Below are 114,192 nucleotides of genomic sequence, written 5' to 3' on the forward strand. Positions count from 1 at the left end.
CTGCCGCGGCGCCGGCGCGACGCCAGCGGCATCAACGAACTCTATCCACCCGGGCCCGGGCAGCGGGCCGCAGAAGGGACCTGATGAACAGCCCCCAGGCCAATATGACCGACCGGATCGGTCTCCTGGTCAAAGTGCTCAGAGCCGATGTACCGGATTGTCTCGCGGCGGGCGCCATCGATATGTCGACGGGCATGCTGCTGGCGGTCCAGACCGTCGACAACCACCCGGCCGAGGTCTTGGACCTGCTCGCGGCGGCGACGCTGGAACTGTTCCAAGGCCGCAATGTCGTGATGATCGAGGACATCTGGAAGGAACGGCGCGGCGTGCAGAGCGACCAGCACTACTTCCAGGAGGTCCTGGTGAACAGCGAGAACCTGGCCCACCTGTTCATCCGCACGCCGCACCGCGACGACATCGTGGTGGTCGTGGTGTGCCGCAAGTCGGTGAACGTGGGCATGCTGTTCGCCCAGGCCAGACGGATAGTCCGGGAGGCGGGCCGGCTGTGAGACGGGGCGCGCGGTGACGGGGATCGACGAATACCTAGATCGCATCATGTGCATTCCGGGGGCGCGCAGCGTGACCCTGGTGGACGGTGCGAGCGGGCTGGCGATCGCGGCGGCGGGCAGCCACGAACTGGTCGACGAGCACGAAGGCGCCGCCGTCGTCACCGATGTGGTCCGCGGGGTGCTGGGCTGCCCCGCGCTGGCTTCGACCGACGGCGGCGGCGATATCCACGAGATCATCGTGTGCGGAACCGGGGGATTCCATTTGCTCAATCTGGTGAACGGCGACTTCGACGGCCGGCTGTTCGTGCATGTGCTCTTCAAAGACACCGGCAATCTGGCGATCGCCCGCTTCCGACTACGGACAATTCTGAGCGAGTTGGCCGGAGACGGTCATGGGAATTGAGCTCGCGGCCGAACTGCAACGCGCCGAGGACGAACGGCGCACCGGGGTGCTGTGCGTCGGCGACGGCACCTTCCATCTCACCGAGGGCGCGGTCACCTGCGTCGACTGTCAACGGACACCCGGTCTCGACCGGCTCGTCATCGCCGCGGGCGTCGCCACCGCCGAGACCTGGCGCGACGCCATCCAGGACGACCCCGATCGCATCCTGGGCGCCCCCCGGCTGGAAACCATTGCGCTGCTTGCGGTTTTCGACGCCGCCTTCTTCCTGCTCGCCTCGCCGGGGGTGCCGCAATTCCAGCCCGCGCCGCCGCACTGGCTGGCGCCGGTCTGCCGGATACCGCCGCACACGCTGGTGAACGAGTGCGCGCGACGCAGCCACGCGGAGTCCGGACCGTGGCCCGCCGAACTGGTCGATCGGGCGCCCGTGGTGCCGGTCCGGCGGGTTCGGCACCATCGCGTGGTACTCACCGGCAGCCAGGCCGAGGTACTGGCCACCGCCGACGCGCGGCGCAGTGTCACGGGGATCGCCGACGATCTCGGCCGGACCAGTTACGGCTGCCTGGTCGCGGTGCGCGAACTGACCACCGCGGGGCTGATCGAGCGGCCGAATCTCGAAGTGCTCGAAGGGAAACCGACCCGCGGTGTGCGCCCGCCCATCGAGCCCGCAGCCGAACTCGTCGTCAGCCCGCCCGCGCGCACGCGCCAGCTGACGTTGCCGCAACGCCGGCCCCACCGGGAAATGATCCCGGAACCTCCCGACCGCTGGGATGCGGCCGATCGTGACCTGCTGACCCGGCTGCGCACCGCCCTGGAGGAGCTGGATTGAAAGTGCGAAAAACATTGATCGGCCAGTTCGTAGAAAGGTTGAGCAAGGTGGCGATAGCCGAACCCGAGCCGAACCCGGAGGTGCTCGCGGAGCTGAAAGGGCTGCGCGAGCGCATGCCCCAGCTCACCGGCACCCTGGTCGCCTCGAACGACGGGCTCCTGGTGGCCCACGATCTTCCCCCGGAGATCGAACCCAATGGTGTTGCGGCACTGGCTGCTTCGCAGCTCGGTGTGTCACACCGCCTGGTCGCCACCGCACACGGTGGCGGCTTCCACGAGGTCGTGGTGAACGGCACCGACGGCTACGTCGTGATCTACGCGGCGGGCTGGACCTCGCTGACCGTCCTGGCCGAACCGGCCGTGAATGTCGGTCGCCTGCACCTGGAATCGCGTCCGGTGGCCCGGGCTATCGCCGGCCATCTGACCCCGGCCGAGGGCAAACCTTGACCGGCCCAACCGAACAACCCCCGAACGAAAGGAACGACATGAGCAATATGGATATCGCGTTGAAGGACATGATGGGGATCGACGGCGCGGTCGGCGCCGCCATCGTCGACTACGGCAGCGGCATGGCACTCGGCATGCTCGGCAGTTCGAAGAACCTGGATCTGCAGACCGCCGCCGCGGGCAACACCGAGGTGGTGCGCGCCAAACTGCGCACCATCGACCAGCTGGGCCTGAAGGAGGACATCGAGGACATCCTCATCACCCTGACCGGCCAGTACCACGTCATCCGGCCGATGACCGGCCGAAAATCCAAAGGACTGTTCCTCTATCTCGCCCTGGATCGCAATCGCGGCAACCTGGCGCTGGCCCGGCATCGCCTCAAGGGCATCGAGGAGGACCTGGAAGTGTGACGGCTCGCCCCTCGAACCGATTGCGGCCGAAGCGTTTCCAGCGCTCCGGCCGCACGGTGGGTCAGGCGCCGAGGGCGGCCAGGATGCCCGGGCGGGACTTCGAGAGCTCCAGCTCCCAGTACTTCCAGGTGTGCGTACCGGCGGGCGGGAAGCTGTAGGTGGCGGGGATCTTCAGCTGATTGAGCCGGTATTCGAAGGCCCGGGTGTTCATCAGGGTGACGGCTTCGATGCCCATGCCGACGCCGGTGTCGAAGACCTGGCTGACATTCGACGGCCGGTTGAACTCGCCGGGCAGCGCGCTGCCGGCGGAGATGTACATCGGCAGGCCCTTGAGCTGCGGTGCGAAAACGAACGGGTCCATACGCAGCCACTGCGGGCTCCACGGCGGCGCCATCGCGTCGATGTTGTAAGCGCCCCAGCGCAATACGGCCACGCGGATGGCTTCGCGCATGCCGGGCGCGGAGATGTTCAAAGCGCCCGAATACGACGCGGCGTACTTGAACTGGTCGCGGTGGTAGGCGGCGAGTTGCAGGGCGGCGCTGCCGCTCATCGACAGTCCGGCGACCGCGTTGTTGGTCTTCGAAACACCGTATCCGGCAAGGAAATCGGGCAGTTCCCTGCTCAGGAACGTCTCCCACTTGTAGGTCAGCTTCTGGCCGTTGGTGTTACTGGGCGAGATCCAATCCTGGTACCAGCTCGACAGCCCGCCGACCGGCATCACCAGCGTGACATCGTCCTCGGCGAACTGCTGCAACGCGTTCGTCTCGAAGGTCCAGGCGTTCTTGTCGTCGCGCGCGGCCATCCCGTCGAGCAGATACAGCGCCGCCCCGCCTCCGTGCTTGGCCCACTGCACCTGCACCTTGATCGGGCCCATGCTGGACGGGACCAGCAATTCCTCGAAACCCCCGGCCGGCGCGGCCTGCGCGAACACCGGGACCAGCCCGCCACTCGCGATCGGCAATGCCAGCGCGGCCAGCAATCGCCGCCACCGATATTTCCTGGGTCCAGACATAACGAAACGCATGACGCGTCCCCTCCTACTCCCGCACCGCCACCGAGACGATCACCCCGGTGGCACCGGACCCCAACTTCCGGTACATGGCAGCACTACAACGATTCGATTACAGCTCTGCTGCTTGCTGCAGCGTAGGCGACGCCCGAATCCTTAGCAATCTCAAGCGGATTCGCGCGGACTATCCGCGTTTGCGCAGGGTGAGCTGGCGGGGCTCCGGGTAGCTGAAGGGCTTGAAGAGGTGTTTGAGGGCGCCGTTTTCGAAGGGGGTGGGCTGGTCGAGGACGGCGTAGCGGAATTCTTGGTCGTGGAAGAGGGAGTCGGTCAGATCCTCGAAGTTGTAGTCGAATTCGGAGCGGGGCAGGTCGTTGATGGAGGGTGAGGTGAAGGCTTCGAAGCCGGCGCGTTCCTCCTCGACCTGCTCGGCCGCGCGTTCGACCATGATCCAGAGGGCGATCTCCTCGCCCATACAGCGCGGTTCGGGCCAGGCGCCGGAGTCGAAGCATTCCAGCAGGTGCTCGAAGCAGGTGACGAACTGCTTCAGGAACGGGACCTTCTGGCGTTGCAGGGCCGTCGGGAGCTCGTGCCGGAAGACCTCGGCGTCGCCCGCGATCAGGGCGTTGAGTTCCTCGACGTAGATTTCCCCGTGATACCGCAGGGCTTCGGCGGTGCGCGGGGTGATGATGTGCTCGTCCGCGTCGTCGTCGGCGCCGCCCGGTGCGAGCGGGAAGCGCATGACACCGCAGATGGCGGGGCGGGACACGGCGTCGAGATAGTCGGTGTTCGGCGCCTCGGCGGCGACCTCGGCTTCGATCTTGCGGGCGATCCGCTCGACCTGCGCGCGCACCGGGCGGGGCGCGGCCTCGAGGGCTTCGGTCACGAACTCCGGTGCCAGGTCGGCGCCGGCGAGCAGCTCGTTGAGGGCGTCGGCGAGGCGGACGGCGGAGGCGCGGTCGTCGAAGGTGGCGACGGCTTTCAGTTCGTCCCAGCCCTGATCCTGGTAGATCGCGAAGACGCGATGCATGGAGGGCGTCGACTGCGGCAGGAACAGCTTGTACGGCAGGTTGGTACTCATAACACGCGGGTCATTCTGTGTGGCTCGATCTTTGGGCCCTGACCCTACGGGTTCGCGGCCGGATCCGGGGAGCTAGGCGTCCACCGATTCGGCGTGCAGGTCCGCGAGCTCGCGCCGGACGGCCGCGGGCAACCGCCGCGCAACGGGTCCGCCGCCGAGCACGCCGACCGTCAACCGGCCGCCGAAGGTGTAGACGAGGAAGGTGACGGCGGCCGAGGCGCCGGTGGACGGTCTGGGATGGGCCGAGAGGTAGACGATTTCGTAGTCGGTGAGGGTGAGCTCCGGCGGGGTGCGGAAGGCCGGGACGCGGCCGGTGTTGGTGACGGCGACGTGACCGGCCAGGGAGTGGATTCGGCCGGGGCCGTAGAAGTCCGGGAAGTGCAGGACCGACTGCTGGACGATGCCCTCGGACAGATCGTGGTGCAGCCGGGACGAAATCTGGTGCGCGAGTGCGGAGCTGCCGTCGGCGAGGTCGACCTGGGCGGTGAACGAGGCGAGCCCGGCCATATTGCTGCCCGCCGCACGCGCTACCGGCGGATCGAATCGGGTGCGCAGATCAACGGGGTACAGGCAGCCCACCGAAGCGTGTGCGCCGGAGCCGGTTTCGGCGACATAGGCGCGCAGCAGCGCGGCGGTGACGAGGCCGTTGACGGTCAGACCCGGCCGGTGCCCGAGCTCGACGATGCGCGCGGTCGCGGTGGCGTCGAGCACCGCGCGCAGCGGGCGCGCGAGTGCGGGCGGGGCGGGGGTCGCCGGATCGGCGGGCACGACGCGCGCTTCCGGCGGCAGCGGGCGGGTGACGTCCTCGAACCCGGAGACCGCGCTTCTGACGATCCCCTGTTCCGCGGCGTATTCCTCCAAAGATCTCGGAATGGCCTGCGGAACAACGGATTCAGGCGCAACCCGATCGGTGTAGAACTCCCACAGCCGGATCAGCAGCTGCACGCAGTGCCCGGCATCGGCCACGCTGTGATGAGCGAACAGGGTGACCCGGGCCGACTCGGGCCCGGTCACCACATCCAGATAGGCCAGCTGCACACCGGGGTCGACCACCTGGACCGGCAACCCCACCTGATCGACGGCACCCGCCCGCACCCACGCCCCAGTCGTCACGGGGCCGGAGCGGAGCAGATACCCCACGCCGTCGGCGTCCTCCTCGATCCGGCAGGTCAGCACCGGGTAGGCGCGTTGCAGGGCCAGAAAGGCGGTACTCAGGGTGGCGATGTCGAGGGCGCCCACGACCAGAACCGAGCGCCCGGTGTAGGTCCCATGCCGGACGAACCGCTGTTCCGATGGTGCCAGCACCCGCACCACTTCACCCTCATCGCGCCACACAACGCACAGCGTGCGGCACCGCCGCCGCCAACGCAATCGGGGCCGTGCGAGAGACTTCTCCCATGAGTCTTGCAGCACACCTGGAGCAGCTCGGCCGCCCGCTGGTCGAGGAACAACTCACACACCCCACCGTGGTCGGCATCGCGAAGGGCGACCTGGACGAACCGGTGTTCCGCTCCTGGCTCGAGCAGGATTACCTGTTCCTGCTCGACTACGTCCGCGTCTTCTCCCGCCTGGCCTGGCAGGCGCCCGCCGCGCACCTGGGCGACCTGGTCGACCTCGCGCACGCCACGTTCCACGAGGAGCTCTCGCTGCACCGCGGCCTGGCCGGCGAGTTCGGCGCGGACCTGGACGGCGCGGTCAAGGGCGTACCGTGCGTGGGCTACACCGAGTTCCTGCTGAACTCGGCCGCGAGCTACGCCGACGGCCTGGCCGCCCTCTACCCCTGCATGTGGGGTTACTCGACGCTCGGCACGATCCTGGCCGAGAACCCGCCCGCCGAACCGCGCTACCGCCGCTGGATCGATACCTACGCCGACCCCGGCTTCGCCGCTCTCACCGCCCGCTGCGCGCAGATGATCGACGAGGCGGGCGGGGACCGCGCGCGGGCCGAGGAACTGTTCCTCGAGGGCATGCGTCACGAGATCGCGTTCTGGGACGTGCCGCTCGGCCGTGGTGAAGTGTTGCGCTAGCGGACATTTCGAACCGGTCAGTCCCCCTTTGCAGTTTCATTTCGATGTGCCGATGAGTTCTCCACGGCGGTCCCGTCTACCTACATGGGTCGATGTCACCGAAATCCGAGGAGAGATCATGAATCGTCCGGCCGAGGCAGCGCACGACGAGTGGCTTACGGCGCGCAAGCAACTGCTGACCGAAGAGAAAGAACTGACCCGCCGGCTCGACGAGCTCGCGGAGAAACGCCGCGCGCTGCCGATGGTGGCGGTGCGCAAGGACTACGAATTCGACGGTCCCACCGGCAGGATCACGCTGGCCGAGCTGTTCGACGGCCGCCGCCAGCTGATCGTCTATCACATGATGTGGCGCTGGGATCTGGACGCGGGCTGCCCGAGCTGCGCGGTATTCCTCGACAACGTCGGGCATCTCGCGCACCTGCACGCCCAGCAGACCTCCTTCGTGGCGATCTCGCGCGGGCCGTGGGACCACCTGAGCAAGTACCGGGAGCGCATGGGGTGGACCTTCCCCATGTACTCCTCCTACGGCAGCGACTTCAACTACGACTTCCACGTCACCCAGGACGAATTCATCGCGCCGGTCAGCTACAACTTCCAGACCAAACAGGAACTGGAGGCCAGTGGCCAGACCTATTTCACCGACGGGGAACAGCCGGGCACCAGCGTGTTCTGGCGCGACGACGACAACGCGGTCTTCCACACCTACTCGTCCTACGCCCGCGGCGGCGACATCCTGATCAACACCCACAACTACCTCGACCTCACCCCACTCGGCCGGCAGCGGCACATCGGCGAAGCCATCCACCACGACAGCTACGGGGCCGCCGCGCAAAGCCATTGCCACTGAGCCGAATCCGGGCAGGTACTGGCCCGTGCCCGCGCGCGGACCTAAGCTGGCGGACGTGGGTAGGGAAGAGTTGCGCGCCTCCGATACGGACCGCCAGCAGATCGCGGATCAGCTCCGTCGCGCCATGGACAACGGCCGGTTGTCGCTGCACGAATACGATGACCGGCTGCAGCAGACCTATGCCGCCAAGACCTACGGCGAGCTGGCACCCATCGTGTCCGACCTGCCCGCGGAACGGGCCAAGGGCAAGCAGCCGGACGCGCCGCCGCGGATACCGCAGTGGGTGGTCATCATGTGGATCCCGTGGGCCGCGGTGAACCTGCTGATGGTGCTGATCTGGGCGGCCACCGGCATGGACTACTTCTGGCCGTTCTGGGTCGCGGTGCCGTGGGGCATCGCGCTGCTGATCCCCACCGGGATCGGCATTCTCACCGGGACGCCACCCAAACAACACCGATGAACACGAAACGCCCCACGGCCGTGGGGCGTTTCGTTTCGGTCGGTTACGCGCCGATCAGGCGCTGGGCGAGGTAGCCCTCGACCTGGTCCAGCGCGATCCGCTCCTGCTGCATGGAATCCCGCTCGCGGATGGTGACGGCCTGATCATCGAGGGTGTCGAAGTCGACCGTGATGCAGAACGGGGTGCCGATCTCGTCCTGGCGACGGTAGCGGCGGCCGATCGCGCCGGCGTCATCGAACTCCACGTTCCAGTGCTTACGCAGCTGCGCGGCCAGGTCTTTCGCCTTCGGCGTCAGATCCGCGTTGCGCGAGAGCGGCAGCACCGCGGCCTTGACCGGCGCCAGGCGGCGGTCCAGGCGCAGGCTGATCCGCTCCTCCATGCCGCCCTTGGCGTTCGGCGCCTGGTCGACGGTGTAGGCGTCGACCAGGAAGGCCATCAGCGAACGGGTCAGGCCGGCCGCCGGTTCGATGACATACGGGATGTACTTCTCACCGGTGTTGGCGTCGGAGTAGCTCAGGTCGGTGCCCGAGTGCTCGGAGTGCGTGCGCAGGTCGTAGTCGGTGCGGTTGGCGATGCCTTCCAGCTCGCCCCACTCGCTGCCCTGGAAGCGGAAGCGGTACTCGATGTCGGTAGTGCCGGCCGAGTAGTGCGACAGCTTTTCCTTCGGGTGCTCGTAGAGACGCAGGTTCTCCGGATCGACGCCGAGGTCGGTGTACCAGGCCAGGCGGGTGTCGATCCAGTACTTGTGCCACTCCGCGTCCTCGCCCGGCTTGACGAAGAACTCCATCTCCATCTGCTCGAACTCGCGGGTCCGGAAGATGAAGTTGCCGGGGGTGATCTCGTTGCGGAAGCTCTTGCCGATCTGGGCGATGCCGAACGGCGGCTTCTTACGCGCGGTCTCCTTGACGTTCTTGAAGTTCACGAAGATGCCCTGCGCGGTTTCCGGGCGCAGGTAGTGCAGGCCCTCTTCGTCGTCGACCGGGCCCAGGAAGGTCTTGAGCAGGCCGGAGAAGTTGCGCGGCTCGGTCCAGGAGCCGGGCTGGCCGGTCTCCGGGTCCTTGATGTCGGCCAGGCCGTTGGCCGGCGGGTGGCCGTGCTTCTCCTCGTAGGCCTCGAGCAGGTGGTCGGCGCGGTAGCGCTTGTGCGTGTGCAGCGACTCGACCAGCGGATCGGAGAAGGTGGCGACGTGGCCGGAGGCCTCCCAGACCTGGCGCGGCAGAATCACCGACGAGTCGAGGCCCACGACATCCTCGCGGCTGGTGACCATGGTGCGCCACCACTGCCGCTTGATGTTCTCCTTGAGCTCGACACCGAGCGGACCGTAGTCCCATGCCGACTTGGTGCCTCCGTAGATCTCACCGCACGGGTACACCAGACCCCGGCGCTTGGCGAGGTTGGCAACGGTGTCCACCTTCGACTTGGGTGCCACGCGAGAATTCTCCATCCACTGCGAGTTCGGATTCTGCCCCCATCCGGGGACGTCAAGTGTCTCCAGACTATCGGCACCCGCCAACCGGTTTTGCACCGCACAGCGGTGTGGCGTGCAGCGGGCGGATCCGGTCCACGGGCGTAACGATTCCGTCCGGTTCGTGTAAATAGGCCTGGACGTCATCGGGGGCTCCGGATGACGAGTTGTGGAGCGCGTGGGGAGGTCATCGCGGCCCGGCTGAATCAGCAGACGCTGGACCACGCGGATACCGAGCCGATGCTGGCGCTGCTCGCTCCCGAGAGCAGACAGCAGTTGCGGGGGCGGGACACCGATCCCTGGTACCTCTCGACGAGGATCACCCCCGGCTTCCGGCTGCTGCCGGTGCCACCGCGCGTCACCGGGTCGATGGCGGCGGCGGTCGACGAACGCGGCCGGCTGACGGTCCGCACCAACTACCTCATCGCCTATCCCTTCAACCCGGATCTGATCACGCAGGTCGGCGAGCCGCTGGACGCGATCGTGCTCGGGCGGGCCCGAATCGAATACACGATGATCGATGACCGGCGCTACACCGCCGCGGCGCAGGGCATGTGGCTGGGCCGGAGCGATGGCTACCTCTACTCGGTCGCCTGCGACTGGAGCGCGAAGGGCTACCTCGCGCCGGCCTACGCGAACAAGAACGCCACCAAGCCGGGCGGGCCGAGCAGGCAGGAAATCTTCGACCCGAACGCGCCGCTCCCCGAGGACGCCACCTGCCTCTAGGCGTGTCGCATTTGACATGCGCACCTTTGCATATGCAAACTGGGAATGCTTTCCATTAAGGAGAAGAGCCCATGGCCGCAGAGACCGCCACTCACTCGCACAACCCGTATCGGTCCCCCGGGCCCGCGGCGGTGCCGTCGCGGACCGTCCTGGAGGACGCGGGCGAGCTGCTGCGCGCGCTGGCCGCGCCGGTACGGATCGCCATCGTGTTGCAGCTGCGCGAGTCACCGCGCTGTGTGCACGAGCTGGTCGACGCGCTGGGCGTGACCCAGCCGCTGGTCAGCCAGCATCTGCGCATCCTGAAGTCGGCCGGTGTCGTGCACGGGGAGCGCTCCGGGCGCGAGGTGCTCTACGAACTGGTCGACGATCACCTCGCGCATATCGTGGTCGACGCCGTCGCGCACGCCGAGGAAGGGTGAGCCGTGCCTGACAAGATCGAGACCGCGAAGCCGCACGACGTGCCGAAGTCGGTCGGTATCCGCAGCACCCGGCAGCGCAGCGCGATCGCCGCGCTGCTGGAGGACATCGAGGAGTTCCGCTCCGCGCAGGAATTGCACGACGAGCTGCGCAAGCGCGGCGAGGGCATCGGCCTGACCACCGTCTATCGCACGTTGCAGTCACTGGCCGACGCCGGCCTGGTGGACGTGCTGCGCACCGACTCCGGTGAATCGGTCTACCGCCAGTGCTCCACCGGCCATCACCACCATCTGGTCTGCCGGCACTGCGGGCACACCGTCGAGGTGGAGGGCCCGACCGTGGAGGCCTGGGCCGACGCGATCGCGGGCGATCACGGCTTCACCGAGGTCAGCCACACCATGGAGATCTTCGGCACCTGCCGCGCCTGCGCCGAATCCGCGCGCGCCGCACGCTGATTCCGGCCTGGGCCCGCCGGCGGCAGAGCACCCCGGTCCACCGGCCGCCGAGACCTTCCGGCTCCGCGTCCGTCCGCTCCCCCACTCCGGTCGATCGACCCCGCGGCCATCCTGGGCAGCGGGCCCGCGCGCCGATGGTGTCCGGGCATCGGGTGTCGGCTCGGCGTGCGAGGATGACCGCGTGCGTTTGTACCGGGATGAGGCGGTGGTGGTCCGCCAGCACAAGCTGGGCGAGGCCGACCGGATCGTCACCCTGCTGACCCGTCAGCACGGGCTGGTGCGGGCGGTGGCCAAGGGTGTGCGGCGCACCAAGTCCCGGTTCGGCGCCCGGCTGGAGCCCTTCGCCTACGTCGATGTGCAGTTGCATCCGGGGCGCACCCTGGACGTCGTCACCCAGGTGCACACCATGGAGGCGTTCGCCTCCGACATCGTCGACGACTACGGCCGCTACACCACCGCGTGCGCCGTGCTGGAAACCGCCGAGCGCCTGGCCGGTGAGGAACGCGCGCCCGCCCCGCGGCTGCACGCGCTGACCGCGGCCGCGTTGCGCGCCATCGCCGCCAAGCAGCGGCCACACGAATTGATCCTCGACGCATACCTGTTGCGCGCCATGGGTTTCGCCGGCTGGGCGCCCGCCCTCGACGAGTGCGCCAAGTGCGCCACCCCCGGCCCGCACCGCGCCTTCCACGTCGGCGCCGGTGGCGCGGTGTGCGTGCACTGCCGCCCGCCGGGCTCGGCCACCCCGCAGCAGGGGGTGCTCGACATGCTGGTCGCGCTGCTCGAGGGCAAGTGGGCGGATGTGGAGACCGTGCCGGAGGGCGTGCGCCGCCAGGCCAGCGGGCTCGTCGCCGCGCATCTGCAATGGCACCTCGAACGCCAGCTGCGCACCCTGCCGCTGGTCGAACGCTCCACCTTCTCGGCCTGAGCGCGGTATCGGCACCGGACCCGCGCAACCTCCCCACGAGCATCAGGCAGGATGGACGCCGTGATCCTCCGCCGTGACTCCGCTACGACCATCGCGCACGCGAACGGTGCGCGCACCGTCCGTCCGCCGTCGCCGCACCCGTCCGGTGCGACGCCGCCGGAAATTCCCGCGGAGCTGGTGCCCAACCATGTCGCGCTGGTGATGGACGGCAACGGCCGCTGGGCGCAGGAGCGCGGGCTGCCCCGCACCGCCGGCCACGAGCGCGGCGAAGCGGTCCTGATGGACACCGTCGAAGGCTGCATCGAGATCGGCGTGAAGTGGCTCTCGGCGTACGCGTTCTCCACCGAGAACTGGCGGCGCAGTCCCGACGAGGTGCGCTTCCTGATGGGCTTCAACCGGGATGTGATCCGCCGCCGGCGCGACGAGATGCACGAAATGGGTGTCCGGGTGCGCTGGGCCGGGCGGCGGCCGCGGCTGTGGCGCAGCGTGATCAAGGAACTCGAGGTCGCCCAGGAGCTGACCAAGGACAACACCGTGATGACGCTGACGATGTGCGTCAACTACGGCGGCCGCGCCGAGATCGCCGACGCGGCAAGGGAAATCGCGCGCCGGGTGGCGGCGGGCGAGCTCGATCCGGAGAAGGTCACCGAGGCGACCGTCGCCCGCTATCTGGACGAACCGGAGATGCCCGACGTGGACCTGTTCCTGCGCCCGTCCGGTGAGTTCCGTAGCTCCAACTTCCTGCTCTGGCAGTCCGCGTACGCGGAGTTCGTCTACCAGTCCACGCTGTTTCCCGATTTCGACCGGCGCAACCTGTGGGACGCGTGCCTCGAGTACGCTAAGCGCGACCGGCGCTTCGGCGGCACCAAGTGAACGGCGGCACCCCCATGGACGCACCCGCGACCTCCGAAGAGGAACTCCAGGCCCGGGCCGGGGCCTGCCTGTCGCTCTACGACGTGGACGTGCGGGTCGACCCCGAGGGTTCGCTCGGATTCGAATACGAGGGCGCGCTGTGCTCGCTGCGCGCGGTCAGCCTGGCGCCCGGTCTGGATGTGCTCACCCTGACCTGCGTGCTGGCCTGGGATCGCCCGTTGAAGCCGGCGCTGCACAAGCGCGTCGCCGAGCGCAACAGCGCCTTGCAGTTCGGGTCGATCACCTTGATCAGCCACGAGAAGCTGGCCGATGTGATGCTGCGTTACACCTTCCCCGCCGCCGGTCTCGAGGATCAGGCGCTGGCCACCATGCTGCTGCTGGTGCTCTCCGGCGCCGGCCGCGCCCGCCAGGGGTTGCTGCTCCCCTGAGTTACCGCTCGCCGTAGGGCAACAGCGTGCGCACACCCGCGACGAAGGTCTCGGGTGAGACGTCGCCGACGAGCAGGTGCTGCAGGATGAATCCGGGCAGGAAGCCGATGATGGCCGCGGCGACCGCGTGGGTGTCGGCATCCGCCGGCAACCAGCCCGCCGCCACCATGCGCTCGGCGTACTCGTGCCAGCAGCCGCGCATGCCACGCAGCGCCTCCTTCACGTACTGCGCCGCGTCCTCGTCGACCAGCGCCAAGGCCCAGGCCTGGGGTGCCAGCCGGACCATGCCCTCCGGCCCGCTGTTGGCGACCACGTGGTCGGCCACGATGCGGATCAGTTCGGCCGGGGTGGGCAGCGGATCGACGCGGATCTGCTCGGTCATCAGGGCCCGCAGCGGGACCGTCGTCTGGGTCGCCAGCGCCGCGATGATGTCGTTCTTGGACTTGAAGTAGCGGTAGACCGCGCCCGCGGAGAGCCCGGATTCGGCGAAGACGTCCTGCATCGAGGTCTCGTGGAAGCCCTTGCGCGCAAAACAGGTGCGGGCCGCGCTCAGGATCTGCTGACGGCGGCGTTCCAGGTGTTCCTCGCTGACTCGGGGCATGCCCACAAAGTAAAACGAATATTCGTTCTTGACAAGGTGGACGACCCGGGTGACGATAGGCCCATCGAAAGAGAACGACCATTCGATTTACGGGAGCACCCCATGAACACCTTGCAGCGGGCCTTGGCCCTCGGCTTCGGCGCTGCGCTCATCCAAGCCCTGATGTTGATCGCATTCGCTTGGCCCGCAGCCAATACCGCGCCCCGCGACCTGCCGCTCGCGGTGACCGGCCCGCAGGCCGCGCTGGTCGCCGAGAAGCTGAATCAGGTCAGCCCGGGCGGTTTCGAGATCACCAGCCCCGCCGACGAGGCCGCCGCCCGCCAGGCCATCGCCGACCGTGAGGTCTACGGCGCGATCGTCACCGGCGGCGGCGCGCCGCGCGTGCTGGTCGCCTCGGGCGCGAGCCCCATTGTGGCCCAGCAGCTCTCGGCGATGGCGCAGCAGTTGTCCGGCGTGCCGGCCGCCGCGGTGGAGGACGTGGTCGCCGCCGACCCCGACGATCCGCGCGGCGGTGCGTTCGGCGCCATGGTGCTGCCCCTGGTGATGTCCGGCATCGCCGGCGGCGTGCTGCTCAGCCTGCTGGTCCCGACCGTGCCCGGGCGGTTGATCGGCCTGGTCACCTTCGGCGTCGTCGGCGGCCTGCTCAGCATGGCGATCATCCAGGGCTGGATGTCGATCGTCCCCGGCCCGTACCTGGCGCTGGCCGCGGTGGCCGGCCTGGTCTCGTTCGCGGTCTCGGGCACCGTCGTCGGCCTGGCCACGGCGGTCGGCCAAGCCGGTATCGGCATCGGCGCCCTCACCATGCTGCTGATCGGCAACCCGTTCTCCGCCGCCACCTCCGCCCCGGAGATGCTCCCCCAGCCTTGGGGCGCCATCGGCCAGCTGCTCCCGCCCGGCGCCGCCGCCTCCCTGCTCCGCTCGGTCGCCTTCTTCGACGGCGCGGGCGCCGTCAAACCCCTTGTGGTCCTGCTGGTCTGGGCCGCCCTCGCCGTGGCCCTGCTGGGCATCGGCTTCGTGAAGTCCCGCGGCGCGACTCCCGCGCCGGCCACCGCTCCGGAGTCGGAGCCGGTTCCCGCCTGATCCGTTCAGCACGAAGGGCCACCATCACCTCGATGGTGGCCCTTCGCCGTTCCGGGATAGTCAGGCGGCCCGGGTGGGTGTCGGCTGGTAGACGCGGGCGGCGAGGGGCTGGAGCACCATGAGCCGAGTCAGCTGGTTGCGCAACCAGATTCGGGTGCCGGTGGCGGGAACCAGCATGGCGCTGCTGGCGCGGACGGAACGCTGGCGCTTGGCGACGGTGGGGCGCAGGGCGGACTCGTAGCGGTCGAAGGCGGCGACGTGATCGCCGTGGGCGGTGGACAATTCGGCGGCCAGGCGGTGGGCGCCCTCCAGCGCCAGGGATGCCCCGGCACCGGAAAGCAGTGTGGCGCAGTAGCCCGCGTCGCCGACGAGGGTGACGCGACCGCGCGACCAGTGCGGGATCCGGATCTGGCTGACCGAGTCGAAGTAGAAATCCGGACTGACGGTGGCCTGGGCGAGCAGTTGCGGAAGCTGCCAGGCGCCGGTGTCGAAGTGGCTGCGCAGCACGGCTTTCTGCGCCTCCTGATCGCGATGATCGATATCCAGGAGGCGGGGTTCGCGGAACATGAAGAAGCCGGTGGCGATGTCGTGGGCGGCCGAGCGGTAGACGCCCGCGACGTGACCCGGGCTGTTGTGCAGGACCACCGCGCCGGGGGTGCCCAGGTCGAGGTCGACCTGGCCGGTGGCGAAGTACAGGCCCAGGTGGTGCAGGGCCGCGGCCTCCGGGGCGATCGCGAGTTCGCGGACCCGGGAATGCAATCCGTCCGCGCCGACCACCAGATCGAACTCCGCCTCCCGGCCGCTCTCGAAGGTCACCTCGACCGCGCCGGGCCGCTGCGTCAGCGTGCGGATGGCATCGCCGAAGACATAGTCGGCCCGATCGGCGGTGGCCTCGTGCAGTACCTCGGCGAGATCTCCACGCATGATCTCGATGTCGTCGCCCTCGTTGAACGTGCTCGTCGGCATGCCCGCGGCGCGGCGGCCGTCGGCGCCGACGAAGGTGAGGTCGCGAATGTCGGTGGCGCGCTCGCGCAGCCGGGGCAGCAGCCCCATCAGCTCGGCGATGCGCAGGGATTCGCCGCGGATGTCGACGCCGTTGCCGCCCGGACGCGGGCGGGGTGCGCGCTCGACCACCGTCGGCCGGAAGCCGGACTGCGCGAGCCAGTAGGCGAGGGCGGGACCGGCGATGCTCGCGCCGGAAATGAGGATGCGGGGATTGTTCGGCACGGGTGAACTCCTAGTTCGACTGACCGTTGGTCAGTCACCAAGGTAGAGCCCTGACCATCGGTCAGTCAACCGTTAGACTCCGAGAGGTGAGCGACGAGACGAACACGAGCACCAAGGAACGCATCCTGACGGTGGCCCTGGAACTGTTCGCCGCGCACGGCTATCACCGCACCTCGGTGCGCGCGATCGCCGAGCAACTGGGCATCACCAAGGCCGGCGTGCTCTACCACTACCCCGCCAAGTACGACATCCTCGCGGGCCTGGCCGAGCCGCTGCTCGCGGCGATGGAGCAGACCGTGGCCGCCGCCGCGGATCCGGATCCGTGCGAGTCCCGCCGCCGCGTCGTCGAGGGCCTGCTCGACCTGTTCCTGACCCACCGCTACCTGCTCCGCCTGAACTCCAACGATCTCGCATTGAGCGCGCCCGGAACGATTTTCGACCGTTTCCGCGACACCATGATGCGCGCCAACCAGCTGGTCGCGGGCCCGGATCCGACGCTGTCCGACCGGGTCCGCGCGGCACAGGCGATCGCGGGGCTCAGCGATCCGGTCGTCCTGTACGCCGACGAACCCGCCGCGGAGCTGCGCGCCGAGGTCTTGGCGGGAATTCGCCTGCTCTACGCCGACGCGCCCGCGCCCGCCCCGGCCGATCGGCGCGGCCGTCCGGCGGCCATGACACCCGATCTCATCGCGACCGCCCGGCGCTGGAGCGAGCAGGAACAGCGCAGCGTCCCCGATATCGCCCGCGCGCTCGGCGTCTCCCGCGCCACGGTCTATCGCTATCTCAAATAGCGTCTCATTTTTGAGACTAATTATGAGACGAGCAGCCCGCCGATGAGCAGCATCAGCGACTGCTGCGCCGCCGCGCGGGCGGCGTCCTTGTCGTCCGCGTGCGCCACGAGATGGCCCGCCTCGGTGATCGCGGCCAGCAGCAGGTGCGCCACGGTGGTGAGCGGAATGTCGGCGACCAGCCCCGCCGCCCGGGCCGCTTCGAGCTGGCGGATCATCATCCCGAGGCCGTGCCGGACCTCGAGTTCCCGCCAGGCCTGCCAGCCGAGCACGGCGGGCGCGTCGTAGAGCGCGATGCGAATCATCTCCGGGCGCTGGCAGATCTCCAGGAAGGTACTCAGACCCACCGCCAGTCCGGCGAGCAGGTCGTCGGTGCCGGAGGCGGCGATGGCGTGCTCGATCTCGGCCATGTTGTCCACTTCGAGCTGTTCCAGGACGGCGACGAACAGCCCGCGCTTGTCGCCGTAGTGGTGATGCAACGCGCCCCGGGTGACCCCGGCCGCGGCGACGAGCTGCTCGGCCGAGGTCGCCGTGAAGCCGCGCTCGGCGAACAGGCCGCGGCCTGCCTGCTCGAGCGCGGCTCGGGTGGCACGGGAACGATCCTCCTGGCTACGGCGCGGCATGCAGCCGAGTGAACTCCAGGATCCGCTGCGTGAGCAACTCGGGTTGGTCTTCGGGGATGAAGGTGTAGGAATCGTCGATGTAGGTCAGCGTGGCGTTGGGCAGTTCATCGCGCAGCCGTTCGGCGTGCGCGCGCGGGAAGACCTTGTCCTCGCGCGCCCAGGCCAGCAACACCGGCTGGCGCACCTCGGGGAAGTGCGTCGCGGCTTCGAGCGTGTAGCGGGAATGGATCGCTTTCAGGAAGCGCCGCAGGTCTTTCCGGATCGCACCGGAGGCACGGCCGGGCCGCAGGTAGGAGTCCACGATCTCGGGCGGCACGGGCCGCTTGGCCAGCCAGCCGAAGCCCAGCGGCGACCGCAGCACCGCCTTGACCCGGGTCAGCTCCAGTAGCGGGCGCATCGAACCGGGGACGCGAGCGAGCAGCGACATCGCGTTGAACGGCGCCGGCAGGAAGTTGTCGTAGCAGTCGCAGGAGGTGAGGACGACGCGGCCGACACGTTCCGGGCGGCGGGTCAGCAGGATCTGGGTGAGCGCGCCGCCGGTGTCGTTGGCGACCAGGGTGACATCGGTCAGGTCGAGTTGTTCCAGGAAGGACCCGATGAGATCGGCGAGCGCGGTCGGCGACAGATCCAGGCCGGGCACCGGAATCGAGTGCGCGCCCAGCGGCCAGTCCGGGGTCAGGCAGCGGTACCCCGCTGCCGCGACGCCCGGCACCACCTTGCGCCACAGGTCGGCGTTGACCAGCGCGCCGTGCACGAAGACGACCGTGGGCCCCGCCCCGGTCTCGTGGTATCGAATCCGCCCGCCCGGCAGCGCTACTTCCGTGGCCGGACCGAGTTCCGCACTGATTCCCATGGTCGTTCCCCTCTTCCGAATCCCTGTGATGGATAGGCGATTCTAAACATACATACCGTATGTATGTCTACAACGAACCGGCGCAAAATCCTGGACGAGCGGACGTGGACGGTTGACCAGATAGCGGGTTACCGTTCAGTATCATCGGGACAGAAGAGAGGGAGCTCACATGACAGCGCCGAGCCGCCGCCGACTATCGGTGGTCCCCGACCGAGCCCCCGAGCCCGCCGATCTCGGGCTGGCCGAGACCGCGGCCGTCCTGGCCCACGGCGCGCTGAGCTCCACCGATGCGGTCACCGCGGCGCTGGATCGGATCGACGCGGCCCAGCCCGGGCTCAACGCCTTCCGCGTCGTGCGCCGTGCGCGCGCGCTCGCCGAGGCGGCCGCGGCCGACCAGCGGCTCGCCGCCGGCGAACGACTACCGCTGCTCGGCGTCCCGATCGCGGTCAAGGACGACACCGACATCGCCGGTGAGCCGACCGCCTTCGGTTGCGGCGGCGACTTCGAACCGAAGATCGAGGACGGCGAGGCGGTGCGCCGGCTGCGCGCGGCGGGCGCGGTGATCGTCGGCAAGACCAACACCTGCGAACTCGGCCAGCTCCCGTTCACCAGCGGCGCCGCCTTCGGGCACACCCGCAACCCCTGGGCTTCCGAGTACACGCCCGGCGGCTCCTCGGGTGGTTCGGCGGCGGCCGTCGCGGCCGGATTGATCCCCGCCGCACTGGGTTCCGACGGCGCGGGCTCGGTCCGGATTCCGGCCGCCTGGACCAACCTGGTCGGCATCAAACCGCAGCGCGGCCGCATCTCCACCTGGCCCGAAGCCGAGGCCTTCATGGGCCTGACGGTGAACGGCCCGCTCGCGCGCACCGTCGCCGACGCCGCGCTCCTGCTGGACGCGGCCGCCGGCCCGCACCCCGGTGACCGCCACACCCCCGAACCGATCAGCGCCACCGACGCGGTCGGCCGCGACCCGGGCCGCCTGCGCATCGCGCTGTCGCTGAGCATCCCCTTCACCGCCACCAAGACGGTGCTGGACCCGGAGGTCGAGGCCGCCACCCGGCGGCTGGCCGCCACGCTGCGCAAGCTCGGCCACTCGGTCACCCTGGCGAATCTGCACTACGGACTGCTGATCGGCGCGTCCTTCCTGCCGCGCTCGATGAGCGGCATCCGCGCGCGGTTCCACCAGATGCCCGGCGCCGCGGTCGATCCGCGCACCCGCACCAACGTGCTGCTCGGCCGCCTGCTCAACGGCCCCGCCCTGTTCGCCGCGCGGCAGGCGGAACCACTGCTGCACAAGCGAATCGGCGGCTTCTTCGACGACTACGACCTGGTGCTCTCCCCCACCACCGCGACGCCGCCGCCGCGCGCGGAGGACATCGACGGCATCGGCTTCAACGCCACCAACAACCTGATCACCGCGGCCTGTCCCTACACCTGGCCGTGGAACGTCCTGGGCTGGCCGAGCGTGAATGTCCCGGCCGGGTTCACCGACGCCGGCCTGCCGGTCGGCGCCCAGCTGATGGGCACCGCGAACACCGAGCAGCTGCTGATCTCGGTGGCGGCACAGCTGGAATCGGAACTGCACTGGGAACGCCACCGCCCCGCACCCTGGTGGTGACGGCTCACCGCGCGGGCGGCGTCCAGCTCTCCAGGGCGCTGCGGGTACCGCGCGGGCAGCCGTCCGGCCCGCGGCCCGGCTCCTGCGGGTACATCAGCAGGCACTGCTGCGGCTGACCGATCTTGCGTACCCCGGTCGCCACCAGGATGCCGATGGTGGAACCGTCGGCGACCCGGCTGGTGGCGAACTGCATCGTGCCGGTCACACCCCGGTAGTCGGCGCCGCGCAATTGCAGCGCGATGGCGGCGCGATTGAGGCCGTCGCTGGAGCGTTCCGGGCGGGAACGGTTGGTCCGGACCGCCTGCAGGATCACCCCCGCGACGTCGTAGGCCAGGCCGGTGCGGTCGCCCGGCCAAGCCGGTTGGTAGGACGCGAGATCGGGATAGCCGGCGAGATCGGTGATGAGCCTGGCCAATTCGCCGCACAGCTCCTGGAAGTCCAGGCTGCCCGGTTCCTCGCCGTTCACCCCGGTGCCGCGCACACAGTCCGCGCCGCCGAGGATGACGGGCACGCCCTTGGCGACATAGCGCACGGTCAGGCTGGCGGGCAACGGCGCCATCGCCTTCGGATCGGCGATCAAGCGGGTCACGGTGTCGGCGCCGAGAATGGCGGGCGCTTCGGTGCAGCCCTCGGTGACGGCCCGGCCGAAGGTGGCGAAATCGTCGTTGCGCCCGGCGAAGAACAGCAGCGTCCCCGGATCGAAACCCGTTGTCGCACAGGGGGCCGGGAAGCTGTATAGCTCGCTCTGCACCGCCCAGCTGCGGCTGTCCCGCGGCACCCCGCGCCGGTCCAGCTCCGCGTTCAGATCGTCGACGAGCGTGGTGACGTAGACGTCCTCGGTACCCTTCGGGTGGTAGATCACCACCCGGTTGTACCGGCGCTGACCGGCTTTCGGCGTGCCGTCCGGATAGCGGGAGCCCTCCACGTAGTCCGCGACCAGCCGGGCCTGGACGCGGTTGCTCGGCACCGCCTGGAAGTACATCGGCGAGTTGGCCTCCAGCCCGTCGGCGGACAGCGTGGTCGCCACCACCGGCACCCCGAGCTCACCGAGTTTGCCTATGGCCCTTGCGGTTTCGGCGGTGCTGCGATCCATCCCGACGACACCGAGCACGCTCGGATCCGCGCGCACCAGATCGGCCAGCAGGTGGTCGACCACCCACGCGGCGTGCCGCATCTCCGAGCCGCCGTTGGCGATGATGATGCGCAGCAACGGTTCCGACTCGTCGGGGGCGAGCACGGCGCGGCGCTGCCGCACCGCCAGACCCGCCAGCTCCTGCATCTGCGCGTGCGGGTAGCGCATATTGCTGTCGGCGTAGCTGATGCCCGCGAAGTAGACGAGCGAGACCAGCGGCCGGCGCGGATTGCCGCGCCGGATCTCGGCGGCGATCTCGTTCTGCCGGAACACTTCGTGCTGCATCGCCGAGAGTTCCTTGTCGTCGGCGAACAGCTGCCGGTCGTTGTCGCTGTAGCCGACGCAGTCGCCGTCGCGTTCGGCCACGGCGATGCCCGAGGTCCACGGCCAGTGCGCGCACGGCGCGCCGCGCAGCGCAGGCACGTACACCAGCGTGGCCGCGACCAGCAGCAGCACCGGAAGCAGCACGCAACCGGCGACGAACCATTTGCGAGCCGCCAGCGGCGGGGCGGGCGGCACGGCCAGGTGTGTGCGGTGCGGATCGCCGATCCGGCCCGCCACCGGATCGGGGAGCTCTAGTGGCAGGAACCAGGCGTCGGCCGAGCGGTTGGTCCGGTTGTTGTCGATGCCGCGCACCCAGCGCCGCAGCGGATCGGCGTCCGCACCGGGCACCGATCGGTCATCGAGGCTTTCCAGATCCTCGCCCCGGCGCAGGCCGCCGATGGCAGCCAGCGGGTAGACCGGCTGCGCGGGCGTCAGCGCGCGCGGGTCGTAGTCGAGGACCGCGACCACCACCAGCGGATCGAAGACGCCGGTCTCGTTGCGAATATCGTTGATCCGGCGCAGCAGGTCGGCGCCTTTTCCGGTGCCGCCGACGGTGTCGATCAGCGCGACCGGGTAGGCCGTGCGCCGCCAGCTGGACGGGCGCCAGATCCGGGTGGTGTACGCGTCGCGCAGGTCCTCCAGGAACGCGTGGATCAGCAGCTTGGCGACCTGCTCGGCGTTCTCGTCGTCGCGCAGCGGCACGGTCAGCCGGGTCGCGAAACCCAGGAAGCTGTTCGACAATTCGGGCGCCATGTAGCGCTGGTGCATGAACCAGCGCGTCTCCTTCGACAGGCCCGGGACCCGCCCGCTGATCCACATCCACAGCCGCAGGATCGGCCACAGCGCCAGCACGCCGAAGACCAGCCGGGTGATCCAATCGCCGCCCTCGGAGCTACCAGAATCGAAATCCCGCGAGCCCAGGCGCAGCAGCCGCGGCAGCCGGGCCCGCAGCTCGACCGCGGCCTGGGTCTCCTCGGTGCCGATGCGCTGGCGGGTCAGCCAGTCGGCGGTGCGATAGCGCGGGAACGCGATCGGCCCCATCGCGGTGTCGTCCCGGGAGAAGCTCTCCACCAGCCGTTGCAGGATCGGCAGGCAGTGCTCGGCCACCTCCGGCCCGGTCGCACCCGGCTGCCCGGTGATCGTCTCCGGCGGCCGGGGCACGATGGCGTCGTCGCCGAGCCGGTGCAATTCGGCCCGGGCGCGCGGCACCGCCCGGCGGCCGCCCGACTCACCGAACCACTGGTGCAGCTCCTTCATCAGGTCACTGGTCGCGGCCGGGCCGACCAGGCAGATCAGTGGGCGGGGCAAGCGCCGCCGGCCCCGCAGCATGGTCGCCAGCACCCGGGGCTGCTCGGCGGGAACATAGAGCGTCCGCAGCAGTTGCTGCAGCATGCCGATATCGTCCGAACCCGACACTGTGGTCTCCTCCCCCGCACAGAGTGTCGCTAACCTCTTACGGTACAAGAACATTCGAGGCACGACCGGGTGCTCAGCCCAGAGCGCACAACGTCCGCCGGGCACTCGAACGGAAGCGTTCGAGTGCCCGGCGGACGGATGCGACGCGGCTAGAAGCCGAGTTTGCGCAGTTGCTTCGGGTCGCGCTGCCAGTCCTTGGCGACCTTCACGTGCAGGTGCAGATAGATGCGGCTGCCGAAGATGCTCTCGATCTGCTTGCGGGCGTTGGTGCCGACCTCCTTGAGGCGGGCGCCGCCCTTGCCGATCACGATCGCCTTCTGGCTGGGGCGTTCGACATAGAGGTTGGCGTGCACGTCGAGCAGTTCCTTGACCGGCTTGTCGCGGTCCTGCTCGTCGTCCTCGCGCTCGCGCGGCAGGATCTCCTCGATGACCACGGCCAGCGAGTGCGGGAGCTCGTCGCGCACACCCTCGAGTGCGGCCTCGCGGATGAGCTCGGCCATCAGGGTTTCCTCCGGCTCGTCGGTGAGCTCACCGTCGGGATAGAAGGCCGGGCCCTCGGGCATCTTCGAGGCGATGACCTCGGCCAGCACGTCGACCTGCTCGCCCCGCACCGCCGACACCGGCACCACGTCCGAGTCCGGGCCGAGCAGCTTCGAGACCGCGAGCAGCTGACCGGCGACCTCGTCGCGGGACACCTTGTCGATCTTGGTGACCACGCCGAGCAGTGCCGTCTTCGGCGCCATCTGGCGGATCTGCTCGACGATCCAGCGGTCGCCGGGGCCGATCTTCTCGTCCGCCGGGATGCACAGGGCGATCACGTCGACCTCGGAATAGGTATCGCGCACCAGGTCGTTGAGGCGCTGGCCGAGCAGCGTGCGCGGGCGATGCAGACCGGGGGTGTCGACCAGGATGAGCTGAAAGTTCGCCCGATGCACGATGCCACGGATGGTGTGGCGGGTGGTCTGCGGGCGCGAGGAGGTGATCGCGATCTTGGCGCCCACCATGGCGTTGGTCAGCGTCGACTTGCCGGTGTTCGGCCGGCCCACGAAACAGACGAAGCCGGACCGGAATCCGGCGTAGTCCCCCGGGGCGTCAGCCATGGGACACCTCGGCGCCGTCATCGACGACCTCGAAGACCGCACCGGACTTGTCGGTGAACACGATGCGCGCCGCGGGCGAGACCTCACGCACCGCGGCCACGCCGCTGTCGGAGAGCCGGCCACCGACGACCACCGCGGCCTCGAAACCCTCGGCGCCGCTGGAGACCGCGGCCGCGACGGCGGCCTGCAAAGCGGTCAGCCGCAGCGCCTGCAACCCGACCTCACCGGCGGCATAGGTGCGGCCGTCGGCGTCGCGCACCGCGGCTCCGCTCGCGCCGCCGGTGCGCGCGAGCGCACCACGAGCCAGGACCACCAGTTTGGTGTCCTCGTCGTCCAATTCAGTCATCGGTGTCTCCATCCTCGTCGTGTTGCGGCGCCTCACCGTTCGGCTCCTCGCCCGTGGATTTCTCCGGCGCGGGGCGCACCTCGACCGTGTGCACCCGCATCCGTCCTCGCCCGTCCGCGTGGCCCTCGCCGCGCAGCACCAGACCGTGCACCTCGACCTGGGAACCCGGCAGCGGTACCCGGCCCAGCGCGTGCGCGAGCAGGCCACCGACCGTATCGACGTCCTCCTCCTCGATCTCCAGCCCGAACAGCTCGGCCAGGTCGTCCACCGCGAGGCGGGACGAGACGCGAAAACGGCCGTCCCCCAGATCTTCTATCGGCGGCGTCTCGTCGGTGTCGTATTCGTCGGCGATTTCCCCGACGATTTCCTCGAGCACGTCCTCGATGGTCACCAGCCCGGCGATACCGCCGTACTCGTCGACCAGCAGCGCCATATGGTTTCTGCGGCGCTGCATTTCGTCGAGCAGGTCGTCGAGCGGCTTGGAGTCGGGCATGAACACCGCCGGGCGCATCACCTCGCCGACCCGTACCTGTCGGCTCCGATCCGCGTAGGGCACAAGGTCTTTGAGGTAGACCACGCCCTGGATGTCATCGACGTTCTCGCCGACCACCGGGATGCGGGAGTGCCCGCTGCGCACCGCCAGCGACATCGCCTGGGCGGCGGTCTTGTCCTGCTCGATCCAGACCATCTCGGTGCGCGGCACCATCACCTCGCGCGCGGAGGTATCGCCCAGCTCGAACACCGACTGGATCATGCGGCGCTCGTCGTCGGCGACAACGCCACGCTCGCTGGCCATTTCGACCACCTCGCGCAACTCGATCTCCGAGGCGAAGGGACCGTTGCGGAAGCCCTTACCGGGGGTGAGCCCGTTGCCGATGAGAATCAGCAACCGGCTGACCGGGCCGAGGATCATGCCGATGAACTGCAACGGCAGCGCCGCGGCCAGGGCCAGCGTGTAGGCGTGCTGTCGGCCCAGGGTGCGCGGGCCGACACCGATCACGACGTAGTCCACCAGCACCATCACCGTGGCGGTGATCAGCAGCGCCCAGCCCTGGCCCATCAGGCCGATCAGCGCCGAGGCGAGCAGTACGGTGGCGCCGATCTCGCACAGGATGCGCAGCAACACCATGAGATTCACGTACCGCGCCCGGTCGTCGACGATGCGGCGCAACCGCACGGCGCCGGCCCGGTCGGCCCGCACCATATCGTCGAGGCGAGCCGGGGAGATCGTGTTCAGCGCGGCGTCGACACCGGCGAACAGCCCGCCCAGCGGGACGAGCAGCACCGCTGAGATGATCAGCGTCAGTGCGCTCACGGAGCGCCTAGATCGTCACTCGGGGCGGTGAATCCGGCCTTGCCGAGCAACTGGGCGTCCCGCTCGGCGAGTTCGGCCCGGACCTGCGCCTCGCGCAGGCTCTCGTACCACTCCTCGAGCAGCCGCGCCTGCAGCGCGAACATTTCCTTCTCTTCCTCGGGTTCGGCGTGGTCGTACCCGAGCAGATGCAGCACGCCGTGCGTGGTCAGCAGCGCCAGCTCGTGATCGAGGGAATGGCCCGCCGTGCGCGCCTGGGTCGCCGCGAACTCCGGGCACAGCACGATGTCGCCCAGCATCGACGGCCCCGGCTCCGGGCTGTCCGGCCGGCCGCCGGGCTCCAGCTCGTCCATCGGGAACGACATCACATCGGTCGGCCCCGGCAGGTCCATCCACCGCATGTGCAGATCCGCCATGGTGTCGAGATCGACCAGCACCATCGACAGCTCTGCCGCGGGATGCACATCCATCCGGCCGATCACAAACCGCGCGACACTGACCAGCTCTTCTTCGGGAACGTCGACACCCGACTCGTTGGCGATCTCAATGCTCACCTGAACAGGGTATTCGCTCCCACTATGACCGCCGCCCCCGGCTCGCTGCAGCGAGCCGGGGTGGAACTCAGCGCCGGTCGCCGCGACCGGCGGCGCGGCGCTGGGCCCGGTTGCCCGGGTAGTGCTCGCCGATGGCCGGGCGGGTCTCGGATTCGTGCCGGTCGTAGGCATCGACGATGTCGGAGACCAGGCGGTGGCGGACCACATCGCTCGAGGTGAGCTGCGCGAAGGCGATGTCCTCGATGTCGGTCAGGATCTCGCTGGCGGCCCGCAGGCCGGAGCGCGCGCCGCCGGGGAGATCGACCTGGCTGATATCGCCGGTGACCACCATGCGCGAGCCGAACCCGAGGCGGGTCAGGAACATCTTCATCTGCTCGGCCGTGGTGTTCTGGGCCTCGTCGAGAATGATGAAGGCGTCGTTGAGACTGCGCCCGCGCATGTAGGCCAGCGGCGCGACCTCGATGACCCCGGCCGCCATCAGCTTCGGAATGGCTTCCGGATCCATCATGTCGTGCAGCGCGTCGTAGAGCGGACGCAGGTACGGATCGATCTTCTCGTTGAGCGTGCCGGGCAGGAAGCCCAGCCGCTCGCCGGCCTCCACCGCGGGGCGGGTGAGGATGATCCGGGTGACCTGCTTGGTCTGCAGCGCCTGCACGGCCTTGGCCATCGCCAGGTAGGTCTTACCGGTACCGGCGGGGCCGATGCCGAAGACGATGGTGTTGGCGTCGATCATGTCGACGTAGCGCTTCTGATTCAGGGTCTTGGGCCGGATGGTCTTGCCGCGCCGGGACAGGATGTCCAGGCTGAGCACCTCGGCCGGGGAATCGGACGAGCCCTCGGTCAGCATGGAGACCGTGTGGCGCACCGCTTCCGGTGTCACCACGCGGTTGCGCCCGGTGAGCGCGATCAACTGCTCGATGACGCGCTCGGCCAGGGCGACATCGGCCGCCTTGCCGGTGAGCGTCATCGAGTTGCCGCGGACATGGATGTCGGCCTCGAGCAAACGCTCGAGTTCACGCAAATTCTGGTCGGCGGAACCAAGGAATGGGAACACGGATTCCGGCGCGAGCTCGATGCTGGACCGCACGGTACGAGCGGCGGGGCTCGAACCGTTGTCTTCGGCACCGATACCTGCGGTGGGGTTCGTTGGATCGCCGATCTCGCCTGGTGTTCGCAAAAGTCGCTACAGCCTGCTTTCCGGTCTCGACAGCTGTTTCGTGTGTGCAAATTCTAACGCGGACCACCGACACGTCCCAGTGAATAAACCGCAACCTGCCCGCAGTATTCCCCGCCCCTCGCGCCGCCAACCCTCGGCGCGAATCACGGAACGGCGGCGATCCCCGGCCGCTGTGCCGAATCGCCCGGGACGCAGTAGGGTCTAGGCGCATCAGTTCGATTCTCGGGGGTTCCATTGCTTATCTGGGGTTGGTCGCGCAAAATCCACCAGCTCGCCATGCTCACGCTGGTCTGCGCCAATTGCCACAATCCGTCCGCGCACGCGCTGCGCAAGGCGGTCACCATGTTCACGCTGTTCTTCATCCCGATCATTCCGCTCAAGACCAGGCATTTTCTGGAGTGCACGTTCTGCGGTGCGGCCTACGAGGTGCCCAAGGACAACGTCCACGCCCTGATCGCCCAGGCCTACGGCGCGGACCAGCGGCCCGGTCAGCCGGCCCAGCAGCACGAACGGCACTGAGTGCCGGGGGTTCGCTACCGCGAATTTCTGTGAGAACTACCAACGCGGGGTGAGCGCGCCCAGAGCGCCGAGGGCGACAGCCGCGGCGGTCGAGGTGCGCAGCACCGTGGGGCCGAGCAGCACTGCCTGCGCGCCCGCGCCGGCCAGCGCCTCGAGCTCCGAATCATCCAGGCCCCCTTCGGGTCCGACGATGAGGACAACCTCGGGCGCGCCGTCGAAGGGCAGCTCGGTGAACCGGGCCGCGCCGGATTCGTGCAACGCCGCGACCACCGCGCCGCCGGCCTTCGCCGTGCGGACCAGCTCCACCAGGTCCCGGGTGCGGTGCAGGTCGGCGACCTCGGGAATGTAGGGACGACGCGACTGCCGCGCCGCCGAACGCGCCGCGGTCCGCCACTTGTCGACGGCCTTGGCCGCCTTGCCTTCCCACTTGCTCACGCAGCGCACCGCCTGCCACGGCACGATGCGGTCGGCGCCCGCCTCGGTCATCAACTCGACCGCCAGCTCGGATCGATCCGACTTCGGCAGCGCCTGTACCACGGTCACCCGCGGTGTGGCCGGCTCGGCCACCCGCCGGTTCAGCACCTTCAGATCCAGCCGGTCCTTCTGCGCCGCAACCACTTCCGAATCGGCGAGCTGACCGCGCCCGTCGGACAGGGTGATCGGCTCGCCGGCCCGGATCCGGCGCACGGTCGCGGCGTGGCGGCCCTCCGGGCCGTCGAGCACCGCGATCGCACCCGGTTCCGGGATGTCGTCGAGATAGAAGACGGTGGCGGCCAAGGCCTCAGCGCCCGCTGAACGACGCGCGCAGCCGGGCGAACAGGCCGCTGTTGTGCTCGGACTGCGCCGACATCACCTCGGCGCGATCCCGCTCGCGCAGGCCCTTGTACTTGCGCAGCAGGTCGGTCTGCTTGGTGTCGAGCTTGGTCGGCACCACGATGTCCAGGTGCGCCAGCAGTTCGCCGCGGGTGCCCGAGCGCAGGCGCGGCATGCCGTGGCCGCGCAGCACCGAGACCTCGCCCGGCTGGGTGCCGGCCGGGATGGTCAGCTCGACCGGGCCGTCCAGGATGGTGTCGATGACGACGGTGGTGCCCAGCGCCGCGTCGACCATCGGCACCCGGACGGTGCAGTGCAGGTCGTCGCCGTCGCGGACGAACACGTCGTGCGGCTGCTCGACGACCTCGACGTAGAGGTCACCCGCGTGGCCGCCGCCGGGGCCGACCTCGCCCTGCGCGGCCAGCCGCACCCGCATGCCGCTGGCGACACCGGCGGGGATCGGCGCGGCGATCTCGCGCCGCGCGCGCACCCGGCCGTCGCCGCCACACTTGTGGCACGGATCGGGAATGGTCTCGCCCGCGCCGCGGCAGGTGGGGCAGGGGCGCGAAGTGAGCACCTGGCCCAGGAACGACCGCTGCACCGACTGGACTTCGCCCGCGCCGCCACAGGTTTCGCAGCGCACCGGCTTGGAGTTGCCGTTGGTGCCCGAGCCCGTGCAGCTGTCACACAGGATCGCGGTGTCGACGGTCAGGTGCTTGGTCACGCCGACGGCGCACTCGGCCAGGCTGAGCCTGGTCCGGATCAGCGAATCGGCGCCCGGCTGCACGCGCCCGCGCGCCTTGCGCTGCCCGCCGGAAGCGTTCATGCCGCCGAAGAAGGCCTCGAAGACATCGCCGAGCCCGCCGAAACCGGCGCCCGCGAAGCCGCCGCCACCACCGCCGGATTCCAGCGGATCCCCGCCCAGGTCGACCAGGCGGCGCTTCTCCGGGTCCGACAGCACCTCGTAGGCGGCCGACACCTCTTTGAACTTGGCCTGCGCCGCTTCGTCGGGGTTGACGTCGGGATGCAGTTCACGCGCCAGCTTGCGATAGGCGCGCTTGATTTCCTGGTCGGTCGCGTTCTTCGCGACGCCGAGCAGTCCGTAGTAATCCCGTGCCACTTGAGTCTCTAGTCCTTGGGTTGCTCTCCACAGTCCGGCCGATCAGCCGGATGCGTGGCTCATCCTGTGTCTGTGTGCTCCCACCGAACGCCGATGCCACCGGACATCAGTCGGATGCACTCAACTTTATCCGGCCGCGGGTTCGCGCAGCGCTTACCGAGGCTACCAGCGGCCGATAGCGCGCTATCGGTCAGCGCTCGGCCAGGACCTCGCCGATATAGCGGGCCACCGCCGAGACCGAGGCGATGGTGCCGGGGTAGTCCATCCGGGTCGGCCCGAGCACGCCCATGCCGCCCAGGATCGCGCCCGAGGTGCCGTACGCGGTGGACACCACCGAGGTGGTACGCATCTGCTCGACCTGGGTTTCCTCGCCGATCCGCACGGTCACGGTGCCGGGTTGCTGGGTCGCGGCCAGCAGCTTCAGGACCACCACCTGCTCCTCCAGCGCCTCCAGCACCTGCCGCAGCGAACCGGGCAGGCCGAAGTCGGCGGCATTGCGGGTGAGGTTGGCGGTGCCGCCCAGGACCAGCCGCTCCTCCGGATGCTCGACCAGGGTCTCCACCAGCACGGTCGACACCCGGATCAGCACGTCGCGCAGCTTGCGCGGGGCCGTCTCGGGCAGTTCGGCGACGGCCGCCGAGGCCATCGCCAGGCGCTTGCCGTCCATCGCGTTGCCGAGCAGGCCGCGCAGGGCGGCCAGATCGTCGTCGTCGACGAGCGCGCCGAGTTCGACCAGACGCTGATCGACGCGGCCGGTGTCGGTGATCACCACCAGCAGCAGGCGGGCCGGATTGAGCGCGACGACCTCGATGTGGCGGACCGTCGAGGCGGACACCGTCGGATACTGCACGACGGCGACCTGCCTGGTCAGCTGGGCCAGCAGCCGCACACCGCGGCGCAGCACGTCATCGAGATCGACGCCGGATTCGAGGAATTCCATGATGGCCCGGCGCTCGGCGCTGGAGAGCGGCTTGACCTCGGAGATGCGGTCGACGAACTGGCGATAGCCCTTGTCGGTCGGGATCCGCCCGGAGCTGGTGTGCGGCTGGGTGATGTACCCCTCCGCCTCCAGCACCGCCATGTCGTTGCGCACGGTCGCACTGGAGACACCCAGATTGTGCCGTTCCACCAGGGTTTTCGACCCGATGGGCTCCTTCGTCGAGACATAGTCCGCGACGATGGCCCGCAGGACTTCGAAGCGCCTGTCCTCAGTGCTCGACATCGCCCCACCTCCTCGCTGGTCTTGTCATCGCAGGCCGGCGTGGTGATCGCGATCGACCCAACTCGTGCGCCGCCGCGCGGACCCGACGGCTCATTGTCCAGTCTAATGACACGTGTGCCGCCCCAGAATGGGCGGCACACGGGTACTTCCAGCGATTACCGGCGCGGGCGCGGGTTCAGCTGGGCTCGAGGCTCCGGGCGTGCTTGCCCGCGAGGGCGTCCAGGCCGAGCATCGCCAGCAAGGACTGGCAGTCGTCGGCGTTCTGGGAGTGACTGGCTACGGTGCGCGCGGCGATGGCGCTCTGCCGGGCGGTTTCGGCCTTCTCGGCGGCCCGCGCTTCGGCGAATTCGTTCTGCTCGTGGACCAGCGTGATGTGTCGTGCCTGGGGCATTGGACTCCTTGGGGTTAACTGTTGACCCTACGCGTTACCCGGCAGCGGCGAAAGTACAACCGGGGCCTATCAGGCAAGACCACGCAAACATGGGCACGAACACGTTGTGAGAACGCACAGCGGGCCGGTCCAAGATCCACATCCGAACCTCGGACCGCACTGAGCAATTCGCGGGCAGCGGGGGTCAGGTCAGCAGATCGCGGACCACGCCGTCGGCGAGCAGGCGGCCGCGGTCGGTGAGGATCAGACGCTCGCCGCGCAGTTCGGCCAGGCCGTCGGCGCGGGCGCGGTCGGCCGCCGCGAGCCCGGCCGGATCCAGGTCCGCTAGCGGCAGGCCGGTGCGCAGGCGCACGGTGAGCATGACGCGTTCGGTGTGCCGTTCCGCGGCCGAGAGCGCCTCCCAGCCCGCCGCGGGCAGACCGCCGCGGGCGACCCGCTCGGCGTAGCGGGCGGGGTGCTTGACGTTCCACCAGCGCACGCCGCCGACATGGCTGTGCGCGCCGGGACCGGCGCCGAGCCAGTCGCCGCCGTCCCAGTAGCCGAGGTTGTGGTGGCAGCGGGCGGCGTCGTTCGCGGCCCAGTTCGACACCTCGTACCAGGTCAGACCGGCGGCGGCCAGGCGCGAGTCGATGCGCTCGTAGCGGGCGGCGAGGACGTCGTCGTCGGGCGCGGGCAGCTCGCCGCGGCGGACCTTGCGGGCCAGCGCGGTGCCGTCCTCCACGATCAGCGAGTACGCCGAGACGTGGTCGACGCCCGCTTCGAGGACGGCGTCCAGACTCGCGTCGAGATCGGCGTCGCGTTCACCCGGGGTGCCGTAGATGAGGTCCAGGTTGACGTGCTCGAATCCGGCCGCGCGCGCCTCCTTGGCGGCCGCGACCGCGCGACCCGGGGTATGCGTCCGGTCCAGCACCTCGAGCACGTGCTGCGCGGCGGACTGCATGCCCAGCGAGAGGCGGGTGTAGCCGCCCGCGAGCAGCCGCTCGAAGAACTCGGGCGAGGTCGATTCCGGGTTCGACTCGGTGGTGATCTCCGCGCCGGCGGCGAGGGTGAACTCCGCGCGCACCGCGTCCAGAACCTCCGCCAGCCCGTCGCCGCCGAGCAGCGAGGGCGTGCCGCCGCCGACGAAAATCGTTGCCACCTCGGGGGTTTCGGTGGGCAGCGCGCCGAAGGCCGCGGCCGCCGTCGCCAGCTCCCCGCGCAGCGCCGCCAGCCAGGACTGGGGCGAGGCCGAAGTGCCGAGTTCACCGGCGGTATAGGTGTTGAAGTCGCAGTATCCGCAGCGGGTGGCGCAGAACGGCACGTGGATATAGATGCCGAACGGGCCGCCCCCGAAGTCGTGCAGCACGGGGGCGGTCGCTTCGGTTCCCGTGGGGGCGGAAGTGCTCACCACACCAGTGTGACCGCCACCGGCCCCGGCGCCCGCACCCACCTGGGTGTTCCAGTTCACGTCCGGCGGATCACGCCGTGGCGATCGGAGTGTTCCGGTTCGGCGGCCGTATGACGACTGTCACATCCACCCCCGCGCGGCCTGGGGATTTCCCGCGATTTCGGGGGAAATACGGAGCTCTGGTCGGAACGCCCCTTTTGACGTGGCACAATAGGCTCCATGCGCAATTTTGGAGTACGACTCGTGGCCCGGCGCCACGTCGACTTCAAGCGTGTCTGCAGCGCCTGTTGTCTGCCCGATTCTCTCCGGTAGTACGGCGGCGCGCGTTCCCGGGTCATCCCCCGGCTCTTCGAAATTCGCATCGATCCGCTGACACCGCGGGCGCGAGATCAGCCCCTCGCACCCTTCAGCCGATGTATCCCCACCCCAGCAGGAGTGACCCCAATGACGTCGACCACCGACGCCGGTCCGAGCGATCAGCCCAAGCCCGCGCGGCGCGAGCGCACCGGTAAGCCGGTCCGCCGCAAGTCCGAAGGCCAGTGGGCGCTCGGCTACCGCGAGCCGCTGAACCCCAACGAGCAGTCCAAGAAGGACGACAACCCGCTCAACGTGCGCGCGCGCATCGAGAACATCTACTCGAAGCAGGGTTTCGAATCCATCGACAAGGCCGATCTGCGGGGCCGCATGCGCTGGTGGGGTCTCTACACCCAGCGCGAGCAGGGATACGACGGCACCTTCACCGGCGACGAGAACATCGACATTCTCGAGGCCCCCTACTTCATGATGCGGGTGCGCTGCGACGCCGGCGCCCTGAGCGTGCGCCAGCTGCGCACCCTCGGTGAACTCTCCACCGAGTTCGGCCGCGACACCGCGGACCTGTCCGACCGCGAGAACGTCCAGTACCACTGGATCGAGATCGAGAACGTGCCGGAGATCTGGCGGCGGCTCGAAGAGGTCGGCCTGCAGACCACCGAGGCGTGCGGCGACTGCCCGCGCGTGGTGCTCGGTTCGCCGCTGGCCGGTGAGTCCTTCGACGAGGTGCTCGACCCGACGCCCGCGATCGACGAGATCGTCAAGCGCTACATCGGTGACAAGCGCTACTCGAACCTGCCGCGCAAGTTCAAGACCGCCATCTCCGGTCAGCAGGACGTGGTGCACGAGATCAACGACATCGCCTTCGTCGGCGTCGAGCATCCCGAGCACGGCCCCGGCCTGGACGTCTGGGTCGGTGGCGGGCTGTCCACCAACCCGATGCTGGCCCAGCGCCTGGGCGCGTGGGTGCCGCTGGACGAGGTGCCCGATGTGTGGGAGGCCGTTGTCTCCCTCTACCGCGACTACGGCTACCGGCGGCTGCGCACCAAGGCCCGGATCAAGTTCCTGGTCAAGGACTGGGGCATCGAGAAGTTCCGCGAGGTGCTCGAGACCGAGTACCTGAAGCGCAAGCTGATCGACGGCCCGGCGCCGGAGAAGCCCGCACGGCCCATCGACCACATCGGCGTGCAGAAGCTGCGCAACGGGCTGAACGCGGTCGGCTTCTCCCCCATCGCCGGTCGCGTCTCGGGCACCATCCTGCAGCAGGTGGCCGACGCGGTGGAGCGCATCGGCTCCGATCGGATCCGGTTCACGCCGTACCAGAAGCTGATCGTGCTCGATGTCGCCGACGACAAGGTCGAGCAGCTCATCGACGAACTGCGCCCGCTGGGCCTGCACGGCCGTCCGTCGCACTGGCGGCGGAACCTGCTGGCCTGCAGTGGTATCGAGTTCTGCAAGCTGTCGTTCGTGGAGACGCGCAAGCGCTCGCAGGTGCTGGCGCCCGAGCTCGACCAGCGCCTGGCCGACATCAACGCCGACCTGGATGTGCCGATCACGGTCAACATCAACGGCTGCCCGAACTCCTGCGGCCGGTCCCAGATCGCCGACATCGGTTTCAAGGGCCAGCTGGTCGACGACGGCGACGGGAATCAGGTGGAGGGCTTCCAGGTTCACCTCGGTGGCAGCCTCGGTCTCGACAGCGCCTTCGGCCGCAAACTGCGCCAGCACAAGGTGACCAGCGAGGAGCTCGGTGACTACATCGAGCGGGTGGTGCGCAACTTCCTCAAGCACCGCGAAGACGGGGAACGGTTCGCGCAGTGGGCCGTTCGCGCCGACGAGGCCGAACTTCGGTGATCCGGTCGACGGGAGATCAACTATGACAACGAAACTCGCGGGAAAGCTGTCCGAGGACGAGCTCCGCTCGCTCGCCGAACAAGGTGCGGCCGAGCTCGGTCCCGACGCTTCGGCGGTCGAGCTGCTCGAGTGGACCGACAAGACCTTCGGCTCCGGCTACATTGTCGCCTCGAACATGCAGGACGGCGCACTGGTACACCTGGCCGCCGAGGTGCGCTCCGGTGTGGACGTGCTGTTCCTGGACACCGGCTACCACTTCGCCGAGACCATCGGCACCCGGGACGCGGTGGAAGCCGTGTACGGGGTGAACGTGGTCAACGCGCGCCCGGAAAGCAGTGTCGCCGAACAGGATCAACTGCTGGGCAAGGACCTGTTCGCCCGCGATCCCGGTGAGTGCTGCCGGCTGCGCAAGGTGGTGCCGCTGACCAAGTCGCTCAGTGGCTACAACGCCTGGGTCACCGGCATCCGCCGGGTGGAGGCCCCCACCCGGGCCAACGCGCCGCTGATCTCCTTCGACGAAGCTTTCGGCCTGGTGAAGATCAACCCGATCGCACCGTGGTCCGACGACGAGATGCAGGACTACATCGACACCCACGGCATTCTCGTCAATCCCCTGGTGGAAGAGGGATATCCGTCCATCGGCTGCGCTCCGTGCACACGGAAGCCGGAGCCGGGATCCGATCCGCGAAGCGGCCGCTGGGCCGGCCTCGCCAAGACCGAATGCGGGTTGCATCAGTCATGACCGAAACCATCAGTGATCGAGCCCTGGGCATCAGCGAATTCGACACGCTCGCCGCGCTGGAGTCCGAGTCCATCCACATCTTCCGCGAGGTGGCGGGGGAATTCGAGCGGCCGGTGATCCTGTTCTCCGGCGGCAAGGACTCCACGGTGCTGCTGCACCTGGCGCTCAAGGCCTTCTGGCCCGCGCCGCTGCCGTTCGCGCTGCTGCACGTGGACACCGGGCACAACCTGCCCGAGGTGCTGGAGTTCCGCGACAAGATCGTCGAGAAGTACGGCCTGCGCCTGCATGTCGCCAAGGTCGAGGACTACCTCGCCGACGGCCGGCTGACCGAGCGCGCCGACGGCATCCGCAACCCGCTGCAGACCGTCCCGCTGCTGGACGGCATCGCCGAGCACCGCTTCGACGCGGTCTTCGGCGGCGGCCGCCGCGACGAGGAGCGTTCGCGCGCCAAGGAGCGGATCTTCTCGCTGCGCAACGCGTTCGGCCAGTGGGATCCCAAGCGGCAGCGCCCGGAGCTGTGGAACCTCTACAACGGCAAGCACGCGCCCGGTGAGCACGTGCGGGTGTTCCCGCTGTCGAATTGGACCGAGCTCGATATCTGGCGCTACATCGCCCGCGAGGACATCGACCTGGCCAGCATCTACTACGCGCACCAGCGCCCGGTCTACCAGCGCGACGGCATGTGGATGACGCCCGGCGTCTGGGGCGGCCCCGCCGAAGGCGAAGAGCTGCAGACCCTTTCGGTGCGCTACCGCACCGTCGGCGACGGATCCTCCACCGGCGCCATCCTTTCCGACGCCACCGACAACGAAGCGATCCTCGCCGAAGTCGCGGCGTCCCGCCTGACCGAACGCGGCGCGACCCGAGGTGACGATCGGGTGTCCGAGGCCGCCATGGAAGACCGTAAGAGAGAGGGCTACTTCTGATGGCCGACCTATTGAGACTGGCCACCGCCGGTTCTGTCGACGATGGCAAGTCCACGCTGGTCGGCCGTTTGCTCTACGACACGAAATCGGTGCTGGCCGATCAGATCGACGCGGTCACCCGCGCCTCGGTCGACAAAGGCCTTGCCACACCGGATCTCTCGTTGCTCGTCGACGGCCTGCGCGCGGAGCGGGAGCAGGGCATCACCATCGATGTCGCCTACCGCTACTTCGCCACCCCGCAGCGGTCCTTCGTGCTCGCCGATACACCGGGGCACGTGCAGTACACCCGCAACACCGTCTCCGGCGCGTCCACCGCGCAGCTGGTGATCCTGCTCACCGACGCGCGCAAGGGCGTGATCGAGCAGACCCGCCGCCATGCCGCGGTGCTGGCGCTGCTGGGCGTGCCGAAGCTGGTGCTCGCGGTCAACAAGATCGACCTGGTCGACGACCCGGCGACCGTGTTCGCCGAGATCTCCGCCGAGTTCAACACGCTCACCAAGACACTGGGCTGGGCGCCGGAGGACGTGCTCGAGATCCCGGTGTCCGCGCTGCACGGCGACAACATCGCCTCCCGCTCGGACAACACCCCGTACTACACCGGGCCGTCGCTGATCGAGCACCTGGAATCGGTGCCGGTCGACGCCGACAACACGTCGCTCGGCCTGCGTTTCCCGGTGCAGTACGTGATCCGCCCGCGCACCGCCGAGTACCCGGACTACCGCGGGTACGCCGGTCAGATCGCGGCCGGCTCGGTGTCGCCCGGCGACGAGATCGTGGTGCTGCCCAGCGGGATTCGCACCACTGTCGAGCGCATCGACACCCCCGACGGTGAGCTGGCGGTCGCGCAGACCGGGCGCAGCGTCACGCTGATCCTGGCCGACGAGGTCGACATCTCGCGCGGCGACATCATCGCCTCGGTCGCCGACGCGCCGGAGCCGATCGACAGCTTCGACGCCACCGTCTGCTGGCTGGGCGACAAGCCGCTGCGCGCCGGCGCCCGGCTGCTGCTCAAGCACGGCACCCGCACCACCCAGGCCATCGTCGGCGCGCTCGTGGAGCGTTTCGACGAGCAGAACCTGGCCGCGGTGCCGAGCCCGGACGCCTTGGAGCTCAACGACATCGGGCGCATCTCGGTGCGCGTCGCCGAGCCGATCGCGGCCGACGACTACCGCGCCAACCGGCACACCGGCAGCTTCCTGCTCATCGATCCCGCCGGCGGGAACACCCTGGCCGCCGGTCTCGTCGGTGACGTGCTGACCGCCGTCGAAGTCGGCGCGCCCGCCTGATGTTCGGCACCCCGCCCGCGCTGATCGCGGTTGCCCACGGCAGCCGCGATCCGCGGTCGGCCGCCACCATGGCGGCGGTGGTCGCCGAGATCGCCGCCGTCCGGCCCGATCTCGACGTCCGGCTGGCTTTCCTCGATCTCAGCGCACCCTCGGTGGAGCAGGTGGTGGATGCCGTTGCGGCGCAGGGGCATACCCACGCGGTGGTCGCACCGTTGCTACTGGGCAGCGCCTTTCACGCCCGGGTCGACCTACCCGGCTTGCTCGACGCGGCACGGGCTCGCCATCCGCAGTTGCGGCTCACCCAGGCCGACGTTCTCGGCCCGGATGCCCGACTGATCGGCGCACTCCGCGATCGCGTCTCGGAAGTACTGCGGCCCAACCCGTCCCGGCGACTCGGTGTCGCCGTGGCCGCCGTCGGTTCGTCCTCGGCCGCCGCCAACGCTCGCACCGCCGAGGTGGCCCGGCGGCTCGCCCTGCGCACCGGCTGGCACACCGAGATCTGCTTCGCCACCACCGAACCCACCGTGACCGCGGCGCTTTCCCGCCTGCGCGCCCGCGGCGCCGACGAACTCCTCGTCGCGCCGTGGTTCCTGGCCCCCGGCCTGCTCACCGACCGCCTGATCACCGCCGCCCCGGACCTGCCGCACGCCACCGTGATCGGTGCGCACCACGCGCTCGCCGCCATCGTCTGGGACCGCTACGACACCGCCCGCAACACGGTCCTGGCCCTCTCAGCCTGACGTACGCAACATCCGGCCGCATGGTCGGATGTCCAGCCCAATTCGCGCAGGGCAATTATGATGTAATCATGAGTAAGACGCGCCAGATCTCGGTAACCTTGCCCGAGGACCTGATCGACAGGATCAAGGGCGCAGTGGAACGCGGCGAGGCCCGCTCGGTATCGGCCTATATCGCGTCTCGCTTGGAACCGGGGGTGATCATGGAGCAACTCTTTGCCGAATGGGATGCCGATCGCGGCGAGCCCAGCGCGGAGGATCGAGCATGGGCGGAGCGCGAGCTCGATCGCGTGTTCGGCCCGGAGGTAAAGAACACCGGAGCGGCATGAACCGAACCCTGGTGTTCGATACCGGGGCCTTGATCGCGGTCGAACGCCGATCGGCCCGCCTGCAGAGTCTGATCCAACGGGCCCGCCTGCAACAGACTTCGTTCCTCGTCCCTACCGCCGTCGTGGCACAGGTCGTCCGAGCCGGCGGTCGGCAGGCGAATCTCCGACGATTCCTGACCGATCCCGCGATCCGGTTCGCCGAGCTCGACTACCCGACCGCACTGCAGGTGGGCGCCCTCCTCGGCGAAAGCGGAACATCCGATGTAGTGGATGCCGCGGTCGTTATCTGCGCGAGAACGGTGGGCGGCGCTCCCGTCGTCACCTCCGATCCAGACGACATCACCAAGCTCGACCCCACCCTGCCGCTGCTTACCCTGTGACGGCGGCGGTCCGCCCCGGCACCTGAGGTTTCAGGCCGACAGTAGGCGGTCCGCGATGCGGCGGGCCATAGCGATCTTGGCGTCTTCGCCGAGTTGGCGGGCGGTGTTGGCGGCGGTGATGACCGCGTCGAGTTCGAAGGCGAGGAGTTCGGGGTCGGCGGTGGGGAGGGCACCGTCCTGCTGGGCCTTGCCGATCTCCTGGGCCAGGAAGGTGAGCCAGGCGTCGTGGTCGGCGGCGAGGGCGTCGCGGACGGGGCCGGGCTTGCTGTCGAATTCGGTGAGGGCGGCGGTGCGGAAGCAGCCGCCCGGGAACGCCGGCTCGGTGACGTGCACGAACCAGCGGTCGACCAGCCCGCGGACCCGGGGCAGGCCACGCGGCTCCGCCAGGCTCGGAGTGATGATCTGGGCGATGAACACCTCGCGGCCCGCCTTCACGGCCGCCAATTGCAGCGATTCCTTGCTGCCGAAGAGCGTGGCGATGCCGCTCTTGCTGATGCCGAGATCGGTCGCGAGGCGGCCGATGGTGACCCCGTTCAAACCCTCCACCGAGGCGACGTCGGCGGCGTGCCGGGCGATCGAGGCCCTGGAGCGCGCGCCTTTCGCCAAGCGCTGATCGGAAGGCGCCACGGCGCCGGTGGGCTGGCTCATAGCAACCATTCTTGCACCGAACTCTTGCCAAGACGAACGGTCGGTCGTACTTTAATTGGACGAACGATCGTACTTTTTGTTTTCGCTCCTCCCCGAAGGAACCCTCATGACCGAAGTGTCCGCGCGGCCCGGCAGTCCGCCGGCCGCAAAGGCCGCAGGCCGCACCCTCCTGATCGCCTGCGGCGCCGCCTTCATCGCCTTCCTCGACCTGTCCGTGGTCAACATCGCCTTCCCCGCCATCGCCCGCACCTATCCCGAGACCGCCACCACCACCCTCACCTGGGTGGTCAGCGGCTACGCGGTCGCCTTCGCCGCATTCCTCACGCCCGCGGGCCGTTTCGCCGACACACTCGGGCGACGCCGGCTATTCCTGCTCGCCCTGGCCGGTTTCGCGCTGACCTCGCTGCTGTGCGGGCTGGCGCCGACCGCGGGCTGGCTGATCGCGGGCCGCCTGCTGCAGGGCGCGACGGCCGCGCTCATGGTGCCGTCGGCGCTCGGCCTGGTCCTGAGCGTCACGCCGCGCGAGAAGATCGGCGCGGCCATCGGCGCCTGGTCCGCCGCAGGCGGTTTCGCCGCGGTGGTCGGCCCGGCGATCGGCGGCGGCTTGGTCGAGGCGTTCAGCTGGCGCGCGGTCTTCGTGATCAATGTGCCGGTGGCACTGGTGCTCATCCTCGCCGCGCTGCGTATCCCGGTGCCGGACACCAGAACTCCGGGCAGCGCACTCCCCGACCCGATCGGCACCGCCGCCGTCGCGCTCGGGCTCGGCAGCCTGGTCGCCGGAGTCACCGAGGGCCAGCGCTGGGGCTGGACCGATCCGGCCACCCTCGCCTGCCTCCTCGGCGGCGCGGCGCTGCTGATCCTGGCGCTGATTCGCGCACGCACACACCGCAATCCGGCGATCGCGGTCGAACTGTGGCGCAGCCGCCCCTACGCACTGGCCAACGCGGGTTCGTTCGTGTTCGGCGCGGCCATGTTCGCCTGGCTGCTCGCCGGACCGCTGTTCCTGGACGCGATCTGGGGCTACTCGGTGCTCGCGTCGGCGGGCGCGATGACCGTCGGCGCGGTGGCCGCGATGATCACCGCCACGCTCGCGGGCCGGATCACCACGCCCGGGGCGCGGCGCTGGGCCGGCGTTTTCGGCGCGGCGCTGTTCACCGCCGCCGTGGCGTGGATGAGCACCGGCGCGTTCGGCCCGGAGCCCGCGCTGTGGACGGCGTGGTTCCCGGCCGGCATCCTCGGCGGCGGCGGTCTCGGCATCGTGGTCACGGTGCTCGGCACGGCGGCCGCGAGTTCCCTTCCGCCGCAACAGTTCGCGGCGGGCATCGGCATGAATCTCACCGCCCGCCAGGTCGGCGGCGCGCTCGGCATCGCCCTGCTGGCCGCGATCTTCGCCGCGCACCCGGCTCAGCCGCTGACCGCGTTCCACACCTTGTTCGCGGTGTGTGCGGGCATCACCGTGCTCGCCGCCGTCGTCCTGGCCATCCCCGCTCATCCGACGAACAGTCAGGAACTCTCATGACGCACACCATCATTCGCACCGAAGCCGACGATCCACTGGTGCTCTCTCCCGGAGCGGCCCGCCGCCTGCTCACCGGCGCGCCCTGGCAGCGCTTCGCGGTGCTCGGCGACTCCATCGCCCAGGGCGTCGGCGACCCGAGCCCCGGGTACGACCCGCGCGGCTGGCCCGATCGCCTCGCCGCACTGCTGACCGAGGTCAATCCCGATCTCGCCTATCTGAATACCGGCAAGATCGGGGCGACCAGCGGGCAGGTCGTGGCCGGACAGCTCGATCGGGTTCTGGAATTCCGGCCCGATCTGGTCCATCTGACCTGCGGCGGCAACGACCTCTTCACGGCCGGCGGCAGCCTCGGGGAACTGCGCGCGAACCTCGACACCCTGTTCGCCGCGCTGGCCGGAACCGGCGCCCAGGTCACCACATTCACCGTCAGCGACGTGTGGGAGGTGGCGCGCCTGGCGCCGATGCGGCCCATGCGCGAACGGATGGCACAGCTCAACGAGCTGCTGCGAGAGGTCGCGGCGCGCTATGACGTGCTGCTGGTGGAGTTCTGGGAGCACCCGCTGCGGTTGCGTGAGGATCTGATGAGCGCCGATCTGATCCACTTCAGCAGCAGCGGGCACGCCGTGGTCGCGACCGAAATGGTCCGGGCCCTGGGCAGCCGGATACCGGCGCCCCGCTGAGTCGGCTGGGCCATGGTCGAGCTTCCCGACTCGATTGCGGCCCAGCGTGTTCCGGTGACCGTGCGGGGTCCCGGAACGCCGACGGGGCCGGGTCCGTGGACCCGGCCCCGTCGGCGATACCTCCCTCAGATCGAATACCGCTGTGCGAGTGCGATTCCGAGGGCAGCGAGCTCGGCCCGGACCGACGGCGGCTCGAGCACTTCGACATCCTCGCCCCAGCCGGCGAGCTGGCGGGCCACCATGTTCGCCGTCGGAGCGGTGATCCGGACCTGGACGCGGCCGTCGGGCCCGGGGCCGTCCACTTCGCAGTGCCGCCCCTGCTGATCCCGCAGCACCGGAAGCAGTTCGGCCGAGACCAGAACGGTCGCCGAGACCGCGGCGCGACGTTGCTCCATCTGCTCCACAACCTCGTCCCACGCGGTGGAGAGATCGAAATCGGCGGGGCGATCGACGATTTCGCCCGTCAGCTCGGCGTCGAGAATGCGGTCCACGCGGAAGGTGCGCTTACCGCGCTCGGTGCCCGCGATCAGATACCAGACGGCGTCCTTGTCGATCAGGCCCCACGGGTCGACCAGCCGTTGCGTGCGCCGGCCCGAGCGCTCGTAATCCATTCGCACCCGCTGCCTTTCGACGACCGCCCGCTGGAGCAGCGTGACCAGACCGGGCCGGGTCCGATCGTGCCGCCCCCAGCGCGCCGGATCGATCACCACCGCGTCGGCGGCGGCCTGCGCGTCGGCCCGGAAGGTCTGCGGCAGGGCGCGCACCAGCTTGCGCAAGGCCGACTTCACTTCCGGCTCACCACCGGTCGAGGACCCGGCCAGCAGGAACAGCGCCCGGGCCTCGGGGGCGGTCAGCCCGCTCAGATCGGTGCGCGCGCCGCCGACCAACTGCCAGCCACCGCCCCGCCCCGGCTGCGGATAGACCGGCACACCCGCGGCCGACAGCGCCTCCAGGTCCCGCCGCGCGGTCGCCACCGACACCTCCAGCTCCGCCGCGAGTTCCGCGGCCGTCACCCGGCCGCGGGTCTGCATCAACAACAGGGTCGCCACCAACCGGTCCGCTCGCATACCGAAATTCTCCTCCTAAAAGTGCTCATTCGGTGCGCACTTTACCCGCGATGCTTATGACACAACCCGATCGAAGCACCGACAAAGGAGACAGACATGCTGCGCGGAATGGCCACCACCACCTACTTCGCCGACGACCTGGAGGCCGCCAAGGATTGGTACGCCGAATTCCTCGGCGTCCAGCCGTACTTCCACGTGCCCAACGGCTACTACGAGTTCCGCATCGGCGACTACCAGCACGAACTCGGCCTCATCAACCGCGCCTACGCGCCGGCCGGTGCCCGCAACGAGCCGGGTGCGGGCGGCATCGTGAACTGGCACGTCGACGATCTCGAGGCCACCTTCGCCCGCCTGCTCGAGCTGGGCGCCAAGGAGTACGAGCCGATCACCGAGCGCGGCCAGGGCACCGGATTCGTCACCGCCGCCGTGCTCGACCCGTTCGGCAACATCATCGGCATCATGTCCAACCCGCACTACCTGGACGTGCTCGGCCGGACCGGCGGGGTCTGATCAGGCGCGATACCAGCGTTCCAGCACCTTCGCGACCCCGTCGTCGGCGACGTCGGCGGTGACTTCGTCGGCGAGGTCGCGGATGGCGTCGACGGCGTTGCCCATCGCCACCGAGTGCCCGGCCCAGGTCAGCATTTCGCGATCGTTGTGGCCGTCCCCGATGGCCAGGGTGCGCTCGTGCGGAATGCCCAGCGCGGCCCGGAGTCGTTCCAGCGCCCAGCCTTTCGTGACACCGCGCCGCGACAGCGTCAGCCAGGGGCCGAATTCGCCGTGCACCCAGCTGGTTTCGGGCACGTGCAGCTGATCCAGCAGGCGCAGCATCTCCTCCTGCGAGCCCGTGGGCCACCAGCCGTTCAGGCGCGGGGTCGGCTCGCTGCTCAGCGCACCGTCGTCGACGAGCAGGTACTCGCCGATGGAGAACTCGCCGGGACTCAGGCCGGTGGCCCAGGTGCCGACGCCCACCTTCTCCACCGCGAAGATCATCTCCGGGAACAGCGCGCGCAGGGCCTGCACCGCGGGACCCGGATCGAAGGTCTGCACCGCGACCGGCTCATCCCGCGCCACATCGATGTGTACCGCCCCGTTGGAGCAGATCGCGTGCCCATCGATCAGGCCGAGTTCGGCCAGCACCGGGCGGGTGGTGAGCACGGTACGACCGGTCGTGACGACCACGTGCGCACCCGCGGCCACCGCCGCACGCACCGCGTCCACCACCCGTGCGCTGATCGCCGAACCGGTTTCCAGCAGTGTGCCGTCCACGTCCAGCGCAATCAGCTGCGGACCACCCCCGAGAGCTACCACCAGCCCATTGTGCATCGGCGGCCGCGCCGCGTCATCCATACGCGTGCGCCGCCACGGCGCGAACGGCGCTACTTCTCGTGTCCGCTGCCGCCGCCGGAACCGCCCGAGCCGCCGGAGTTGCCGCTGGAGGAGTTGCCGGAAGACGAACTGCTGGACGAATTACCGCTCGAGGAGTTCCCGGACGACGAACTGTTCGAGGACGAGCTGTTCGAGGAGGCACCCGAGGACGAGTTGTTCGACGCGCCGCTGGAGGAGTTGCTCGACGAATTACCGCTCGACGAATTGCTGGAGGAATTCCCACTGGTCGAGTTGCCGTTGGAGTTGCCCATGCCCGACGACGAATCACTGTGGGCGCCACCCGAATTGGTGCCGTTCGAGGAGGTGTCGCCGGAGGTGGTCCCGCTCGAGGAGTTGCCGTTCGAGGTGCCGGGGGACGAGTTCGTTCCGCCCGCGGACGGGGTATTGGCGCCGGTGCCGCTGCTCGGCGCGGACGCGCCGGTATCGGGCGGCGTGGCGGTTCCGGCGCCGGTTCCGGGTGCCTGGGTACCGGTGCCGGGCTGCGCGGGATTCGGGGCCGACGGAGTATTCGGCGTCGCGGGCGTCTGGTCCGCGGGCAGGCTGACGCTCGGGATCGGATTGGCGGCGGGCGGCTGCTCGGCGGGCGGCTGCTCGGCGGCCGGAACCGACGGGGCCGGTGCGGGATTCGGCGCCGGATGCGGAGCGGGGTTCGGCGCCGGGTGCGGAGCGGGGTTCGGCGCCGGGTGCGGAGCGGGGTTCGGCGCCGGGTGCGGAGCGGGCGCCGGAGCGGGCGCGGGCTTGACCTTGGGGCGCACGAAAGGCAGCGGGTTGGTGAAGCGGGCCGGGTTCGCGTACAGCGCGGTCGCGGTGTCGGCCTGCTGCTCCACCCGCGAGCGGGTCGATTCGGCCAGGGTCGGCCCCTGGGGTCTCTCGGCCCGCGGAGCGCCCTGCGCGACCGCCGCCGAGGCCGCGGCCGCCGGCAGTCCGGCGGAATAGCCGACCAGCGTCGCCGCGACGGCGCGCCGCGGCACACCGGCCGCCAGGCTCAGATCGAGGACCACGTCACCGCTGGGTTCGTAGAGCAGCACGTCACTGGAGGGGCCGATGTCCGGAAAGTGGTCCAGCAGTGGCGACAGGTCCGGATCGACGCCGCCGCCGAACACCGTCACCGCGGACATGGCGAGCGCGGAAGCGACTGCCGCACTGGAGAACACGGCCACGCGCGGCGGATGCTGCGGCCCCTCGGCGGACGCGAAGACACGGGCGGCGAACTGCGCGGCGCCTGCGGCGACCACCTGACCGGGGTCGGCCGATACGACCACCGGGCGACCGAGTTCGGCCAGCGTTCGCGCCACTTCCCGGGGCCGGGCCGCCCCGCCGACCACCAGGATCCGGTCGATATCGGAGAGGGTGCGGCCGCTGCCGCGCACACACTGGCGGACCAGATCGAAGGACTTGCGAATGTGAGTGGTGCGCAGCGCGTCCACGTCGCGGATCGACATCGACGACACCAGGCCGTCGGTGGTGCTGCCGCGGGCACAGCGGGCGATCCGCGCGCCGAGCGGGCGACCGCCGTACTCGTAGGAGCGCAGCGGCTTTCCGATGATCGGATGGTTGTCCCAGTCCGGGCCGACCCGGACGACAGCGACATCGAGACTGGTGCCGCCCAGGTCGTAGACCAGGACGAAGCCCGGTTCGGCGGGGCCGTGCTCGGCCTCCAGCCACTCCGCGGCGGCGACGGGTTCAGGGATCAGCATGATTTCTCGGGCGCCGGCTAAGTCCAGCGCCTGGCGTAAGAGCGCTACCTGTTTATCGGAATAGATTGCGGGATAGGTGGCTACGGCTCCGGCGATCGGATCCTCCGCGCTCACCAGCAGTCCGTGCACGACGGCCGCGACCATGTTCGCGGGCGAGAACAGGCGACCGGCGACCACCACCGATTCCGGGTCGCGCGCCAGATCCGCGAAATCGCTGATGGCCGTACTGAATTGGGGAGCTCCACCGACCTCGGCGACGCCGACGCCGTCGAAGGTCACCGCCGTGCGCCGAGTACGCACCGATGGGCGCGGGCGCGCACCGGTCACCGCCGCGGATACGGAGTTCACTGAACCGATGCTGAAACCCAGCACTGTAGTCATTTGCTATCCCGTCAACGCACCGTGACCACGTCCAGCACACAGTCGAGCCATGTGGCCGCGGTCGTCTTCCAAACAGCTCCCACAGGTTAACTGGTGATGTGTCGTTTCGGAATCCGAATTGGTATGAAACGTTCGGGTTCCGGGCGGTTTGAACCATACGTCCAGCTAGAGCTGTCGAGAGGAAACAATCCAGCCCCCTGTACAAACCGGAATTCGCCTGGTGCGCACCCGATTCCGCTATCACTCAGCGATCGAAACATCGTGGACGGTCTGGTTGAAATGCCCCTCCGGCAACAGGCTGGACAACCCAGACATCGCACACCGACTAGTCGGTAACTACGGCATTGCCAACAGTCATATCGGATACCGTCGCCGAAAAACATGACGCGTCAAACGTGGAGTCCGATTACCGCCAGCTTCGGCCCGGCCGGCGCGGTTGACTGAGTGCGGCGACGAGCTCGACCGAGCCGGAATCGCCAGCCAGAGAAGGGATTTTCGACAATGTCCACACGGTTCGCGAACAAGGTCGTACTCATTACCGGCGCCAGCTCCGGCATCGGCAAGGCCGTGGCCCTGCGGGTGGCGTCCGAGGGCGCGGCGGTGGTACTGGGCGCCCGCGGCAAGGACACCGGTGAGCAAGTGGCGGCCGATATCCGCGCCGCCGGTGGCCGGGCGCTGTTCGTCCCCACCGATGTCACCGTCGAGGCGGATGTGGCGGCTTTGACCCAGGCCGCGCTCACCGAATACGGCCGCCTGGACGCCGCTTTCAACAATGCCGGCGCGGTGCTGGCCTACGGGCCGGTCTCGGCGGCCGACGACAGCGGGGTCGCCGAGCAGGACTGGCGCGCCGACCTGGAACTCAACCTCACCAGCGTGTTTTACGGTCTGCGGCACCAGGTTCCGGCGATCCTCGCCTCCGGTGGCGGCGCGATCCTGAACAACGCCTCCAACCTCGGCGTGGTCGGTATGGGCTCGGTGGCGCCGTATGTCGCCGCCAAGCACGGTGTCGTCGGCCTGACCCGCGCGGTCGCGCTGGAGAACGCCGAGCAGGGCGTGCGGGTGAACGCCATCGCCTCCGGTGCGGTCGACACCCCGGCGTTCCGCGCCTCGATGGGCGCGACCCCCGAGGGGGAAGCCGCTATCGCGGCGCTGCACCCGATGGGCCGGATCAGTCAGCCGGAGGAGATCGCGACGTTCTGCGCGTACCTGCTCAGCGACGAGGCCAGCTTCATCACCGGCGCCGCGCTGTCCATCGACGGCGGCTTCACCGCGCGCTGACACCGCTGCCGCTTCGAGGAAACGACGCCGTCCCGGCACGCACCAGGCGTGCCGGGACGGCGTCGGATGACTGTCAGGCGCGAGTGAGCAAGCGCCGCAACGGACCTTGGCGCAGCGCGGCGCCGGCCGCCCGCACCGCGGGCTGCCGCTCGCGGACGAGCCGATCGAATTCCGTTGCGCCACGCACCGGTTGACGCAGGCGTCCGGCGTTGAAATCGTCGGCCAGCTGCTGCACCGTCTCTTGCGCGCAGGACTTGTTGGTCCCGATGAAACCGGTGGGACCGCGCTTGATCCAGCCGGTGACATAGGCGCCCGGGAACACCGCTCCCCCGGCCTGTTCCAGCACCCGGCCGTCCAGGTTCGGGATCACGTGGGCGCGCTCGTCGAACGGCAGACCGGTCAGCGGCACACCGCGGTAGCCGACCGAGGCGAGCACCAGGCCCGCCGGCAGCTCCTCGGTCGCGCCCGTGGCCACGGCCCGCAGGACGCCCTCGGCGTCGGCGACCAGTTCGTTGGTGCCGACCCGAACCCCGGTCACCCGGTCGGTACCGAGGATCTCGGCCGGAGAAGTGAGGTACCGGAACACGATTCGCTTGCGCTTGCCGAACGGCCGCTCCGCCACGCTGTGCAGCAGCTTCAGCTTCTGCTCCACGTGGAAGGGCCGGTCGCCGCCGAGCGTGGGCAACTCGCCCTCGATCGCGATGTCGACGTCGGCACCGAGCAGACCGACGAATTCCGGCACGGTGAAGGCGGATTCGGCGGGACCGCGACGGCCGAGGATGACGACCTCTTCGATCTTGCTGTCCCGCAGCGCCTTCAGGGCGTACGGCGCGATATCGGTGGCCGCCAAGGCTTCCGGATCACTGGTCAGGATGCGGGCGACATCGAGCGCGACGTTGCCGTTGCCGACGATCACCGCCCGCCGCTGCGACAGATCGATGCTGTCACCGGCGTGGTCGGGATGCCCGTTGTACCAGGCCACGAAGTCGGTGGCGGAGGTGCTGCCGGGCAGGCCCTCGCCGGGAATGCCCAGCTTGCGGTCCGCGGAAGCGCCGACCGCGTAGATCACCGCGTGGAAATGGCCGAGCAGCTCCTCGTGCGAAACATGCTTGCCCACTTCGACATTCAGATACGAGGTGAACCCGGGCTGGGCCGAGATCACGTCGAACAGGCTGCTCACCTGGCGGGTCCGGCCGTGATCGGGCGCGACGCCGTGGCGGGCCAGGCCGTAGGGCACCGGCAGCCGATCGAACACCGAGACCGACACACCGGACTGCGTCAGCAGCTCGTCGGCGGCGTACATGGCCGAGGGGCCGGAGCCGACGATCGCCACGCGCAGCGGCTCGCGTTCGGTCCGGATCTCCGGGGCGGGCACCGGGCGGGCCAGCAGCGGGCGCGGGCGCGACTCCCGGAAGAAGTCCGCGTTGATCTCGATGAACGGCAGCTGCTCGTCGGTCAGCTTCTTCGACGAGGTGATCGCGTCGACCGGGCAGGCCGAGGCGCACGCGCCGCAGTCCACGCATGCCTTCGGATCCACGTACAGCATCTCCGCCGTCCGGAAATCCGGCTCATCGGGCGTCGGATGGATGCAGTTGACCGGGCAGGCGTAGACGCAGGACGCGTCGCTGCAACAGGATTGTGTGACGACGTAGGGCACTTACTCAGCCTGCCTTGACCACGCGCAGCGGCTCGGAGCGGTAACGCGTGGTGTGGCCGTCGATATTGAGCAGCTTCCACACCCGCCGGGCGATCGGATTCATCAGGCCGATGTCCTTGGCCAGGGTGCGCACATCGCCGAAGAAGTCGCTGAACTCCTGCTTGGCTTCCTTGGTCCCGTAGAACAGTTCCTTGCGGACGTAATCCGGGATGTCGAACTCACGCCAGAACGACCGCGGCGGAGTGTAGATCGAGCGGCCCAGGATGAACATGACGATCGGCATGGCGATCGAGAGCACGAACTTGGTGGGCGCGTTCTTCTCCGGCACGTGGATCTTCAGGAACTCGTGCGCGAAGGAGATGTGGCGGGCTTCCTCGGCGACGTGGATCGCCATGACGCCGCGCATGATCGGGTGCACGTCTTCGCCGGAGCGCAGGATCGACTTCTGGATGTGGTCGATCGGCTCCTCACCGGCCAGCACGGCCATGAAGAACAGGTTCGGGAACAGCGCGGCCACCGGGGCGCCGATGTACTTGAACTTGCGCACCAGCGGGCCCATGCCGGGCACGTCGATGCCGATCCGGTTCACCATCTCCTGGAACATCAGGGTGTGGTTGTGCTCCTCGATCATCTCGTGGGAGCAGTAGCGGAATTCGGGATCACCGTTGGGTAGGCCGAAGGTGTGCGTGACCATGCCGCTGATCAGAATGGTCTCGAACTGCAGACCGACCTTGGCCACGTTGGCCTGGCGGTACTTGCCGATCGCGATCTGCACGTCCTGCGGCTGGGCCAGGTACCAGGGGTGCCGGCCCAGCGTGTCGCCGGACCTGGGCAGGATCCACCGCTCTTCGCCGGCATCGGCGGCGAAGTCGGGATTGTCCCAATCGATATCCTCGAACGGGTCGAAGTGCTTGTTGACCGAACCTTCGGACAGCAACAGGAGCTTCGCTGCGTATTCCTGTGCCTTTTCCAGGTCGGGATCTACGGCGGGGGTAACGGCTCCGGACATCGTCGTCACTGCCTTCCTCATGGGACCGATTTACTGTATCCCATAGTTACACCTACGGCGGGTGACGTCAACCTACCCCTAGCGCAACCCCGCGATCACCGCGTCCGCGGGCAGCGCGAACGCGAGGGCTACCCCGCCGGCCGACATACCCACCGCGGTCGCGGCCCGGGTCAACCTGCGGCGGGTGCGCCGGGAGAACAGCAGCGCGCGAGTGGTGCGGGAACGCTGCCCCGGCTGCGGGCGCAGCCACGCGGGCACCAGATCGTCCGTGGCCCGGCGGTGCGCGCCGGCCCGCCGACCGGGCTGCGCCGGCTCGTCCCGGCCGGGGTTCGCCCGCCGCGCGAGGATCGCGGCGCCGTCGGCGGTCGTGCGCTCGGGATCGGAGGCGATGATCACCGGGCGGGCGAGTTCGTCGGACAGCACCTGGGGGACATCGGCGGGCCGGGCCGCGCCACCGACGACCAGGACACAATCCACATCGGCCATGGTCACGTCGGCCGTCCGCAGGCAGCGGTAGACCAGTTCGAGCGAGGCGCGCACATGATCGGTGCGCAGTTCGTCGGCGGTCGCACCCCGCACCGCGCCGGATAGATGGGAAGCCAGGCCACTGTTACCCGCCCGCGCCGCGACCAGCGCGCCGAAGGCCCGGCCGCCGAACTCACCCGAGCGCACCGGCACGCCGACGATGGGATTCTCGGGGCGACCCGCGCCGACCCGCACCAGCGTCACATCGAGGCTGGAGCCGCCCAGATCGTAGATCAGCGCCAGCCCCGGCATGAGCGGGCCGTGCTCGGCCTCCAGCCAGGCCGCGGCGGCGATCGGTTCGGCAACCAGCGCAACGCGATTCAGCCCGATCGCGTCCAAAGACGCACGCAGATCGCCTACTTGGAGCGCGGAGTAGCCGGCCGGATGGGTCAGCGTGATGCCCGCGGCCACGGCCCGCGGATCCCGCCGCGCCTCCAGAATGAGGCAATCCGCCACGGTGGCAACGAGATCGGCGGGCGTGAGCGCCCGGTGCCCGACCCGGGCCGACCGCGCGGTGCGCTGGCTCAGATCGGCGAACTCGGTGATCGCGCGCCCATGCCGTGGAATCACCCCGACCCGGGCCAGGCCGGTGCTGTCGAAGGTGAGCGTGGTGCGCCGGGTGATGGCGGGCGTGCGCTCGGGCTGACGGCGGCGCCCCGGCGGCGCCTTGGTTCGGTCGTCGGCCAGCGCGGAAACCGTGTTGACCGTACCGATGCTCAAACCCAGACCAACCGCCATCGCAATCCACCTGATCGCCGAGCCGAGTTGCTTCGAACCTCACTCACGCAACCACTCCGCGACCCGCGTGCCAACCACCGGACAACCGGTTGTCCGAAATGCCCCACCCGGGCACAGCCTGCCGAATTCCGCGGGCACCACCCGTGACCTGCACGGCACCCGGAGCCGACCGCTCAGTCGGTGGATCTCGCTCTGGCGCGCCGAATTTCGACGCCGGACGCGTCCTGGTAGCCGGTCGATCTCGCAGCTTCACAGCAACCGCCGGCCCGGCCGGTCGTCCGCACGGCCGGCCGGGCCCGGTTATTCGACGAGGAGCTCCAGCGTCAACTGCGCGGCCTGCTCCTGCCACTTCGCGTATTCCACCGGGAAGGCCGAGACCTGCGCGCCCTGCGCGGCTTCCCACAGCGGAATCGAGGAATAATTCGGGACCTTGTCCTCGAGCGCGTCCAGGAATGCCGCGGTCGCATATCCGGGGTCGGTCAATTGTTCCGGCGTACCCCAGCCCGCGGACGGTCGCTGCTGAAACAACCCCAGCGAGTCGTAATCCACCGGCACGGTGAGATTCCGCAGTGTCGATTCCTGCAACGCGGTGGCCAGTGCCACCACCGCCGCGTACGCCGGCATGCCGCGCCGCTCGACCACCTCGACGATGCGGCGGGCATTGTGCCGCTGCTCGGCGTTCAGGTGGAAGCGCCGCTGCTCACCCTTGATGCCGGTGGCCAGCAGGTCCGCGAGGGTGAGCTCGGGCTCCGAACAGGTGATTTCGATGTCCGGAGCCGGCGCTTCGAGCGGCCGGTCCGGTGCCGGAATCGCCGCCGCGGCGGCGACGGCGGCAGTCGCGGAATGGGCCGCGAGAACGGCGATGGCACAGCAGAGAGCAGTAGAAACAAACACGGGTAGTCGTGTTTTCATGGTCTCCATGCATTCTTTGCCGGCGCCTGGAGCTCATTCCGCATACTTCTCCCCCGCGCACACGAAAAGGCTACGGCGAATGAATTGGAAGTTATTCAATTGGTGACATTATTCGACCACAGTCATTTCATGGACACGGACATTTCGAACGGGCGTGTCGCCCCTGTCGAAAACCGTTGCGTGCGAACTAGCCGGCGGGCAATTCCGGAATACGGGTGGCCCGGGCGTAGACCGTCTCACCGTCGGAAAGCTGTAGTGCCGCCGCGTCACCGCGAGTGACCTGGGCCGCGAACAGATCTCCGGTCGCGGCGTTGCGCAATTCCACCCGCACTTCGAAACCCAGGTGCACTACCCGCTCCACGCTCGCGCGGGTGACGCCCGCCGACTCCGCGGTGCCCTCGTGCGCGGCCAGCGCCATGCTCGGATCACGGCCGACCCGAATATCGTGCGGGCGCACCAGGTGTCCGTTGAGCCGGGCCACGTCGCCGAGGAAGGACATGACGAATTCGTTGGCGGGACGGTCGTACACGTCCTCCGGGCTGCCGACCTGCTCGATCCGGCCCGCGTTCATCACCGCGATCCGGTCGGCCACGTCCAGGGCCTCTTCCTGGTCGTGGGTGACCAGCACGGTGGTCACATGGACTTCTTCGTGCAGCCGGCGCAGCCATTTGCGCAGATCCGCACGCACTTTCGCGTCCAGGGCGCCGAACGGCTCGTCCAGCAGCAGCACCTGCGGGTCCACCGCGAGCGCGCGCGCCAGGGCCATGCGCTGGCGCTGGCCACCGGAGAGCTGGGCGGGATAGCGGTGCTGGAAACCGTCGAGCCCGACGATGCCGAGCAGTTCGTCGACCTTCTTGGCGATTTCGGCCTTGGGGCGCTTGCGGATCTTCAAGCCGAAGGCGACATTGTCGCGCACCGTCATGTGCTTGAAGGCGGCGTAATGCTGGAAGACGAAGCCGATGTCGCGCTTCTGCGGCGGCACATGGGTGACGTCGTTGCCCGCGATGCTGACGATGCCGCCGTCCAGGGACTCCAGGCCCGCGATGGAGCGCAGCAGCGTCGACTTGCCGGAACCGGACGGCCCGAGCAGCGCGGTGAGCTCACCGGTCGGGATGTCGATGCTGACGTCGTTCAGAGCGGCGAAGGAACCGTAGTTCTTCCGCGCATTGGTCACGGTGATCACTTGGCGCCACGCTTACGTTCGAGGAGGGTCATGAACAGCAGGGTCACGAGGGCGATGCCCATCAGCAGGGTCGCGGCGGAGTAGGCGCCGAAGGTGTTGTGGTCGTTGATGTATCGGCCGTGCACCAGCAGGGTCAGCGTCTGCGACTTACCCGGCAGCGCCGAGGACACCATGATGACCGCGCCGAATTCGCCGAGCGCGCGGGCCACGGTGAGCACCACGCCGTAGGTCAGGCCCCAGCGGATCGCGGGCAGCGTGATCCGCCAGAAGGTCTGCCAGCCCGAGGCGCCCAGGGTGGCCGCGGCCTGTTCCTGGTCGTCGCCGATCTCGTGCAGTACCGGCTCGACCTCGCGCACCACGAACGGCAGCGTCACGAAGATGGTCGCGATCACCATGCCGGGCAGGCCGAAAATCACCTTGAAACCGGCGGATTCGAGGCCGCCGAACCAGCCGTTGGCGCCCCACAGCAGGATCAGCGCGACGCCGACCACCACCGGCGACACCGCGAACGGCAGGTCGACGATGCCCTGCACCAGCGTGCGGCCGGGGAATCTGCCGCGTACCAGCGCCAGCGCGGTCACGATGCCGAAGATGACGTTGACCGGCACCACGATCGCCACGATGATCAGCGAGAGCTGCAAGGCCGAGATAGCGGCCGGGGTGGTGATGGATTCGACGAAGGCGCCGAGACCCTCACCGAAGGTGCGCCACAGGATGATGATCAGCGGCAGCACCAGCAGGATGAACAGGTAGGCCAGCGCGACGGTGCGCAGCGTGATCTTGGTGGGCCAGGTCAGATTCATCGGGCCGCCTGCTCTTTCCGGGCGCTGCGCTCGGCCCACAGCCGCAGCCCGAGCAGCGCGACGAAGGAGATGAGCAGCAGCGCCACCGATACCGCGGCCGCGTTCACCGGGCGGTCGATCTCGATCTGCTTCTGGATGTACTGCGAGGCCATTTCGGTCTCGCGCGGAATGGCGCCGCCGATCAGCACCACCGACCCGTACTCACCGATCGCGCGGGCGAAGGCCAGGCCGCCACCGCTGATGACGGCGGGCGCCAGGGTGGGCAGCACGATCCGGCGGAAGGTGGTCCAGTTGCTCGCGCCCAGCGACAGCGCGGCCTGCTCCACCTCGCGGTCGGCCTCGATGAGCACCGGCTGCACCGAGCGCACCACGAACGGCAGCGTCACGAAGGCCAGTGCCACCACCAGGCCGGGCTGGGTGGCATTGAGATGGATATCGATCGGGCTCTGCGGCCCGTACAGCGACAGCAGCACGATGCTGGCCACGATGGTGGGCAGCGCGAACGGCAGGTCGATCAGGGCGTTGACGATGCCCTTGCCCGGAAAGTCGTCGCGCACCAGCACCCAGGCGATCAAAGTGCCCATGAAGACGTTGATGATCGCGACGATCACCGAGACGAACACGGTGATCCGCAGCGAATCCAGCGCGGCGGGCTGGGTGATCGCGTCCCAGAAGCCGGACCAGCCCTCCTCGAAGGAGGTCACGGTCAGCGCGGCCAGGGGCAGCAACACGATGATGCTGAGCCACAGCACCGCGGTCGCGATGCCGAGCGGGCCGACCGAGCCGGTCACCCGCAGCCAGGACAGGCGGGGCCGCCCGGGGGCGGGCTGGGCCCGCGCGGCGGCCGGTTTGTCGAGCTTTACCGAGCCGGTATCGGAGGCGTCTCCGACCTCGGCGGTGTTGCTGTCTGTCACAGTCGATCAGTATCCCGTGTCCTGGAAGCGGCGAAGAGGTGGCCCAGCGCAGATGTGCGCTGGGCCACCTCGAGGTTTCGCTACTTGGTGGCCTTGTCGTAGATCACCGCGACGGAGCCGGTGTTCGCGGTGAACAGCTCCTTGTCCACGGCCTTCCAGCCGCCCAGATCGGCGATGGTCCACAGCTTCTGCGGGGTCGGGAAGTCCTTGGCGAAGTCGGCGGCGACCTTCGGGTCGACCGGGCGGAAGCCGGCCGTGGCCCAGGCCTTCTGGCCCTCGGAGGTGAACAGGAAGTCGCGGAAGGCGACGGCTTTCTCCTGGTTCTTGCTGGTCTTGAGGACCGCGACCGGGTTCTCGATCTTGAAGGTGCTCGGCGGGATGACGTGCTCGATCGGATCGCCGTTGCGCTCGGAGAACAGTGCCTCGTTCTCGTAGCTCAGCAGCACGTCACCGGTGCCCTGCAGGAAGGTCTCGGTGGCTTCGCGGCCCGACTTGGGCTGCACCTTGACGTGCTCCTTGGAGATGAGCTGGCTCAGGTAGTCCAGGCCGGCCTGCGGGTTCTTGCCGCCCTCGGACTTGGTCGCGTACGGCGCGAGCAGGTTCCACTTGGCCGAACCGGAGCTGAACGGGTTCGGGGTGACGACCTCGACACCCGGCTTGAGCAGGTCGTCCCAGTCCTTGATGCCCTTCGGGTTGCCCTTGCGGACCACGATGGCCACGACCGAACCGAACGGGATGCCCTTGGTGGCGTCGGCGTTCCAGTTGGCATCGACCAGGCCGGCGTCGACCAGGCGGGTAATGTCGGGCTCGACCGAGAAGTTGACCACGTCGGCCTCGGCGCCGTCCTTGACCTTGCGGGACTGATCGCCCGAGGCGCCGTAGGAGGCGTTGATCGCGACGTTCTTGCCCTTGTCGGTCTTGTTGAACTCGGGCACGACCTTGTCGAAGCCCGGCTTCGGCACCGCGTACGCGTAGAGGTTCAGCGTGCCGCCACTGCCGTCGGCAGCTTCGCCGCCCACACTGTCGCTCGCTCCACCACCGCAGGCGGACAGTGCCACGGCTGCGAGTGTGGTCAGGGCGACGGCGGCATAGCGGCGTCGCGATGAGAGCCAAGAATTGCGAGACATCAGGGTGGACCTTCCTGGAGACCGCCATGTCCGAGTCGGGGGAATCATGGCGGAAAAAGAATGCGAAATCGGGTAGACCTGCCGCCGGATCGGCGAACAGTGGCGCGACTTCGGCCGAGCGGCCGTCGGGGTTCGGATATCGCTGCGAAAGGGGCGCGCCAGTCTACTGGCTAGGAACGCGCGGCGATACCCGGGGCCGATCAGCGACAGAGGATATCGGCGACCGCGAGATTGCCGACCGCGATCAACGCCAATTCATGGCGGACCTGCGGGACGACATTCGTGGACACAGGCAGACTGTAGCAGAGGCGCACGGCGCCTTTGAAATCAATGTGATCACGGGGGTTTAAAACCGATGAATACGAGTCCGGACCGCATCCGTACCCGGCTGCCCGGCATCAGCACCCGCGCCTGGGAGCATCCCGCAGACCGCACCGCCCTGGTGACGCTGCGCTCCCTCGCCGGTTTCGATACCGTCCTGCGCACCCTGTCCGGCCTGCTGCAGGAACGCCAGCACCGACTGCTCTACCTGGCCACCGCCGTCCGCGTGGACGACCGCCAGTTCCGCTCGCTGCACCAACTGCGCCAGGACTGCGTCGACATCCTGGACGCGCGCACCACACCCGAGATGTTCGTCTTGCAGAGCCCGCACGTGAACGCCCTGACCATCGGCATGGACCGGCCGTTCATCGTGCTCACCACCGGGCTCATCGACCTGATGGACACCGAGGAGCTGCGCTTCGTGATCGGCCACGAGCTCGGGCACGCGCTGTCCGGGCACGCGGTCTACCGCACCATGCTCATGCACCTGCTGCGGATCTCGGCCAATATCGGCTGGATGCCGGTGGGCGGCTGGGCTTTACGCGCGATCGTCGCGGCGCTGATGGAGTGGAGCCGCAAGTCCGAGCTGTCCGGCGACCGGGCCGGGCTACTGTGCGGCCAGGACGTGGACGCCTCGGTGCGGGTGCACATGAAGACGGCCGGCGGCACCTGGGTCAAGGAGATGAACCACGGCGCGTTCCTGGCCCAGGCCGACGACTACGAACGCTCCGGCGACCTGCGCGACGGGGTGCTCAAGCTGCTCAACCTGGAACTGCAATCGCATCCGTTCTCGGTGCTGCGGGCCGCGGAGCTGCGGCGCTGGATCCAGTCCGGCGAGTACGACCGGATCATCCACGGCCACTACCCGCATCGCGACACCGACAAGAGCGCCCGCATCAGCGAGGAGATCAAAGAGGCGGCGCGCAACTACAAGCAGAGCTTCGACGAATCCGAGGATCCGCTGGTGCGCACCGTGCGCAACCTCGGCAAGGACGTCGGCTCGGCGGTGAGCACGGTCGGTCAGGAGGTCGGCGACACCGTGACCAAGCTGGGCAAGCGGCTCAACGACTGGCGCACCGGCGGGCCTAACGCGTAAACAGCCAGGCGACGATCACGAGGACGAGCAGGGCGACAAGGGCGAGCTGAACCCGCGACCGTGGCATCAGCGCGCCCCGCTCTGCGCGTGCTCGAGCGCATCCAGACGCGCCGGGACCAGCAGATCGGGCTCGACGAGATCGGCGCCCAGGCGCAGCTCGGCGGTATCGGCGGCCTGGGTCGCGGCGGCGGCGCGGTTGCGGCCCAGCAGCGCCATGGCCAGGCGCACTCCGCGGTCGAGCAGGTAGGCGATGGCGAAGCTGATCGGCACCATGCCGACGAGTACGACGAGGAACTGCGGGATGAACGGCAATCCCGCGACCCACAGCTCGAAGCTGTCCCACCATCCTGCGATGCTCTGCACGGCGCCAGCCTAGTGGCCGATCCTGAGAAGCGGCCAACAGCACGGGACTGACGAGTGCAAGTCGAAAAGCTCGCGTGCGGTGGACGCCGGGCCCGGCGTCCACTCAAGATGAGGTATGGCGTCCCCTGATCAGAACGACCTACCGGTGCCGACGGCGCTGACCCAGCAGAATCACCATGTCAGCTTCCCCCCGATCGACGACTACGCCTTCCTCTCCGACTGCGAGACCACCTGCCTGATCGCCAGCAACGGCGCGGTCGAGTGGATGTGCGTGCCGCGCCCGGATTCGCCGAGCATCTTCGGCGCCATGCTGGATCGCAGCGCCGGGCACTTCCGGCTCGGCCCGTACGGCGTGAACGTGCCAGCCGCGCGCCGCTACCTGCCCGGCGGCATGATCCTGGAGACCACCTGGCAGACCCAGACCGGCTGGCTGATCGTGCGCGACGCGCTGATCCTCGGTCGCTGGCACAACAACGACCAGCGCAGCCGGACCCATCGCCGCACCCCGATGGACTGGGATGCCGAGCACATGCTGTTGCGCACCGTGAAATGCGTGAACGGCACGGTGGAGCTGGAGATGGCCTGCGAACCGGCCTTCGACTATCACCGCGCGACGGCGCGCTGGGAGTACACCGGCAAGGTCTACGAGGAGGCCACGGCCGTGCGCAGCGACGACCCGAGCGCCGGCCCGAGCCTGGTGCTCACCACCGACCTGCGCTTGGGCCTGGAGGGCCGCGAGTCTCGCGCGCGCACCCGGATGTCGGAGGGCGACGAGGTCTTCGTGGCACTGACCTGGTCGGATCTGCCCGCGCCGCGCACCTATGACGAGGCGGCCAAGAAGATGTGGGCGACCTCGGAATCCTGGCGGCAGTGGATCACCCTGGGCAAGTTCCCGGATCACCCGTGGCGCAACTACTTACAGCGCAGCGCGCTGACGCTCAAGGGCCTGACCTACGCCCCGACCGGCGCGCTGATGGCGGCGGCCACCACCTCGCTGCCGGAAACACCCGGCGGGCAACGCAACTGGGACTACCGCTACACCTGGGTGCGCGATTCCAGCTTCGCCCTGTGGGGCCTCTACACCCTCGGGCTGGACCGCGAGGCCAACGACTTCTTCGCCTTCCTCAACGACGCCACCACCGACGAGCACGGCAAACCCGTTCCGCTGCAAGTGCTCTACGGCATCGGCGGGGAACGGGTGATCACCGAGAGCACCCTGGACCACCTGTTCGGCTACGACGGCGCGCGGCCGGTGCGCATCGGCAACGGCGCCTATAACCAGGACCAGCACGACATCTGGGGCACCATGCTGGACGCGGTGTACCTGCACGTGAAATCGCGGCAGCGGGTGCCCGAATCGCTGTGGCCGCTGCTGGAACGCCAGGTGCGGGCCGCGATCGCGAACTGGGGCGAACCCGACCGGGGCATCTGGGAGGTGCGCGGCGAGCCACAGCATTTCACCTCGTCGAAGGTGATGTGCTGGGTGGCGCTGGACCGCGGCGCCAAGCTCGCCGAGATCCACGGCCAGCTCCAGCACGCCGCCGAGTGGTACGCCATCGCCGAGGAGATCAAGAACGACATCCTCACGCACGGCGTCACCAGTGAGGGCGTGTTCACCCAGACCTACGGCGGCGAAACCCTGGACGCCTCACTGCTGCTCGTGGTGCTGCTGCGCTTCCTGCCGCCCGACGACCACCGGGTGCGCGCCACCGTGCTCGCCATCGCGGACCGGCTCACCGAGAACGGCCTGGTCCTGCGCTACCGCACCGAGACCACCGACGACGGCCTGTCCGGCGCCGAGGGCACCTTCACCATCTGCTCGTTCTGGCTGGTCTCGGCACTGGTCGAAATCGGCGAGCTGGAACGCGGCCGGCACCTGTGCGAGCGGCTGCTCGGCTATGCCAGCCCACTGCGGCTGTACGCCGAAGAGATTGATTCGCGCAGCGGGCGGCACCTGGGCAACTTCCCGCAGGCCTTCACCCACCTGGCGTTGATCAACGCGGTGACCCACGTCATCCGGGCCGAGGAGACGCACAGCGCCGGCAACTTCCAGCCCGCGCACACCCCGGCCAATCACCCTGGGTAACCGGCGATCTCAGGCCGCGACGAGCCCCTCGGCGCGCTCGCGGACCGCGCGCAGCGCGCCCATCTGCCCGTCGAGTTCGGCGATCCGCTCCTCGCGGCGGTCGCCGTACTTGCCGTAGGCCTCCTCGGCCGCGCGCAGCGACTCGTCGGCGGTGCGCGCGGTGTCGGCGGCGATGTCGGTGAAGTGGTCGCGCAGCGCACGCTGCATGGCGCGCAAGCGGTTTCGCGATTCCTTGCTCACCTGGAAGATCACGTCGTCCATCAGGCGGGCCACGGCTACCTTGGCCTCGCCGCGACGGCGCTGCTTGCGGTTCTTGCGGTCGTCCCACAGCGCGTTCACGCCGAGCAGCACACCGGCGCCGGCCGAATACCAGTTCACCAGCGACATGCCGAGCAGGCTGGTGGCCAGGCCGACCATCAGGATGCCGCCGTAGGAGCCGCGCAGACCGGACAGCAGTTGCTGGGTGACACTGGCTTTCGCGCTCTCCAAGGTGTCCAGCGGCGCCACCGTTTCCAGCACCTCCCCCGGGTTCTCCAATCGGAGATCCGGGAGCGCCGGCGTGCGGTGGTCGGCCGGGAACTTCGCGGCGACCTGCTCGCACAGCTCCACCGACCGGTAGTGCGCCATCACGAAGTTCTCTTCCACCGCCTCGCAGATGCGCGCGTCCAGCTCGGTGCCGAAATCCTTCCAGCCCCGGGCCGGATCGGTCTGGGTGATCTCGGCTTCCGCGTCCCGCACCAGGCTGCGGAGCCGATGGCGTAGGTCGTGCTCGATATCGGCCATCAGCTCGGTGCTGCCGTCGACCAGGGTGACCTGCCAGTTGGCGGTGCGCTGGCGCAGGTCCTCGGCCAGATTGCGCGCGCCGAGCAGCTGCTCGGTGATCTCGGCGCGCCGGCGCGGATCGCGCAGCGCTTCGGCCTCGGAACGCACCGTGACCGCCAGATGATCGGTCACCAGCCGGATATCGCGCACCGCGGCCTCGATGGCCACGGCGTCGGCCCGCGAGACCACGTAGTCGCGCAGGTGACCGATGAGCTGCGGCATCCCGGATTCGATGTCGCGCTGGTAGTCCCCCGAGGTCTCGGCCTGCCGGTGCAGCAGCGCCGAGACCGGCGCCACCGCGAACCCGAGGCCGGCCGCGTCCAGCAGATCGCGATTGCGCTGCTGCACATGCGACCACTGCGGAAACCGATCGATCTTGTTGAGCACGCAGATCACCGTCGGGCAGAGCTGGTGGATCCGCTGCAGATGCTCGAGCTGCGGCGGCGCCAGCTCACGGCTCGCGTCCACCACGTAGAGCACGGCGTCGGCGGCGGCGATCATCGACCACTTGGTGTGCTCGTCGCCGGCCGCGCCCGGGGCGTCCATCACCACGATGCCGTCGGCCAGCAGCGGGCTCGGTTCGGTGAACTCCGCGCGCACCACACCCTGAGCCGCGAGCGCGGGCCCGGGATTGAGCGGATCCACCGCCTGGCGCTCCACCCGGCCGTTGCCGTGCGACTTCACCAGATTGGCACTGGCCTTGGGCCCGTACTCGACGATCACCGGCACGCTCAACGCCGTGTCGGTGGCGCTCACCGGCGCCCCGACCAGACTGTTGACCAGGGTGCTCATCCCGTGCTTCGGCTCACCCACGACGACCAGGCGCACGCGCGGGTCGGTGACCCGCGCGCGCACCATGCCCAAACGGCCCCCGAGATCGTCGCGGCCCGCGGCACGGGCCATCTCCCGCAGTTCGTCCAGAATCCGGATGAGCGGGGCCATCGCGTCCGGATGTTTCACCGTCGCGGCCTTCAGCCCTGCTGCGGCAGACAACACTGCTCCTTACTTTTGCTCCGTCATTCGCGTACGCGACGCAAACCCCTTGGTACCCATTCGGCGTCCTACACCAACGTGATATCGATCCCATCGTGGTGCGAGAGCATCGAGTCGTGCGGCAGCAGACCGCCCGAGAGCCCCGAGGACAGCATGAGGTGATCGCTGTGCGGCGCGTACTGGGCGGCCTGATAGTCGACGTTATCGCTGATCGGCTTCGTGTTCACCGTCGGCACCGGCTTGATCGGCGTGACCGGAGCCTGGGTCGGGACATGCACCGTCGGCGAATCGATGTCGACGCTCGGCAACTGCGAGGGCCCGCTGTGAGTGGGCTGCGAGGGCATCGACACCGACGGAACGTCCACGCTGGTGGGCATGTCGACAGTCGGCTTGGTGTGGGTGGGATCCACCGGCTTCGGCTGGGTCGTGCCCGGGTGCTGCGTGGTCGGCACGCTCGGCTTGGTCACGTCCGGATCGGTGCTCGGCGCGGGCTTGGTGGCGGGCGCGGTCGGGGTGACGCTCGCGCCCGGCACCTTGGTCGTGGTGCCGTCCAGGTCGATGCTCGGCACCGTGGCGCCCGGGGTCTTCGGGAGGGTGGTGCCGAGATCCGGCGTCTTGCCCGTGGTCGGATCGACGGTGGTGCCGGTCGCGGGCACGGGAACCGTCTTGGTGACGGTGGTCGGGGTGCTGGTCCCCGGGATCCCGGTCTGCCCGATGTCGGTGTGGTGCGGATCCAGCTTGCTGCCGGGGATCGCCGGAGCGGGCTTCGGCGGATCGAACAGGGCCGGCGCGACCGCGGCGGGCGCGGTCAGCGGGGAGGCGCCGCTCGGGCCGGTGAGCACGTTCGCGATCGGGGTGCTCGCGGCCTCGGGCTGAATGGTGGTCTGCAACGGGGTCTGGGCCACCGGCTGCACGACGACCGGAGCCACGGCGACCGGGGCCACCGCCGCGGGAGCCACCGGAGCGGGGGCATGCGGAGCGACCGGGGCCGGAGCCACCGGAGCAGGAGCGATCGGCGCCGGCGCCGCCGGAGCCACGGGCTGGGCCGCGGCCGGAGCCGTGCCGCCCGCACCGTGCGCGGTACCCGTCCCGGTGCCCGAATTCACCGATCCGGCTTGCTCATTGGTGGACTTGACGGTGCCCGCCGTCGCGGACGGCTTGCTGTCCAGCCAGTCCGAGAGCTGATCGAGCTGATCGCCGACATTGGTGCCCGCCGCCGTCTTCACGGTGAGCTGCGCCGACGCCTCGATCTTGGCCTGGGTGTGCAGGTACAGCCCGTCCTGCTCGTTGATCCCGAAGTCGATGCTGAACTCGGTGTGCAGGGCCGCGCTGGCGTCGACGCCGAGGAAGACGCCGAAATCACCGCCGGTGCCGCCCGCGCCGTCGAACAGGCCGTTGTCGAACGAGCTACCCAGGTCCCACGGGTTGCCGTCGAAGGGGCCGGAGCCCCCCGGCTCGAAACCGGAACCGGCATCGCGATCGGGCGTCTCGGTGGTGGCGTCGCTCGCGGCCGGGATCTTCGGCAGATCGAACATGTTCGATCCTCCGAACGCCTGCGTGCCGGGCATGGCGAAGGGGCCGTGACCGGGCAGCTCGAAGGGGCCGTGGCCCGGCAGCCCGTTGCCCGGGTTGTCCAGCCAGTCCATCGGGCCCGGCTCGCTCGGCTGCGTAGCGGTGCCGCCGTCCATCCAGTCGGGGGCGGGCGCCTCCTGCGGGGCGTCGGTGCCGTACCAGACCGGGCCCTGCTGCTCGCCACCCGGATTCCAGGCCGCGCGGCTGTCCGCGTCCATCCAATTCGGCTGCGCCGGAGCCTGTTCCAGCGGCGCGGGCTGCAACGGCAGCTCCTGCGTGCGCGGCATGGCGGGCGGGGTCCAGTCGGGCTCGGGATCCGGGAAGGTGACCACCGGGCTCGGGACGTGCGGGTCCGGGTCGGGATCGCTGTCGTGCGCCCAGCCGGTATTCAAACTGTCCAGGCGGGCTTCGCCGGGACGGGCGGGGACACCGCCGCCGTTGGAGGCGATCAAGGCGCCACCGGTGACATAGGCGCCGGCCCGTGCCACGCGGGCGACGCCGGTCGCCACGCGATAGGCCGTATCGCTGGCAGCCTCGTCCACTTCGATGTCATCAGTGCCGTCGAAGGGCAGGTCACGCGTCATGCAAGGCTCCACATCTAGGTTCCAGCATCCTCACCACACCGGGCCCCGACCGAGTGAAGATCACCTCGAGGATATTTGTGCAGAACCCAACTGTCACATTCTCCAAGAAGATCGAAGACGCGACCGTGACGAGCACCATAACCCTGCCATCCGGAAAACCGACCGACAAGCCCCTTCTTTCGGGGCAGCCGACGACCGTCACCAGGCCGAATGGCAGGGAACGGGTTACTTCTTCGGCTTGTCCGAGGCGGCGTCGGAGGACAGCGCGGCGACGAACGCCTCCTGCGGCACCTCGACGCGGCCGATCGTCTTCATCCGCTTCTTACCTTCCTTCTGCTTCTCCAGCAGCTTGCGCTTACGGCTGATGTCACCGCCGTAGCACTTGGCGAGCACGTCCTTGCGGATGGCGCGGATGTTCTCGCGGGCGATGATCTTCGAACCGATCGCCGCCTGGATCGGCACCTCGAACTGCTGACGCGGGATGAGCTCGCGCAGCTTGGTGGTCATCTTGTTGCCGTAGGCCTGGGCCGCGTCCTTGTGCACGATGGCGCTGAACGCGTCGACGGCCTCACCCTGCAACAGGATGTCCACCTTGACCAGGGCCGAGGCCTGCTCGCCCGCCTCTTCGTAATCGAGGCTGGCGTAGCCGCGGGTGCGCGACTTCAGCGAATCGAAGAAGTCGAAGATGATCTCGGCCATCGGGAGCATGTAGCGCATCTCCACCCGGGTCTCGGACAGATAGTCCATGCCCTGCAGCTCACCGCGCCGGGACTGGCACAGCTCCATGATGGTGCCGATGAACTCGCTCGGCGCGATGACGGTGCACTTGGTGATCGGCTCGAACGCCTCGCGCACCTTGCCCTCCGGCCAGTACGAGGGGTTGGTGACGATGTGTTCCTTGCTGTCTTCCATCTCCACGCGGTAGATCACGTTCGGCGCGGTGGAGATCAGGTCGAGCCCGAACTCGCGTTCCAGGCGCTCGCGGGTGATCTCCATGTGCAGCAGACCCAGGAAGCCGCAGCGGAAGCCGAAGCCCAGCGCCACCGAGGTCTCCGGGACGTAGGTCAGCGCGGCGTCATTGAGCTGCAGCTTGTCCAGGGCGTCGCGCAGGTTCGGGTAGTCCGAACCGTCGACCGGGTACAGGCCCGAGTAGACCATCGGCCGTGGCTCGCGGTAGCCGGTCAGCGCCTGGGTGGCGCCGTCGCGGGCGCTGGTGATGGTGTCACCGACCTTGGACTGGCGGACATCCTTCACACCGGTGATCAGATAGCCGACCTCGCCGACGCCCAGACCCTGCGTGGGCTTGGGCTCGGGCGAGACGATCCCGATCTCGAGCAGTTCGTGAGTCGCGCCGGTCGACATCATCTTGATCTTCTGGCGCGGGGCCAGCTTGCCGTCCACCACACGCACATAGGTGACCACGCCGCGGTAGGTGTCATAGACCGAGTCGAAGATCATGGCGCGCGCGGGCGCGTCGTCCGCGCCGACCGGCGGCGGGACCAGCCGGACCGCCTCGTCGAGCAGGGCGGCCACGCCGACGCCGGTCTTGCCGGAGACCCGCAGCACGTCCTCGGGCTCGCACCCCACGATGTGGGCGATCTCGGCGGCGTAGCGGTCCGGGTCGGCGGCCGGCAGGTCGATCTTGTTCAGCACCGGGATGATCGTCAGTTCCTTGTCCATCGCCAGGTAGAGATTGGCGAGGGTCTGCGCCTCGATGCCCTGCGCGGCGTCGACCAGCAGGATCGCGCCCTCACAGGCCTCCAGCGCACGCGACACCTCGTAGGTGAAGTCGACGTGCCCGGGGGTGTCGATGAGGTGCAGCACATAGTCGGTGCCGTCCACCTGCCAGGGCAGCCGCACGTTCTGCGCCTTGATCGTGATGCCGCGCTCGCGCTCGATGTCCATCCGGTCCAGGTATTGCGCGCGCATCGCCCGCTCCTCGACCACACCGGTGAGCTGCAGCATCCGATCGGCCAGCGTCGACTTGCCGTGGTCGATATGCGCGATGATGCAGAAGTTCCGGATCACGGACGGATCGGTGAACGTCGTGTCGGCAAAGCTAGGCACGGGGCTCCTGGTCACAAAGGGGATTCGGCGCTGTCCATGATCCCATGACCCCGGGGAGCCGCCGTCCGCAGGTCCGCTGCCATCCCCTCCGCATCCCGTCACTTCGCGGTCCTGTCCGGCGTGTGCCGGATACCCTGGATCGGGACGGGATGGGGGACGTTGTGGAGCAGGGGCAGCCGAGCCGGACCGCGTTGTCGATCGCGCTCATTCGGGCGGCGCACCAGTTGCGGCCGTCGCCAAGGCTTTTCGAGGACCCGCTGGCCGCGTCGATATCCGGTTTCGCGGTCGGCGAGTTGCCTGAGCAGTGGATTCCGGAACTGCTGCACCCGTGGATCCTGGCCCGGTTCCGGGTCGCCGAGGACGCGATCGGAGCCGCTGTCGCGGCGGGGACGCGGCAGCTGGTGATTCTCGGGGCGGGGCTCGATACGTTCGGCTACCGGAATCCCTATCCGGATCTGCGGGTCTTCGAGGTGGATCACCCGAGCACCCAGGCGTGGAAGCAGGAGCGGTTGCGCGCCGCCGGTATCGATGTTCCGGCGTCGGTGTCGTTCGTGACCGCGGACTTCGAACAGGAGCGGTGGGACGCGGCGCTCGAGCCGGCGGGCTTCGACCGGAGCGTGCCGACGATCTTCGTCTGCCTCGGCGTGGTGATGTATCTGACCGAGCGAGCGACCCTGAATCTGTTCGCCCGCACCGCCGCCTTCGACGCGCATACCGAACTGGTCGTCGACTACGTCGATCTCTCGGCCGCGCGGTCCCCCGAGCGCCGCGCCGTGGGCGACCCGGTCCTGGCCGAGGTCGCGGACCAGGGCGAACCGTGGCAGTGCTACTTCGCGCCGGATGAGCTGGCGCAACACCTTCGGGCGCTCGGGTTCGACGCCATCGTCGACGCCTCGGTGCCGGAGGTCCTCTCGCGCTACGGCGTCGACGCCGCCGCGAAGTACGACGTCTTCTCCGGCCACATCCTGCACGCCGCACGGCGCTGAACTCGCGCGCTACCCGGGTGTCAATACGCCGCTGCGCGTAGGGAATTCGACGCTGCTGGGCGGACGTCGACGCGCCCGGGTCGCGCACAGACTGAGTCATGATCCGCACCACGCCGAGAAAGAGGCGATCATGAGCCGACAACTGATCGATGATCCCTACATCGCCCCACCCGATACTCCGGCGGCGCGCGCGGAGGCCGTCGACCGGCTGTACCCGGGGTCGACGGCCGGGTCGGTGCGAGCGCTCGACGGCGTGACCGTCGGCTTCCCCACCGGATCCTTCACCGCCATCATGGGCCCGTCCGGGGCGGGTAAGTCCACCTTGCTGCACTGCCTCGCCGGGCTGGACACGGTGACCGGCGGCAAGGTCTATATCGGTGAGACCGAGCTGGGCGGACTGTCGGACCAGGCGCTCACGCTGTTGCGCCGGGCCCGCATCGGATTCGTCTTCCAGCAGTTCAACCTCATTCCGACGCTCAGCGCGCGGGAGAACATCACGCTGCCGCTCGCCTTGGCGGGCCGCGAGGTCGACGCGACCTGGTTCGACACGATCGTCGATACCGTTCGGCTCCGGGACCGGCTCACGCACCGGCCCGCGGAGCTGTCGGGCGGTGAACAGCAACGGGTGGCGGTAGCCCGCGCGGTACTGAGCAGGCCCTCGATCATCTTCGCGGACGAGCCGACCGGGAATCTCGACTCCCAGGCGGGCGCGGAGGTGCTGGAGCTGCTGCGCCGGACGGTGGACGAACTCGGCCAGACGATCGCGATGGTCACCCACGATCCGCACGCGGCCGCCTACGCCGACACGGTGCTGTTCCTCGCCGACGGGCGGCTGGCCGACAGCATGGCCGCGCCGACAGCGGAACGGGTTCTGGAGCGTATGAAGACCTTCGGGCAGGGCTGAACCATGATCATCACACTCGCCCTGCGCGGCCTGTGGGCGCGCAAGCGACGGCTCGCGGGGTCGGCCCTGGCGATCTTCCTGGGGATCTCGTTCCTGTCCGGCGGCCTGGTGCTGGCGGATACGTTGCGCGCCAGCGTCGATCGGTTCCTCGACCAGGCCTACGCCGGCACCGACGTCGTGGTCCGCAACAACACGGCGGTGGCCTCGGAGGCACTGAGTGTTCGTGGCGGGATCGACCTTTCGGTCGTCGGCACGGTCCGCGCGACCCCCGGCGTGGCCGTCGCCGAAGCGGTCATCCAGGGACCCGGGCAGCTCCTCGGCAAAGACGGTGCGCCGCTCGAGGTGCTGGGTCCGCGGCTCGCGGGCAACTGGCTCAGCGATCCCGGGCTCAATCCCTACCATCTGCTCGAAGGGCGGGCGCCCACCGGAGCCGGTGAGGTGGTCGTCAACAAGGCGCTCGCCGACCTGGGGGCGTTCGAGGTCGGTGACAGCACGGCGGTGCTGACCTCGACGCGGATTCCGGTCACGATTGTCGGCATCAGCGGCTTCGGGTCGCAGGACGGTTTCGGCGGATCGTCGTTCACGGCATTCGCGGCGGACGAGGCACAGCGGGTCGTCGCGCCCGCGCCCGACCGGATCTCCAGCGTGTCCGTGCGGGCCGCGCCCGGTTCCTCCGCTGACGACCTGGCCCGAGCCCTCGCCCAGGTACTGCCGTCGGGAGTCGAGGCCGTCACCGGCGCGCAGGTCGCCGCCGAGGCGGCGGCCACCGTCGACGACTCCTTCGTCTCCTTGTTCCGCTCCTTCCTGGTCGTCTTCGCCGGGATCGCGCTGCTGGTAGGCACATTCACCATCGCCAACACCTTCGCCATCACCGTGGCCCAGCAAGCCAAGGAGTCCGCGTTGCTGCGCGCCGTGGGCGCGACCCGCGGGCAGGTCCTGGGCAAGGTGATCACCGAGGCGCTGGCCGTCGGCGCGATCGCGGCGGGTGCGGGTGTGCTCGGCGGTCTCGGATTCGCGGCACTGCTGAAGCTGATGTTCGCCGCGTTCGGACTCGATCTCCCCGCGGACGGATTGACGCTGCGCCCGGTCACCGTGGTGATCGCCTTGACCGCCGGGATCGGGGTGACTCTGCTCGCGTGTGCGCTGCCGGCGCTGCGCGCGTCCCGGATACCGCCCATCGCCGCCTTGCGGGCGGCCGCCACCGAACCGCCCGGCATCTCGCTCGCGCGCACGGTGTCCGCCGGCGCACTGGCACTGCTCGCGGCCGCATTGATCCTGGCTTCGGTCTTCGAATCCGGTGTCGCGGCCGTGACGCTGGCCGGCGCCGGCGCGATACCGGCACTCGCCGCGGTGGTGCTGTTCGGTCCGACCGCCGCGGCGTGGGCCGCGCGGATCGTCGGGTTTCCGGCCGCGCGACTCCGTCCCGTCGTCGGAAAGATGGCTCGTAGCAATGCGCTTCGCAATTCCCGGCGCACGGCCGGAGCCGCGACCGCGCTGCTGATCGGCATTGCCGCGGTCACCGTGCTGACGGTGCTGTCCACGACGCTGAAGACCGCCGTCACCGACCAGGCCGAGCGGGTATTCGGCGGCGACCTGGCCTTCAACAGCGGTGGCGACAACCCCTACGCGGGGTTCGCGCCGAGGATCGCCCTCGAGCTCGCTGCGGTCCCGCAGGTGCAGGCCGCGGTCGGAATCTCCTGGGGCAATGTCCTTCTCGACGGGCAGGACGCGTCGGTGTCGGCCGCCGACCCCGCCGGACTGGCGCGGGTCGTGGCCGTCGATTCGATCGCGGGCTCGCTCGCGGAACTGCGCGCCGACCAGGTCGCCGTGGACGCCGATACCGCGGCTGCGCGATCCTGGGCCCTCGGGGCACCAGTGCGGGTCATCCTCGCCGACGGCACTCCTGCCGCAGTGTCGGTCGGCGCGATCTACGAGCGCAACGAGCTGATCGGTCCGCTGTTCCTGCACCGGACACTGCTGGTCCCCCATGACCCGATCGGCCTGGACCGCACCGTCTTGATCGACCTGCGGGACGGCGTCGATCTCGCGGCGGGCCGCCGGGCCGTCGCAACGGCGGTGTCGCCCTTCGGGGTCGAGGCCGCGCTCCAGGACCGGTCCGAATTCGCGACCGCGCAGGCCGCGACCTTCGACCAGCTGTTCGCCATGGTGTATCTGATGCTGGCGCTGACCATCCTGATCTCCCTGTTGAGCATCTCCAACACGCTGGCGCTCGCGGTGCACGAACGGATCCGGGAGCTGGGGCTGCTGCGGGCGATCGGGGCAACCCGCAAGCAGGTCAAATCCGCGCTGCGCTGGGAGTCGGTCATCATCGCCGGCTTCGGCACGCTCGGCGGGCTCGCCCTCGGCGTCGTGCTCGGATCGGCGCTGTCCCGGGCGGTGGCCTTCGACGCGACGGGCGACGCGGCGCTGACGGTTCCGATCGACCAGCTCGGCATCATCCTGCTGGTCGGTCTCGCCGCCGGTGTCGTGGCCGCCGTCCGGCCCGCCCGCCGCGCCGCGCGGGTGCCGATCCTGTCCGCGCTGTCTACGGCCTGACCAGCGGTTGCCGACCGGTCCGGTGCGTCCGCCGGCCCGGTCGGCAATCTCGCTAACGCGCAAGGCATTCCGCACAGATGAGAAGATCGCGCCGCGCCGTTACCATCCATGGATGGCTCGGACTTGGACCACGATCGGCAAGCAGCTCGGCATCATCGCCAAAACGCAGGGCCCGAAGATCGTCAAGAAGAGAGGGCGCGGTGGCCCGGATGTCACCGTGCGCCCGACCGCGTCCGTTCCGGTGCCGACCGCGCGTCGTGCCCGGCAGGTCGTCTACAGCCCGCACCTGGACGGCCGGGCCGACCCGGGCGAGATCGTCTGGACCTGGGTGCCCTACGAGGAGGACCCGAACAACGGCAAGGACCGGCCGGTGCTCGTCGTCGGACGGGAGCGGGACACACTGCTCGGGCTGATGCTGTCCTCCAATCCCGAACGCGCCGACGACCACAACTGGATCGGGATCGGCAGCGGCAGCTGGGATCACGAGGGTCGGCCCAGCTGGGTCCGGCTGGACCGGGTGCTGGACGTGCCGGAGGCGGGTATCCGCCGCGAGGGCGCGATCGTGCCGCGCAAGAGCTTCGATCTGGTCGCGCACCGGCTGGTCATCGAGTACCACTGGAGCTGACACAGCTCGGCCCCGATCCGGCGTGCCGGATCGGGGCCGAGTGTTGTCTGATCAGGCCGGGAGCGTCTCGCGGGTGCCGCGACCGAAGATCATCGCGTACACCAGCGCACCGAGCACGCCGCCGATCAGCGGGAACACGATGAACGCCCAGACCTGGCCGGGCGCGCCGTTCTGGTACCAGGCGACCGCGAGGCTGCGGGCCGGGTTGACCGAGGTGCCGTCCACCGGGATCGCGATCAGGTGGATGACGGCCAGGGTGACGCCGATGGATAGGCCGGCCAGCGGCGCGTCGGAGATCTGGTCGGTGGAGGCGAGCACCACGAAGACCAGCAGTGCGGTCAGCATCACCTCGATGATGATCATCGCGGCCATGCCGTAGCCGTTCTGCACCACCACCTCACCGAGCGGGCCGGTCTGGGCCGACGGGCTGTGCGGGCCCCAGCCGTTGGCGCCGAGGCCGTCGATGCGGCGATCGTAGGTGGGCAGGTTCTTGGCGACCGCGAACAGCACCAGACCCGCCAGCAGGCCGCCGACCACCTGGGAGATCCAGTAGCCGATCGCCCGCGAGGTCGGGAGCCGACCCATCAGCAGCTGCCCCAGCGTGACCGCCGGATTGACATGGCAGCCCGAGATCGGGCCGATCGCGTAGACCAGGAACATCAGCGTCAGACCGAAGGCCAGCGCCACGCCGAGCGCGCCGACCCGCTCCCCGGCCAGCACCGCGGTGCCGACACCGCCGATCACCAGGATGAAGGTGCCCAGCGCCTCGGCCGCGAACCTCTTGCCCTCTGGAATCTCCGCAAAACCCTGCGGGACCTGCGGATAGATCTGCGAGGGGCCGTCGTCTTCGACGACCTCCTCGATCACAACTTCCCGTTCCGCGTCAGCCATCTGCCACACCTTCCGCCGTTCAGAGCTACTGGAGGACGAGATACCGCTGGAAACACAGCACGGCCGCGCCGAGGCACAGCACGCCTTTTGGCGAACCTACCGCTGATAAGGGACAATTCCGGGGAGATCGAGCGCCGATTTCGTGCCCTGACGGGTCACTGGTACCCTTGATCTTCGGCGTTGCGTTACCGGTTAACACCGGGTGTGTCGCACGCGAACGACTTGTTTTTCATAGATCCAGTCAGCACAGACCCCCAGCGAAGGAACACGAGGAAACACGCGTGGCCAACATCAAGTCCCAGATGAAGCGGATCCGTACCAACGAGGCCGCTCGCAAGCGCAACCAGTCGGTCAAGTCCGCCCTGCGCACCGCGATCCGCAGCTTCCGCGAGGCCGCTGCCGCCGGTGACAAGGACGTCGCCTCCGCGCGCCTGCAGTCCGCCAGCAAGAAGCTGGACAAGGCCGCCTCGAAGGGCGTCATCCACGCCAACCAGGCCGCGAACAAGAAGTCGGCCCTCGCGCTGGCGCTGAACAAGATCTGATTTTCCGGTAGCGCTCGCTACCACTCCTGCATGAGACGCAGCCGCCGTGGCTTTGATGACCACGGCGGCTTTTGTCGTGCCTACCGGCCGCATCCTCAGTTCACCCGATAGTTGCCGCCCTGTCGGTGGGTGCCGCTACCATTCCGCCCATGGTTACCGTGTACGCGAATCAGACTGTGGTCAGGGCCGAGGATCTGCCGGAGGTCATTCGGGCAGCCGAGGTGCTAGGGATCGGGATCAAGATCGAGAACGTGCTGGTTCCCGATGAGGACGGCACGCTGTCGCTGGAGTGGATCGTCACCCGGGAAGAGGACGTCCCGGCCTACGAGGAGTGGGAAGGCCGCTACGACGACTCCGAGGACGATGAGGAAGAGCCGGCTTTCGCCGCCGCCGCGGGCGAATAGCGCACGGATCGGGCGTGCCGGGCGGGGCGGACCCGCCCGGCGGACTCCGGGGGCCGGCTAGTTCACGCAGGGGATCGAGTCGGCCGTGGTTTCTACCGGTTTGCCGGCATCGGGGGCCGCACTGCTGGGTGCCTGAGTTTCCAGAGCGGTCAGCTCGGTCGGAGCGGTGTAGTCGCCGCCCAGGACGACCTTCAGATGGCCCGCGGCGACCGAAGCCGACTCGGCGGTCGGCAGGCCCAGGACCTCCGCCAGCCGCTTGGCGTCGGAGGCGGCGCCGGGGGCGTAATAGATCATGGATGTCGCGGTCGCGGTGGTGCCGTTGCCGACCTCACCCTTCGGGTAGCCGCGGGCACTCAGGGCGTCGGCGAGGATCGCGCCCGCACCGTCGGCCGCACCGGAGTTGGCCACGTCGACCGTGCTGGTCGGGGCGGACTGCGGCTCGGCTTGCTTACTGCTGAACGCCGTCGCGACCTCGCGGCGGATGGCCGCCGGGTCGACGATGTTCACGTCCTGACCGTCCACCTGGTCGTAGCGCAGCACCGGGAGCGTGCGGAATTCGATGGCCGGGCTGCCGGCACTGCCCAGGGTCCGCAGGAAATCGGTGACGTTCCAGCCCTGGGAGAGCACCACGTCGCGGTGCGCGACATCCATCAGGGCCGACAGCTTGCCGACATCGGTGAAGGTGCCGGACTTGCGCAGGTCCAGTGCGACCGAGGTCAGGAAGGCCTGCTGGCGGTGGGTGCGGTCGAGATCGCCGTTCTCCAGGCCGTGGCGCTGGCGGACGAAGGCCAGCGACTGCTCGGCGTTCAGGCGCTGCCGGCCCGCCGCGAAGTCGGCGCCGGAGTATTCGAGATCCCGCACCGGGTGCCGCAGGCAGACCTCGACACCGTTGAGCGCCTGCGCCAGGTCGTAGAACCCGGCCAGGCTCACTTCGGCGAAGCGGTCGATCGGGACGCCGGTCAGATCACGCACGGCGCTGACGACCGAGGCGCGTCCGGCCTCGCGGCCCGCGAACTCGAGAGCCTTCGGGTCGGTCATGCCCTGCGCGACCAATTGGTCCTGCACCGCCGCCTTTTTCAGGCCGTAGGCTTCCTTGATCTTGACGTTGGGGTAGCCCGGGATGCCGGACACCTTGACGTAGTCGTCGCGGGGAATCGACACCGCGGTGATCTTCTTCATGTCGGCCGGGATGTGCACCAGGATCAGGGTGTTGGCGTTATAGCCGCCCTCCTGGCCGTCACCGGCGTGCAGTTTGTCCAGCACCGGCTTGGGGAGGTCGTTGCCGTTCAGATCCTTGCGGCTGTCCAAGCCGATCAGCAGGATGTTGAGATCGCCGCCCAGTGAGCGCGGCCCGTCCCCGATGGCGTCGGAGCGGCCGAAGCCGTTGTCGAAGCTGCTCTCGGTGGCCCAGGCGACCGCGGTGCCCGCGAGCACCAGCGCGGACAGCACGCCCGCCAGCGCCTTGATCACGCCGCGGCCGCGGCGGCGCCGTTGCGGGCCGCGGTGGGCGCCCCCGGCGCGGCTGTTGCGGCGGCCGGACAGACTCCGAGCGTGCCGTTTGCCGGCACGCTCGGAGTCGTCGAATTCGGATTGTGGTCTCGCGTATTCGTCCATAGCCACCATCCACATTGCCCGATAGCTGGACATTTGCCCACGTGATGGTGGTCTCGCGAGGTCGTTCGCGCAGGTCAGCCCGCTGCGTAAAGATCGAGAATTCGAGTGAGCGCGTGCTCGAGTGCGTAGCTGGAATCCGCGGCGCCACCCTTGACGTCCGCGTTCAAGGTGGCCACGATCTGCAGGGCCGAACCGATGGTGGCCGGTGTCCAGTTGCGGGCCTGCGCCTGCGCCTTCTTCACCTTCCACGGCGGCATGCCCAGCGACTGCGCCAGCTTGAACGGATCGCCCCGCCCGGCCGAACCGACCCGGGCGATGGTGTGCACGGAGTCGGCCAGCGCGTCGGCCAGCAGCACGTGCGGGACACCGCGGTCGTTGGCCCAGCGCAGGGCCTCCATCGCGGCCGGCCGGTCCCCCGTGACCGCCAGTTCGGCCACATCGAAGCCGGACACCTCGGCCTTGCCGGAGTAGTAGCGGCGCACCGCCGCGACGTCGACCTTGCCGCCGGTATCGGCCACCAGTTGCGAGCACGCCGCCGCCAGTTCCCGCAGCTCCGAGCCGACCGACTCGATCATCGCCTGCACGACCTCGCCGGACACCCGGACACCGGCCGTGCGGAACTCCGCCCGCACGAACTCCACCCGCTCAGCGCCCTTGTTCAGCTTGGCGCAGTTGTGCACGACCGCACCCGCCTTCTGCAGCGCGGGGGCGAGCGCCTTGGCCCGGCCGCCACCGGAATGCAGCACCACCAGCACCACGCCCTCGGGCGGATCGCTGGCGGCCTCGGTAATCACCGCGACCGCGTCCTTGCCCGCCTCCGCGGCGGACTCCAGGACGATCAGCCGGTCCTCGGCGAACAGCGAGGGACTCAGCAGCTCGGCCAACTCCGGGGTGCTCGCATCGCCGGCCCGCAGCCGATCCACCGTCACCGCCTCGGGATCCGGCGAACATGCCCGGACCTGGCTAGCGATCTCGGCGATGGCCCGCTCGATCAGCAGTTCCTCGTCGCCGAGCACCAATTGGACGGAGGCCGGGCGCTCACTCACCGCCGCACCGCCGCTCGGAGTGGGGTGTTTGGGATTGCGCGCTGGGCTGGCTCACGACGGAGATCCTACGGTCCCCCACCGACACCCGCTCCGGCCTCACAGGGTTCCGCGCTCGGCCACCCACTCGTGCGCGAACTCGGGGACCACCAGCTGGATGTACTCGAAGTCCGCGTCGTAATGCACCACGGTGACGTCGTAGCGCAGCGCCATCGCGGCGATCGCGCAATCGACGACGCCGACCGCCCGTAGCAAGCCCGAGTGCCAGAGCCGGCGCTGGATTTCCAGCGCCATCGCGTGCGTCGTCGGCGTGGGCTCGAGCAATGGATGCCGGCGCAGCTCAGCGGCATAGGCGCTCCACTGCTTCGGGTTTCGTGCCGTGAACAACAGCTCGAGCAGCTGCACGGTGGTCGTCACCAGCGTCGATCGTGCGTTGAAGTAGTGCGTGCGAAGATGCGACTCGTCCAGCTCGCCGGACTTCATCCGCGACCACGCGCTGCAGTCCAGCAGGTAGCGCTTGCCGGTGCGCCGGGAACCGGATCGGATCAGCGCCGGGCCTGTGCCCGGAATTCGGGATCTGCCAGGCGCGCCAGGTCCGATGGCACGGCCAGGATCCGCTGCACCGACTTCCACTGCCGGTCTTGCAACAGAGCGAAGCGGACCAGGTCCAGGAGCATCTCCTCGGTGTCCGAGTAGCCGAGTTCGCGGCCGGCATCCTCGAGGAAGCCTTCCGGCGCCCGGACTGTCGTCTCCTTCCATTCGCCGGGCAAGTAGAACCAGTCCGGATACTGGATCGGGAGCGGATCGCCCCACGGCCCGGGCTGGTCCGGCGGCGGGTCCGGCGGGTTCCTGCGCGTGTGCTCCAGATCCTGCCGAACCAGCGCCAGCAGCATCTCCTGCTGGGTGGCGTAGCCCAGCTCTTTCCTGGCCTCCTTCAGGAGCCCAACGGGGGCAAAGAATTTGGTTCTCTGCATCCTTGCCATGGGCACGCTCCTCATTGATAGCGAACTCCTCTCACGATCATAGGGCGGTTCGGGTGGTCTAGCCGCTGGATTTCGGGCGGCGGGTGGTGACTGTGTGGAGGTCCGGGGCCGCGCCGACGAGGATGTCGCCGTGCTGGTCGGTGCGGGCGATGGTGGTTCCGAGGGCGGCGAGTTCGGTGAGGATGGCGGGGTGCGGGTGGCCGAAGGTGTTGTCGGTGCCGGCGCTGATCAGGGCCAGGCGAGGGCGCGTGGCTGCGAGGAACTCCCTTGTGGTGGTGCGGGAACCGTGGTGCGGGACCTTGAGGATGTCGGCGCGCAAATTGGTGCCGGAGGCGACGAGGCGGTGTTGGGCAGCGGCTTCGATGTCGCCGGTGAGGAGGACGCGTCCGGCGGCGGTGGTGGCCGCGAGGACGATCGAGCGGTCGTTGGCGATGTCGGGGTCCAGGTCGGGTGAGTGCGTAGCCGGGGGCGGGGCGAGCACTTCCAATTGGGTTGTGCCGAAATGGAGTACTTGGCCCGCCGACAATTCGAGCACCGGGATCTCCGCTTGTTGTGCCAGTTCGGCGATCGCCGCCGGGGAGTTCGCAGGACCGCGACGGTGCGGGTTCGGCTCTGCTCGTGGTGGATTCGGCCGGGTCGAGGATTGCGCGGAGGTCTCGAGTTTTCTGTGGGCGCACCCAACTGCGGCATCTCCAGGACGTTGGATCTGTACGTTGCCTGCCGTCCTCGGTTCGATACCGCCGCCCGCTCCGTCATCCGGCCGCACTGATTTCCCACTGCCACAAACAGATTCCGGCGCAGTGCGCGACGATCCGGACAGTTCGTAAGGGCCGACTGCGAGGGCGGCAACCGAGCGGCCGTGCAGTGCGCCGGCCAGGCCGCCGATGTGGTCGGCGTGCGGGTGCGTCAGGACGAGTAGTTCGATGCGGTTGATGCGCAGGCGGTCCAGGCAGCTGCGTATCGAGCGCGGGTCGGGGCCGACGTCGATCACTACCGCGCTGCGATTGCCCAGGGCGAGCGCCAAGCCGTCGCCCTGCCCGACATCGCACGCGGCGAGCACCCAGTCACCCGGTGGCCAGCCTGGGTGCCAGATACGAATCGGGATGAGCGCCGCGGCCACGGCGAGCAGCACCGCGGCCGCGAGCTTGCGCACCGAGGAAGAACGCAACGCCCACACCGCGATTGCGACCAGAGCCGTCGCGGCCACACCGCCTACCGCGCCACCCGGCACCGAAACCGTCGCGCCGGGCAAGCCCGCCGTGCGTTCAGCCACCGAGAGCAGCCACCACAGCAGTGGTGCGGTGCAGCGCAGGACCAGTTCCGCGGGTGGCGACCAGATACATGCCAGTGCCGCCCCGCACGCTCCGAGCACGGTGAGCGGCGCGATCACCGGGGCGACAAGCACATTCGCCAGGACCGCGAGCACACTGATCCGGCCGGTCAGCGCCACCATGATCGGCACCGTGACGACGAACGCGCCCGCCGACACCGCGACGACTTCGGCGGGCAGCCGCCACCAGCCGCGGGCCCGCAGCCAGTCGGCCCAGCTGGGTGCCAGCAGAATCAAGCCGGCGGTCGCCACCACCGACAACGCGAAACCGGCACTGACCGCCAGTTCCGGCCACACCGCCAGTAGCCCGATGACCGCCGCACAGAGGGCGGGTAGCGCCTGTTTACGCCGTCCGGTCACCAAGGCCAGCAACGTGATCGCGCCCATCGCGGCGGCCCGCAGCACGCTCGGGTCCGGTCGCGCGACGACCACGAACATCGCCAGCGCGCCCACCGCGACCAGCGCTGCCAACCTGGGACCCAGCGTCAGCATCCGCACCACGAACAGCACCACCGACAACAAGATCGTGAAGTTGGCGCCACTCACCACACAGAGGTGTTGCAGGCCTGCGATTTCGAAATCCTCGCGCACCGGATCCGGCAGGCGCGACGTGTCACCGAGCACCAGCGCGGGCAACAGCCCCGCCGCATCCCCACCCAGCACCCGGCCCGCGGCGTCCGCGAAATTCTTCCGCACCGAGGCCGCCGCCCGCTGCCACCACGGCAACGACCCCACCACCTCCGGCGTCCCCAGCGCGCGCAGCGACGCCACCGTCAGATCGCGCTGCTGTGGTGCCTCCACCCGTGCCCGTACCTGCACCGCCTGTCCTGGTAGCACCCGACCCCACTCAGGCCCCGGTGCCAGCACCACCACCGATCCGCCGGCTCGGACCACGGTCCGCGCGCGCTGAAACTCCTCCAGATGTCCCCGCACGAGCCACCGCTGCTCACCGCCGAACGCACTCGCACGCAGAGGCTTCGGGTCATCACTCGGAGTGAAAACCACTCGTACCGACACCCCCGACATCGCCCGCAGCGGGTGCGCCTGCACCCGCTGTTCCCGCCAGGCGGCAGCCGCCGCGAACCCCGCCCCCAAAACCACCGCGGCCAGTGCCACCACAGCCACCGCACGCCAACGCTCCCGCCGATGCGCCACCGCCCACAGCAGCAATCCCCACAAGCCGCCCGCGACCACCACCAGCCCACCGGCCACCACCAACCCGGTCACCCACCCCGCCGTCAGCGCGATGATCGTCACGCCCCAACAGCACAGTGCCGCGGGCAACAATCGCGCATCCAGCACTGCCGTCGGTACTGCTTCCGGCGCTGGCTCGACTGCCGCATCCCGAACGGTCATCCGGTCACCATCCGCAGTCGGCACTGCGCGGCCGGTCGTTCCGCAGGCCCGCGAGGTCTGGTGACGCCGTAGGTGAATTCCCCTCTCTGCGAATGGTCTTCGTGCCCCATCGGGTCCAAGTCGTCTGCCGTCCGCACGGCAGCGGTGGCGCTGCAAACCGGCACAGGAACGGGTTCCACCGCGGCAGCGGAAGTCACGTTGGTTCGGAGGACCGCAGAGGCCGCATCCGCCGCGAACAGCAGGACCGTGCACCACAGGGCGATCCCGGTCATCAGCGCGCGGATCAGCCGCCAGCGGAGAATTCCCAACGTCGCCAGTGATCGGGTCATATCCGCACCAGGTCGCGGAGGCGGGCCAGGCGGGCGGGGCCGATGCCGTCCACTTCGGCCAGTTGGGCGATGTCGGTGAAGGAACCGTTGGTTGAGCGCCAAGTGACGATGGCGCGGGCGGTCACCGGGCCGACGCCCGGAAGCGCGTCGAGCTCGGGTTCTGTGGCGGTATTGAGGTTGATACGGGTTGCGGGGGTTGGGGCGCCTGCTGCGACCGCGGGCGTTGTCGGGTTGCGGTCGGCTGAATTGATTGTGCCGCTGCCGAGTTGGGGAGTGCCGGGGGTTGCATTGCGGGCGGGGCCGACCATGACCTGGTCGCTGTCGAGGAGGCGCTGGGCCAGGTTGAGGCCGGCGAGGTCGGCATCGGGAGTCGAGCCGCCGGCCGCGGCGAGGGCGTCCGCTACTCGGGAACCGTTAGGGAGGCGGACGAGGCCGGGGCGGTGAACGAGGCCGACGACGCTGACAACCAGTTCGTTCGCGGCGGTTGGGGCTGGGGTGTTCGGCCGGTCTTCGACCGGTGATCCGGCGGCAGCCGAGGGCGCGGCGATAGTTGCCGTACGGAGGGCGGGCAGGGGCGGAACCGGTTGTGCGACCGGACGTTCCCGCAGGATCACCACGGTCGCGATGGCGAGGGCGAGGATTCCGACCGCCGCGAACGTCAGGACGCCACGGCGTCCCGGATCCACGCGGGCACCACGAAACCGGCTCGGTATCAGCCGATCCCAGGGACTCGACTGCGGCTGCGCCTGACGCAGCCAGCCAGGTGCGACGACCTCGCCAGGCTCGAGGTCCTCGGCAGGCATCTCGTCGAGATCCCAGAGCCCCAGCTCCTCCGCCCGATCATCCAGATCCCGGCATTCTCGTATGCCGGAGTTGCCGGGCCCACCGCCCCGCCGGGCATTCGAGCCGTTCCTGGCACCACGCTGTCCGGCGTCCGAATCATCGCGATCGCCACGCCTTCCCGCGGCGGAGCCGTTCAACGCCCGGCGGTGCCCACCACCAACCGAGCCCTTCCCACCACGGCGCTGCCCCGCGCCGAGTTCGTTCAGATCGCCGCACTGCCGAGTATCCAACTCGCCCAGGTCTTCACCCGACCCTGCATCGGAGTCGGTCGAATCTCGGCGGTAGCCACCGGCGACCGGACCCGTCAGCTCACGGCGCTGCCCCGCGCTGGGTTCGTTCAGATCGCCGCACTGCCGAATTTCCAACTCGTCCAGGTCTTCGCCCGACCCCGCATCGGAGTCGCTCGAATCTCGGCGGTAGCCACCGGCGACCGGACCCGTCAGCTCACGGCCCGGCCCGGTGTGGGATTCGTTCAGATCGCAGCACTGCCCAGCGTTCGAGCGGCCCGAATCGTCGCTCGGTGCGCCGGGGTCGTTCGGATCCGAGCGCGGCGGATTGCTTGCGCGCAGGTCCGATTGCCGATCGTCGATGGACGCCCCAGCTGATCGAACCTGCTCGAGTACGGGACCATCGACAGGCTTGTCGTCCGCTCGGGCAGTGGGGTGGCGGTGCCGCTCGCCGCGGGGTTTCCGTGACGAATTGCGAGGCGCTACCGCGCCGAACCTTTCGGGTCCGGTCGAGCGACTGGTAGCCACCGACTCGGCCGAGCGGCCCGTGCCCACCGCTTCCGTTGAGCGGACATACCGCTTGCCGCACGAGGCGGCGGCGGTTCGTGGGGTCCAGGAACGGTTGCGGGGGTCCGAGATGGTGGGGAGGCCGGCGGTGCGGCTGGCGTCTACTCGGGCGGTTAGGGCTCCGAGTCGGCGCCGGATGCGTTCGCGTTCGTCATGTCGGGGCATGGGCGCGACGGTACGGAGGTGGATGCTCGGCGGAGCGGCGGTGAGCTGGGGTTTTGGCGAGGCTGGGGATAACCGGAAAATTGTGGATAAGTGCGCCGGTTTTCAGGCGGCGCAGTGTGATTCGGGTGACGCAACGAGCAGGTCAGACGGTGTGTTGTTAGACGCGCCGCATGACGGAAACGACTTTTCCGAGGACTTCGGCCTTGTCGCCGTCGATGACGTCGTAGGCCGGGTTCCGGGGTTCCAGGTAGACGTGGCCGTTGCGACGGCGGTAGACCTTGACGGTGGCTTCGCCGTCGATCATGGCGGCGACGATTTCACCGGAGTGCGCTTCGTGCTGCTGGCGGATCACCACGAGGTCGCCGTCGCAGATGGCGGCGTCGATCATGGAGTCGCCGCGCACACGCAGGCCGAAGACGGCGCCGCGGCCGACGAGGTCGCGCGGCAGGGTGAGGGTGTCGTCGGCGTGTTCCTCGGCGAGAATCGGGGTGCCGGCGGCGATGTCGCCGAGGACGGGAACCGTGACGGAGTCGCCGGATTCGGTGCGCGCGGGGTCCGCCTGGAGGAACATGCGGACGTCGATCGGGCGGGACATGGTCGCGCTGCGGCGCAGAAAACCGCGGTCCTCCAGGCTTTTCAGGTGCTTGGACACCGAGGAGGCCGACCGGAGGCCCACCGCGTCGCCGATCTCCCGGGTGTTCGGCGCGTAGCCATGTCGCTGCACCCAATCCCGGATGGTGGCGAGGATCTGATGCTGGCGCGGGGGCAGCGTCGACGTGTCGAGGTGGTCGTAGTCGTCGTATCCGGTCACCCGCGAATCCTAAAGGCCGCCGCCCGGTTCCAGCGCCAGCCCCACCCGCCGAGTCGCCGCTTCAGCAGAAATCGCAAGTCCGCGACCGGGGCCACGCAGCCGCGGGGTCAGCGTGTGGCGGCGATGCGGGCGGCTTGACTGCGGCGGGCAACAGCGAATGTCAGCCGCACCCGCCGGGGACCACGAGCACACCGACCGCGCCGGCCCCGAGATGAACACCGAGTGCGGGACCGAACTCGGTGATGATGAGCTCCCGGATTCCGGGCACGGTCTCGCGCAGTTGCGCGGCAAGGGTTTCCGCGCCGTCCGGTGCGCCGAGATGCTGCACCCCGATCGCCGCGCCGTCGTCGCCTGCGGCGTCCACCACGGCCGCAACGAGTTTCGCGTAGGCCTTGGAGCGGGTGCGCACTTTTTCGCGCAGTTCGAGCTTGCCGCCCACGATCTGCAGCAGCGGTTTGGTGACCAGCTCGCTGCCGAAAAACGCTGCGGCACTGCTCAGTCGGCCGCCGCGCCGCAGCTGCTCGGTGCGGTTGACCAGGATGAATGTGCGCGCCCGGCCCGAGGTGGCCTCGGCGGTATCGAAGACGATGTCCAGCTCCGCGCCGGAGCGGGCCCGGCGCGCGGCCGCGAGCGCGGGCAGCCCGGTCGCCAATCCCGCGCCGAGCGAATCGACGAGGCGGATCCGATCGGCCGCGTCCATATCACGCACGGCCTGCCGGCCGGCCTCCCAGGTGCCCGACAGCTGGCGCGAAATGTGCACGGCGACAACGCCGTCGCCGCCACTGCGGGCGAGCGCCGCCTCGTAGACCTCGCACATCTCACCCGGCGCGGGCGCCGAGGTGGTCACCGTGTCGGCGCTGTAATCGATGTCGATGGGATCGACGCCCTCGCGCACCGCCCGGTCACCGACCAGGACATGGAGCGGGATGACATCGATGTCCAGCTCGGCGACGAGTGCGGCAGGCAGGCTTGCGGACGAATCGGTGACGACCACGACGGCCACGGACTACCGAACCTCCTGCAAGGTCTTCACCATCGCGTTCGCCACCGCGGTATGCCCGGCCCAGCCCCAGTGGATGCCGTCCGGGTTCGCGTCGTCGGAGAAGATGTTCTCCCGCACGGCCTCACCGAGGTCGACCAGCGGCACCGAGGTGCGCGCGGACCACGCTTGCAGCGCCTTGACCAACCGCGGACGTCCGCGGTGCACGCGCCCGTAGGCGGCGCAATTGTGCACCGAGGGCAGCACACCGACGAACGGCAGTTCAGGCCGCAACTGCGCCAGGGCTTCTCGCGACTGCTCCAGGTAGTCGACGCTGACGCGCGGCGGCAAGGCCAGGCGGCGGCCGACTTTCGACAGCTTGGGTTGCAGCCAGTTGTAGGTGGACCGCACGACCCGGCGCAGACCGGGCGGGCGGATGTAGCGGATCTGTTCGCGCAGCGCGGTCGGCAGCGGCGACGGCAGGCTGTCCATCCCGCCGACGGCGAAGACCACCGCGCCGGCGTTGGGCACCGCGGCCCAGATGCGGGGATCACCGATCAGCGCCCAGTAGGCGTCGCGGCAGGTCCAGCCGATCCGGCCGACCAACTCGACATCCCAATCGAGTTCGGCGGCAACCAGGTTCGGCCAGATCCGGGGATCGTCGGCGGGCAGGCCGCCCTTGGGGCCGAAGTAGGACAGGGAGTCGGCGACCACCAGCAGCACGGGCCGCTTGGCGGGCTTCTCCACTACCGCGGTGTCGGCCGCGGGCGCTACGACGGCGGATGCCGCGGTGGCGGGCTGGGTTTCGGCGGCGGGGACGACCAGTTCGGTCGTTGCCGGAGCGGGCTCGGTTTCGACCGGAGCCACCAGATCGGTTGCGGCCGTGGCTTCCACCGAGGCCGTATCGGTCGCCGCGTCGACGGCCACCGGGGACAGCGCTGTGGTGTCCGCTGTAGGCGCAGAGTCGGTTTGCACCGAAGCGACCGGGTTGGTGTCAGGCGGAGTCACCGGCTCGGATTCCACCGGCGTCGCCGGCTCGACATCCACCGCCCCTGCAGCAGCAGGAGTCGCCGGTTCGGTACCAGCCGAGGCAACCGGCTCTGTACCGACCGAAGCCACCGATCCAGCACTGGCCGAAGCCACCGATCCAGCACTGGCCGAAGCCACCGATCCGGTACCGGCCGGAGCCGCCGACTCAGTACCAGCCGGAGTCACCGATTCGGTACCAGCCGAAGTACCCGGCTCAACATCCACCGCCGCAAGCGACTCGGGATCGGCCGGAATCACCGGCTCGGCATCACCCGAAGCCACCGACTCACTATCCGCCGCCGAACCCGGATCGGATTCCGCGGGATCCGAGAGCTCGGCCGCGGCGACAACGGCTTCCGCCGCCGCCACTGCCTCAGCACCCGAATCATCAGCGCTCGCAGCTTCTTCCGCAGGCTCGGCGGCCACGGCCGCGACAGTCGACTCCTCCGACGCCACGTCGACCGCATCGGTCTGCTCGCCGGCCGTTTCCGGCGCGGACTCTTCGGCCGCGGGCTCGACCACCTTCGGCGTGGGCGCCGGGCCGAACAGCGCGTCCGGCAGCTGCCGGTCCGCCTTGGCCGTCACCCGCTTGAACAGCTCGTCGGGCACCGACTTGATCGGTTCCTCGGGGTCTACCTTCTTCTTCGGCTTCGCCCCGGGGGCGGGGCCGAACAGGGCGTCAGGGAGTTGTCGCTCGGCCTTGGCTGTGACCTTCTTGAACAACTCGTCCGGTACCGATTTGATCGGCTCTTCAGAGGACATCGGGAGCTACCTTCGCCGCTGCGTTCCACACATCGAGGCGCCAGCCGGGCTGGTCGATGCCTGGACCGTGGCTGCTCAGTTGCACCCAGCTGGTATTGGCCAGCCCGCCGAGGGCGGGCCAGTTCTGTGGCGGCAAGTCGAGCAGCGCGGCCGTAAGGGCGGCGATCAGCCCGCCGTGCGCAACCAGGATGATAGTCCGGCCGGGCCAATCCTGTCGCTCGGAGAACAATTCCCGCACCACGGGCAGCGCCCGCGCACCCACCTCGAGTTTGCTTTCGCCGTTCGGCGGCCGGTAGGCGGCGTCCAGCCGCCAGGCCACGCGCGCGCCGGGGTAGTCGGCGTCGACTTCCAGGTGGGTCAGACCCTCCCAGTCGCCGAGGTGGGTCTCGCGCAGGCGCGGATCCAGCTCCACCGGCACACCGTTGTGCTCGGACAGCGCGAGCGCAGTGTCGTGGGCCCGGCGCAGATCGGAGGCGACGACGGCGATCGCGTTACGCGACACCAGCTCTCGGGCCGCCTCTTTGGCCTGCCTGCGGCCGAGTTCGGTGAGATCGGTGTCGATCTGCCCCTGCATCCGGTCCGCGGCGTTCCACTCGGTCTGCCCGTGCCGCAACAGAATCAGTGTGCGCACACCGGCCTGTCTCCATGCTCGGCTCATGCCCGCGCCTCGCCGGCGCTCGTCTCCGGCATGTGCCGTGCCCGCTGGCGCATGGTTCGCTCGCTGCGCTCACTCACTCGTCCGCGTCCGCCTCTTCCGCACCATTGGCCCGGGGATCGCCGAGGCCGTCGACCGGTACGACCGGGCAGTCCTTCCACAGACGCTCCAGCGCATAGTAATTGCGCTCGTCGTTGTGCTGGACGTGCACGACCACGTCGACGTAGTCCAGCAGCGCCCAGCGACCCTCGCGGGTGCCTTCGCGGCGGACCGGCTTGTGCCCGGCCTCGCGCAGCTTGTCCTCGATGTTGTCGACGATCGCGTTGACCTGGCGCTCGTTCGGCGCGGAGGCGATGACGAAGCAGTCGGTGATCACCAGCTGCTCGGAGACGTCGAGCACCACCACGTCGGATGCCAGCTTCTCGTCTGCCGCGCGCGCGGCGACCTGCGCCATCTCAACCGCTTCGACCGATGCCGTCACTTGGCTACCTTCCGTTCCGCGGGCTCATACAGGCTCCGCTTCGATATGTATTGCACTACGCCGTCCGGGACCAGGTACCAGACCGGCCGGCCTTCGGAGGCGCGGCGACGGCATTCGCTGGACGAGATCGACAGGGCGGGAATTTCGATCATGGTCACCGCGTCCGCCGGGAGGTCCCGCAGATGCTCGGTCAGATGATCGGTGTTCAGCTCGTACCCCGGCCTGCTCACCCCGACGAACTTGGCCAGTTCGAACAGTTCGGCCCAATCCTGCCATGTGAGGATGTTGGACAGTGCGTCCGCACCGGTGATGAAGTACAGCTCGGCGTCCGGGTGCTGTGCGCGCATCTCGCGCAGGGTGTCCACGGTGTAGGTCACCTTGCCGCGATCGATGTCGGCGCGACTGACCGAGAAGCGCGGATTCGAGGCGGTCGCGATGACCGTCATCAGGTAGCGATCCTCGGCCGCGCTGACTTGGCGATCGGCCTTCTGCCAGGGCTGCCCGGTCGGCACGAAGATGACTTCGTCCAGGTCGAAACGGTCCTGGACCTCGCTGGCGGCTACCAGGTGGCCGTGGTGGACGGGGTCGAACGTGCCGCCCATCACCCCTAGTTTGCGCCGCCGTGTTTTCTGCATGAATGACGACTTTAGCGCCCGCGCGAGGGGCCGCGTCGCCCGCGCGGGCGGTCGCGGGCTACTGCTCGGCCATGTCCGCCAGCTGCCGGCGGGTATTGCTCAGTTCGATGCGGACCACCGCCGAGGGCGCGGTGCGTTCGAGGTGTTCGAGTTCGGTCAGCAGCTCGCGCATCGCTGCCGGTCCGCCGGGGGCGGTGGGGTCACTCCAGAACTCCAGCCAGGCGGCGGATCGGACGCACCGCGCTCTTTTGCTCATCTGACCGAGTTCGCGCCACAGCTGCGCGGCTTGCCGGTAGATGTCGCGGGCCTGGTCGTCGGCGCCGCCGGAATCCAGGGCCGAGGCGGCCGACCAGGTCAGCTCGGCCTGTAGCTCCAGCCGCGCGGTGTCTTGGCGGGCCAGGCGGGCACCCGCCAGAAACTGCCGCGCCGCCTCCAGGTGCCGTCCCAGCAGCTTCAGCGAGCGGCCGTACTGTCCGTGCACCAGGGCCATCTCCGCGGGCGGGTACGGCGCCTCCCCCGCGCTGAGCGGTCCCGCGAACGCCGCGGCCGCCTCGCCGTGCCGTCCGGCCCGGTGCAGGGCGCGGGCGGCGACGAAGGTCAGGTGCACCGTGTCCGGATCGGAAATCCCCGCCCAGCGCGCCGCCGCCGCCTGCGCGGCCTCGGCGAGCTCGAGCTCGCGCCCCTGCTGCGCCGACATCACCATCACCAACTGCGAACTCAGCCGCGCCAGATGCTCGGCCGGCAGCGCCCCCGCCCCGCACGAAAGTGCCTGCCGCAGATACCGTTCCGCGTCCCCCGGCTGATCGAGCAATCGCATTGCCGCCAGCTCGGCCAGCCGCGCCGCCTCGTCCGCGCAGCCCCCCTGCTCACCGATCGGCACGGAGCACCCGCTGCCGCGCGAAAACCACTCGCCCCATGGACAGTTCGCCTGGCGGCGTTCTCATCACCATGGGTGCGGATCATGATCCGCTCCGCCAATGGTTCCCTTAACGAATACTGATACCGCGGTCTCAGACCGGCAGTAGCCGGGAGACCACCTCGGTGAGCTGGCGGGCCGAGCGGCATTCGTGCATCTCGATCACCTGGGCGTACTTGTCGGAGGCGGAATCGCCGGAGCCCCACTGGGATCGGGGTTCGGGGTTGAGCCAGTGCGCGTGCTTGGCGGTGCCGGCCAGGGTGCGCAGGATCTCGAGTTCGGGATCGCGGTAGTTGGTGCGGGCGTCGCCGAGGACGAGCAGGGAGCTGCGGCTGGTGACCGCCTCGGGGTAGCGGCGGGCGAAACTGGCCAGCGCGTTGCCGTAGTCGGAGTGCCCGTCCAGGCCGACCACCCCGGACTCGGTGAAGATCCGGGTCATCGCCTGATCCAAAGGCGTCTGCGGGTCGAAGAATTGGGTGACCTCGTCGACCTGATCGACGAAGGCGAAGATGCGCACGCGGGAGAACTGTTCGCGCAGCGCGCTCACCAGCAGCAGGGTGAAACTGCTGAAGCCCGCGACCGAACCCGAGACATCGCACAGCAGAACCAGTTCCGGGCGGCCGGGCCGCGGTTTGCGGCTGACCAGATCGATGGGCACGCCGCCGGTGGACATGGAACGGCGCAGTGTCTTCCGGAGATCGATCTCGCCGCGGCGAGAGTGCCTGCGGCGCACCGCGAGCCGGGAGGCCAGGATGCGGGTCAGGCGCTGGGTGCTGAACTTGAGCTCGGTCAGTTCGCGCTCGGAGGCCCGCAGGAAGTCGACGTCCTCGGCTTGGCGGGCGACGCCGTACCCGGCGACGCGTTCGCGGCCGATGCGTTCGGCGACGCGCCTGCGCGTCTCGGCTTCGACCGCGGTGCGGAAACCGTCGATCCGCTGCCGGGCGGCGCGCCGGGCGATCTCGGTGTCGAACGCGCTGTCGCCCGGGCCGTTCGCCAGTCCGGCCAGGATTTTCGCCAGCAGCGTCTGCGGCTGTACTTCACGCAGCGCCTGATACGCGGAGAACGAGGGCCCCTGCGCGGACTGGTACTGGCCGAGCTGCTCCACGAGCTGGGCGGCCACCTGCTCCAGCCGCTCCGAAGCGTCCTCTTGGGCAAGCAGCTCCGCCAGCAACTCACGCAGGGCCGCGATGTCGATGTCGCCGGTGGGCGTGCGGGGCAGATCGGTGTCCTCGACAGAGCTGCGCTGCCCGATGGCCACCGGGAACCAGAGATCGAACAGCCCGTCGAAGGTGGGGCGATGGGTGGTGCGGCGCAGCAGCGCGCACGCCAGCCCTTCACGCAGCACGTCGCGGTCCATCAGATCCAGCACCGTGACCACCTGGCCGGCGTCCACCGTCTCCGATGGGCCGACCGGAATCCCCCGCGCCCGCAGCGCCTCGACGAACCCGACCAGATGACCGGGCAGCCCGTGCGGAGCCTCCACGGCTCAGGCCAGTTTCAGTTCGGCCAGCGCGCGCTGGTGGTCGGCCTGGTGCTTGAGCACCACCCCGAGGGTGGCGCGCACGGTGGCGTCGTCCATGTCCTTCATGCCGAGCGCGAGCAGCGTGCGGCCCCAGTCGATGGATTCGGCGACCGAGGGCAGCTTCTTCAGCTGCATCCCGCGCAGCACGTGCACGATCCGCACCAGCTGCGCGCTGACGGCGGCCGAGAGCTCGGGCACCCGGCTGGCCAGGATGCGGCGCTCGAGCTCCTCGTCCGGGAAGTCCAGGTGCAGATAGAGGCAGCGGCGCTTCAGCGCTTCCGACAGCTCGCGGGTGGCGTTGGAGGTCAGCACCACGAACGGCTTCCGGGTCGCGGTGATGGTGCCCAGCTCCGGGACGGTGACCGCGAAATCGCTGAGCACCTCCAGCAGCAGACCCTCGATCTCGACGTCGGCCTTGTCGGTCTCGTCGATCAGCAGCACCGTCGGATCGGCGCGGCGGATGGCGGTCAGCAGCGGCCGCGAGAGCAGGAACTCCTCGGTGAAAACGTCGGCCTTGGTTTCCTCCCAGTCGTTCTCACTGGAGGCCTGGATGCGCAGGATCTGCTTGGCGTGGTTCCACTCGTAGAGCGCCCGCGCCTCGTCCACACCCTCGTAGCACTGCAACCGCACCAGCTCCGCGCCCGCGGTCTGCGCGACCGCGCGCGCCAGCTCGGTCTTGCCGACACCGGCGGGGCCCTCGATCAGCAGCGGCTTGCCGAGCCGGTCGGCGAGGAACACCGACGTCGCCGTCGCCTTGTCCGCCAGATAGCCGGTGCTCGCCAGCCGGTCGATCACATCCTCGACCGAGCTGAAGATCGGCTCCTGAACAGCGCTTTCGGCGCCCATACGATGTCCTTCCTGCAAACTCTCGTCCCACGCTACGGGCTAGACCGGACGGACCTGTCCGTCACCCCAGACAATCCACTTGGTGGAGGTCAGCTCCGGCAGGGCCATCGGCCCGCGCGCGTGCAGCTTCTGCGTGGAGATGCCGATCTCGGCGCCGAAGCCGAACTGCTCGCCGTCGGTGAACGCGGTCGAGGCGTTGACCATCACGGCCGCCGCGTCCACCCGGTTGGTGAACTCGCGCGCCGCCGCCAGATCGGCGGTGACGATGGCCTCGGTGTGCCCGGTGCCCCAGGTGTTGATGTGCTCGACGGCCGCGTCCAGATCGGCGACGACCTTGAGCGCGATGTCGAGGGTGAGGTACTCCTCGCCCCAATCCTTGTCGTCGGCGGGCACCAGGCCGGGCAGGTCGCCGTGCACGGTGACGCCGTGCTTCTCCAGCGCCTCGATCAGCTTGGGCACCGCGACGGTCGCGATGGCGTCGTCGATCAGGACCGTCTCGGCGGCGTTGCAGACGCTGGGGCGGCGGGTCTTGGCGTTGATCAGGATCTGCTCGGCCATCTCCAGATCGGCCGCGGCGTGCACGTAGACGTGGCAGTTGCCGGTGCCGGTCTCGATGGTGGGCACCTGCGCGTCCCGGACGACGGCGTTGATCAGGCCGGCGCCGCCGCGCGGAATGACCACGTCGACCAGGCCGCGCGCCTGGATCAGGTGGGTGACGCTGGAACGGTCGTGGCTGGGCAGCAGCTGCACCGCGTCGGCCGGAATACCCTGGGCGGCAAGCGCTTCCCGCAGCACCGCGACCAGGGCCGCGTTCGAGTTCGCGGCCGAGGACGACCCGCGCAGCAGGGCGGCGTTGCCCGACTTCAGCGCCAGGCCGAACGCGTCGACGGTGACGTTCGGGCGGGCCTCGTAGACCATGCCGACGACGCCGAGCGGCACCCGCGTCTGCCGGATCTCGAGGCCGTTGGGCAGGGTGGACCCGCGCACCACGACACCGACCGGGTCCGGCAGCCCCGCCACCTGGCGCAGGCCCGAGGCGATGCCGTCGATGCGCGCCTTGGTCAGCCGCAGCCGGTCCAGCAGGGATTCCTCGGTGCCGGCCGCCTGCGCCGTCGCGATGTCCTCGGCATTGGCCGCGAGCAGGGTGTCGGCCGCGGCCAGCAGCGCGTCGGCCGCGGCGTGCAAGGCGTCGTTCTTCTGCGCGGTGGTCAGCTGGGCCAGTGCCCTGGACGCGACGCGAGCCTTTCGCGCGGCGTCGCGAACCACCTCGCGGGTATCGATCTCGGTCGTCGTTCCTGCACTCATGGGGTACAGCCTACTAACCGGACCGCCACGGAAGCACGGCGGATATCGGGCCTCGGGACTACCGTCGCGGGCATGACGCAGCCGCCGAAGGTCGCCGTGCTCGGCAGTATCAATATGGATCTGGTCTGTACGACCGAGCACCGGCCGGAGCCGGGCGAGACGGTCCTGGGCACCGGGTTCACCATGGTGCCCGGCGGCAAGGGCGCGAACCAGGCGATCGCGGCGCGGCGGTCCGGGGCGACGGTGCAGTTCCTCGGCGCGCTCGGCCGGGATCTGTTCGCGCCGCGCCTGCGCGAGGTGCTCACCGATTCCGGCGTGGACGCGGCGCGGCTGCGGTCGCTGCCGGGTGCGAGCGGGGTCGCCTCGATCGTGGTCGAGGCGGGCGGGGAGAACACCATCATCGTGACGCCCGGCGCGAACGGGCAGTTCCGTGAGCTCGACGCGGATGATCTGGCGGCCGTCGCGGACGCCGATATCCTGCTGTGCCAGTTGGAGATTCCGGTCGAGACGGTCGCCGCCGCGGCCCGGCACGCCCGCGCGCACGGGACCGTGGTGCTGCTGAATCCGTCGCCGGTGCGCGAACTGCCCGCCGAGCTCTGGGGCGATATCGAGGTGGCCGTGGTGAATTCGGGCGAGGCGCGGCGGTTGGGCGCGGCGCTGGCGGCCGTGCCACACGTCATCACCACGCGGGGCGCGGACGGCGCGGCCTATCGCGGGCCGGACGAGGAGGTCCATGTCCCGAGCCCGAAGGTCCGGGTGGTCGACACCACGGGCGCGGGCGACGCGTTCACCGGCGCGCTGGCGGCGGCCTGGCAACGCGGACCGGAGCGGGCGCTGGCCTGGGCGTGTGCGGCGGGTGCGCTGGCGGCCACCCAGCTCGGGGCGAGCGCCTCGATTCCGGATGCGGCGGCTATCGCGGGGTTGCTCGGGAACACGAATGCAGAAGCGACCGGTAGGTATTAAAGCGGATTCGAATACCCTTCCGTCCCATCCGTTTCGAGGTCAACCGACCAGTCTCCGAAAACCGGTCTCGGGAATCGATTAGGTGCCCATAAATTCGGCGGAACACCCTCCGCGCGCGAGCACCGGTGGTTCAATCACACGCGATGCTCCATGTTTGCCGCAGCGCGCAGCGTCGCCGATCGGGGTGGTGATCGGCGGACGGGCGGGCCTAGACAGTGAAGGGAGTTCGTCCGTGATTCCCACCATCCCCGACCGTGTGCAGAGCCGGGTCGACCGCTTCTCCTTCGGCCGGGTGGTCGGCGAATGGGGTGGCCGGCATTTGCTCCAGGGGCTGCCACCCGGTCCGGACGCGATCTTGCTCGACAGCAACGACTACCTGGGGCTCGCGGGTGACCAGCGCATCACCGAGGCGATGTGCACGGCGCTGGCCGCGGGCGGAGGCCGATTCATCCCGGGCGCCTTCGTGCCGGGCGAGCATCCGCAGATCATCGTCGAGCGCGCGTTAGCTGATCATATGCGGGCACCCGCCGGTATTCTCTGCCAAACCGGCTGGGACGCGAATGTCGGTCTGCTGCAGACGATTGCCGACCCACGCACCCCGGTATACGTCGACAGCCTGGCGCATCTGTCGATGTGGCACGGCGCGAAAGTCGCAGGGGCCCCGATCCATCCGTTCCGGCACAACTTCCCCGGCCATCTGCGCGAGGAGATCCGCACCTACGGCCCGGGCGTCATCGCGGTCGATTCCATCTACAGCACCAACGGTTCCCGCGCGCCGCTGGCCCAGCTCTGCGATCTCGCCGAGCAGACCGGCAGCCTGCTCGTCGTCGACGAGACGCGCTCGCTCGGCACCGACGGGCCGCTCGGCTCGGGTGCGGTGGCGGCGCTCGGGCTCACCGAGCGGGTGCCGTTCCGGGTCGCGAGTCTGTCCGGGGCGCTGGCCGGGCGGGCCGGCTTCGTGGCGGCCAACGGCGTGGATTTCGTCGACTACTTCCGGATGGAATCGCTGCCCGCGGCGTTCTCCTCGGCCCTGCTGCCGCACGACCTCGCCGGGATCGCCGCCGCGCTGGCCGCGGTGCGCACCGACGACTGGCGCCGGGAACGGCTCGTCGTGGTCTCCGACCGGGTCCGGCAGGCGCTGACCGCCCTGGGCTTCGAGCTGGAATCCGCGGCCGGTCACATCGTCGCGCTCCAGGCCGGACCCGACTTGCGCGCCATGGCCATTCGCGACTTCCTGGAGGCGCGCGGCATCTTCGGCTCGGTGCTCTGCCCGCCCGCCACCGCGCGGCACCGCACCGTGGTGCGCCTGTGCCTGCACGCCGCTCTGAGCGACACCGACGTCGACCGAATCATCCAGGCTTGCCAGGAGGTTCGGGACACCTTCGGCACCGTGCCGCCCGCGCCCGCCCCTCGGACCGCGCCCATCCCGAAGCAATCCGCCGTCCAGACAGGAGAGTCGACTCGATGAAGCGCTCGATCCTCGCGGTCACCCTGGTGGCCGGCCTGCTGGGGGTCTCCTGCTCCGGATTCGAGGTCGGCGCACCGGAATACGTGGTCGGCATCAAATTCGACCAACCCGGTCTGTCACTCATGCGGGACGGGCGGCCGCGCGGGTTCGACGTGGAGATCGCGCACTACATCGCCGCGCACCTGGGCACCGCGCCCGGCGAGATCACCTGGGTGGAGGCGCCGCCGAGCCGGCGCGAGGAGCTCTTGCGCGGCGGGGACGTGGATTTCGTCGTGGGGTCCTACTCCATCACCGCCGAGCGACTGCGGCAGGTCGCCTTCGCTGGACCGTATTTCGTTGCGGGCCAGGATCTTCTGGTCCGATCGGAGGAGACCGCCATCACCCGCCCCGAGCAGCTCGACGGCCGCACGGTGTGTACCGCCGCGGGCTCGACCGCGGCGGAGACGATCAAGAAGGACTTCGCCCGCGGCGCGAATCTGACGACGCGAGAGAACTATTCGGACTGCGTCACGGATCTGCTGGCAGGCAAGGTGGACGCGGTGACCGCCGACGACGTCATCCTGGCCGGCTATGCCGCGCAGTCGCCGGACCGGCTGCGCGTGGTCGGGCACCCCTTCACCCGCGAGCACTACGGCGTCGCGGTCCGCAAGGGCGACACCGATCTACAGGCCGAGATCACCACCGCGATCCAGGCCATGATCGACGACGGCACCTGGGCTCGCGCGGTCCGCACCCACATCGCCCCCGTGGGCTACACCCCGCTGCCCGCCCCGCCGGTGTTCACCAGCACCGGCGACCAGGCGCCGCCCGCCGACCCCGCCACCCTGGACCCCGCGCTGGTCGAGACGGTCAACCAGCTCACCGAAGCCGCCAACACCCAGCAGTGGGAAACCTTCGACGCCATGGTCTGCCCGGAGGCCGCCACGGCCGTGAGCTCCTTCGTCCTGCAGAACACCCCGCAGTACGACGACCACCTCGGCCCGGAACTCCTCGGCGCCGATTACGAACACACCACCACCGGCATCGCCCAGCACACCCCCGACTCGGCCGTGTTCCGCGCCCGCGAGACCTTCACCAACATTCCCGACAAATACCGGCACTACTTCAAGGACATCGACTACACCGGCACCATGACCCGCCGCGACGGTCAGTGGCGGATGTGCGGCCTGGCCGCCGACTTCGTCACGTCCTGACCGCCGTTTATTCGAATGCGCACCTGGTAGACGATCCCTATCGTTGATCTCGTAATCCCTGCGAAAGGATCGAGATCATGTTTCCCGTCGAGCTGCGCGGTACCCGGGCGCAGACGCTCATGTGGGCCCACGAGCACGAGGTCGAACAGGCCGCGCTGCAACAGCTGCGCAATATCGCACAGCTGGAATGGGTGCACGGCGTCCGCGTGATGCCGGACGTGCACCTCGGTAAGGGGGCCACGGTCGGGTCCGTGATCGCGATGCGGGACGCGGTGGCGCCGGCCGCGGTCGGCGTCGATATCGGGTGCGGGATGGAAAGCGTCAAGACCGACCTGACCGCCGCCGACCTGCCGGATGACCTGTGGTCGCTGCGTTCCCGGATCGAAGCGGCCGTGCCGGTGGGCTTCGCGGCGCACAAGGAAGCCGTCGACGTGCGCAAGCTCGGTGCGCGCATGGCCGCCTCGCACGGCGAGGCAGCCAAGCAGACGCGCGGCTGGCAGCAGTTCTGGGCGAGCTTCGGCGACCTCCATTCGGGCGTGCAGGCGTTGGAGTCCAAGGCGCACAAGCAGATGGGCTCCATGGGCGGCGGTAACCACTTCGCCGAGTTGTGCTTGGACACCGAGGGTTCGGTCTGGATCCTGCTGCATTCCGGCAGCCGCAACATCGGCAAGGAACTGGCCGAGCGGCACATGGCGATCGCGCGCAAGCTGGAACACAACTCGGCGCTGCCGGACCGCGATCTGGCGGTATTCCTCTCCGGGACACCGGAAATGGACGCCTACCGGCGCGACCTGTCCTGGGCCCAGGAGTTCGCCGCCCGCAACCGCGCGGTGATGCTGGCGCTGATCTGCCAGGCGGTGCGCGACGAATTCGCCGGGCGCACGGTGCGTTTCGAGGAGCCGATCTCGTGCCACCACAACTATGTGGCCGAGGAGCTGATCGATGGGGCCCCGATGCTGGTCACCCGCAAGGGTGCGGTGCGGGCGGGCGCCGGAGAGCTGGCGTTGATTCCGGGATCGATGGGCACGCGGTCGTATGTGGTGCGAGGCAAGGGAAATCCGGCCTCGTTCCAGTCGGCGTCGCACGGTGCCGGGCGGCGGATGAGCCGGAATGCGGCCAAGCGGCAGTTCACAGTCGCGGATCTGATCGCCCAGACCGAGGGCGTGGAGTCGCGCAAGGACGCGGGCGTGGTCGACGAGATCCCGGCCGCGTACAAGGACATCGACCAGGTGATCGCCGCACAGCGGGACCTGGTGGACGTGGTGGCGACCCTGCGCCAGGTGCTGTGTGTGAAGGGCTGAGCGACGGGGGCATCCGCGGGTGCCCCCGTCTCGGCCATAGGGTCAGAACGTGAAACAAGCTCGTCGGCCGTTGGCCGTGTTCGACCTGGACAACACCTTGGCCGATACCGCGCATCGGCAGCAGCACCTGGAACGGTCACCGCGCGACTGGGCGGCGTTCTTCGCGGCCGCACCGCATGATCCACCCCTGGCCGAGGGCGTGGCGCTGGTTCGGGACAGCGCCGTGGAGTGCGAGATCACCTATCTGACCGGACGGCCCGAGCGCTGCCGCACCGACACCGCGCGCTGGCTCGCCGAGCACGGGCTGCCCGAAGGGCGAATCTTCATGCGGGGCGACAACGACCGCAGGCCCGCTCGGCAGACCAAGCTCGAGGTGCTGCGCCGCCTGTCCCGCGATCGCGAGATCCGGGTGCTGGTCGACGACGACGAACTGGTGTGCGTGGCGGCCGAACGCGCCGGCTTCTCCGTCGTCCGGGCGCGGTGGGCCGATACGTCGAAAGCCTTGCAGCAGGCGCAGGAGACCGAGGGCCGGACCTGAGTCTCAGCGCCGCCGCAGGGTCGCGGCCGCGCCGGCGCCGATCAGCAGCATCCCGGTCAGAAAGACCGACCCGTTGAGCACCCAGGCGTGCACGGCCAGCAGCGTCGTGTCCGGCAGCAGCGGTAACTCGGTGAGGCGGCGGTAGGTGTCCGCGGGGAACAGGAAATAGAGAACGCCCGGCGCGATACCCCACACCAGGCCCGCGATGATCGGGCCCGCCGCGGAGTAGGCGGCCAGCCCCGCCACCAGGAGCAAAAGCACTGCACCGGAGAGGATTTGGGCAGCGGCGCCGTAGCGATCGGCGGTGTCACCCTGGGGCAGCCACCGCTGGGCGCCGGCCGCGCCGTGCGCGGCGAACCCGAGCCCGATCGGCGTGAGCACCAGGCAGAGCAGCGCGCCGATCAGGAAACGGGAGAAGCCACCGCCGGTCTGGAATTCCGCGCCGGGCGGCGTCCAGCCCGCGGCAGGCTGATATTGGTACGACATCGTTCGCCTCCCGCACACTGCCCGATCGCTGGCACGCACATTGTTACCCCCACCGCAGCGCCCCGGCTACCGCGCGCGACATCACAGCCCGTTCGGCGGCGCCCGGTCAGCCCCCTGAACACGGCACATGTCCCCCGCTCAGGCCCCGCATCGGCGGGGTCGACCCGGACGCGGCGATCTTTCCTGTCGGTCCGGTGCGGCACGATGGACCCCATGACCACCGCCCGCGACACCTCAGCGATCGATCTCACCGCGCCCGATCTGCGCGATCGCGCCGAGCAGCTGCTCCGCGAGCTGGCCGGGCCCGAGGCGCGCCTGCGCGAGGATCAGTGGACGGCCATCGAAGCGCTCGTGGTGCAGCGGCGGCGCGCGCTGGTGGTGCAGCGCACCGGCTGGGGTAAGTCGGCGGTGTATTTCATCGCGGCGAAGTTGCTGCGCGGCGCGGGCCGCGGGCCGACCGTGATCGTCTCGCCGCTGCTGGCGCTGATGCGCAACCAGGTGGCGGCCGCCGACCGCGCGGGCGTCGTCGCGGCGACCATCAACTCGGGCAACATGACCGAGTGGGACGAGATCCACCAGTCGGTGGCCGCGGGCGCGATCGACGTGCTGCTGGTCAGCCCGGAACGCTTGAACAACCCCGACTTCCGCGATCAGGTGCTGCCGAAGCTGGCCGCCGACGCCGGCCTGGTCGTGATCGACGAGGCGCACTGCGTGTCGGACTGGGGTCATGATTTCCGGCCCGACTACCGCCGGATCCGCACCCTGATCGCCGATCTCGGCTCCGAGGTGCCGGTGCTGGCCACCACCGCGACGGCCAACGACCGCGTGGTCACCGACGTCGCCACCCAGATCGGCACCGAGACGCTGGTGCTGCGCGGCACCCTGGATCGCGAGTCCCTGCATCTGTCGGTGGTCCGCTTCGACGACGCGGTGGAGCGCACCGCCTGGCTGAGCCGGCACGTGGGCGCGCTGAAGGGCTCGGGCATCGTCTACACCCTCACCGTCGCCGCCGCACACGACCTCGCCGACGTCCTGAACTCGCACGGGCACAACGTCGCCGCCTACACCGGCCAGACCGATCCGGCCGAGCGCGAGGTGCTGGAACAGGCGCTGCTGAACAACGAGGTGAAGGCGCTGATCGCCACCTCCGCGCTGGGCATGGGCTTCGACAAGCCCGATCTGGGCTTCGTCGTGCACGTCGGCGCGCCCTCCTCCCCCATCGCCTACTACCAGCAGGTCGGCCGTGCGGGCCGCGGCACCGACCGCGCCGAGGTGGTGCTGCTGCCCGGCCCGGAGGACGCCCGCATCTGGAGTTACTTCGCCTCCGTGGCCTTTCCGCGCGAGCACATCGTCCGCGCCGTGCTGGACGCGCTGGATTTCGATCGGCCCATGTCCACCGTCGCGCTGGAACCGCTGGTCGAATTGAACCGCTCCCGCCTGGAGATGGTGCTGAAGGTGCTCGACGTCGACGGCGCGGTGCGCCGGGTCCGCGGCGGCTGGCTGGCCACCGGCCAGGAGTGGACCTACGACGCCGAACGCTACGAGCGGCTCGCCGCGGCCCGCGAGGTCGAGCAGCAGGCGATGATCGACTATCAATCCACCGACGCCTGCCGGATGAACTTCCTGCGCCGCCAGCTCGACGACCCGGGTCTCGCGGCCCTCGAAGGCAATTCCGCGCGGTGCGGCCGCTGCGACAACTGCACCGGCACCCGCCCCGACACCACCGTCGACGCCGCCGACGTGGCCGCCACCCGGGCCCGTCTGGACCGCCCCGGCCTGGACCTGTCGCCGCGCAAGCAGTGGCCCACCGGTTTGGCCAAACTCGGTATCCCGTTGTCCGGCAGGATCGCCCAGGGCGCCGAGACCGGCCGCGCGCTGGGCCGGTTGACCGACCTCGGCTGGGGTCAGCGTCTGCGCGCCCTGCTCGACGCCCCCGATGATCCGATCCCCGACAACGTCTTCGACGCCTGCATCGCCGTGCTGCGCGGCTGGGACTGGACGGTCCGCCCGACCACGGTCATGGCCCTGGAGAACCCCGACTATCCCGTGCTCACCGCCACCCTCGCCGCGCGGCTGGCCGAGGTCGGCCGGCTGCACGACATGGGCACCCTGCCCGCCCGGCCGGGCCATCCGCCGGTGTCGGCGGCCAATTCGGCGCACCGGGTGGCCGGTCTGTACGACTCCTGGGACGTTCCCGACCTGTCCGGCTTGGACGGCCCGATCCTGCTGGTCGACGCGCTCACCGACACCGGCTGGACGCTGACCCTGGCCGCCCACGCGCTGCGCGCGGCCGGTGCGCCCGCCGTGCTGCCCTTCGCGCTCGCGAGCGTCACTTAGGGTCGGCTTATAACAATCCCGCCCTGGCGGATCACCAATCGGGCACAACAGGAGAATCCCGGGCCACAAACGGGAATTGACATGGCATGGACCCGAAAAAACTCGATGAATGGATGGCTGCTCGCCTGGATCGGGAGCAGTCCGCGAACTCGGCCGCCAACAGCCGATGCCCGAACAGCGGGTGCCCCCGTGCCTGGCACGGTCTGCCGTTCGGCTCCTGCGAAGGATCGTGGGCACACGAATACAGCGTGCGTGACGCGGCCTGAACACCGGTGACCACGGCCGACGGCCAGCGCCGCGCCCGCGCGCCCGCTATCGTCGGACCCGTGGCCAGTAAGTCCGGGAGTCCCGCGATCGAGCTCGACGTCGGGGATCGCACGGTGCGGATCTCGAATCCGGACCGGGTGTATTTCCCCGCGACCGGCGCGACGAAGCTCGACCTGGTGCAGTACTACCTGAGCGTCGGCGACGGGATCATCAACGCGCTGCGCGACCGGCCCTGCATGCTGCACCGGTTCCCCAAGGGACTGGACGGCGCGAAGGTCCATCAGAAGCGTCTGCCCGCGGGCGCGCCGCCCTGGGTGCCGACCGTCCGGGTGTTCTTCCCGCGCTACAGCCGCACCGCCGACGAACTCTGCGTGAGCGAGCTGGCCGATGTCATCTGGGCGGTGCAGATGTCGACAGTGGAGTTCCATCCCTGGAACTCGCGCCGCGCCGACACCGAGCGCCCCGACGAGTGGCGCATCGATCTGGATCCGATGCCGGACTGCCCGTGGTCGCGGGTGCGGCGAGTGGCCGGGGTGGTGCAGGAGGTGCTCGACGATCTCGGCGCCGTCGGCTGGCCCAAAACCTCAGGGGGACACGGGCTGCATGTCTACGTGCGGATTTCCCCGGACTGGGGTTTCGCCGAGGTGCGCCGGGCCGCGCTGGCCTTCGCGCACGAGGTCGAGCGGCGCGCGCCGCAGGACGTGACGACCACCTGGTGGCGCAAGGACCGCGACCCGAAACTGCTGTTCGTCGACTACAACCAGAACGCCCGCGACCACACCATCGCCGCCGCCTACTCGGTACGCGGCGTGCCGGAGGCAACGGTGTCCACGCCGATCCGCTGGGACGAGATCCCCGACGTCGATCCGCGCGACTTCACCATGAAGACCGTCCCCGCCCGGTATGCCGAGCTCGGCGACCTGCACGCCGAGATCGACAACGCGGTGTTCGGCATCGAGCAACTACTGGAGTGGGCCGACCGCGATCAGATCGCCGCGGACCCGCCCGAGGACCAGGCCTGACCTCGCCCGAACCGGGTCTCGGCGGCGGACACTAAGGTGGTTGCCGGGCCGCTGAGGCCGGCACGCACAGGGAGGTCCGCACAGGATGAGTGAGACAGTCGTACCGATCGCCGTCGGCCCCGCCCGGCCCGATCCCACGCTGCTGACCAAGGCCGTCGGCGAGGGTGGCGCCACGGTGACCGAGCTCGCCGACGCGCGCGCGCTGATCTGGGCCGGCGGCACCGGCGAGTTCCCCGATCGGCTGCCCGCGAGCATCGAGTGGGTGCAACTGCCCGCCGCGGGTGTCGAGGACTGGTTCACCGCGGGCATCATCGCCGGCCACCCGCAGGTCCGATTCACCTCGGCCGCGGGCGCTTTCGCCAACAGCGTGGCCGAGCACGCGCTCATGCTGCTGCTCGCCGGGGTGCGCTATCTGCCCGAGCATCTGCGCGCGGCGAGCTGGCGGCAGCAGGATTTCTTCCCGCACGTCGGCTCCCTGCGCGGCAAGACCGTCACCATCGTCGGCGCGGGCGGCATCGGCCGGGCGCTGATCCCGATGCTGGCCCCGCTGGGTGCGCAGGTCATCGCGGTCAACCGGTCCGGGCGGCCGGTGACCGGTCCCGGCATCCCCGATTCGGTGGAGACGGTGCCCGCCGATCAGCTCGGCAAGGTCTGGTCGCGCACCGACCACGTGGTGATCGCGGCGCCCGCCACCGCGGCTACCCAGCATTTGCTCGGCGCCGAGGAGCTGGCCCGGCTCAAGCCGTCGTCCTGGGTCATCAACGTCGCGCGCGGCAGCCTGATCGACACCGACGCCCTGGTCGCGGCGCTGGCCTCCGGCGCCATCGCGGGCGCGGGCCTGGATGTCACCGAGCCGGAGCCGCTGCCCGACGGCCACCCGCTCTGGGTGCTGCCGAACGCGATCATCACCCCGCACGATTCGAATCCGCCGCAGCTGCGGCTGGCCGCGTTCGCCGATCATGTCGCCGCGAACGTGGCCCGCTTCGTCGCGGGCCAGGAGCTGCTGGCGCCGATCGATCCGGAGCGCGGTTACTAAGAGTTAGCCCGAAGTCCCGGCACGCGCCGGGCTGCCCGCGTGACCCGCGGGCATTTCTTCGGTCACAAACTTGCCATTGACAAATGGCACATTCATCGCTGATTCTGAACGCATGACAAGGTCAACGAGGACCTCGGTCCCCGCCATTCCGGCGGCGCCCTCCCTGCGCGCCTCCGTCGCCGCCACGGCCGCCGCGCTCGCCCTGCGGCCGGTGCACAACGCGATCCCCATGAACCCGCCTGGCATCTGGTTCGCACGCCAGCTCATCGCCACGCTGATGGCGGTCGGCGGCCCGCCGATGGCGGGCATCACCGTCACCCAGGTCCGCGCGGGCGCGGTCCGCGGCGAATGGGTCCGCGCGCCGGGCGTCGACTTCGGCGCACGGGCGGTTTATTACATACATGGCAGTGGGTATGTATTGTGCTCGGCCCGCACGCACCGCGCGCTCGCCGCCCGGTTGTCGAAGCAGACCGGATTGCCGGTCTTCGTCGTCGACTACCGGCTCGCACCCGAGCATCCGTTCCCGGCCGCCGCCGATGACATCGAGGCGGGCTACACCTGGCTGCTCGGCCGCTACGCCGCCGCGGACCTGGTGATCGGCTGTGATTCGGCGGGCGGCCACCTCGCGCTGGACCTGATGATCGAGAACCACCGGGGCAATCGGCCACAGCCGGCCGCGGCCGTGATGTTCTCGCCGCTGCTCGACCTGACCTTCGGTCTGGCCGCCGCGCAGGAACGCCGCCGCCCCGACCCGCTCATCACGGCACACGCCGCGAGCAAGCTGCCGCTGCAATACACCCGGGGCCTGGCCGCCGACACCCCGCGGCTGCGCCTGAGCATCCCGAAAGGCACTGTGCTGCCGCCGATTCTGGTGCAGGCCGGCGGCGCCGAGATGCTGACCGCCGACGCCCGCGCGCTGCACGCGATGGTGCGCGCGGCGGGCGGGAGCTGCGAGCTCGAGATCTGGCCCGGCCAGGTGCACGTCTTCCAGGCGCTGCCCGTGCTGGTGCCCGAGGCCGACCGGGCGCTGGCCCGCGCCGCCGATTTCCTGTGCGCGGCACAGGTTTCCACCGTCGAGAAGGTGAGCTGAATGTTCGGACTGGAAAAGCTGATACCGCTGTCGTTGCGGCCGCGGCGCTCCTATGGGGCGCGTGCCGTAGTGACCGGGGCGGGCAGCGGCATCGGCCGCGCCTTCGCCCTCGAGCTCGCCGCCCGCGGCGGCCAGGTGATCTGCGCCGATATCGACGAGGCCCGCGCGGACGAGACCGTCGCGCTGATCGACCGCGAGTACCGCGGGGCCGCGCACGCCTTCCGCTGCGACGTAGCCCAGCGTGAGGACGTGCAGAACCTGGCCCGCTTCGCCGCCTCGATCTTCGGCGGTCCGGCCTCGCTGGTGATCAACAACGCCGGCGTCGGGATCGGCGGAAAGCATGTGGGCGACATCGGTTTCGAGGACTGGAACTGGGCGCTGGGCATCAACCTGTGGGGTGTGGTGCACGGCTGCGAGGTGTTCACACCGCAGCTGCGGGCCTCGCGCGAACGGCCGCGCGGCATCATCAACGTCGCCTCCGCGGCCGGATTCGCCGCCGCGCCCTCGATGGCGGCCTACAACACCGCCAAGGCCGCGGTGATGTCGCTGTCGGAGACGATGGCGGCCGAGCTCAGCGGCACCGGCGTCGGTGTGACGGTGCTGTGCCCGACCTTCGTCAAGACCAATGTGGCCCGCGACGGCCGGATCACCGGCGAGGCCACCCGCCTGGCCGAAACCCTCATGCGGATCACGGGTTTCACCCCGGATCAGGTGGCCGAGACCACCCTCGACGCCCACGACCGCGGCCAGTTGTACGTGCTGCCGCAGCTGGACGCGCATGTCGTCTGGCGGCTCAAGCGCTACTTCCCCGCGCAGTACACCCTCGTCCTCGGCCTGCTGGAACGCGTACTGCCGCAGGACACTTCGCCTTCCCCCGACCAGATCACGGTCACCGACAAGACGGGAGTCTGACATGGCTATCGCTATGGACTTCGACGACATGCTCCGCAAGATCAAGGACCGGCAGTGGGCCCTGGCCGACTTCGACTGGGATGCCCCTGGCGTGGAGACGATCTCGCCGGAACTGCACGCCAAGCTCAAGCCGTTCATGGCCGATCTGATGTGGATCGAGAACGTGGGCGCCCGCGGCTTCGCCGCCATGGCCAAGAAGGCGCCGACCGAGACCCTGCGCGAGATCTACCGGTACTTCCACGCCGAGGAGCAGCGCCACGCCAATGCCGAACTGGCGCTGATGAAGCGCTGGGGCATGCTCGACGGTGACCAGATCCCGCAGCCGAACGTCAACGTCAAGCTGGTCATCGACTTCCTGGACCAGTACTCCGACGATATGTCGCTCTCGTTCCTGGGCACCGTGATTCCGATGCTCGAGGTGGCGCTGGACGGCGCGCTGGTCAAGTTCATCATGGACGAGATCGAGGATCCGGTCTGCCAGGAGGTCTTCAAGAAGATCAACGCCGACGAATCCCGGCATCTGGCCGTCGATTTCGCGGTGATGGACGTGCTGGGCCACGCCGAGATGCGCAAGATGCTGATCGAGCTGGTCGGCGGCTGGATGAAGCCGACCTTCCTGATCGGCGTGCTCAGCTACGTGCCGCTGCTGAACAAGATGCGCGACAACATCGTGGCGATGGGTGTCGACGAGGAGAAGCTGTACACCGCGCTCAAGCGCTACGCCAATGTCGGGGAGCGCAGCGAGTTCGCACGCCGCCTGCCGATGTACCAGATCGTGAAGATGCACGGCGGCTGGGTGATCGACCGGCACCACCCCTACCACCTGGTGGCCGACGCGCTGGTGAAGATCACCGCCCGGGTGCCCAAGCTGCTGCTGCGAAAGGACCCGACGTGGTCGAAGGAACTCACCTACGAGCCGGCGGCATGACGACCATCGATGTCGCCGTCATCGGGGCCGGGTTCGCCGGCGTCGGCGCCGCGATCCGGTTGCGGCAGAAGGGCGTGCACGACTTCACGATCTTCGAGCGCGGCACGGAGATCGGCGGCACCTGGCGCGACAACACCTATCCGGGTGCGGCCTGCGATATTCCGTCGCGGCTGTACTCCTACAGTTTCGCGCCGAACCCGGAGTGGTCGCACACCTACTCCGGCAGCCGGGAGATCCTCGGTTATATCGACTCGATGGCCACCGAGTTCCGCCTGCACGAGCGGATTCGCTTCGGCCACACCGTGACCGGGCTCGAGTTCGACGAGGCGGCCGGGCACTGGACCATCACCTTCCAGGACCAGGAACCCGTGCGGGCGCGCTCGGTGGTGCTGGCGTCGGGCCCGCTGGCCAACGCCAGCTTCCCGGCGATCCGGGGCATCGAGGACTACCAGGGGCACAAGATCCACAGTGCCCGCTGGGATCACGACTACGACTTCACCGGTAAGAAGGTCGCGGTGGTCGGCACCGGAGCCAGTGCGGTGCAGATCATTCCGCAGCTGGTCGAGCAGGCCGCGTCGGTCAAGGTGTTCCAGCGCACGCCCGGCTGGGTGCTGCCGCGCGTCAACCGGCGCACCAACCCGCTGCTCAAGCAGCTCTACCGGCAGGTGCCCGCGACCGAGTCGCTGGCCCGGCAGGTCTGGTTCTACGGGCACGAATCCGTGGCGCTCGGCGTCGTGTGGAACACCCCGCTGACCCGCGTGGTGGAGCTGGTCGGCAAGGCGCAGCTGCGCCGCCAGGTCAAGGATCCGTGGCTGCGCCGCCAGCTCACCCCCGAGTTCCGAGCGGGCTGCAAGCGGCTGCTGATGACCGACGACTACTACCCGGCCTTGCAGCGCGAGAACTGCAAGCTGATCACCTGGCCCATCGCCAAGCTCTCCGAGCAGGGCATCCGCACCGCGGAAGGCATCGAGCACCAGGTGGATTGCATCGTCTTCGCGACCGGATTCGATGTGTCCAAGGCGGGCACGCCGATCCCGATCGTGGGGCGCGACGGGCGGGTGCTGGCCCAGGAGTGGTCCAAGGGCGCCTACGCCTACAAGAGCATCGCGGTCTCGGGATATCCGAACCTGTATTTCACCTTCGGCCCGAACTCCGGGCCCGGCCACAACTCGGCGCTGGTCTACATGGAGGCGCAGCTGGACTACCTGTCCGGGGCCATCAAGACCATCCTGGACCAGGATCTGCGCCTGCTCGACGTGTGGCAGGACAAGCAGGACCGCTACAACGCGGCCATCCAGCGGCGGCTCACCGCCACCACCTGGAACTCGGGGTGCCACAGCTGGTATCTCACCGAGGACGGTTTCAACGCGACCATGTATCCGGGTTTCGCGACCCAGTACGTCAACCAGTTGCGCACCCTGCAGCTCGCGGACTACGAGGCCGTCCCCGCGGACGCCCGGCCGCGGATAGCCGCGGTGTCGTGATGCGCACACGGCCCGGCCTGTCCCGCCCCACCGGGTGCGGGGCGGGCCGGGCCGTGCGCGGCGGCACGGAACGGGTCCAGCGGCCCGTTAGACTCGGGCGGTCAGCGATCGTGTCGGAACGCCGGTAGCGGCGCATGGTGGGCGAGGGAGGTGGGGCCGATGCCGGAATACCGGATCGATGATCTCGCTCGCGCCGCGGGCACGACCACCCGCAACGTGCGCGCCTATCAGGAGCGCGGTCTGCTGCCCCCGCCGATCGGCAAGGACGGCCGGGCCAGCCTCTACGGCGACGCGCATCTCGAGCGCCTGCGCCTGATCGACGCGCTGCTGCAGCGCGGTTTCACCACCGCCCATATCGGCGACTTCATCACCAGCTGGGAAACCGGCAAGGATCTCACCGAGGTGCTCGGCCTCCAGCACGCGGTGACCGCGCCGTGGGGCGCCGACGAGACCTTCGAGGTCTCGCGCGAACTCATCGGGACCATCCTCGGCGCCGAGACCGACGAGCTCGTCGAGCGGCTGCACGAGATGAAACTGGTGCGCGTCGAGGGCGACACCGTCATCTTCACCGATACCCAGCTGCTCGCCTCGTTCGCCGAACTGCACGAGTACGGCATCGAGCTGCGCATGCTCATCGAGATCTACGCCAAGGTCGCCGACCGCATCGACGACATCACCCACATCATGATCACCGCGGCCAAGCAGCACATCGTCGACGAGCACGGCGCGGGCTGGCTGCCCGACACCAGCGCCGAAATCGCCAGCACCACAACGATGCTGAACAAGATGCGTGAACTCGCGGTGGCCTCGGTGCACAGCACGCTGGCGCGCTCCATGGATGTCACGCTGCGCCGCGAACTCGGCGACTATCTCGCCACCGCCGCCGAGCGCACGCCGACCCGGCCCGAGACCGGTCAGCGGCGTTCGTAGAGCGCCGCGGCGGCGAGGTAGCCGAGCAGCGTCAGGCCGGCGCACCAGGCGACGGCGACGCCGGTAGCGCCCGTGGCCGCGCCACCCCATTGCGCGCGCAGGCTGTCGATCACCGCGGTCGCGGGCTGGTTGTCGGCGAAGCCGCGCAGCCAGCCGGGCATCGAGCTGGTCGGCACGAACGCGCTGCTCAGGTACGGAATGAACATGATCGCGTAGGTGAATCCGCCCGCCGCCTCGGGGCTGCGGGCCAGCAGGCCGAGCGCGACGGCGATCCAGGTGACCGCGAGCACGAAGAAACCGAGAACCGCCGTGGCCCGCAGCCAGCCGGTGGCGTCGGCGTGCGGCCGGAAGCCGAGCACCACGGCCAGGATCAGCACCAGGACGACGGCCGCCAGATTACGGAGCACGCCCTCGCCCGCGTGCCCGGCCAGCAGCGCCTGCCGGAACATCGGTAGCGTCCGGAACCGTTGCACCGCACCGGAACTCATGTCGGCGGCCACCGCCGTCGCGGTGATCGACGCCCCGAATCCGGTGCACAGCAACACTATTCCGGGCACCACGTAGTCCAGGTAGGGGCCCTCGACCTCGATCGCGCCGCCGAACACGTACACGAACAGCAGCATGATCAGGATCGGCAGCAGCAGCGAGATCACCAGGGTGTCGCGGCTGCGCAGGGTGCGGCGGGCGCTGCGCCGCACCATCACCCAGCAGTCCGAGCCGGGGCCGGCCCTCACCCCGCCGCGGTCGATTCGACGATGTCCGCGGTCCGGGCGGTGGCGTCGGCGTGCGAGTAGAGCTGGGCGGCCAGGGTTTTGGTGCGCTGGCGGGTCTCCTCGGCGAGCGCGGTGCGCAGCGCGGCGGTCAGATGTTCGCGATCGAGCTTCTGGAACGGCAGGTGCGCGCCCACGCCGAGCCGCACCACTTGGCCACCCCACATGGGCTGGTCGAAGGAGACCGAGCACACCACCGTCGGCAGCCCGGCCCGCAGGCTGTCGAAGGTGGTGCCGATGCCGCCGTGATGCACCGCCGCCGAGCACAGCGGGAAGACGATGTCGTGCGCGAGCGGGCCGGTGACCTTGACGTGCGCGCCGGTCTGCGCCTGCGCGACGTCGAGATCGCTCCAGCCCGCGCTGACCAGGGCGCGCTGCCCCAGCCGGGCGCACACGTCGTCCACGATCGAGAGCACCGCGTGCGAGTCCCGGATCGGCATGCTGCCGAAACCGAAGTACACCGGCGGTTCGCCCTCCCCGATCCAGGCGACGAGTTCGCCGTGGTCGGCGGCGAGCTCACCGATCGCCTCCCGGGTGAACCGTTCCAGCGGCAGAAACCCGACCAGCGGGCGGCGCGGGCCCCACTCCTCGGCCAGGCCGGGCACCAGCGCCGGGTCGTAGATCTGCACCTCCGGCACCGCGCGCCGGGCCAGCATCTCGGCCGGGCTGGTCAGCGTCCCGCGCAGGCCCAGTTCCCGCCGCAGCTGGTTGAGGTATTTCAGGAAGACCACGCGCCGCAGGTTCTCGGCCAGCAGCCAGGTCGATCGGTTGACCAGGGCGGGTGGCCGCGTGGTCGGCGGCAGCACGCCGGGGAACGGATAGGCGCCGTTCATCCGGGACGGGAACCCGTGCAGCGACACCATCGGGATGCCGTTGGCCTCGGCGACCGACGCCGCCCGATCCTCGGTGAGCATCGTCGAGACGATGACGTCGGCGTCCGCGCACACGCCGATGACCTCGTGGTTCATCCGCGTCGCGTACCCGGCCATCTGCTTGCCGACCAGCTGCATCAACCGGAAGCTGCTGCCCGCGGCGAGCGCGCGCTGGCCCTCCTCCGAGGAGTAGAGCTGCTGGACGTCGGGGCCGCAGGGCGCCGCGGTCAGGCCCGCACGGGTGACGAAATCGACCAGATTCGGTGGCGCGCCGACGAACACGTCGTGCCCGCGCCGGCGTAACTCCAGCCCGAGCGCGACGGCGGGCTGCACGTCACCCCGGGTGCCGGTCAGCGGGATCGCGATTCTCATGATCGTCCCCGCATCCGCTCGATCCGCGACCGACTGTGCAAATCATGACTCATGAACCCTCCGGGGTCCGTACGGTGAACCCGTGCATGTCGCACTGTTCAGCGATTTCCATCCCGCGACGCTCGGCGGGATCCAATCCTCGATGCGCGCCCAGCGACGGAGTTTGGAACGGCTCGGGCATCAGGTCACCGTGTTCAGCGCGCCCACGCCGGAATCTACCGAACCGGACCCGGGTCTGGTGGTCCTTTCGACGCTCGCGGGGGCGCGGGTCAACGGATTCGCCGTCGTCGGGCCGTCGCGGGCCAACAATCGCGCGATCGACGCGGAGTTCGCGGCCCGCGGACCGGTCGATGTGGTGCACCTGCACACCACCTACGGCGTGGCCGTCGCCGGACTGCGCGCGGCCCGACGGCACGGGATTCCGGTGGTGCAGACCATGCACAGCCGGGACGACGCCTTCATCGAGTACACCTCCCCCGTGCCCTACCTGTCGGCGCTGCTGCTGCGCGCGGTGCACGCCCGGTTCGTGCCGCATCGGGCGGGCCTGCCCCGCCTCGACGAGTCCCGGGCCCGCCGCCATGCCTGGCACACCATGGTCGGCCAGGCGGCGGCCGCCGACCGGGTGATCGTGCCGTCCGAGCACTTCGCCGCCCTGCTGCGGGCGCACGGCCTGGCGCGTCCGATCACGGTGCTCTCCAACGGGATCGAGGACGAGCTGCTGGACCGCGCCCGCGCCGCGTCCGGCACCGCGGGCGAGCCACCCGCCCGCACCTTTCGGGTGCTGTGGTGCGCCCGGCTCTCGCCGGAGAAACGACTACTGGAGGCGATCGACGCGGTGCGCCGGACGGCATCGTGCACGCTGGACGTGTACGGCACCGGCGAGCTGCGGGCGCACGCGCAAGCCGCGATCGAGGCCGGCGGGCTGGGCGACCGCGTCCGGCTGCACGGCGGCGTCACGCAGGCCGAGTGCCTGGCGGCGATGGCCGACCACGATGTGCTGCTGTTTCCGTCGTCCGGGTTCGACACCCAGGGCATGGCGCTGCTCGAAGCGGTCGCGATGGGACTGCCGGTGGTCTACTGCGATCCGGATCTGCGCGAGACGGTGCCGGAGGGCGGCGGCGTCTGTACGGCCGATCCCACGGTGAGCGCCATCGCGGCGACCCTGGCCGAGCTCGCCGAGGATCCGGCGAAGCTGACGCCGATGCGCAAGGTCCTCGCGGCGCACGCGGATTCCGCGCGGCAGTCCCGGCTCACCACCCGGCTCACCGCGCTCTATCAGGATTCGGCCGCCGCATCCGCGCCTGCGACAACGGAATCGACTTCGCTTGTGTCACAGCTCATCCCGACCGCACCGCACCGCCTCCCGCTGCTCGGGCACAGCCTGATCGTGCTGCGCGACGCCCTCGGCTTCGTGAAATCCCTGACCCCGCTGGGGCCGATCGTCCGGGTGTACCTCGGCCCACGGCCCGCCTACGTGCTGACCACCCCCGAACTCGTCCGCGCGGTCGGGCTCGGGGAGGCGGGCACGTTCCATCGCGAGGAATTGCGCGAGACCATGCAGGAGGTGATTCGCGGCGCGTCCAATGTGCTCAGCGGCGAACCCCATACGCTGCGACGGCGCATGATCGCGCCCGCGCTGCGCCAGCGCCGGATCTCCGAATACGCCGTCACCGCCGCCGATCTGGCGAACACCTGGGCCCGCGGGCTGCCCGCCGACCGCCGGGTGGACCTGGTCGAGCAGGCCCACGAGCTCGTCCTCGACATCATCTCCTCGACCCTGTTCACCGCCGACTTCACCGGCACCGCCAAACAGGAAGCCCGCCAGAACATCTCGTGGCTGCTGGAGCAGGTCATCGTGCGAGCCGCACTGCCCGAGCCGGTGCGCCGTCTGCGATTCTTCGCCAATCGCAAGTTCTCCGCGAAAGCGGCCCGCCTGCGCGCCGAGATCGGCGCGGTCGTCGCCGAATACCGGCGCACCGACCGGGAATTCCCGGACGTCGCCTCGGCGCTGGTCCGGCACGTCGACCCGGATACCGGCGCTCGTCTCACCGACGCGGAGATCGTCGACGAACTGCTGCTCATGCTCGCCGCGGGCGTCGGCTCCACCGCCTCGATCCTGGCCTGGGTGTGGCACGAGGTGCTGAGCCATCCGGAGGTCGAGACCGAAGTGCGCCGGGAGCTCGCCGATTTCGTCGGCCCCGATCCGGTGCGCCCCGATCAGGTGCTGTCGCTGCCCTACCTGCGCCTGGTCACCCTGGAGACGCTGCGCTACTGGTCACCCTGGGTGAGCACGCAGACCGCCGACGGCCCCGTCCGGCTCGGCGGCGCCACCCTGCCCGACGGCGCGATGATCGTCTACAGCCCGTACCTGATCCATCACAACGAGCACTACTACCCCGCCCCGGAAACCTTCGACCCCGACCGCTGGTTCCCCGGCCGGGCCGAGGAGATCGACAAGAAGGCCGTGCTGCCCTTCGGCGTCGGCGTGCGGCACTGTCCTGGAAATACTTTCGCGCTGATGACGATCACCCTGGCCACCGCCGCCCTGTTCTCGAACTGGCATCCGGCACCCGCGCCCGGGGAGCGCGTGCGGGCCAAGACCCGCGACTTCGTCCCTACCCCGAACCGCCTGCCCGTCACCCTGCGGCGGACGCGGTAGCGGCTACCAGAGCGCCAGCGCGATCAGGGTCAGATAGAGCAGCAGCGTGAAGGCGACAGCCGGGACGACCGGGTGCTCGGATGGCCCGGCGCGGAGGAACTTCCCGGTGGCGACAGCCGGTATTGCCAAGAGCGCCAGCGGGATCCATTCGAGAACGGCGGGCGCGGCGAGATACGGCCGGATCAGCAGGAGATAGGCGGCGACAGCGCCCACGGCGAGCAGCAGAGCGGTCACCGCGCTGCCCGCCGGGCCGAGGGCATGAGAGTAGAGAAGTTCTCCAGGCCGGTCTTCGCGGGTGGTCTTGCGGACCACCTCGAAGCTCAGGAAGACACCCGTGGAAACGAGGGCCACCACGGTTGCGCGCCAGCCGGACTGGATGTCTCCGGTGTCGACGCCGGAGACGAGTACATAGGCGATCACCAGCAGCTGGATCGGATAGGTGATGGCGAGGTTGAGCAGGATTCCGGTGCGCAGCGATTCCGAGAGCTGTTCCAGGCCCCACAGCGCCAGGCCGTAGGCGAGAACCGCGGCGATCAAGAGCGCGGAGCGCGGCGCGAGACTCGAGCTCAGTCCGATGGTGATAGCCGCGATAACCGCCATGGCCCAGCGCAATTCGGCGGCCGAGACGGCACCGGTGACCAGGGGGCGGTCGGGATGATGGACGCGGTCGTAGTCGAGGTCCTTCTGCTCGTCGAGCATGCGCAGGTAGAGCAGGGTGAGGGCGACGACCGCGATGCGGACGACCGTCGCGCCGCCCGGGCGCCACGGCGTCTCCGGGGGCGCGATCGCGGCGGCCGTACCCTCCAGCGCCAGCACCCAGATGATGGCGTACAGCAGATAGTGCGGCTTGTACATCACCTTGGTGAAGTGGGCCAGGCGGGCAACCGAGGTGAACAGGCCCGGCGCGGCGGCGGTTTCGGTCATGCGCTGTCCCAGCGGCCCCACTGGGTGACCTCGGCCGCCGGCGTGCGCGGGCCCGGGCGGGGCGCCGGGCCGGGTTTCAGGTGCGCCACCGGCAGCAACGCGACCTGGGCGACCTCGTCGAACGGAATGCCGAGCAGGTCCGCGACTTCGCGTTCGAAGGCCAGGTGCGCGGTGGTTAGGGTGGAGCCGAGGCCACGGGAATGCAAGGCCAGCAGCAGGTTCCACACCACGGGATAGACGGAGCCGTAGAAGTTGGCCAGCTGCAACGGGTTCGCGGGCGGCCGTCCCGCCGCGCACACCAGGACCAGCGCGGGCACCTCGTGCAGATGATCGGCCAGGTACTGCCCCGAGCCCAGATCGCGCAGCTGATCGGGCCGCGGCGTCTTCGCGGAAAGGTAAGCGGCGAAGCCTTTCCGGTAGTACTCGGCCA

112 protein-coding genes (2 of these 112 running past the window's edge) are annotated in these 114,192 nt (G+C 69.4%); 53 read left to right on the forward strand and 59 right to left on the reverse strand.

Annotation, left to right across the window (positions count from 1 at the left end; translation table 11 throughout):
• The 6 genes in view from AB0H76_RS29925 to AB0H76_RS29950 are tightly spaced (at most 47 nt apart) and all read left to right on the forward strand, a layout consistent with a single transcriptional unit that may run on beyond the window.
• Positions 1-84, forward strand: partial view of a hypothetical protein gene (locus tag AB0H76_RS29925; RefSeq protein ID WP_357330364.1) — the final stretch only. It extends 498 nt beyond the left edge of the window; the window shows 84 of its 582 coding nt (coding positions 499-582); the start codon falls outside the window, past its left edge; its stop codon occupies positions 82-84.
• Positions 84-509, forward strand: a complete 426-nt coding sequence (locus tag AB0H76_RS29930) for a hypothetical protein (protein ID WP_357330365.1) — start codon at positions 84-86, stop codon at positions 507-509. The genes AB0H76_RS29925 and AB0H76_RS29930 overlap by 1 nt, the downstream gene beginning before the upstream one ends.
• Positions 510-522: 13 nt before the next feature.
• Positions 523-912: a hypothetical protein gene (locus AB0H76_RS29935; RefSeq protein WP_357330366.1), complete on the forward strand. Its 390-nt coding sequence runs from the start codon at positions 523-525 to the stop codon at positions 910-912.
• Complete coding sequence (locus AB0H76_RS29940) at positions 902-1,738, forward strand: hypothetical protein (RefSeq protein ID WP_357330367.1); 837 nt, start codon at positions 902-904, stop codon at positions 1,736-1,738. The genes AB0H76_RS29935 and AB0H76_RS29940 overlap by 11 nt, the downstream gene beginning before the upstream one ends.
• A 47-nt stretch (positions 1,739-1,785) precedes the next feature.
• Positions 1,786-2,184 (forward strand): roadblock/LC7 domain-containing protein, encoded by a 399-nt coding sequence (locus AB0H76_RS29945; protein WP_357330368.1) that lies wholly within the window; start codon positions 1,786-1,788, stop codon positions 2,182-2,184.
• A 38-nt stretch (positions 2,185-2,222) separates the two neighbouring features.
• Positions 2,223-2,594, forward strand: a complete 372-nt coding sequence (locus tag AB0H76_RS29950) for a hypothetical protein (protein WP_357330369.1) — start codon at positions 2,223-2,225, stop codon at positions 2,592-2,594.
• A gap of 61 nt (positions 2,595-2,655) precedes the next feature.
• Here AB0H76_RS29950 and AB0H76_RS29955 read toward each other — a convergent pair whose 3' ends face one another.
• From AB0H76_RS29955 to AB0H76_RS29965, 3 genes are all read right to left on the reverse strand, one after another.
• Positions 2,656-3,618, reverse strand: coding sequence for an alpha/beta hydrolase family protein (locus AB0H76_RS29955; RefSeq protein WP_357330370.1), 963 nt, complete (start codon positions 3,616-3,618; stop codon positions 2,656-2,658).
• 169 nt (positions 3,619-3,787) lie between these two features.
• A complete protein-coding gene (locus AB0H76_RS29960; RefSeq protein ID WP_357330371.1) occupies positions 3,788-4,681 on the reverse strand; it encodes a hypothetical protein in 894 nt (297 codons plus the stop codon).
• A gap of 72 nt (positions 4,682-4,753) precedes the next feature.
• On the reverse strand, positions 4,754-5,986 hold the full coding sequence (locus AB0H76_RS29965) for an acyltransferase (RefSeq protein WP_357330372.1): 1,233 nt from the start codon (positions 5,984-5,986) through the stop codon (positions 4,754-4,756).
• Between the two features lie 92 nt (positions 5,987-6,078).
• On the opposite strand from AB0H76_RS29965, the gene AB0H76_RS29970 reads away from it, so the two are divergent.
• From AB0H76_RS29970 to AB0H76_RS29980, 3 genes are all read left to right on the forward strand, one after another.
• On the forward strand, positions 6,079-6,708 hold the full coding sequence (locus AB0H76_RS29970; protein WP_357330373.1) for a transcriptional regulator: 630 nt from the start codon (positions 6,079-6,081) through the stop codon (positions 6,706-6,708).
• A 118-nt stretch (positions 6,709-6,826) separates the two neighbouring features.
• Positions 6,827-7,555, forward strand: a complete 729-nt coding sequence (locus AB0H76_RS29975) for a DUF899 domain-containing protein (RefSeq protein WP_357330374.1) — start codon at positions 6,827-6,829, stop codon at positions 7,553-7,555.
• 55 nt (positions 7,556-7,610) lie between these two features.
• Positions 7,611-8,015 (forward strand): DUF1707 domain-containing protein, encoded by a 405-nt coding sequence (locus AB0H76_RS29980; protein ID WP_357330375.1) that lies wholly within the window; start codon positions 7,611-7,613, stop codon positions 8,013-8,015.
• Positions 8,016-8,058: 43 nt separating this feature from the next.
• Here AB0H76_RS29980 and AB0H76_RS29985 read toward each other — a convergent pair whose 3' ends face one another.
• Positions 8,059-9,444 carry a glycine--tRNA ligase gene (locus tag AB0H76_RS29985; RefSeq protein ID WP_357330376.1) on the reverse strand — a complete coding sequence of 462 codons (1,386 nt, stop codon included), beginning with the start codon at positions 9,442-9,444 and terminating at the stop codon, positions 8,059-8,061.
• Between the two features lie 195 nt (positions 9,445-9,639).
• Here AB0H76_RS29985 and AB0H76_RS29990 point away from each other — a divergent pair, with 195 nt between their 5' ends.
• The 6 genes from AB0H76_RS29990 to AB0H76_RS30015 all read left to right on the forward strand — a co-directional run bounded on the left by AB0H76_RS29990 (position 9,640) and on the right by AB0H76_RS30015 (position 13,304).
• Complete coding sequence (locus AB0H76_RS29990; protein ID WP_357330377.1) at positions 9,640-10,206, forward strand: hypothetical protein; 567 nt, start codon at positions 9,640-9,642, stop codon at positions 10,204-10,206.
• Positions 10,207-10,277: 71 nt separating this feature from the next.
• On the forward strand, positions 10,278-10,625 hold the full coding sequence (locus AB0H76_RS29995; protein ID WP_357330378.1) for a metalloregulator ArsR/SmtB family transcription factor: 348 nt from the start codon (positions 10,278-10,280) through the stop codon (positions 10,623-10,625).
• 3 nt (positions 10,626-10,628) lie between these two features.
• Positions 10,629-11,078: a Fur family transcriptional regulator gene (locus AB0H76_RS30000; protein WP_357330379.1), complete on the forward strand. Its 450-nt coding sequence runs from the start codon at positions 10,629-10,631 to the stop codon at positions 11,076-11,078.
• A 181-nt stretch (positions 11,079-11,259) separates the two neighbouring features.
• Entirely contained in the window at positions 11,260-12,003 is a 744-nt protein-coding gene (gene recO, locus AB0H76_RS30005; protein WP_357330380.1) for a DNA repair protein RecO, read from the forward strand.
• Between the two features lie 51 nt (positions 12,004-12,054).
• Positions 12,055-12,876: an isoprenyl transferase gene (locus AB0H76_RS30010; RefSeq protein ID WP_357330381.1), complete on the forward strand. Its 822-nt coding sequence runs from the start codon at positions 12,055-12,057 to the stop codon at positions 12,874-12,876.
• A gap of 14 nt (positions 12,877-12,890) precedes the next feature.
• Positions 12,891-13,304, forward strand: coding sequence for a hypothetical protein (locus tag AB0H76_RS30015; protein ID WP_357330382.1), 414 nt, complete (start codon positions 12,891-12,893; stop codon positions 13,302-13,304).
• A 1-nt stretch (position 13,305) separates the two neighbouring features.
• On the opposite strand, the gene AB0H76_RS30020 is transcribed toward AB0H76_RS30015, so the two are convergent.
• The gene (locus AB0H76_RS30020; RefSeq protein WP_357330383.1) at positions 13,306-13,905 is read right to left on the reverse strand and encodes a TetR/AcrR family transcriptional regulator; all 600 of its coding nucleotides are present in this window, start codon (positions 13,903-13,905) and stop codon (positions 13,306-13,308) included.
• 102 nt (positions 13,906-14,007) lie between these two features.
• On the opposite strand from AB0H76_RS30020, the gene AB0H76_RS30025 reads away from it, so the two are divergent.
• The gene (locus tag AB0H76_RS30025) at positions 14,008-14,985 is read left to right on the forward strand and encodes a hypothetical protein (protein ID WP_357330384.1); all 978 of its coding nucleotides are present in this window, start codon (positions 14,008-14,010) and stop codon (positions 14,983-14,985) included.
• A gap of 60 nt (positions 14,986-15,045) precedes the next feature.
• Here AB0H76_RS30025 and AB0H76_RS30030 read toward each other — a convergent pair whose 3' ends face one another.
• Positions 15,046-16,212 (reverse strand): FAD-dependent monooxygenase, encoded by a 1,167-nt coding sequence (locus tag AB0H76_RS30030; RefSeq protein WP_357330385.1) that lies wholly within the window; start codon positions 16,210-16,212, stop codon positions 15,046-15,048.
• An 86-nt stretch (positions 16,213-16,298) separates the two neighbouring features.
• Here AB0H76_RS30030 and AB0H76_RS30035 point away from each other — a divergent pair, with 86 nt between their 5' ends.
• Positions 16,299-17,003: a TetR family transcriptional regulator gene (locus AB0H76_RS30035; RefSeq protein ID WP_357330386.1), complete on the forward strand. Its 705-nt coding sequence runs from the start codon at positions 16,299-16,301 to the stop codon at positions 17,001-17,003.
• 20 nt (positions 17,004-17,023) lie between these two features.
• On the opposite strand, the gene AB0H76_RS30040 is transcribed toward AB0H76_RS30035, so the two are convergent.
• On the reverse strand, positions 17,024-17,623 hold the full coding sequence (locus tag AB0H76_RS30040; RefSeq protein ID WP_357330387.1) for a TetR/AcrR family transcriptional regulator: 600 nt from the start codon (positions 17,621-17,623) through the stop codon (positions 17,024-17,026).
• Positions 17,610-18,476, reverse strand: a complete 867-nt coding sequence (locus AB0H76_RS30045; RefSeq protein WP_357330388.1) for an alpha/beta hydrolase — start codon at positions 18,474-18,476, stop codon at positions 17,610-17,612. The genes AB0H76_RS30040 and AB0H76_RS30045 overlap by 14 nt, the downstream gene beginning before the upstream one ends.
• Positions 18,477-18,645: 169 nt before the next feature.
• On the opposite strand from AB0H76_RS30045, the gene AB0H76_RS30050 reads away from it, so the two are divergent.
• Positions 18,646-20,094 (forward strand): amidase, encoded by a 1,449-nt coding sequence (locus AB0H76_RS30050; protein WP_357330389.1) that lies wholly within the window; start codon positions 18,646-18,648, stop codon positions 20,092-20,094.
• A 4-nt stretch (positions 20,095-20,098) separates the two neighbouring features.
• On the opposite strand, the gene AB0H76_RS30055 is transcribed toward AB0H76_RS30050, so the two are convergent.
• From AB0H76_RS30055 to AB0H76_RS30080, 6 genes are all read right to left on the reverse strand, one after another.
• Positions 20,099-22,966, reverse strand: a complete 2,868-nt coding sequence (locus tag AB0H76_RS30055; RefSeq protein WP_357330390.1) for a hypothetical protein — start codon at positions 22,964-22,966, stop codon at positions 20,099-20,101.
• A 149-nt stretch (positions 22,967-23,115) separates the two neighbouring features.
• The gene (gene era / locus AB0H76_RS30060) at positions 23,116-24,066 is read right to left on the reverse strand and encodes a GTPase Era (RefSeq protein ID WP_357330391.1); all 951 of its coding nucleotides are present in this window, start codon (positions 24,064-24,066) and stop codon (positions 23,116-23,118) included.
• Positions 24,059-24,412 (reverse strand): cytidine deaminase, encoded by a 354-nt coding sequence (locus tag AB0H76_RS30065; RefSeq protein ID WP_357330392.1) that lies wholly within the window; start codon positions 24,410-24,412, stop codon positions 24,059-24,061. The genes era and AB0H76_RS30065 overlap by 8 nt, the downstream gene beginning before the upstream one ends.
• Positions 24,405-25,727 carry a hemolysin family protein gene (locus tag AB0H76_RS30070; RefSeq protein ID WP_357330393.1) on the reverse strand — a complete coding sequence of 441 codons (1,323 nt, stop codon included), beginning with the start codon at positions 25,725-25,727 and terminating at the stop codon, positions 24,405-24,407. The genes AB0H76_RS30065 and AB0H76_RS30070 overlap by 8 nt, the downstream gene beginning before the upstream one ends.
• Positions 25,724-26,278, reverse strand: coding sequence for an rRNA maturation RNase YbeY (gene ybeY, locus AB0H76_RS30075; RefSeq protein WP_357330394.1), 555 nt, complete (start codon positions 26,276-26,278; stop codon positions 25,724-25,726). Before ybeY ends, AB0H76_RS30070 begins: the two co-directional genes overlap by 4 nt.
• Before the next feature lie 67 nt (positions 26,279-26,345).
• Positions 26,346-27,407 (reverse strand): PhoH family protein, encoded by a 1,062-nt coding sequence (locus AB0H76_RS30080; protein WP_357330921.1) that lies wholly within the window; start codon positions 27,405-27,407, stop codon positions 26,346-26,348.
• 282 nt (positions 27,408-27,689) lie between these two features.
• Here AB0H76_RS30080 and AB0H76_RS30085 point away from each other — a divergent pair, with 282 nt between their 5' ends.
• On the forward strand, positions 27,690-27,974 hold the full coding sequence (locus tag AB0H76_RS30085; RefSeq protein WP_357330395.1) for a zinc-ribbon domain-containing protein: 285 nt from the start codon (positions 27,690-27,692) through the stop codon (positions 27,972-27,974).
• Positions 27,975-28,010: 36 nt separating this feature from the next.
• Here AB0H76_RS30085 and AB0H76_RS30090 read toward each other — a convergent pair whose 3' ends face one another.
• The 5 genes from AB0H76_RS30090 to hemW all read right to left on the reverse strand — a co-directional run bounded on the left by AB0H76_RS30090 (position 28,011) and on the right by hemW (position 32,865).
• Positions 28,011-28,751, reverse strand: a complete 741-nt coding sequence (locus AB0H76_RS30090; RefSeq protein ID WP_357330396.1) for a 16S rRNA (uracil(1498)-N(3))-methyltransferase — start codon at positions 28,749-28,751, stop codon at positions 28,011-28,013.
• Between the two features lie 4 nt (positions 28,752-28,755).
• Positions 28,756-29,907: a molecular chaperone DnaJ gene (dnaJ, locus tag AB0H76_RS30095; protein WP_357330397.1), complete on the reverse strand. Its 1,152-nt coding sequence runs from the start codon at positions 29,905-29,907 to the stop codon at positions 28,756-28,758.
• Positions 29,908-30,097: 190 nt separating this feature from the next.
• Positions 30,098-31,129 (reverse strand): heat-inducible transcriptional repressor HrcA, encoded by a 1,032-nt coding sequence (gene hrcA / locus AB0H76_RS30100; protein WP_357330398.1) that lies wholly within the window; start codon positions 31,127-31,129, stop codon positions 30,098-30,100.
• Positions 31,130-31,304: 175 nt separating this feature from the next.
• Positions 31,305-31,520 carry a hypothetical protein gene (locus tag AB0H76_RS30105; RefSeq protein ID WP_357330399.1) on the reverse strand — a complete coding sequence of 72 codons (216 nt, stop codon included), beginning with the start codon at positions 31,518-31,520 and terminating at the stop codon, positions 31,305-31,307.
• 184 nt (positions 31,521-31,704) lie between these two features.
• Complete coding sequence (hemW, locus tag AB0H76_RS30110; protein WP_357330922.1) at positions 31,705-32,865, reverse strand: radical SAM family heme chaperone HemW; 1,161 nt, start codon at positions 32,863-32,865, stop codon at positions 31,705-31,707.
• 261 nt (positions 32,866-33,126) lie between these two features.
• On the opposite strand from hemW, the gene AB0H76_RS30115 reads away from it, so the two are divergent.
• From AB0H76_RS30115 to AB0H76_RS30150, 8 genes are all read left to right on the forward strand, one after another.
• Positions 33,127-33,219, forward strand: a complete 93-nt coding sequence (locus AB0H76_RS30115; RefSeq protein WP_357330400.1) for an Ms4527A family Cys-rich leader peptide — start codon at positions 33,127-33,129, stop codon at positions 33,217-33,219.
• Between the two features lie 132 nt (positions 33,220-33,351).
• The gene (locus AB0H76_RS30120; protein WP_357330401.1) at positions 33,352-35,073 is read left to right on the forward strand and encodes a nitrite/sulfite reductase; all 1,722 of its coding nucleotides are present in this window, start codon (positions 33,352-33,354) and stop codon (positions 35,071-35,073) included.
• A 22-nt stretch (positions 35,074-35,095) separates the two neighbouring features.
• On the forward strand, positions 35,096-35,815 hold the full coding sequence (locus AB0H76_RS30125; RefSeq protein ID WP_357330402.1) for a phosphoadenylyl-sulfate reductase: 720 nt from the start codon (positions 35,096-35,098) through the stop codon (positions 35,813-35,815).
• Complete coding sequence (cysD, locus tag AB0H76_RS30130) at positions 35,794-36,741, forward strand: sulfate adenylyltransferase subunit CysD (protein ID WP_357330403.1); 948 nt, start codon at positions 35,794-35,796, stop codon at positions 36,739-36,741. Before AB0H76_RS30125 ends, cysD begins: the two co-directional genes overlap by 22 nt.
• On the forward strand, positions 36,741-38,027 hold the full coding sequence (locus AB0H76_RS30135) for a GTP-binding protein (protein ID WP_357330404.1): 1,287 nt from the start codon (positions 36,741-36,743) through the stop codon (positions 38,025-38,027). Before cysD ends, AB0H76_RS30135 begins: the two co-directional genes overlap by 1 nt.
• A complete protein-coding gene (locus AB0H76_RS30140) occupies positions 38,027-38,767 on the forward strand; it encodes a sirohydrochlorin chelatase (RefSeq protein ID WP_357330405.1) in 741 nt (246 codons plus the stop codon). Before AB0H76_RS30135 ends, AB0H76_RS30140 begins: the two co-directional genes overlap by 1 nt.
• Before the next feature lie 68 nt (positions 38,768-38,835).
• A complete protein-coding gene (locus AB0H76_RS30145) occupies positions 38,836-39,093 on the forward strand; it encodes a hypothetical protein (RefSeq protein WP_357330406.1) in 258 nt (85 codons plus the stop codon).
• Positions 39,090-39,473 (forward strand): hypothetical protein, encoded by a 384-nt coding sequence (locus AB0H76_RS30150; protein ID WP_357330407.1) that lies wholly within the window; start codon positions 39,090-39,092, stop codon positions 39,471-39,473. Before AB0H76_RS30145 ends, AB0H76_RS30150 begins: the two co-directional genes overlap by 4 nt.
• Positions 39,474-39,503: 30 nt before the next feature.
• On the opposite strand, the gene AB0H76_RS30155 is transcribed toward AB0H76_RS30150, so the two are convergent.
• Positions 39,504-40,121, reverse strand: coding sequence for a TetR/AcrR family transcriptional regulator (locus AB0H76_RS30155; protein WP_357330408.1), 618 nt, complete (start codon positions 40,119-40,121; stop codon positions 39,504-39,506).
• Between the two features lie 106 nt (positions 40,122-40,227).
• Here AB0H76_RS30155 and AB0H76_RS30160 point away from each other — a divergent pair, with 106 nt between their 5' ends.
• On the forward strand, positions 40,228-41,640 hold the full coding sequence (locus AB0H76_RS30160) for an MFS transporter (RefSeq protein WP_357330409.1): 1,413 nt from the start codon (positions 40,228-40,230) through the stop codon (positions 41,638-41,640).
• A complete protein-coding gene (locus AB0H76_RS30165; protein WP_357330410.1) occupies positions 41,637-42,320 on the forward strand; it encodes an SGNH/GDSL hydrolase family protein in 684 nt (227 codons plus the stop codon). The genes AB0H76_RS30160 and AB0H76_RS30165 overlap by 4 nt, the downstream gene beginning before the upstream one ends.
• A gap of 125 nt (positions 42,321-42,445) precedes the next feature.
• Here the strand turns inward: AB0H76_RS30165 and AB0H76_RS30170 are convergent, their stop codons facing one another.
• The gene (locus tag AB0H76_RS30170) at positions 42,446-43,387 is read right to left on the reverse strand and encodes a YafY family protein (protein ID WP_357330411.1); all 942 of its coding nucleotides are present in this window, start codon (positions 43,385-43,387) and stop codon (positions 42,446-42,448) included.
• Positions 43,388-43,483: 96 nt separating this feature from the next.
• On the opposite strand from AB0H76_RS30170, the gene AB0H76_RS30175 reads away from it, so the two are divergent.
• Complete coding sequence (locus AB0H76_RS30175; RefSeq protein WP_357330412.1) at positions 43,484-43,897, forward strand: VOC family protein; 414 nt, start codon at positions 43,484-43,486, stop codon at positions 43,895-43,897.
• Here AB0H76_RS30175 and AB0H76_RS30180 read toward each other — a convergent pair whose 3' ends face one another.
• Both AB0H76_RS30180 and AB0H76_RS30185 read right to left on the reverse strand, forming a co-directional pair.
• Complete coding sequence (locus tag AB0H76_RS30180; protein ID WP_357330413.1) at positions 43,898-44,698, reverse strand: Cof-type HAD-IIB family hydrolase; 801 nt, start codon at positions 44,696-44,698, stop codon at positions 43,898-43,900.
• Positions 44,699-44,766: 68 nt separating this feature from the next.
• Complete coding sequence (locus AB0H76_RS30185; RefSeq protein ID WP_357330414.1) at positions 44,767-46,821, reverse strand: Hsp70 family protein; 2,055 nt, start codon at positions 46,819-46,821, stop codon at positions 44,767-44,769.
• A 534-nt stretch (positions 46,822-47,355) separates the two neighbouring features.
• On the opposite strand from AB0H76_RS30185, the gene AB0H76_RS30190 reads away from it, so the two are divergent.
• A complete protein-coding gene (locus AB0H76_RS30190) occupies positions 47,356-48,132 on the forward strand; it encodes a glucose 1-dehydrogenase (RefSeq protein WP_357330415.1) in 777 nt (258 codons plus the stop codon).
• Positions 48,133-48,205: 73 nt separating this feature from the next.
• On the opposite strand, the gene AB0H76_RS30195 is transcribed toward AB0H76_RS30190, so the two are convergent.
• The 9 genes from AB0H76_RS30195 to AB0H76_RS30235 form a co-directional block, all read right to left on the reverse strand.
• Positions 48,206-49,789, reverse strand: coding sequence for an FAD-dependent oxidoreductase (locus AB0H76_RS30195; protein WP_357330416.1), 1,584 nt, complete (start codon positions 49,787-49,789; stop codon positions 48,206-48,208).
• Positions 49,790-49,793: 4 nt separating this feature from the next.
• Positions 49,794-50,819: a diiron oxygenase gene (locus tag AB0H76_RS30200; RefSeq protein WP_357330417.1), complete on the reverse strand. Its 1,026-nt coding sequence runs from the start codon at positions 50,817-50,819 to the stop codon at positions 49,794-49,796.
• 57 nt (positions 50,820-50,876) lie between these two features.
• Positions 50,877-52,061, reverse strand: a complete 1,185-nt coding sequence (locus tag AB0H76_RS30205; RefSeq protein WP_357330418.1) for an Hsp70 family protein — start codon at positions 52,059-52,061, stop codon at positions 50,877-50,879.
• A gap of 300 nt (positions 52,062-52,361) precedes the next feature.
• A complete protein-coding gene (locus tag AB0H76_RS30210; RefSeq protein ID WP_357330419.1) occupies positions 52,362-52,955 on the reverse strand; it encodes a hypothetical protein in 594 nt (197 codons plus the stop codon).
• Between the two features lie 205 nt (positions 52,956-53,160).
• The gene (locus AB0H76_RS30215) at positions 53,161-54,156 is read right to left on the reverse strand and encodes a sulfate ABC transporter ATP-binding protein (protein ID WP_357330420.1); all 996 of its coding nucleotides are present in this window, start codon (positions 54,154-54,156) and stop codon (positions 53,161-53,163) included.
• On the reverse strand, positions 54,153-54,959 hold the full coding sequence (cysW, locus tag AB0H76_RS30220) for a sulfate ABC transporter permease subunit CysW (protein WP_357330421.1): 807 nt from the start codon (positions 54,957-54,959) through the stop codon (positions 54,153-54,155). The genes AB0H76_RS30215 and cysW overlap by 4 nt, the downstream gene beginning before the upstream one ends.
• Positions 54,956-55,765 (reverse strand): sulfate ABC transporter permease subunit CysT, encoded by an 810-nt coding sequence (gene cysT / locus AB0H76_RS30225; protein ID WP_357330923.1) that lies wholly within the window; start codon positions 55,763-55,765, stop codon positions 54,956-54,958. The genes cysW and cysT overlap by 4 nt, the downstream gene beginning before the upstream one ends.
• Before the next feature lie 188 nt (positions 55,766-55,953).
• A complete protein-coding gene (locus tag AB0H76_RS30230) occupies positions 55,954-57,000 on the reverse strand; it encodes a sulfate ABC transporter substrate-binding protein (RefSeq protein WP_357330422.1) in 1,047 nt (348 codons plus the stop codon).
• Between the two features lie 200 nt (positions 57,001-57,200).
• On the reverse strand, positions 57,201-57,290 hold the full coding sequence (locus AB0H76_RS30235; RefSeq protein WP_357330423.1) for an Ms4533A family Cys-rich leader peptide: 90 nt from the start codon (positions 57,288-57,290) through the stop codon (positions 57,201-57,203).
• Positions 57,291-57,355: 65 nt separating this feature from the next.
• Between AB0H76_RS30235 and AB0H76_RS30240 the strand changes: the two genes are divergently transcribed.
• Positions 57,356-58,417 (forward strand): M48 family metallopeptidase, encoded by a 1,062-nt coding sequence (locus tag AB0H76_RS30240; RefSeq protein ID WP_357330424.1) that lies wholly within the window; start codon positions 57,356-57,358, stop codon positions 58,415-58,417.
• A gap of 66 nt (positions 58,418-58,483) precedes the next feature.
• On the opposite strand, the gene AB0H76_RS30245 is transcribed toward AB0H76_RS30240, so the two are convergent.
• Positions 58,484-58,780 carry a hypothetical protein gene (locus AB0H76_RS30245; RefSeq protein WP_357330425.1) on the reverse strand — a complete coding sequence of 99 codons (297 nt, stop codon included), beginning with the start codon at positions 58,778-58,780 and terminating at the stop codon, positions 58,484-58,486.
• 115 nt (positions 58,781-58,895) lie between these two features.
• Between AB0H76_RS30245 and AB0H76_RS30250 the strand changes: the two genes are divergently transcribed.
• On the forward strand, positions 58,896-60,866 hold the full coding sequence (locus AB0H76_RS30250) for a glycoside hydrolase family 15 protein (protein ID WP_357330426.1): 1,971 nt from the start codon (positions 58,896-58,898) through the stop codon (positions 60,864-60,866).
• Positions 60,867-60,875: 9 nt separating this feature from the next.
• Here AB0H76_RS30250 and AB0H76_RS30255 read toward each other — a convergent pair whose 3' ends face one another.
• From AB0H76_RS30255 to lepA, 3 genes are all read right to left on the reverse strand, one after another.
• On the reverse strand, positions 60,876-62,681 hold the full coding sequence (locus tag AB0H76_RS30255; RefSeq protein ID WP_357330427.1) for a dynamin family protein: 1,806 nt from the start codon (positions 62,679-62,681) through the stop codon (positions 60,876-60,878).
• A gap of 68 nt (positions 62,682-62,749) precedes the next feature.
• Positions 62,750-64,837, reverse strand: a complete 2,088-nt coding sequence (locus AB0H76_RS30260) for a hypothetical protein (protein WP_357330428.1) — start codon at positions 64,835-64,837, stop codon at positions 62,750-62,752.
• Positions 64,838-65,062: 225 nt separating this feature from the next.
• Positions 65,063-66,904 carry a translation elongation factor 4 gene (gene lepA / locus AB0H76_RS30265; RefSeq protein WP_357330429.1) on the reverse strand — a complete coding sequence of 614 codons (1,842 nt, stop codon included), beginning with the start codon at positions 66,902-66,904 and terminating at the stop codon, positions 65,063-65,065.
• A 149-nt stretch (positions 66,905-67,053) separates the two neighbouring features.
• Here lepA and AB0H76_RS30270 point away from each other — a divergent pair, with 149 nt between their 5' ends.
• The 4 genes from AB0H76_RS30270 (at position 67,054) to AB0H76_RS30285 (ending at position 71,975) form a co-directional block, all read left to right on the forward strand.
• Positions 67,054-67,890 (forward strand): SAM-dependent methyltransferase, encoded by an 837-nt coding sequence (locus AB0H76_RS30270; protein WP_357330430.1) that lies wholly within the window; start codon positions 67,054-67,056, stop codon positions 67,888-67,890.
• A 130-nt stretch (positions 67,891-68,020) separates the two neighbouring features.
• A complete protein-coding gene (locus AB0H76_RS30275; RefSeq protein ID WP_357330431.1) occupies positions 68,021-68,794 on the forward strand; it encodes an ABC transporter ATP-binding protein in 774 nt (257 codons plus the stop codon).
• A gap of 3 nt (positions 68,795-68,797) precedes the next feature.
• Positions 68,798-71,350 (forward strand): FtsX-like permease family protein, encoded by a 2,553-nt coding sequence (locus AB0H76_RS30280; protein WP_357330432.1) that lies wholly within the window; start codon positions 68,798-68,800, stop codon positions 71,348-71,350.
• Between the two features lie 112 nt (positions 71,351-71,462).
• A complete protein-coding gene (locus tag AB0H76_RS30285) occupies positions 71,463-71,975 on the forward strand; it encodes a type II toxin-antitoxin system PemK/MazF family toxin (RefSeq protein WP_357330433.1) in 513 nt (170 codons plus the stop codon).
• 51 nt (positions 71,976-72,026) lie between these two features.
• Here the strand turns inward: AB0H76_RS30285 and AB0H76_RS30290 are convergent, their stop codons facing one another.
• Positions 72,027-72,866: an aquaporin gene (locus tag AB0H76_RS30290; protein ID WP_357330434.1), complete on the reverse strand. Its 840-nt coding sequence runs from the start codon at positions 72,864-72,866 to the stop codon at positions 72,027-72,029.
• Positions 72,867-73,147: 281 nt separating this feature from the next.
• Here AB0H76_RS30290 and rpsT point away from each other — a divergent pair, with 281 nt between their 5' ends.
• Together rpsT and AB0H76_RS30300 are read left to right on the forward strand one after the other, a co-directional pair.
• Positions 73,148-73,408, forward strand: a complete 261-nt coding sequence (gene rpsT, locus AB0H76_RS30295) for a 30S ribosomal protein S20 (protein WP_357330435.1) — start codon at positions 73,148-73,150, stop codon at positions 73,406-73,408.
• A gap of 149 nt (positions 73,409-73,557) precedes the next feature.
• Positions 73,558-73,812 carry a hypothetical protein gene (locus AB0H76_RS30300; RefSeq protein WP_357330436.1) on the forward strand — a complete coding sequence of 85 codons (255 nt, stop codon included), beginning with the start codon at positions 73,558-73,560 and terminating at the stop codon, positions 73,810-73,812.
• A gap of 57 nt (positions 73,813-73,869) precedes the next feature.
• Here AB0H76_RS30300 and AB0H76_RS30305 read toward each other — a convergent pair whose 3' ends face one another.
• The 17 genes from AB0H76_RS30305 to AB0H76_RS30385 form a co-directional block, all read right to left on the reverse strand.
• Positions 73,870-75,426 (reverse strand): LCP family protein, encoded by a 1,557-nt coding sequence (locus tag AB0H76_RS30305; protein WP_357330437.1) that lies wholly within the window; start codon positions 75,424-75,426, stop codon positions 73,870-73,872.
• Between the two features lie 74 nt (positions 75,427-75,500).
• Positions 75,501-76,472 (reverse strand): DNA polymerase III subunit delta, encoded by a 972-nt coding sequence (gene holA / locus AB0H76_RS30310; RefSeq protein ID WP_357330438.1) that lies wholly within the window; start codon positions 76,470-76,472, stop codon positions 75,501-75,503.
• A 96-nt stretch (positions 76,473-76,568) separates the two neighbouring features.
• Positions 76,569-77,102, reverse strand: coding sequence for a PIN domain-containing protein (locus AB0H76_RS30315; RefSeq protein ID WP_357330439.1), 534 nt, complete (start codon positions 77,100-77,102; stop codon positions 76,569-76,571).
• Entirely contained in the window at positions 77,015-77,452 is a 438-nt protein-coding gene (locus AB0H76_RS30320; protein ID WP_357330440.1) for a hypothetical protein, read from the reverse strand. The genes AB0H76_RS30315 and AB0H76_RS30320 overlap by 88 nt, the downstream gene beginning before the upstream one ends.
• Before the next feature lie 58 nt (positions 77,453-77,510).
• Complete coding sequence (locus AB0H76_RS30325; protein ID WP_357330441.1) at positions 77,511-80,039, reverse strand: ComEC/Rec2 family competence protein; 2,529 nt, start codon at positions 80,037-80,039, stop codon at positions 77,511-77,513.
• 95 nt (positions 80,040-80,134) lie between these two features.
• Positions 80,135-80,467, reverse strand: a complete 333-nt coding sequence (locus AB0H76_RS30330) for a hypothetical protein (protein WP_357330442.1) — start codon at positions 80,465-80,467, stop codon at positions 80,135-80,137.
• Positions 80,464-82,092, reverse strand: coding sequence for a helix-hairpin-helix domain-containing protein (locus AB0H76_RS30335; protein ID WP_357330443.1), 1,629 nt, complete (start codon positions 82,090-82,092; stop codon positions 80,464-80,466). The genes AB0H76_RS30330 and AB0H76_RS30335 overlap by 4 nt, the downstream gene beginning before the upstream one ends.
• Positions 82,093-82,426: 334 nt before the next feature.
• Positions 82,427-83,080: a transcriptional repressor LexA gene (gene lexA / locus AB0H76_RS30340; protein ID WP_357330444.1), complete on the reverse strand. Its 654-nt coding sequence runs from the start codon at positions 83,078-83,080 to the stop codon at positions 82,427-82,429.
• 160 nt (positions 83,081-83,240) lie between these two features.
• Positions 83,241-84,083 (reverse strand): DegV family protein, encoded by an 843-nt coding sequence (locus AB0H76_RS30345; protein WP_357330445.1) that lies wholly within the window; start codon positions 84,081-84,083, stop codon positions 83,241-83,243.
• A 3-nt stretch (positions 84,084-84,086) separates the two neighbouring features.
• Positions 84,087-84,806, reverse strand: coding sequence for a diglucosylglycerate octanoyltransferase (gene octT / locus AB0H76_RS30350; RefSeq protein WP_357330924.1), 720 nt, complete (start codon positions 84,804-84,806; stop codon positions 84,087-84,089).
• Between the two features lie 1,033 nt (positions 84,807-85,839).
• On the reverse strand, positions 85,840-86,508 hold the full coding sequence (locus tag AB0H76_RS30355) for a histidine phosphatase family protein (protein ID WP_357330446.1): 669 nt from the start codon (positions 86,506-86,508) through the stop codon (positions 85,840-85,842).
• A 73-nt stretch (positions 86,509-86,581) separates the two neighbouring features.
• Complete coding sequence (gene rsfS / locus AB0H76_RS30360; RefSeq protein ID WP_357330447.1) at positions 86,582-86,986, reverse strand: ribosome silencing factor; 405 nt, start codon at positions 86,984-86,986, stop codon at positions 86,582-86,584.
• Positions 86,983-87,621, reverse strand: coding sequence for a nicotinate-nucleotide adenylyltransferase (gene nadD, locus AB0H76_RS30365; protein WP_357330448.1), 639 nt, complete (start codon positions 87,619-87,621; stop codon positions 86,983-86,985). Before nadD ends, rsfS begins: the two co-directional genes overlap by 4 nt.
• Before the next feature lie 58 nt (positions 87,622-87,679).
• Positions 87,680-88,501: a hypothetical protein gene (locus tag AB0H76_RS30370; RefSeq protein ID WP_357330449.1), complete on the reverse strand. Its 822-nt coding sequence runs from the start codon at positions 88,499-88,501 to the stop codon at positions 87,680-87,682.
• A gap of 130 nt (positions 88,502-88,631) precedes the next feature.
• Positions 88,632-90,020 (reverse strand): VWA domain-containing protein, encoded by a 1,389-nt coding sequence (locus AB0H76_RS30375; protein WP_357330450.1) that lies wholly within the window; start codon positions 90,018-90,020, stop codon positions 88,632-88,634.
• A 3-nt stretch (positions 90,021-90,023) separates the two neighbouring features.
• Positions 90,024-90,905 carry a MoxR family ATPase gene (locus AB0H76_RS30380; RefSeq protein WP_357330451.1) on the reverse strand — a complete coding sequence of 294 codons (882 nt, stop codon included), beginning with the start codon at positions 90,903-90,905 and terminating at the stop codon, positions 90,024-90,026.
• 39 nt (positions 90,906-90,944) lie between these two features.
• Entirely contained in the window at positions 90,945-92,210 is a 1,266-nt protein-coding gene (locus tag AB0H76_RS30385; RefSeq protein WP_357330452.1) for a glutamate-5-semialdehyde dehydrogenase, read from the reverse strand.
• Positions 92,211-92,282: 72 nt separating this feature from the next.
• Between AB0H76_RS30385 and AB0H76_RS30390 the strand changes: the two genes are divergently transcribed.
• The 5 genes from AB0H76_RS30390 (at position 92,283) to AB0H76_RS30410 (ending at position 97,673) form a co-directional block, all read left to right on the forward strand.
• Complete coding sequence (locus AB0H76_RS30390; protein ID WP_357330453.1) at positions 92,283-93,173, forward strand: ribokinase; 891 nt, start codon at positions 92,283-92,285, stop codon at positions 93,171-93,173.
• Between the two features lie 232 nt (positions 93,174-93,405).
• A complete protein-coding gene (gene cqsA / locus AB0H76_RS30395; RefSeq protein ID WP_357330454.1) occupies positions 93,406-94,641 on the forward strand; it encodes an alpha-hydroxyketone-type quorum-sensing autoinducer synthase in 1,236 nt (411 codons plus the stop codon).
• On the forward strand, positions 94,638-95,834 hold the full coding sequence (locus AB0H76_RS30400) for a glutamate ABC transporter substrate-binding protein (RefSeq protein WP_357330455.1): 1,197 nt from the start codon (positions 94,638-94,640) through the stop codon (positions 95,832-95,834). The genes cqsA and AB0H76_RS30400 overlap by 4 nt, the downstream gene beginning before the upstream one ends.
• A gap of 77 nt (positions 95,835-95,911) precedes the next feature.
• The gene (locus AB0H76_RS30405; RefSeq protein WP_357330456.1) at positions 95,912-97,135 is read left to right on the forward strand and encodes an RtcB family protein; all 1,224 of its coding nucleotides are present in this window, start codon (positions 95,912-95,914) and stop codon (positions 97,133-97,135) included.
• A gap of 49 nt (positions 97,136-97,184) precedes the next feature.
• Positions 97,185-97,673 carry a hypothetical protein gene (locus tag AB0H76_RS30410; protein WP_357330457.1) on the forward strand — a complete coding sequence of 163 codons (489 nt, stop codon included), beginning with the start codon at positions 97,185-97,187 and terminating at the stop codon, positions 97,671-97,673.
• A gap of 3 nt (positions 97,674-97,676) precedes the next feature.
• Here the strand turns inward: AB0H76_RS30410 and AB0H76_RS30415 are convergent, their stop codons facing one another.
• Positions 97,677-98,159, reverse strand: coding sequence for a hypothetical protein (locus tag AB0H76_RS30415; protein ID WP_357330458.1), 483 nt, complete (start codon positions 98,157-98,159; stop codon positions 97,677-97,679).
• 213 nt (positions 98,160-98,372) lie between these two features.
• On the opposite strand from AB0H76_RS30415, the gene AB0H76_RS30420 reads away from it, so the two are divergent.
• The 8 genes from AB0H76_RS30420 to AB0H76_RS30455 all read left to right on the forward strand — a co-directional run bounded on the left by AB0H76_RS30420 (position 98,373) and on the right by AB0H76_RS30455 (position 108,165).
• Positions 98,373-100,496: an ATP-dependent DNA helicase RecQ gene (locus AB0H76_RS30420; RefSeq protein ID WP_357330459.1), complete on the forward strand. Its 2,124-nt coding sequence runs from the start codon at positions 98,373-98,375 to the stop codon at positions 100,494-100,496.
• Positions 100,497-100,822: 326 nt separating this feature from the next.
• A complete protein-coding gene (gene ligD / locus AB0H76_RS30425; protein ID WP_357330460.1) occupies positions 100,823-101,785 on the forward strand; it encodes a non-homologous end-joining DNA ligase in 963 nt (320 codons plus the stop codon).
• 85 nt (positions 101,786-101,870) lie between these two features.
• Positions 101,871-102,821, forward strand: a complete 951-nt coding sequence (locus AB0H76_RS30430; protein WP_357330461.1) for a D-isomer specific 2-hydroxyacid dehydrogenase family protein — start codon at positions 101,871-101,873, stop codon at positions 102,819-102,821.
• A 112-nt stretch (positions 102,822-102,933) separates the two neighbouring features.
• On the forward strand, positions 102,934-103,911 hold the full coding sequence (locus tag AB0H76_RS30435; protein WP_357330462.1) for an alpha/beta hydrolase: 978 nt from the start codon (positions 102,934-102,936) through the stop codon (positions 103,909-103,911).
• Positions 103,912-104,823, forward strand: a complete 912-nt coding sequence (locus AB0H76_RS30440) for an SDR family NAD(P)-dependent oxidoreductase (protein WP_357330463.1) — start codon at positions 103,912-103,914, stop codon at positions 104,821-104,823.
• 7 nt (positions 104,824-104,830) lie between these two features.
• The gene (locus tag AB0H76_RS30445; protein WP_357330925.1) at positions 104,831-105,751 is read left to right on the forward strand and encodes a ferritin-like domain-containing protein; all 921 of its coding nucleotides are present in this window, start codon (positions 104,831-104,833) and stop codon (positions 105,749-105,751) included.
• Positions 105,748-107,235, forward strand: a complete 1,488-nt coding sequence (locus AB0H76_RS30450) for an NAD(P)/FAD-dependent oxidoreductase (protein ID WP_357330464.1) — start codon at positions 105,748-105,750, stop codon at positions 107,233-107,235. Before AB0H76_RS30445 ends, AB0H76_RS30450 begins: the two co-directional genes overlap by 4 nt.
• A gap of 159 nt (positions 107,236-107,394) precedes the next feature.
• Positions 107,395-108,165: a MerR family transcriptional regulator gene (locus AB0H76_RS30455; RefSeq protein WP_357330465.1), complete on the forward strand. Its 771-nt coding sequence runs from the start codon at positions 107,395-107,397 to the stop codon at positions 108,163-108,165.
• On the opposite strand, the gene AB0H76_RS30460 is transcribed toward AB0H76_RS30455, so the two are convergent.
• Complete coding sequence (locus tag AB0H76_RS30460) at positions 108,150-108,899, reverse strand: ABC transporter permease (RefSeq protein WP_357330466.1); 750 nt, start codon at positions 108,897-108,899, stop codon at positions 108,150-108,152. The genes AB0H76_RS30455 and AB0H76_RS30460 overlap by 16 nt on opposite strands.
• Positions 108,896-110,179 carry a glycosyltransferase gene (locus tag AB0H76_RS30465; RefSeq protein ID WP_357330467.1) on the reverse strand — a complete coding sequence of 428 codons (1,284 nt, stop codon included), beginning with the start codon at positions 110,177-110,179 and terminating at the stop codon, positions 108,896-108,898. The genes AB0H76_RS30460 and AB0H76_RS30465 overlap by 4 nt, the downstream gene beginning before the upstream one ends.
• Positions 110,180-110,261: 82 nt before the next feature.
• Here AB0H76_RS30465 and AB0H76_RS30470 point away from each other — a divergent pair, with 82 nt between their 5' ends.
• Positions 110,262-112,838: a cytochrome P450 gene (locus tag AB0H76_RS30470; protein ID WP_357330468.1), complete on the forward strand. Its 2,577-nt coding sequence runs from the start codon at positions 110,262-110,264 to the stop codon at positions 112,836-112,838.
• Between the two features lie 3 nt (positions 112,839-112,841).
• Here AB0H76_RS30470 and AB0H76_RS30475 read toward each other — a convergent pair whose 3' ends face one another.
• Positions 112,842-113,762 (reverse strand): hypothetical protein, encoded by a 921-nt coding sequence (locus tag AB0H76_RS30475; RefSeq protein WP_357330469.1) that lies wholly within the window; start codon positions 113,760-113,762, stop codon positions 112,842-112,844.
• Positions 113,759-114,192, reverse strand: the 3' portion of a protein-coding gene (locus AB0H76_RS30480) for a nitroreductase family protein (protein WP_357330470.1). 178 nt of this gene lie beyond the right edge of the window; the window shows 434 of its 612 coding nt (coding positions 179-612); the start codon falls outside the window, past its right edge; the stop codon is at positions 113,759-113,761. Before AB0H76_RS30480 ends, AB0H76_RS30475 begins: the two co-directional genes overlap by 4 nt.

It is taken from the genome of Nocardia sp. NPDC050712 (assembly GCF_040654295.1).
Taxonomy (GTDB): domain Bacteria; phylum Actinomycetota; class Actinomycetes; order Mycobacteriales; family Mycobacteriaceae; genus Nocardia.

Coding starts and splice junctions, on each gene's coding strand:
- AB0H76_RS29930 (WP_357330365.1), top strand. CDS start 84: ATGAACAGCCCCCAGGCCAATATGACCGACCGGATCGGTCTCCTGGTC.
- AB0H76_RS29940 (WP_357330367.1), top strand. CDS start 902: ATGGGAATTGAGCTCGCGGCCGAACTGCAACGCGCCGAGGACGAACGG.
- AB0H76_RS29950 (WP_357330369.1), top strand. CDS start 2,223: ATGAGCAATATGGATATCGCGTTGAAGGACATGATGGGGATCGACGGC.
- AB0H76_RS29955 (WP_357330370.1), bottom strand. CDS start 3,618: ATGCGTTTCGTTATGTCTGGACCCAGGAAATATCGGTGGCGGCGATTG.
- AB0H76_RS29960 (WP_357330371.1), bottom strand. CDS start 4,681: ATGAGTACCAACCTGCCGTACAAGCTGTTCCTGCCGCAGTCGACGCCC.
- AB0H76_RS29970 (WP_357330373.1), top strand. CDS start 6,079: ATGAGTCTTGCAGCACACCTGGAGCAGCTCGGCCGCCCGCTGGTCGAG.
- AB0H76_RS29975 (WP_357330374.1), top strand. CDS start 6,827: ATGAATCGTCCGGCCGAGGCAGCGCACGACGAGTGGCTTACGGCGCGC.
- AB0H76_RS29990 (WP_357330377.1), top strand. CDS start 9,640: ATGACGAGTTGTGGAGCGCGTGGGGAGGTCATCGCGGCCCGGCTGAAT.
- AB0H76_RS29995 (WP_357330378.1), top strand. CDS start 10,278: ATGGCCGCAGAGACCGCCACTCACTCGCACAACCCGTATCGGTCCCCC.
- AB0H76_RS30010 (WP_357330381.1), top strand. CDS start 12,055: ATGGACGCCGTGATCCTCCGCCGTGACTCCGCTACGACCATCGCGCAC.
- AB0H76_RS30015 (WP_357330382.1), top strand. CDS start 12,891: ATGGACGCACCCGCGACCTCCGAAGAGGAACTCCAGGCCCGGGCCGGG.
- AB0H76_RS30020 (WP_357330383.1), bottom strand. CDS start 13,905: ATGCCCCGAGTCAGCGAGGAACACCTGGAACGCCGCCGTCAGCAGATC.
- AB0H76_RS30025 (WP_357330384.1), top strand. CDS start 14,008: ATGAACACCTTGCAGCGGGCCTTGGCCCTCGGCTTCGGCGCTGCGCTC.
- AB0H76_RS30040 (WP_357330387.1), bottom strand. CDS start 17,623: ATGCCGCGCCGTAGCCAGGAGGATCGTTCCCGTGCCACCCGAGCCGCG.
- AB0H76_RS30045 (WP_357330388.1), bottom strand. CDS start 18,476: ATGGGAATCAGTGCGGAACTCGGTCCGGCCACGGAAGTAGCGCTGCCG.
- AB0H76_RS30050 (WP_357330389.1), top strand. CDS start 18,646: ATGACAGCGCCGAGCCGCCGCCGACTATCGGTGGTCCCCGACCGAGCC.
- era (WP_357330391.1), bottom strand. CDS start 24,066: ATGGCTGACGCCCCGGGGGACTACGCCGGATTCCGGTCCGGCTTCGTC.
- AB0H76_RS30065 (WP_357330392.1), bottom strand. CDS start 24,412: ATGACTGAATTGGACGACGAGGACACCAAACTGGTGGTCCTGGCTCGT.
- hrcA (WP_357330398.1), bottom strand. CDS start 31,129: ATGTCGAGCACTGAGGACAGGCGCTTCGAAGTCCTGCGGGCCATCGTC.
- AB0H76_RS30105 (WP_357330399.1), bottom strand. CDS start 31,520: ATGCCCCAGGCACGACACATCACGCTGGTCCACGAGCAGAACGAATTC.
- AB0H76_RS30115 (WP_357330400.1), top strand. CDS start 33,127: ATGCGCAATTTTGGAGTACGACTCGTGGCCCGGCGCCACGTCGACTTC.
- AB0H76_RS30120 (WP_357330401.1), top strand. CDS start 33,352: ATGACGTCGACCACCGACGCCGGTCCGAGCGATCAGCCCAAGCCCGCG.
- AB0H76_RS30125 (WP_357330402.1), top strand. CDS start 35,096: ATGACAACGAAACTCGCGGGAAAGCTGTCCGAGGACGAGCTCCGCTCG.
- cysD (WP_357330403.1), top strand. CDS start 35,794: ATGCGGGTTGCATCAGTCATGACCGAAACCATCAGTGATCGAGCCCTG.
- AB0H76_RS30135 (WP_357330404.1), top strand. CDS start 36,741: ATGGCCGACCTATTGAGACTGGCCACCGCCGGTTCTGTCGACGATGGC.
- AB0H76_RS30140 (WP_357330405.1), top strand. CDS start 38,027: ATGTTCGGCACCCCGCCCGCGCTGATCGCGGTTGCCCACGGCAGCCGC.
- AB0H76_RS30145 (WP_357330406.1), top strand. CDS start 38,836: ATGAGTAAGACGCGCCAGATCTCGGTAACCTTGCCCGAGGACCTGATC.
- AB0H76_RS30150 (WP_357330407.1), top strand. CDS start 39,090: ATGAACCGAACCCTGGTGTTCGATACCGGGGCCTTGATCGCGGTCGAA.
- AB0H76_RS30155 (WP_357330408.1), bottom strand. CDS start 40,121: ATGAGCCAGCCCACCGGCGCCGTGGCGCCTTCCGATCAGCGCTTGGCG.
- AB0H76_RS30160 (WP_357330409.1), top strand. CDS start 40,228: ATGACCGAAGTGTCCGCGCGGCCCGGCAGTCCGCCGGCCGCAAAGGCC.
- AB0H76_RS30165 (WP_357330410.1), top strand. CDS start 41,637: ATGACGCACACCATCATTCGCACCGAAGCCGACGATCCACTGGTGCTC.
- AB0H76_RS30170 (WP_357330411.1), bottom strand. CDS start 43,387: ATGCGAGCGGACCGGTTGGTGGCGACCCTGTTGTTGATGCAGACCCGC.
- AB0H76_RS30175 (WP_357330412.1), top strand. CDS start 43,484: ATGCTGCGCGGAATGGCCACCACCACCTACTTCGCCGACGACCTGGAG.
- AB0H76_RS30190 (WP_357330415.1), top strand. CDS start 47,356: ATGTCCACACGGTTCGCGAACAAGGTCGTACTCATTACCGGCGCCAGC.
- AB0H76_RS30200 (WP_357330417.1), bottom strand. CDS start 50,819: ATGAGGAAGGCAGTGACGACGATGTCCGGAGCCGTTACCCCCGCCGTA.
- AB0H76_RS30205 (WP_357330418.1), bottom strand. CDS start 52,061: ATGGCGGTTGGTCTGGGTTTGAGCATCGGTACGGTCAACACGGTTTCC.
- cysW (WP_357330421.1), bottom strand. CDS start 54,959: ATGAATCTGACCTGGCCCACCAAGATCACGCTGCGCACCGTCGCGCTG.
- AB0H76_RS30230 (WP_357330422.1), bottom strand. CDS start 57,000: ATGTCTCGCAATTCTTGGCTCTCATCGCGACGCCGCTATGCCGCCGTC.
- AB0H76_RS30240 (WP_357330424.1), top strand. CDS start 57,356: ATGAATACGAGTCCGGACCGCATCCGTACCCGGCTGCCCGGCATCAGC.
- AB0H76_RS30250 (WP_357330426.1), top strand. CDS start 58,896: ATGGCGTCCCCTGATCAGAACGACCTACCGGTGCCGACGGCGCTGACC.
- AB0H76_RS30260 (WP_357330428.1), bottom strand. CDS start 64,837: ATGACGCGTGACCTGCCCTTCGACGGCACTGATGACATCGAAGTGGAC.
- AB0H76_RS30270 (WP_357330430.1), top strand. CDS start 67,054: ATGGGGGACGTTGTGGAGCAGGGGCAGCCGAGCCGGACCGCGTTGTCG.
- AB0H76_RS30275 (WP_357330431.1), top strand. CDS start 68,021: ATGAGCCGACAACTGATCGATGATCCCTACATCGCCCCACCCGATACT.
- AB0H76_RS30280 (WP_357330432.1), top strand. CDS start 68,798: ATGATCATCACACTCGCCCTGCGCGGCCTGTGGGCGCGCAAGCGACGG.
- AB0H76_RS30285 (WP_357330433.1), top strand. CDS start 71,463: ATGGCTCGGACTTGGACCACGATCGGCAAGCAGCTCGGCATCATCGCC.
- AB0H76_RS30290 (WP_357330434.1), bottom strand. CDS start 72,866: ATGGCTGACGCGGAACGGGAAGTTGTGATCGAGGAGGTCGTCGAAGAC.
- AB0H76_RS30300 (WP_357330436.1), top strand. CDS start 73,558: ATGGTTACCGTGTACGCGAATCAGACTGTGGTCAGGGCCGAGGATCTG.
- AB0H76_RS30305 (WP_357330437.1), bottom strand. CDS start 75,426: ATGGACGAATACGCGAGACCACAATCCGAATTCGACGACTCCGAGCGT.
- AB0H76_RS30320 (WP_357330440.1), bottom strand. CDS start 77,452: ATGGCAAGGATGCAGAGAACCAAATTCTTTGCCCCCGTTGGGCTCCTG.
- AB0H76_RS30330 (WP_357330442.1), bottom strand. CDS start 80,467: ATGACCCGATCACTGGCGACGTTGGGAATTCTCCGCTGGCGGCTGATC.
- AB0H76_RS30355 (WP_357330446.1), bottom strand. CDS start 86,508: ATGAGCCGAGCATGGAGACAGGCCGGTGTGCGCACACTGATTCTGTTG.
- nadD (WP_357330448.1), bottom strand. CDS start 87,621: ATGCAGAAAACACGGCGGCGCAAACTAGGGGTGATGGGCGGCACGTTC.
- AB0H76_RS30380 (WP_357330451.1), bottom strand. CDS start 90,905: ATGGGCGCCGAAAGCGCTGTTCAGGAGCCGATCTTCAGCTCGGTCGAG.
- AB0H76_RS30385 (WP_357330452.1), bottom strand. CDS start 92,210: ATGAGTGCAGGAACGACGACCGAGATCGATACCCGCGAGGTGGTTCGC.
- AB0H76_RS30390 (WP_357330453.1), top strand. CDS start 92,283: ATGACGCAGCCGCCGAAGGTCGCCGTGCTCGGCAGTATCAATATGGAT.
- AB0H76_RS30400 (WP_357330455.1), top strand. CDS start 94,638: ATGAAGCGCTCGATCCTCGCGGTCACCCTGGTGGCCGGCCTGCTGGGG.
- AB0H76_RS30405 (WP_357330456.1), top strand. CDS start 95,912: ATGTTTCCCGTCGAGCTGCGCGGTACCCGGGCGCAGACGCTCATGTGG.
- AB0H76_RS30415 (WP_357330458.1), bottom strand. CDS start 98,159: ATGTCGTACCAATATCAGCCTGCCGCGGGCTGGACGCCGCCCGGCGCG.
- AB0H76_RS30420 (WP_357330459.1), top strand. CDS start 98,373: ATGACCACCGCCCGCGACACCTCAGCGATCGATCTCACCGCGCCCGAT.
- AB0H76_RS30430 (WP_357330461.1), top strand. CDS start 101,871: ATGAGTGAGACAGTCGTACCGATCGCCGTCGGCCCCGCCCGGCCCGAT.
- AB0H76_RS30435 (WP_357330462.1), top strand. CDS start 102,934: ATGACAAGGTCAACGAGGACCTCGGTCCCCGCCATTCCGGCGGCGCCC.
- AB0H76_RS30440 (WP_357330463.1), top strand. CDS start 103,912: ATGTTCGGACTGGAAAAGCTGATACCGCTGTCGTTGCGGCCGCGGCGC.
- AB0H76_RS30450 (WP_357330464.1), top strand. CDS start 105,748: ATGACGACCATCGATGTCGCCGTCATCGGGGCCGGGTTCGCCGGCGTC.
- AB0H76_RS30455 (WP_357330465.1), top strand. CDS start 107,395: ATGCCGGAATACCGGATCGATGATCTCGCTCGCGCCGCGGGCACGACC.
- AB0H76_RS30465 (WP_357330467.1), bottom strand. CDS start 110,179: ATGAGAATCGCGATCCCGCTGACCGGCACCCGGGGTGACGTGCAGCCC.
- AB0H76_RS30475 (WP_357330469.1), bottom strand. CDS start 113,762: ATGACCGAAACCGCCGCCGCGCCGGGCCTGTTCACCTCGGTTGCCCGC.